General features: G+C 70.9%; 102 protein-coding genes, 1 tRNA gene and 20 pseudogenes (1 of these 123 running past the window's edge). 76 read left to right on the top strand and 47 right to left on the bottom strand.

Translation table 11 applies throughout. From position 1 onward, the window contains the following. Window positions 1-17 precede the first annotated feature (17 nt). The 6 genes from rplI (at window position 18) to H3H54_RS18470 (ending at window position 3,446) form a co-directional block, all read left to right on the top strand. A complete protein-coding gene (gene rplI / locus H3H54_RS18495) occupies window positions 18-488 on the top strand; it encodes a 50S ribosomal protein L9 (protein WP_262425009.1) in 471 nt (156 codons plus the stop codon). A 75-nt stretch (window positions 489-563) separates the two neighbouring features. Beyond that, a complete protein-coding gene (locus H3H54_RS18490; RefSeq protein WP_262425008.1) occupies window positions 564-845 on the top strand; it encodes a hypothetical protein in 282 nt (93 codons plus the stop codon). Window positions 846-893: 48 nt separating this feature from the next. After that, window positions 894-1,754, top strand: a complete 861-nt coding sequence (locus H3H54_RS18485; RefSeq protein ID WP_262425007.1) for an amino acid permease — start codon at window positions 894-896, stop codon at window positions 1,752-1,754. Next, window positions 1,697-2,332: an amino acid permease gene (locus tag H3H54_RS18480; protein WP_262425006.1), complete on the top strand. Its 636-nt coding sequence runs from the start codon at window positions 1,697-1,699 to the stop codon at window positions 2,330-2,332. The genes H3H54_RS18485 and H3H54_RS18480 overlap by 58 nt, the downstream gene beginning before the upstream one ends. Window positions 2,333-2,461: 129 nt before the next feature. Continuing rightward, window positions 2,462-2,546: transfer RNA gene (locus H3H54_RS18475), tRNA-Leu, on the top strand. A gap of 78 nt (window positions 2,547-2,624) precedes the next feature. Further along, window positions 2,625-3,446 (top strand): alpha/beta hydrolase, encoded by an 822-nt coding sequence (locus H3H54_RS18470; protein ID WP_262425005.1) that lies wholly within the window; start codon window positions 2,625-2,627, stop codon window positions 3,444-3,446. A gap of 18 nt (window positions 3,447-3,464) precedes the next feature. Here the strand turns inward: H3H54_RS18470 and H3H54_RS18465 are convergent, their stop codons facing one another. Then, window positions 3,465-4,013, bottom strand: a complete 549-nt coding sequence (locus H3H54_RS18465) for an NYN domain-containing protein (RefSeq protein ID WP_262425004.1) — start codon at window positions 4,011-4,013, stop codon at window positions 3,465-3,467. 473 nt (window positions 4,014-4,486) lie between these two features. On the opposite strand from H3H54_RS18465, the gene H3H54_RS18460 reads away from it, so the two are divergent. Beyond that, on the top strand, window positions 4,487-6,109 hold the full coding sequence (locus H3H54_RS18460; RefSeq protein WP_262425003.1) for an HNH endonuclease signature motif containing protein: 1,623 nt from the start codon (window positions 4,487-4,489) through the stop codon (window positions 6,107-6,109). 72 nt (window positions 6,110-6,181) lie between these two features. Here the strand turns inward: H3H54_RS18460 and fdhA are convergent. The 7 genes and pseudogenes from fdhA to H3H54_RS18425 all read right to left on the bottom strand — a co-directional run bounded on the left by fdhA (window position 6,182) and on the right by H3H54_RS18425 (window position 10,707). Then, window positions 6,182-7,407: pseudogene (fdhA, locus tag H3H54_RS18455) on the bottom strand (formaldehyde dehydrogenase, glutathione-independent). Between the two features lie 168 nt (window positions 7,408-7,575). Continuing rightward, window positions 7,576-7,800 carry a DUF2249 domain-containing protein gene (locus H3H54_RS18450; protein ID WP_262425002.1) on the bottom strand — a complete coding sequence of 75 codons (225 nt, stop codon included), beginning with the start codon at window positions 7,798-7,800 and terminating at the stop codon, window positions 7,576-7,578. Window positions 7,801-7,944: 144 nt separating this feature from the next. Further along, on the bottom strand, window positions 7,945-8,142 hold the full coding sequence (locus H3H54_RS18445; protein ID WP_262425001.1) for a Gfo/Idh/MocA family oxidoreductase: 198 nt from the start codon (window positions 8,140-8,142) through the stop codon (window positions 7,945-7,947). Next, on the bottom strand, window positions 8,139-8,654 hold the full coding sequence (locus H3H54_RS18440) for a Gfo/Idh/MocA family protein (protein WP_262425000.1): 516 nt from the start codon (window positions 8,652-8,654) through the stop codon (window positions 8,139-8,141). The genes H3H54_RS18445 and H3H54_RS18440 overlap by 4 nt, the downstream gene beginning before the upstream one ends. After that, the gene (locus tag H3H54_RS18435; RefSeq protein WP_262424999.1) at window positions 8,603-9,004 is read right to left on the bottom strand and encodes a Gfo/Idh/MocA family protein; all 402 of its coding nucleotides are present in this window, start codon (window positions 9,002-9,004) and stop codon (window positions 8,603-8,605) included. The genes H3H54_RS18440 and H3H54_RS18435 overlap by 52 nt, the downstream gene beginning before the upstream one ends. A 30-nt stretch (window positions 9,005-9,034) precedes the next feature. Next, window positions 9,035-9,916 (bottom strand): sugar phosphate isomerase/epimerase, encoded by an 882-nt coding sequence (locus H3H54_RS18430; RefSeq protein ID WP_262424998.1) that lies wholly within the window; start codon window positions 9,914-9,916, stop codon window positions 9,035-9,037. 47 nt (window positions 9,917-9,963) lie between these two features. After that, window positions 9,964-10,707, bottom strand: a complete 744-nt coding sequence (locus tag H3H54_RS18425; protein ID WP_262424997.1) for an ROK family protein — start codon at window positions 10,705-10,707, stop codon at window positions 9,964-9,966. 502 nt (window positions 10,708-11,209) lie between these two features. Here H3H54_RS18425 and H3H54_RS18420 point away from each other — a divergent pair. Beyond that, window positions 11,210-12,640, top strand: a complete 1,431-nt coding sequence (locus H3H54_RS18420) for a YdiU family protein (protein WP_262424996.1) — start codon at window positions 11,210-11,212, stop codon at window positions 12,638-12,640. 385 nt (window positions 12,641-13,025) lie between these two features. Here H3H54_RS18420 and H3H54_RS18415 read toward each other — a convergent pair whose 3' ends face one another. Further along, window positions 13,026-13,778, bottom strand: a complete 753-nt coding sequence (locus H3H54_RS18415) for a hypothetical protein (RefSeq protein WP_262424995.1) — start codon at window positions 13,776-13,778, stop codon at window positions 13,026-13,028. A 185-nt stretch (window positions 13,779-13,963) separates the two neighbouring features. Between H3H54_RS18415 and H3H54_RS18410 the strand changes: the two genes are divergently transcribed. The 4 genes from H3H54_RS18410 (at window position 13,964) to H3H54_RS18395 (ending at window position 15,791) form a co-directional block, all read left to right on the top strand. Beyond that, window positions 13,964-14,341, top strand: coding sequence for a hypothetical protein (locus H3H54_RS18410; protein WP_262424994.1), 378 nt, complete (start codon window positions 13,964-13,966; stop codon window positions 14,339-14,341). Window positions 14,342-14,399: 58 nt separating this feature from the next. Next, a complete protein-coding gene (locus H3H54_RS18405) occupies window positions 14,400-14,705 on the top strand; it encodes a hypothetical protein (protein WP_262424993.1) in 306 nt (101 codons plus the stop codon). A gap of 452 nt (window positions 14,706-15,157) precedes the next feature. Then, a complete protein-coding gene (locus tag H3H54_RS19315) occupies window positions 15,158-15,505 on the top strand; it encodes a DJ-1/PfpI family protein (protein ID WP_316249087.1) in 348 nt (115 codons plus the stop codon). A gap of 22 nt (window positions 15,506-15,527) precedes the next feature. Further along, window positions 15,528-15,791 carry a hypothetical protein gene (locus H3H54_RS18395; RefSeq protein WP_262424992.1) on the top strand — a complete coding sequence of 88 codons (264 nt, stop codon included), beginning with the start codon at window positions 15,528-15,530 and terminating at the stop codon, window positions 15,789-15,791. A gap of 3 nt (window positions 15,792-15,794) precedes the next feature. Here the strand turns inward: H3H54_RS18395 and H3H54_RS19850 are convergent. From H3H54_RS19850 to H3H54_RS18375, 3 genes and pseudogenes are all read right to left on the bottom strand, one after another. Continuing rightward, window positions 15,795-16,885: pseudogene (locus tag H3H54_RS19850) on the bottom strand (DUF4091 domain-containing protein). A 611-nt stretch (window positions 16,886-17,496) separates the two neighbouring features. Next, a complete protein-coding gene (locus H3H54_RS18380; protein WP_262424989.1) occupies window positions 17,497-17,715 on the bottom strand; it encodes a helix-turn-helix transcriptional regulator in 219 nt (72 codons plus the stop codon). Then, the gene (locus H3H54_RS18375; RefSeq protein WP_262424988.1) at window positions 17,715-18,194 is read right to left on the bottom strand and encodes a DUF2975 domain-containing protein; all 480 of its coding nucleotides are present in this window, start codon (window positions 18,192-18,194) and stop codon (window positions 17,715-17,717) included. Before H3H54_RS18375 ends, H3H54_RS18380 begins: the two co-directional genes overlap by 1 nt. A gap of 298 nt (window positions 18,195-18,492) precedes the next feature. Here H3H54_RS18375 and H3H54_RS18370 point away from each other — a divergent pair, with 298 nt between their 5' ends. The 11 genes and pseudogenes from H3H54_RS18370 to ppsA all read left to right on the top strand — a co-directional run bounded on the left by H3H54_RS18370 (window position 18,493) and on the right by ppsA (window position 28,476). After that, window positions 18,493-19,152 carry an alpha/beta hydrolase gene (locus H3H54_RS18370; protein WP_262424987.1) on the top strand — a complete coding sequence of 220 codons (660 nt, stop codon included), beginning with the start codon at window positions 18,493-18,495 and terminating at the stop codon, window positions 19,150-19,152. 182 nt (window positions 19,153-19,334) lie between these two features. Further along, window positions 19,335-20,707: pseudogene (locus tag H3H54_RS18365) on the top strand (hemolysin family protein). After that, window positions 20,704-21,744 carry a hemolysin family protein gene (locus H3H54_RS18360; protein WP_262424986.1) on the top strand — a complete coding sequence of 347 codons (1,041 nt, stop codon included), beginning with the start codon at window positions 20,704-20,706 and terminating at the stop codon, window positions 21,742-21,744. Before H3H54_RS18365 ends, H3H54_RS18360 begins: the two are co-directional and overlap by 4 nt. Window positions 21,745-21,748: 4 nt before the next feature. Further along, window positions 21,749-22,009 (top strand): methyltransferase domain-containing protein, encoded by a 261-nt coding sequence (locus H3H54_RS19310; RefSeq protein ID WP_316249086.1) that lies wholly within the window; start codon window positions 21,749-21,751, stop codon window positions 22,007-22,009. Between the two features lie 5 nt (window positions 22,010-22,014). Next, complete coding sequence (locus H3H54_RS19305) at window positions 22,015-22,365, top strand: hypothetical protein (RefSeq protein ID WP_316249085.1); 351 nt, start codon at window positions 22,015-22,017, stop codon at window positions 22,363-22,365. Between the two features lie 89 nt (window positions 22,366-22,454). Next, entirely contained in the window at window positions 22,455-23,669 is a 1,215-nt protein-coding gene (locus H3H54_RS18350) for an MFS transporter (protein WP_262424985.1), read from the top strand. 25 nt (window positions 23,670-23,694) lie between these two features. Then, window positions 23,695-24,450, top strand: coding sequence for a hypothetical protein (locus tag H3H54_RS18345; RefSeq protein WP_262424984.1), 756 nt, complete (start codon window positions 23,695-23,697; stop codon window positions 24,448-24,450). A gap of 8 nt (window positions 24,451-24,458) precedes the next feature. Then, a complete protein-coding gene (locus H3H54_RS18340; RefSeq protein ID WP_262424983.1) occupies window positions 24,459-24,752 on the top strand; it encodes a hypothetical protein in 294 nt (97 codons plus the stop codon). Continuing rightward, window positions 24,734-25,033, top strand: coding sequence for a hypothetical protein (locus tag H3H54_RS18335; protein WP_262424982.1), 300 nt, complete (start codon window positions 24,734-24,736; stop codon window positions 25,031-25,033). The genes H3H54_RS18340 and H3H54_RS18335 overlap by 19 nt, the downstream gene beginning before the upstream one ends. Window positions 25,034-25,217: 184 nt before the next feature. Next, a complete protein-coding gene (locus H3H54_RS18330) occupies window positions 25,218-26,075 on the top strand; it encodes a pyruvate, water dikinase regulatory protein (protein WP_262424981.1) in 858 nt (285 codons plus the stop codon). Between the two features lie 26 nt (window positions 26,076-26,101). Further along, window positions 26,102-28,476, top strand: a pseudogene (ppsA, locus tag H3H54_RS18325) (phosphoenolpyruvate synthase). 955 nt (window positions 28,477-29,431) lie between these two features. Here the strand turns inward: ppsA and H3H54_RS18320 are convergent. Then, window positions 29,432-29,647: a cation transporting ATPase C-terminal domain-containing protein gene (locus H3H54_RS18320; protein ID WP_262426536.1), complete on the bottom strand. Its 216-nt coding sequence runs from the start codon at window positions 29,645-29,647 to the stop codon at window positions 29,432-29,434. Window positions 29,648-29,883: 236 nt separating this feature from the next. On the opposite strand from H3H54_RS18320, the pseudogene H3H54_RS18315 reads away from it, so the two are divergent. From H3H54_RS18315 to H3H54_RS18305, 3 genes and pseudogenes are all read left to right on the top strand, one after another. Next, a pseudogene (locus tag H3H54_RS18315) lies at window positions 29,884-31,171 on the top strand (IS256 family transposase). A 120-nt stretch (window positions 31,172-31,291) separates the two neighbouring features. Next, window positions 31,292-31,591 (top strand): annotated as a pseudogene (locus H3H54_RS18310) (HIT family protein); the annotation flags it as partial. Window positions 31,592-32,159: 568 nt separating this feature from the next. After that, window positions 32,160-33,635 (top strand): alpha-amylase family protein, encoded by a 1,476-nt coding sequence (locus tag H3H54_RS18305; protein ID WP_262424980.1) that lies wholly within the window; start codon window positions 32,160-32,162, stop codon window positions 33,633-33,635. 86 nt (window positions 33,636-33,721) lie between these two features. Here H3H54_RS18305 and H3H54_RS18300 read toward each other — a convergent pair whose 3' ends face one another. The 3 genes and pseudogenes from H3H54_RS18300 to larC form a co-directional block, all read right to left on the bottom strand. After that, window positions 33,722-33,979, bottom strand: coding sequence for a hypothetical protein (locus H3H54_RS18300; RefSeq protein ID WP_316249084.1), 258 nt, complete (start codon window positions 33,977-33,979; stop codon window positions 33,722-33,724). A 43-nt stretch (window positions 33,980-34,022) separates the two neighbouring features. Beyond that, a complete protein-coding gene (locus H3H54_RS18295; protein ID WP_262424979.1) occupies window positions 34,023-34,892 on the bottom strand; it encodes a LarC family nickel insertion protein in 870 nt (289 codons plus the stop codon). A gap of 97 nt (window positions 34,893-34,989) precedes the next feature. Beyond that, a pseudogene (gene larC, locus H3H54_RS18290) lies at window positions 34,990-35,331 on the bottom strand (nickel insertion protein); the annotation flags it as partial. 467 nt (window positions 35,332-35,798) lie between these two features. Here larC and pabB point away from each other — a divergent pair. The 6 genes from pabB (at window position 35,799) to H3H54_RS18260 (ending at window position 40,733) form a co-directional block, all read left to right on the top strand. Further along, entirely contained in the window at window positions 35,799-37,247 is a 1,449-nt protein-coding gene (gene pabB, locus H3H54_RS18285; RefSeq protein WP_262426535.1) for an aminodeoxychorismate synthase component I, read from the top strand. Window positions 37,248-37,297: 50 nt separating this feature from the next. Beyond that, window positions 37,298-37,618: a hypothetical protein gene (locus H3H54_RS18280; RefSeq protein ID WP_262424978.1), complete on the top strand. Its 321-nt coding sequence runs from the start codon at window positions 37,298-37,300 to the stop codon at window positions 37,616-37,618. Beyond that, window positions 37,582-38,070, top strand: a complete 489-nt coding sequence (locus tag H3H54_RS18275; RefSeq protein ID WP_262424977.1) for a hypothetical protein — start codon at window positions 37,582-37,584, stop codon at window positions 38,068-38,070. Before H3H54_RS18280 ends, H3H54_RS18275 begins: the two co-directional genes overlap by 37 nt. 184 nt (window positions 38,071-38,254) lie before the next feature. After that, the gene (locus H3H54_RS18270) at window positions 38,255-38,764 is read left to right on the top strand and encodes a hypothetical protein (RefSeq protein ID WP_262424976.1); all 510 of its coding nucleotides are present in this window, start codon (window positions 38,255-38,257) and stop codon (window positions 38,762-38,764) included. Further along, window positions 38,683-39,879 carry a hypothetical protein gene (locus H3H54_RS18265; RefSeq protein WP_262424975.1) on the top strand — a complete coding sequence of 399 codons (1,197 nt, stop codon included), beginning with the start codon at window positions 38,683-38,685 and terminating at the stop codon, window positions 39,877-39,879. Before H3H54_RS18270 ends, H3H54_RS18265 begins: the two co-directional genes overlap by 82 nt. A gap of 29 nt (window positions 39,880-39,908) precedes the next feature. Next, the gene (locus H3H54_RS18260; protein WP_262424974.1) at window positions 39,909-40,733 is read left to right on the top strand and encodes a sugar phosphate isomerase/epimerase; all 825 of its coding nucleotides are present in this window, start codon (window positions 39,909-39,911) and stop codon (window positions 40,731-40,733) included. Between the two features lie 17 nt (window positions 40,734-40,750). On the opposite strand, the gene H3H54_RS18255 is transcribed toward H3H54_RS18260, so the two are convergent. Further along, the gene (locus H3H54_RS18255; protein WP_262424973.1) at window positions 40,751-41,413 is read right to left on the bottom strand and encodes a carbonic anhydrase; all 663 of its coding nucleotides are present in this window, start codon (window positions 41,411-41,413) and stop codon (window positions 40,751-40,753) included. A gap of 70 nt (window positions 41,414-41,483) precedes the next feature. Then, window positions 41,484-41,909, bottom strand: coding sequence for a VOC family protein (locus H3H54_RS18250; RefSeq protein ID WP_087486122.1), 426 nt, complete (start codon window positions 41,907-41,909; stop codon window positions 41,484-41,486). 217 nt (window positions 41,910-42,126) lie between these two features. Here H3H54_RS18250 and H3H54_RS18245 point away from each other — a divergent pair, with 217 nt between their 5' ends. Further along, window positions 42,127-44,199 (top strand): heavy metal translocating P-type ATPase, encoded by a 2,073-nt coding sequence (locus H3H54_RS18245; protein ID WP_262424972.1) that lies wholly within the window; start codon window positions 42,127-42,129, stop codon window positions 44,197-44,199. A 70-nt stretch (window positions 44,200-44,269) separates the two neighbouring features. On the opposite strand, the gene H3H54_RS18240 is transcribed toward H3H54_RS18245, so the two are convergent. The 3 genes and pseudogenes from H3H54_RS18240 to H3H54_RS18225 all read right to left on the bottom strand — a co-directional run. After that, window positions 44,270-44,650 carry a CueP family metal-binding protein gene (locus tag H3H54_RS18240; RefSeq protein WP_395963084.1) on the bottom strand — a complete coding sequence of 127 codons (381 nt, stop codon included), beginning with the start codon at window positions 44,648-44,650 and terminating at the stop codon, window positions 44,270-44,272. A gap of 307 nt (window positions 44,651-44,957) precedes the next feature. Continuing rightward, window positions 44,958-46,342 (bottom strand): annotated as a pseudogene (locus tag H3H54_RS19845) (amino acid permease). Between the two features lie 470 nt (window positions 46,343-46,812). Further along, window positions 46,813-48,218, bottom strand: a pseudogene (locus tag H3H54_RS18225) (rhodanese-like domain-containing protein); the annotation flags it as partial. Between the two features lie 147 nt (window positions 48,219-48,365). On the opposite strand from H3H54_RS18225, the gene H3H54_RS18220 reads away from it, so the two are divergent. The 16 genes and pseudogenes from H3H54_RS18220 to H3H54_RS18145 all read left to right on the top strand — a co-directional run bounded on the left by H3H54_RS18220 (window position 48,366) and on the right by H3H54_RS18145 (window position 60,463). Next, the gene (locus tag H3H54_RS18220; protein ID WP_262424969.1) at window positions 48,366-48,623 is read left to right on the top strand and encodes a metal-sensitive transcriptional regulator; all 258 of its coding nucleotides are present in this window, start codon (window positions 48,366-48,368) and stop codon (window positions 48,621-48,623) included. A 188-nt stretch (window positions 48,624-48,811) separates the two neighbouring features. Continuing rightward, on the top strand, window positions 48,812-49,156 hold the full coding sequence (locus H3H54_RS18215) for a TraR/DksA family transcriptional regulator (RefSeq protein ID WP_262424968.1): 345 nt from the start codon (window positions 48,812-48,814) through the stop codon (window positions 49,154-49,156). 88 nt (window positions 49,157-49,244) lie between these two features. Continuing rightward, a complete protein-coding gene (locus H3H54_RS18210; protein ID WP_262424967.1) occupies window positions 49,245-50,600 on the top strand; it encodes a lactate racemase domain-containing protein in 1,356 nt (451 codons plus the stop codon). 99 nt (window positions 50,601-50,699) lie between these two features. Next, a complete protein-coding gene (locus H3H54_RS18205) occupies window positions 50,700-51,185 on the top strand; it encodes an asparagine synthase-related protein (protein ID WP_262424966.1) in 486 nt (161 codons plus the stop codon). A gap of 175 nt (window positions 51,186-51,360) precedes the next feature. Beyond that, window positions 51,361-51,555: a hypothetical protein gene (locus H3H54_RS18200; protein WP_262424965.1), complete on the top strand. Its 195-nt coding sequence runs from the start codon at window positions 51,361-51,363 to the stop codon at window positions 51,553-51,555. Further along, entirely contained in the window at window positions 51,548-52,258 is a 711-nt protein-coding gene (gene larB, locus H3H54_RS18195; RefSeq protein WP_262424964.1) for a nickel pincer cofactor biosynthesis protein LarB, read from the top strand. The genes H3H54_RS18200 and larB overlap by 8 nt, the downstream gene beginning before the upstream one ends. Before the next feature lie 127 nt (window positions 52,259-52,385). Further along, window positions 52,386-52,973, top strand: coding sequence for a TetR/AcrR family transcriptional regulator (locus H3H54_RS18190; protein ID WP_262424963.1), 588 nt, complete (start codon window positions 52,386-52,388; stop codon window positions 52,971-52,973). Beyond that, on the top strand, window positions 52,970-53,317 hold the full coding sequence (locus H3H54_RS18185) for a multidrug efflux SMR transporter (RefSeq protein WP_262424962.1): 348 nt from the start codon (window positions 52,970-52,972) through the stop codon (window positions 53,315-53,317). The genes H3H54_RS18190 and H3H54_RS18185 overlap by 4 nt, the downstream gene beginning before the upstream one ends. Then, on the top strand, window positions 53,314-53,628 hold the full coding sequence (locus tag H3H54_RS18180) for a multidrug efflux SMR transporter (protein WP_262424961.1): 315 nt from the start codon (window positions 53,314-53,316) through the stop codon (window positions 53,626-53,628). The genes H3H54_RS18185 and H3H54_RS18180 overlap by 4 nt, the downstream gene beginning before the upstream one ends. Window positions 53,629-53,687: 59 nt before the next feature. Beyond that, window positions 53,688-54,455, top strand: a complete 768-nt coding sequence (locus H3H54_RS18175) for a thioredoxin domain-containing protein (protein ID WP_262424960.1) — start codon at window positions 53,688-53,690, stop codon at window positions 54,453-54,455. A gap of 1 nt (window position 54,456) precedes the next feature. Further along, window positions 54,457-54,897 (top strand): annotated as a pseudogene (locus tag H3H54_RS18170) (cytochrome c biogenesis CcdA family protein); the annotation flags it as partial. 136 nt (window positions 54,898-55,033) lie between these two features. Then, entirely contained in the window at window positions 55,034-55,315 is a 282-nt protein-coding gene (locus H3H54_RS18165) for a hypothetical protein (RefSeq protein ID WP_262426553.1), read from the top strand. 565 nt (window positions 55,316-55,880) lie between these two features. Next, entirely contained in the window at window positions 55,881-56,504 is a 624-nt protein-coding gene (locus tag H3H54_RS18160) for a hypothetical protein (RefSeq protein ID WP_262426552.1), read from the top strand. Window positions 56,505-56,696: 192 nt separating this feature from the next. Further along, a complete protein-coding gene (locus H3H54_RS18155; RefSeq protein ID WP_262424959.1) occupies window positions 56,697-57,686 on the top strand; it encodes a LacI family DNA-binding transcriptional regulator in 990 nt (329 codons plus the stop codon). 67 nt (window positions 57,687-57,753) lie between these two features. Next, window positions 57,754-59,192 (top strand): annotated as a pseudogene (gene uxaC, locus H3H54_RS18150) (glucuronate isomerase). Next, window positions 59,192-60,463 (top strand): mannitol dehydrogenase family protein, encoded by a 1,272-nt coding sequence (locus tag H3H54_RS18145; RefSeq protein ID WP_262424958.1) that lies wholly within the window; start codon window positions 59,192-59,194, stop codon window positions 60,461-60,463. The pseudogene uxaC and the gene H3H54_RS18145 overlap by 1 nt, the downstream one beginning before the upstream one ends. Before the next feature lie 42 nt (window positions 60,464-60,505). Here H3H54_RS18145 and H3H54_RS18140 read toward each other — a convergent pair whose 3' ends face one another. The 4 genes and pseudogenes from H3H54_RS18140 to H3H54_RS18125 form a co-directional block, all read right to left on the bottom strand. After that, on the bottom strand, window positions 60,506-61,261 hold the full coding sequence (locus H3H54_RS18140) for an FGGY-family carbohydrate kinase (protein WP_262424957.1): 756 nt from the start codon (window positions 61,259-61,261) through the stop codon (window positions 60,506-60,508). Then, window positions 61,246-61,995: an FGGY family carbohydrate kinase gene (locus H3H54_RS18135; protein ID WP_262424956.1), complete on the bottom strand. Its 750-nt coding sequence runs from the start codon at window positions 61,993-61,995 to the stop codon at window positions 61,246-61,248. The genes H3H54_RS18140 and H3H54_RS18135 overlap by 16 nt, the downstream gene beginning before the upstream one ends. Before the next feature lie 219 nt (window positions 61,996-62,214). After that, a pseudogene (locus H3H54_RS18130) lies at window positions 62,215-63,449 on the bottom strand (Dyp-type peroxidase). Then, the gene (locus H3H54_RS18125) at window positions 63,446-64,099 is read right to left on the bottom strand and encodes a copper chaperone PCu(A)C (RefSeq protein WP_262424955.1); all 654 of its coding nucleotides are present in this window, start codon (window positions 64,097-64,099) and stop codon (window positions 63,446-63,448) included. The pseudogene H3H54_RS18130 and the gene H3H54_RS18125 overlap by 4 nt, the downstream one beginning before the upstream one ends. A gap of 365 nt (window positions 64,100-64,464) precedes the next feature. Between H3H54_RS18125 and H3H54_RS18120 the strand changes: the two genes are divergently transcribed. Beyond that, the gene (locus tag H3H54_RS18120; protein WP_262424954.1) at window positions 64,465-64,881 is read left to right on the top strand and encodes a hypothetical protein; all 417 of its coding nucleotides are present in this window, start codon (window positions 64,465-64,467) and stop codon (window positions 64,879-64,881) included. An 83-nt stretch (window positions 64,882-64,964) separates the two neighbouring features. On the opposite strand, the gene H3H54_RS18115 is transcribed toward H3H54_RS18120, so the two are convergent. From H3H54_RS18115 to H3H54_RS18085, 7 genes and pseudogenes are all read right to left on the bottom strand, one after another. Further along, the gene (locus H3H54_RS18115; protein WP_262424953.1) at window positions 64,965-65,924 is read right to left on the bottom strand and encodes a universal stress protein; all 960 of its coding nucleotides are present in this window, start codon (window positions 65,922-65,924) and stop codon (window positions 64,965-64,967) included. 123 nt (window positions 65,925-66,047) lie between these two features. Further along, the gene (locus H3H54_RS18110) at window positions 66,048-68,294 is read right to left on the bottom strand and encodes a S41 family peptidase (protein ID WP_262424952.1); all 2,247 of its coding nucleotides are present in this window, start codon (window positions 68,292-68,294) and stop codon (window positions 66,048-66,050) included. Further along, entirely contained in the window at window positions 68,282-68,647 is a 366-nt protein-coding gene (locus H3H54_RS18105) for a hypothetical protein (RefSeq protein WP_262424951.1), read from the bottom strand. Before H3H54_RS18105 ends, H3H54_RS18110 begins: the two co-directional genes overlap by 13 nt. Window positions 68,648-69,356: 709 nt before the next feature. Beyond that, window positions 69,357-69,581: a hypothetical protein gene (locus H3H54_RS18100; RefSeq protein WP_262424950.1), complete on the bottom strand. Its 225-nt coding sequence runs from the start codon at window positions 69,579-69,581 to the stop codon at window positions 69,357-69,359. Window positions 69,582-69,640: 59 nt separating this feature from the next. Further along, on the bottom strand, window positions 69,641-71,059 hold the full coding sequence (locus tag H3H54_RS18095; RefSeq protein WP_262424949.1) for a hypothetical protein: 1,419 nt from the start codon (window positions 71,057-71,059) through the stop codon (window positions 69,641-69,643). A 560-nt stretch (window positions 71,060-71,619) separates the two neighbouring features. Beyond that, window positions 71,620-72,639 (bottom strand): exodeoxyribonuclease III, encoded by a 1,020-nt coding sequence (locus H3H54_RS18090; protein ID WP_262424948.1) that lies wholly within the window; start codon window positions 72,637-72,639, stop codon window positions 71,620-71,622. A 20-nt stretch (window positions 72,640-72,659) separates the two neighbouring features. Beyond that, window positions 72,660-73,731: pseudogene (locus H3H54_RS18085) on the bottom strand (LLM class flavin-dependent oxidoreductase). A 244-nt stretch (window positions 73,732-73,975) separates the two neighbouring features. Here H3H54_RS18085 and H3H54_RS19840 point away from each other — a divergent pair. Next, a pseudogene (locus H3H54_RS19840) lies at window positions 73,976-75,780 on the top strand (BCCT family transporter). A 253-nt stretch (window positions 75,781-76,033) separates the two neighbouring features. Here the strand turns inward: H3H54_RS19840 and H3H54_RS18070 are convergent. The 4 genes from H3H54_RS18070 to H3H54_RS18055 all read right to left on the bottom strand — a co-directional run bounded on the left by H3H54_RS18070 (window position 76,034) and on the right by H3H54_RS18055 (window position 78,856). Continuing rightward, a complete protein-coding gene (locus H3H54_RS18070; RefSeq protein WP_262424945.1) occupies window positions 76,034-76,510 on the bottom strand; it encodes an endonuclease domain-containing protein in 477 nt (158 codons plus the stop codon). Between the two features lie 689 nt (window positions 76,511-77,199). After that, complete coding sequence (locus H3H54_RS18065; RefSeq protein ID WP_262424944.1) at window positions 77,200-77,721, bottom strand: ferritin; 522 nt, start codon at window positions 77,719-77,721, stop codon at window positions 77,200-77,202. Between the two features lie 131 nt (window positions 77,722-77,852). Then, the gene (locus H3H54_RS18060; protein ID WP_395963810.1) at window positions 77,853-78,233 is read right to left on the bottom strand and encodes a substrate-binding domain-containing protein; all 381 of its coding nucleotides are present in this window, start codon (window positions 78,231-78,233) and stop codon (window positions 77,853-77,855) included. After that, the gene (locus H3H54_RS18055) at window positions 78,137-78,856 is read right to left on the bottom strand and encodes a LacI family DNA-binding transcriptional regulator (RefSeq protein WP_395963073.1); all 720 of its coding nucleotides are present in this window, start codon (window positions 78,854-78,856) and stop codon (window positions 78,137-78,139) included. The genes H3H54_RS18060 and H3H54_RS18055 overlap by 97 nt, the downstream gene beginning before the upstream one ends. Window positions 78,857-79,498: 642 nt before the next feature. On the opposite strand from H3H54_RS18055, the gene H3H54_RS18050 reads away from it, so the two are divergent. From H3H54_RS18050 to H3H54_RS17995, 12 genes and pseudogenes are all read left to right on the top strand, one after another. Beyond that, window positions 79,499-80,374, top strand: a complete 876-nt coding sequence (locus H3H54_RS18050; protein ID WP_262424943.1) for a carbohydrate ABC transporter permease — start codon at window positions 79,499-79,501, stop codon at window positions 80,372-80,374. Continuing rightward, window positions 80,371-81,276, top strand: a complete 906-nt coding sequence (locus tag H3H54_RS18045) for a carbohydrate ABC transporter permease (protein WP_262424942.1) — start codon at window positions 80,371-80,373, stop codon at window positions 81,274-81,276. Before H3H54_RS18050 ends, H3H54_RS18045 begins: the two co-directional genes overlap by 4 nt. Before the next feature lie 90 nt (window positions 81,277-81,366). Further along, entirely contained in the window at window positions 81,367-82,764 is a 1,398-nt protein-coding gene (locus tag H3H54_RS18040; protein ID WP_262424941.1) for an ABC transporter substrate-binding protein, read from the top strand. Window positions 82,765-82,887: 123 nt separating this feature from the next. Then, entirely contained in the window at window positions 82,888-83,523 is a 636-nt protein-coding gene (locus H3H54_RS18035; protein WP_262424940.1) for a glycerophosphodiester phosphodiesterase, read from the top strand. Then, a complete protein-coding gene (locus H3H54_RS18030) occupies window positions 83,460-83,645 on the top strand; it encodes a hypothetical protein (protein ID WP_262424939.1) in 186 nt (61 codons plus the stop codon). The genes H3H54_RS18035 and H3H54_RS18030 overlap by 64 nt, the downstream gene beginning before the upstream one ends. An 85-nt stretch (window positions 83,646-83,730) precedes the next feature. Continuing rightward, window positions 83,731-84,483 carry a glycerophosphodiester phosphodiesterase family protein gene (locus H3H54_RS18025; RefSeq protein ID WP_262426532.1) on the top strand — a complete coding sequence of 251 codons (753 nt, stop codon included), beginning with the start codon at window positions 83,731-83,733 and terminating at the stop codon, window positions 84,481-84,483. A 192-nt stretch (window positions 84,484-84,675) separates the two neighbouring features. Continuing rightward, window positions 84,676-84,996 carry a glycerophosphodiester phosphodiesterase family protein gene (locus tag H3H54_RS18020; protein ID WP_262424938.1) on the top strand — a complete coding sequence of 107 codons (321 nt, stop codon included), beginning with the start codon at window positions 84,676-84,678 and terminating at the stop codon, window positions 84,994-84,996. Further along, entirely contained in the window at window positions 84,993-85,415 is a 423-nt protein-coding gene (locus tag H3H54_RS18015; RefSeq protein ID WP_262424937.1) for a glycerophosphodiester phosphodiesterase, read from the top strand. The genes H3H54_RS18020 and H3H54_RS18015 overlap by 4 nt, the downstream gene beginning before the upstream one ends. Before the next feature lie 79 nt (window positions 85,416-85,494). Then, window positions 85,495-85,905, top strand: coding sequence for a hypothetical protein (locus tag H3H54_RS18010; RefSeq protein WP_262424936.1), 411 nt, complete (start codon window positions 85,495-85,497; stop codon window positions 85,903-85,905). A gap of 11 nt (window positions 85,906-85,916) precedes the next feature. Continuing rightward, a complete protein-coding gene (locus tag H3H54_RS18005) occupies window positions 85,917-86,120 on the top strand; it encodes a helix-turn-helix transcriptional regulator (protein WP_262426531.1) in 204 nt (67 codons plus the stop codon). A gap of 308 nt (window positions 86,121-86,428) precedes the next feature. Continuing rightward, window positions 86,429-87,771 (top strand): annotated as a pseudogene (gdhA, locus tag H3H54_RS18000) (NADP-specific glutamate dehydrogenase). A 493-nt stretch (window positions 87,772-88,264) separates the two neighbouring features. Then, the gene (locus H3H54_RS17995) at window positions 88,265-89,629 is read left to right on the top strand and encodes a hypothetical protein (RefSeq protein WP_262424935.1); all 1,365 of its coding nucleotides are present in this window, start codon (window positions 88,265-88,267) and stop codon (window positions 89,627-89,629) included. Window positions 89,630-89,637: 8 nt separating this feature from the next. Here the strand turns inward: H3H54_RS17995 and H3H54_RS17990 are convergent, their stop codons facing one another. From H3H54_RS17990 to H3H54_RS17980, 3 genes are all read right to left on the bottom strand, one after another. Continuing rightward, window positions 89,638-90,426: a fructosamine kinase family protein gene (locus tag H3H54_RS17990; RefSeq protein ID WP_262424934.1), complete on the bottom strand. Its 789-nt coding sequence runs from the start codon at window positions 90,424-90,426 to the stop codon at window positions 89,638-89,640. A gap of 93 nt (window positions 90,427-90,519) precedes the next feature. After that, window positions 90,520-91,116: a phosphotransferase family protein gene (locus H3H54_RS17985; RefSeq protein WP_262424933.1), complete on the bottom strand. Its 597-nt coding sequence runs from the start codon at window positions 91,114-91,116 to the stop codon at window positions 90,520-90,522. Between the two features lie 16 nt (window positions 91,117-91,132). Continuing rightward, window positions 91,133-91,666 (bottom strand): hypothetical protein, encoded by a 534-nt coding sequence (locus tag H3H54_RS17980; RefSeq protein ID WP_262424932.1) that lies wholly within the window; start codon window positions 91,664-91,666, stop codon window positions 91,133-91,135. Window positions 91,667-91,791: 125 nt separating this feature from the next. Between H3H54_RS17980 and H3H54_RS17975 the strand changes: the two genes are divergently transcribed. Together H3H54_RS17975 and H3H54_RS17970 are read left to right on the top strand one after the other, a co-directional pair. Beyond that, a complete protein-coding gene (locus H3H54_RS17975) occupies window positions 91,792-92,445 on the top strand; it encodes a sulfite exporter TauE/SafE family protein (RefSeq protein ID WP_262424931.1) in 654 nt (217 codons plus the stop codon). Then, window positions 92,361-92,714, top strand: coding sequence for a TSUP family transporter (locus H3H54_RS17970; protein ID WP_262424930.1), 354 nt, complete (start codon window positions 92,361-92,363; stop codon window positions 92,712-92,714). Before H3H54_RS17975 ends, H3H54_RS17970 begins: the two co-directional genes overlap by 85 nt. A 151-nt stretch (window positions 92,715-92,865) precedes the next feature. Here H3H54_RS17970 and hutG read toward each other — a convergent pair. Next, window positions 92,866-93,914 (bottom strand): annotated as a pseudogene (hutG, locus tag H3H54_RS17965) (formimidoylglutamase). Between the two features lie 25 nt (window positions 93,915-93,939). Here hutG and H3H54_RS19300 point away from each other — a divergent pair. From H3H54_RS19300 to H3H54_RS17940, 6 genes and pseudogenes are all read left to right on the top strand, one after another. Further along, window positions 93,940-94,062: pseudogene (locus H3H54_RS19300) on the top strand (IclR family transcriptional regulator); the annotation flags it as partial. Window positions 94,063-94,511: 449 nt separating this feature from the next. Beyond that, on the top strand, window positions 94,512-94,751 hold the full coding sequence (locus H3H54_RS19295; protein WP_316249242.1) for an IclR family transcriptional regulator C-terminal domain-containing protein: 240 nt from the start codon (window positions 94,512-94,514) through the stop codon (window positions 94,749-94,751). A gap of 171 nt (window positions 94,752-94,922) precedes the next feature. Further along, window positions 94,923-96,604, top strand: a pseudogene (gene hutU, locus H3H54_RS17955) (urocanate hydratase). Between the two features lie 15 nt (window positions 96,605-96,619). Continuing rightward, window positions 96,620-97,882: an imidazolonepropionase gene (locus H3H54_RS17950; RefSeq protein WP_262424929.1), complete on the top strand. Its 1,263-nt coding sequence runs from the start codon at window positions 96,620-96,622 to the stop codon at window positions 97,880-97,882. Window positions 97,883-97,923: 41 nt separating this feature from the next. Next, window positions 97,924-98,172 (top strand): hypothetical protein, encoded by a 249-nt coding sequence (locus tag H3H54_RS17945; RefSeq protein ID WP_262424928.1) that lies wholly within the window; start codon window positions 97,924-97,926, stop codon window positions 98,170-98,172. Continuing rightward, on the top strand, window positions 98,153-98,335 hold the full coding sequence (locus tag H3H54_RS17940; protein WP_262424927.1) for a hypothetical protein: 183 nt from the start codon (window positions 98,153-98,155) through the stop codon (window positions 98,333-98,335). Before H3H54_RS17945 ends, H3H54_RS17940 begins: the two co-directional genes overlap by 20 nt. A gap of 6 nt (window positions 98,336-98,341) precedes the next feature. Here the strand turns inward: H3H54_RS17940 and H3H54_RS17935 are convergent, their stop codons facing one another. From H3H54_RS17935 to H3H54_RS17920, 4 genes and pseudogenes are all read right to left on the bottom strand, one after another. After that, the gene (locus H3H54_RS17935; protein ID WP_262424926.1) at window positions 98,342-99,121 is read right to left on the bottom strand and encodes an SDR family oxidoreductase; all 780 of its coding nucleotides are present in this window, start codon (window positions 99,119-99,121) and stop codon (window positions 98,342-98,344) included. A 60-nt stretch (window positions 99,122-99,181) separates the two neighbouring features. Beyond that, the gene (locus H3H54_RS17930) at window positions 99,182-99,730 is read right to left on the bottom strand and encodes a DUF488 family protein (protein WP_262424925.1); all 549 of its coding nucleotides are present in this window, start codon (window positions 99,728-99,730) and stop codon (window positions 99,182-99,184) included. A gap of 431 nt (window positions 99,731-100,161) precedes the next feature. Beyond that, window positions 100,162-100,763, bottom strand: a pseudogene (locus tag H3H54_RS17925) (cadmium resistance transporter). Beyond that, window positions 100,760-101,119, bottom strand: a complete 360-nt coding sequence (locus tag H3H54_RS17920) for a helix-turn-helix transcriptional regulator (RefSeq protein WP_006590980.1) — start codon at window positions 101,117-101,119, stop codon at window positions 100,760-100,762. Before H3H54_RS17920 ends, H3H54_RS17925 begins: the two are co-directional and overlap by 4 nt. A gap of 192 nt (window positions 101,120-101,311) precedes the next feature. Here H3H54_RS17920 and H3H54_RS17915 point away from each other — a divergent pair, with 192 nt between their 5' ends. Then, complete coding sequence (locus H3H54_RS17915; protein ID WP_262424924.1) at window positions 101,312-102,001, top strand: DUF2804 family protein; 690 nt, start codon at window positions 101,312-101,314, stop codon at window positions 101,999-102,001. Between the two features lie 6 nt (window positions 102,002-102,007). Here H3H54_RS17915 and H3H54_RS19290 read toward each other — a convergent pair whose 3' ends face one another. The 3 genes and pseudogenes from H3H54_RS19290 to H3H54_RS17905 all read right to left on the bottom strand — a co-directional run bounded on the left by H3H54_RS19290 (window position 102,008) and on the right by H3H54_RS17905 (window position 104,073). Further along, complete coding sequence (locus tag H3H54_RS19290) at window positions 102,008-102,178, bottom strand: hypothetical protein (RefSeq protein ID WP_316249083.1); 171 nt, start codon at window positions 102,176-102,178, stop codon at window positions 102,008-102,010. A gap of 14 nt (window positions 102,179-102,192) precedes the next feature. Continuing rightward, window positions 102,193-102,480, bottom strand: coding sequence for a hypothetical protein (locus H3H54_RS19285; RefSeq protein WP_316249082.1), 288 nt, complete (start codon window positions 102,478-102,480; stop codon window positions 102,193-102,195). Between the two features lie 88 nt (window positions 102,481-102,568). Next, window positions 102,569-104,073, bottom strand: a pseudogene (locus tag H3H54_RS17905) (purine-cytosine permease family protein). 190 nt (window positions 104,074-104,263) lie between these two features. Here H3H54_RS17905 and H3H54_RS17900 point away from each other — a divergent pair. The 4 genes from H3H54_RS17900 to H3H54_RS17885 all read left to right on the top strand — a co-directional run. Next, a complete protein-coding gene (locus H3H54_RS17900; RefSeq protein ID WP_262424923.1) occupies window positions 104,264-105,379 on the top strand; it encodes an FUSC family protein in 1,116 nt (371 codons plus the stop codon). 98 nt (window positions 105,380-105,477) lie between these two features. Then, window positions 105,478-105,912 carry a PH domain-containing protein gene (locus H3H54_RS17895; protein WP_262424922.1) on the top strand — a complete coding sequence of 145 codons (435 nt, stop codon included), beginning with the start codon at window positions 105,478-105,480 and terminating at the stop codon, window positions 105,910-105,912. A 141-nt stretch (window positions 105,913-106,053) separates the two neighbouring features. Beyond that, entirely contained in the window at window positions 106,054-106,575 is a 522-nt protein-coding gene (locus tag H3H54_RS17890) for a PH domain-containing protein (RefSeq protein WP_262424921.1), read from the top strand. 129 nt (window positions 106,576-106,704) lie between these two features. Further along, window positions 106,705-106,792: the start of a methyltransferase domain-containing protein gene (locus tag H3H54_RS17885; RefSeq protein WP_262424920.1), read on the top strand. It continues 740 nt past the right edge of the window; 88 of the gene's 828 nt are visible here — the first part of the coding sequence; the start codon lies at window positions 106,705-106,707; its stop codon lies off the right edge, out of view.

The following is a 106,792-nucleotide window of genomic DNA, read 5'->3' as shown; positions in this document are numbered from 1 at the left end:
GCTAGGAAGGGAATCACATGACCACCAAGCTCATCCTCACCAACGAGGTCACGGGCCTCGGCGCCGCCGGAGACGTCGTTGACGTCAAGGACGGCTACGCCCGTAACTTCCTCATGCCCCGCGGTCTCGCGACCCCGTGGACCAAGGGCGGTCAGCGTCAGCTCGACCAGATCCGTGCGGCCCGCGGCAAGCGCGCGATCGCCAACATCGAGGACGCGAAGTCGCTCAAGGCCTCGCTCGAATCGAAGCCCGTCGTCATCTCCGAGCGCGCCGGCCAGAACGGCCGTCTCTTCGGTGCGGTCTCCTCCAAGGAGGTCGCCGAGGGCGTCAAGGCGATCTTCGACAAGGACATCGACCGTCGCACCGTCGAGTTCGTGTCCCCGATCCGCTCGCTCGGCGAGCACAAGGCGACCGTCCGTCTGCACGAGGACATCTTCGCGAACCTGCTCGTTCAGGTCATCGCCGCGAAGGGCCCCGCGAAGGTCTGATCTCCTCCGCGCGAGTCCTCGAAGCGCCCCGCACCGGTTCCGGTGCGGGGTGCTTCTGCGACTAGAGTCGTCCCCATGTTCGGGAAGAGCCAGCTCAGAAACCAGATCGCCACCCTCGAGAGCAGAAATCGTGCGCTCGAGGGGCTCGTCCAGGAGCTCGCGCGCCGTGCCGGTATCGATGCTGCAGAACTGCGCCGCCTCCGCGACGAGGCGCTCCCGCAGATCCCCGAGCAGTGCCGTCGCCTGATCGCCGAGGACAAGGTCATCGAAGCCATCAAGGCCTACCGCGAACACACCGGCGCGGGCCTGGTCGAGGCGAAGAACGCGATCGACGAATACCGCGCCGCCCACGGCTGAGCCGCGGGCATGCGCCCCGGAACGTCTGAGCCTCGTATCCTCGTCCGGGTGAACACCCCCGCTCCTTCCTCCTCGACCCTGCCCGGCGGCAACCACGGCCTGGCCCGCTCCCTCGGTCACGGCCAGATGGCGATGATCGCCATGGGCTCCGCGCTGGGCACCGGCCTCTTCCTCGGCTCCGGTGAAGCGATCGGCATCGCCGGCCCCGCCGTGATCGTCTCCTTCGCGATCGGCTCCCTGATCGCCGCCACGATCGCGTTGGCGATGGGAGAGATGGCCTCCCGCCACCCCGTCCGCGGCGGCTTCGGCACCCTCGCCGCCCGCTATCTCTCCCCGTTCTGGGGATATCTCTCGCGGTGGCTGTACTGGATCGTCACCGTCTGCGTGACCGGGGCGGAGCTCGTGGCCTGCGCGGCCTACCTCACCTACTGGGTGCCCGCCATCCCGGTGTGGGCCGGGACCCTGCTGTTCGCCGCCGTGATCATCGCGATCAACCTCGCCAGCGTCGGCTCCTTCGGCATCGTCGAGTTCTTCCTGTCCTCGATCAAGGTGATCGCCGTCTTCGTCTTCATTCTCGTCGGAGCGGTGCTGGTGATCTTCGGACTGCCCGACGCCCCCGCGCCCGGTCTCTCGCTGCTCACGTCCGACGGGGGCTTTGCCCCGATGGGCTGGGCACCGGTGTGGATCGCGCTGTCGGTGGTGATGTTCTCCTTCGGCGGCATCGAGCTGCTGTCGATCACGGCCGCCGAGGCCAAGGACCCCGCCCGCTCGATCCGGACCGCTGCGCGCACCCGTCGTCGCGCGCCTGTCCCTTCTTCTATGTCTTCTGCATCGGCATCGTGGTGTGCCTGGTGCCGTGGCGCACTGCCGCTGGCACCGGCGGAGACGTCGCCACCTCGCCGTTCGTGATGGTCTTCGACCAGCTCGGCATCCCCGGCGCCGCCCACATCACCAACGTCCTGGTGCTCGTCGCGGCGCTTTCGGCCGCCAACGCCAACCTCTACGCCGGCAGCCGGATGATCCACTCCCTCGCGGCCGACGGCCTCGCGCCCCGCTTCGCCGCCCTCACCACCGCTCGGAAGGTGCCCGTGGTCGGCATCGCGCTGAGCTCGCTGGGCCTGCTCGGTGCCGCGCTGCTCGATTTCAGCGGCGTGGGCGGGGTCTTCGGTTACATGATGAGCCTGGTCGTCTTCTCGGTGATCCTCGTGTGGGCGCTCATCCTGTGCACCTTCATCGTCTACCGCCGTCAGCGCGTCAGCGGCGCCACCTTCCGCATGCCCGGCGGTATCGGCAGCGCAGTGATCGGCCTGGTGGGGCTGGGAGCCGTGTTCGCGACGATCGCGGTGCGACCGAGCATGCAGGTCGCGGCGATGGTGGGCGTGCCGGCTGTACTCGTTGCCACGGTCCTCTACTTCCTCGTCGCGCGCCGCCGGATCAACCCGGCGGACATCGAGGAGGCCTTCGCGGAAGCGGAATCGATGCGCTGATCCGCCGTCGCCGAACTGCTCAACGTGTCCTTCGTTACTGTGCGGGGCGTCGGCTTGGGCTGAAGGTTCTGCGGGGGTAACCTTATGGAACCTTCGGCCTTGGTGACTGGATTCCCGGTGCCGAAGATATGCGCGAGTGGCGGAATTGGTAGACGCGCACGGTTCAGGTCCGTGTGCTCGTGAGAGCGTGGGGGTTCAAGTCCCCCTCGCGCACCGCAGGGATAGCCCCGGTTCACCCAGGTGAACCGGGGTTTTTCATGTCCAGGGCCGCCATGCCGGGCATGATGGCTCCATGAGCAACGACGCCTCTACGGACTTCACCCTCACCGGCCATGCCGGCGCCCTCGTGGGCCGCTCCTGGCCGCTTCAACGCCCGCGCTGGGTCGCAGTGATCGCGCACGGCTACGGGGAGCACACGGGCCGCTATGACTGGGTCGCCGCGCGCCTGAACGGCGCCGATGCCGCGGTCTACGCCGCCGACCACGTGGGACACGGGCGCAGCGACGGCCAGCGCGTGCTCATCAGCGACTACGAGCACGTCGTCGAGGATCTCCACCTGGTGGTCCAGCACGCCGCCGCGGAGCATCCCGGGCTGCCGATCGTGCTGATCGGCCACTCCATGGGCGGCCTCATCGCCGCTCGCTACAGCCAGCTCCACGCCGAGGCGCTGGCCGCCACCGTTCTCTCCGGTCCCGTGCTCGGCTCCTGGGCCACCGTGGACCAGCTGCTCGCCCTCGAGGAGATCCCCTCGACCCCGATCGACCCCGGAACCCTCTCCCGTGATCCGGCGGTGGGCACCGCCTATGCCGAGGATCCGCTGGTCTGGCACGGGGACTTCCTGCGTCCCACCCTGGAGGGCATGCAGGAGGCGATGCGCACCATCACCGGGGCCGGCAGCGTCGGCGAGCATCCGCTGCTGTACCTGCACGGCGAGGACGACCGCCTCGTCCCGCTCCCGGCCAGCTGGGAGGGCCTGCTCGAGCTGCGCGGCCCGCGCACCTTCACCAAGACGTATCCCGGCGCCCAGCACGAGATCTTCAACGAGACCGATCGCGACGAGGTGCTCGCGGATGTGATCGGCTTCGTGGAGGGCGTGCTGAGCGTGCGGGGGTGATAGCGCCCCGGACGCGGCTCAGATGAACTCGAACGGATCGAACTCGTCGATGTCGATGATCCGCACGCGCGGCAGACGGCTCGTGAACGCGTGGACGTCGTACTCGAGATCATGGAACTCGATCCCGGGGATGTCCTGCAGATCCGCGGCCATGAACTCGCGGAAGCCGACGAGCGCGGTGCGGCGACCGGCCGTCGCGGCCAGATCCTCCATCTGGGGGACGAAGTCCTTGTCGTGGCTGACGAGCATGACGTCGGCCTCGCGGGACTGCAGCGCCTCGGCGGTGCGCTGGATCGCGATGTCCACGACCTTGCCCTCGCCGCGCAGCGGGACGGCCTTGTAGCCCATCGCGATGAGCGCCTGCACGAAGCCGGAGGGGAGGCTGTCCTCGACGGCGAGGAAGAACAAGCCCTTCACCGGCTGGCGCCACGCCGACTCCGCGTGGTGGAGGAGCTTGTTCCATCGAGGGCGCTCGTCGGGCTGGGGGCGTCGGCCGAGGACCGAGACTCCGAGCGTGGCGTCGATGTTCTCGCCGTCCACCAGGAGGTACGTGGTGCGTTCCGTCATGGGTCGACCTTACGCGCTCGTGGAGGACGCTGAGTCCTCTGCGGCGTCATCCTCCCTGCCGTCCGCACGTGTGATGGTTCTGCTGTTCGAAATCAATGTTTCTGTATATGTCGCGGGCGAGGGCCGTTCCGCATTCTTGTTCGTATGAATGCGCGGATGCCCCGTATTGCGTGTGAGGGAACCTTTTGCAGAGAGCCGATGGTTATTGGACGGTACGGGCTCAGTCGGGGGCGGTGGCCCGGACGGAATGTTCGTGGCGGGGAGGGTGGTGCAGGTGGGGGGCGATGGCCCGGGACCGTTCCTCCACACCGACGGGTTATCCACAGAACGTTTCCTCCACACCGGCGACTTATCCACAGATTCATCCCCATTTCACCCCGCCCCTTCAGTAAATGACTTGTCTCGAATAGTCTCGAGGAATCTCGCGGGCAGTGGTTCGTGGCAGATTCGACGACGTGTGAGGGGTGGGTTCGGTGGGTGAGTTCGATGAGCGCGAGCATGACGAGCTGGCTGCTCACGGAGCGCCGACTCCTGCGCAGGCCTTGCCGGAGTGGTCGGTGCGGGCGCGTCGGGAGTTGGATGAGGACTGTCTCCTCGAGGAGGTTGAGCCGGGCAGTCTCGAGGCTGGGCGGGTGCTCGGGCTGCATCGCACGATGCGTACCCGCGCGAGCCTCCACGCCCACCACCTGCGTCAGCTGGCGACCTTCTTCCGTGAGGATCCTGAGGTGCGGGGCGTGCTGGATGACTCGGAAGTGACGGCCCTGAAGGTCGCGGCCGGTCTGCGCTGCAGCTACATGCGCTCCTGGGCGAAAGTCCGTGATGCGCATGCCGCTGTTGAGTGGATGCCGCTGACGTTCACGTATCTCCGTCGCGGGGATCTGCCGGAGGAGTGGCACCACTACCTGGTCCGGCATGTCCGTCGTCTCACCGAGCACCAGGCCCGCGAGGTCGACGCCCATATGGCGGGGGTGGAGCTGCCGTCGGTCTCGCAGGACACCTTCGAGAAACACGTGCGCCTCGCGGTGAAGCTCGCGACCGCCGGCTCCCTGCCCACCCCGCCCTCACGCTCGCGCGATGTCGAGATCGTGGACGTCGATACCGAGACGGGGACCGCATCGCTGCTGGTGACAGGTCCGATCCCGGAGATCCAAGCCCTCGCCCACCGGCTCGATGTCGCGTCCCGCACGGTCCAGAAAGCTCAGCGGACCGCGCTGGAGGCCGGTGCTGAGGGCCCGCTCCCCTTCGACATCGACCGCGATCTACCAGAGCGCGGCAAGGCCCTGTCGTTGCGGACGCTGCGTTATGCGATTCTGACTCACTCGATCATGGATATCGACCCGGTCGAAGAGACCGCGAAGCCGTACAAGATCCTCGTCACCGTACCCGCGACGACGCTGCTGGGCCTTGACGATGCCCCGGCAATGCTCGATGGGATGACCCCGGTCCCTGCGGAGCTGGCTCGCGAGCTCGCGGCGGGCGAGGGCACCTGGCAGAGGATCCTGACCGACCCGATGACCGGTGCGCATCTCCCCGTCAGCGCCACCACCTATCAGCCCACGTCGCAGATGCGGCTCCAGCTGCGGCTGCGTCATCCGGTCTGCGCGGTGCCCGGCTGTACCCGGTCCACGGCCATGGCGGCGGAGGATGACCACATCATCGAGTACGACCACGACCACCCCGGCCGCGGTGGGCAGACCAGCCTGTGGAACCTCCACCGCCTGTGCTGGCAGCACCACCAGATGAAGACAGCCGGCCTGATCGACCCCGAACGCGACCCCCACGACGACCCCGAGACGGGTGATGGCACCACCACTGCCGGGCCTCTGGAGACGACCTGGATGATCGATCGGGAGATCCGCGCACGCGCCCGAGAGAACACCGACCTGCTCACCCCGCACACCGTCAAGGTGATGGAACGCGCCTGGCGCGCACACCAGCACGCCCACGACGAAGCAACGAGACTCCACGCAGAGAACAAGGCCCGCCCTCGACAGGAACGGGCCGCGGAGCAACGCGCCGCCGCTCTCGCCGCTCACCGCGGGCGCCGGATCATCCCACCCGGCCCCACCGCCGATGCGACCACGCCGCCCTTCTGACCGGCGCGCGACCCTTCCTTCTGACCGGAGCGGCACCCGCTCGTGCGCAGGCGGTGGGGTGACGGATCATCCTCAGACCGGCTGCACCTTCCCGGTCATGCCATGCGGATCGATGACGTACTTCGTCGCCGCACCGGAATCGAACTTCTGATAGCCGGCCGGGGCATCATCCAGGGAGATCGCCACGGCATTCACCGCGTCCGCGATCTGCACCTTGTCGTGCAGGATCGCCTGCATCAGCTGCCGGTGATACTTCATCACCGGGCACTGGCCCGTGGTGAAGGACAGCGCCTTCGCCCAACCCAGGCCGAGCCGCAACGAGAGCGAGCCCTCCTGCGAGGCCTCGTCCACGCCGCCCGGGTCGCCGGTGACGTACAGGCCCGGGATGCCCAGCGCACCGCCCGCGCGGGTGACGTCCATCAGCGTGTTCAGCACCGTCGCCGGCGCCTCCTGCGCATCCTTGCCGTGGCCGCGGGCCTCGAAGCCCACCGCATCCACGCCGGCGTCGACCTCCTCACGGCCCAGGATCCGTGCGATGCCCTCGCGCGCGTCCTCCTTGGACACGTCGATCGTCTCGCAGCCGAACTTCGCCGCATTGGCCAGCCGTTCCTCGTTCATGTCCGCCATGATCACCACGGAGGCGCCCAGCAGCTGGGCACCCACGGCCGCGGCCGTGCCCACCGGGCCCGCGCCCGCGATGTACACCGAGGAGCCCGGTCCGACCCCTGCGGAGACGGCCCCGTGGAAGCCGGTGGGAAAGATGTCCGAGAGCATCGTCAGGTCCAGGATCTTCTCCATTGCCTGGTCCTTGTCCGGGAACTTCAACAGATTCCAGTCCGCGTAGGGCACCAGCACGTACTCGGCCTGGCCACCCACCCAGCCGCCCATGTCCACGTAGCCGTAGGCGCTGCCCGGGCGATCCGGGTTCACGTTCAGGCAGATCTCGGTGCGGCGGTTCTTGCACATCTCGCAGCGTCCGCAGGAGATGTTGAAGGGCACCGAGACCAGGTCGCCCTTCTTGATGAACTCGACGCCTGGCCCGGTGTCGATCACCTCGCCGGTGATCTCGTGCCCGAGCACCAGGTCCACCGGAGCGGTGGTGCGACCGCGGACCATGTGCTGGTCGGAGCCGCAGATGTTCGTGGTCACGACCTTGAGGATCGCCGCGTGGGGGAGCTGGCGGCCCACGTTGTCGGGGTTCACCCCGGGCCGTCCTTCAGCTCATAGGTCGGATAGTCGATGTCGATGACCTCGACCTTGCCGGTTCCCTTGTAAGCGATCGCGCGATTGCTGGACATCGATGAGCCTCCTTGCTCCGGGCGACCCGCGATGCACCGCGCATCCGTCGTCGAGCCGCACCAGCCCAATCCTGTGTGTGCTGGGTCACGAAGTCAACCATCCGCCCAGGCCTCACATGGACGTCAGGTAAGCCCCGCGCGCCGTGCTGACCTGCTCGAACCAGCGCGTCAGGCACTCTTCGTCAGACGCAGCACCCACTCCTCCGGGCCGCTCACGAGGTACTTCACATCGATGTCACCGTCGTAGCGTTCCTCGGCCTGAGCGAGCAGCGGCTTCGGATCATGCGGGGCCACGAGATCCATCGCGAAGCCCGGACGGATCGCATCCAACGCACCGAACACCGCGGCATGGCGGATCGCGTGCGGGATCGCACTGGCGTTCAGCCGAGGCACCTCCGCCTCGTGATCGCTGCAGGTGCACTGATGGCCATCCGAGGAGGGCTGGCCCGGGAAGGGAAGGTTCTGTGTCATCGACCCATCACACCCCAGGCCGCGCCGCCTTGGCCAGGACCAAGGCCCCGCGCCGCTGCTTACTCCTCAGACCAGCGAGATCTCCCGGCCGGCCGCTGCCGATTCGTAGATCGCCTCGAGGATCCGCACGATCTCGACCCCATGCCACGCCGGGGCGACAGACTCGGCCCGACCCAGCGACGCATCCACGAAGTTCTGGATCTCGTTGGCGAAGCCCGTGCCGAACTCGAAGGTGCGCGAGCCGATCTGCGGCTCGATGTTCACCACCGAATCGTGCATCTCGGTGGCGATGTGGAGCGCGGGCTCGAGCACCGCACCCCCTTCTCGCCGTACACCGATACGTCGATCGAGTCCTTCGTGGCGTGCAGCGAGTACGAGCAGTCCAGCAGCAGCGACGCGCCGTTCTCGAAGCGGATCACGGCGTTCGCGAGGTCCTCGACCGTGTTGAGCGCCGGGTCGTAGTCCGCGGCCTTGTAGCGCGGCATCGTGGTGATGTTCCCGCGGCTGCCGAGCTTGTCGTAGGTGTTGCCGCTGACAGAGACCACCTTCGGGCTGCCCATCAGGTACCAGCACAGGTCCAGCACATGGATGCCGATGTCCAGCAGCGGCCCGCCGCCGGAGATCTCCTTGTTCGCGAACCAACCGCCGGGGTTGCCCGCCCGGCGCATGCAGCTGGCCTTGGCGTAGTAGATCTCGCCCAGCTCATCCGCGTCGATGAACGACTTCAGCACCTGGCAGTTCGGGGAATGGCGGCGCACGAAGCCGACCTGCACCACCGGTCGCTCGCCTCGACGATCCGCTGGATCTCCTCCGCCTCTTCGAGCGTGCGCGCGATCGGCTTCTCCACCAGCACGTGCTTGCCCGCCTGGACTGCGGCGATCGCCCAGGAGGCGTGGGAGTTGTTCCAGGTGCAGATGGAAACGCCGTCGATCTCGGCGTCCGCGAGCAGCTCGTGCGGATCCGCGTAGGCGCGCTTCGCTCCGAACTGATCGGCCACCGACTGCGCCCGCTCGAGGTTCATGTCGGCGACCGCGATCAGCTCGACGTCGGGGTTCTTCGAATAGGCGGTGAGATGGGACTGGGCGATGCTTCCGGCGCCGATGACGCCGACTCGGAACTTCGTCATGGGGTTCTCTTTCACGTCGTGGGGGAGGGGTCAGGCGAACAGGCTCTTGGCGTAGGCGATGCCGCGCTCGCATCCGAGCAGGCAGTCCTCCCAGCCCTCGAACTCGATCGCCGCGTAGCCGGTGAAGTCGGATTCAGTGATCGCGCGGGCGACAGCGCGCAGGTCGATGTCGCCGTTGCCCACCACGGCGCCGCGCAGGTGCTTCCCGCCGCGGCTGCGGAACCAGCCCGCGCCCGGCGCTGCGTCGGCCGGTCGGATGTAGAAGTCCTTGAAGTGCACGACCATCGCGTACGGCAGGTTCTGGGCGACGGACACCTCGGCAGCCTCGTCCACGCACACGAAGTTGCCCACGTCGAGGGTGGTGAGGAAGTTCGGCTCGTCGACGGCGTGGATGATCCGGCGCACGCGCTCGGCGGACTGCACGAAGAAGCCGTGGTTCTCGAGGCTGGTGGTGATGCCCTTGGTCGCGGCGTACTGCGCGATCTCCTTGCTCGCGGCGACGATCGAGGGCAGGACCTGCTCGAACAGCGGAGTGTCGTCCCCCTCGTGGCCTCTGTGCGGCACCACGTCGTGGCGCATCCGGGTGATCCCGAGCCGCTCGGCGAGGTCGACGTACTTCTTCACCCGCTCGATCTGCTTCGGGTCCCCGTCGGAGAGATCCGCGCCGATGGCGAGGTTGGTGAGCGGCACTCCGGCGGCCTCCGCGGCGGTACGGATCTGGTCGACGTAGGCGGGGTCGGAGGCGATGTTCGGGATCGGGGAGTCGGCGTCGTCGCCGAGGACGGCGAGCTCGAGATGCTCCCCCTCGCTCGCGGCGATCCATTCGATGACCTGGGGCAGCGTCATCTCTCCGGTGGAGAGCTTGGAATGGAAGCTGTAGGAGCTGAAGCCGAAGGTGATGTCGGCGGTCATGGCGGTCCTTCGCGATCGGAGGTGCGGACTGGGCGGGGGTGAAGTCGTCACGTCTGGGTGGTCGGAAGGTGGTCCCAGGGGGCGGGGACCTCGGGGACCCCGAAGAGCTGCACGGATCCGTGCGCGAAGGCGAGGCCGAGCGCGCCGACCAGCACGCCGTCGGTGGTCAGGCGTGCGCCGACCACTTCCGGGGCGTGCCCCGTCATGAGCAGACCGCCGAGCGCCCGACGCAGCGGATCCAGGAGCGTGGCCCCGGCCCGGGAGAGGCCGCCGCCGACCACGACACGCTCGGGGTCGAGCGTGAGCAGCACGGTGGCCAGGCGCGGCGCGATCTGGGCGCAGAAATCTGCGATCTCGCGCTGGGCGTCGGCGTCACCGTGCGCGGCGCGCTCCAGCAGCGGTTTCGCCTCGTCCCCGGTGGACCACGTCAGGCGGCCGCGCCTCGAGCTCTCCGTCCAGCGCATCCCGCGCTGGCTGCCGAGCTCGCCGGCCAGGCGGTGGGCACCCTGCAGGATCTTCCCGTCGAGGATCGCCGCGACGGAGATCCGGTTGCCGAGCTGCACGAACAGCATGCTCTCCGCTTCGCCCCCGAGGTGGTGCTCCGCGAGCGCGGCGAGCTTGATGTCGTTCTCCACGACCACCGGGCAGCCCAGGCGCTGCGAGAGCTCTCCGGCGAGGTCGACGTCGATGAGCTCGGGAACCGCCAGGCTCTGTGCGATACGGCCGTCGGGCCCGAGGATGCCGGGAGCGGCGATGCCGAGGGCGCCCGGGGTGGTCCCGGCCTCCCGCACCGCCCGCTCGAGCGCGTCGAGCGGATCGGAGCCCGTGAGGGGGTGGAGGCCTGGGCGACGAGTCGGCCGGAGGCGTCGGTGACCAGGCATCGCACGGAACGGGCCCCGATATCCAGTGCCGCGACGGTCGAGACCTCGGGGTCGAAGACGAAGCGGCGAGCGGGTCGGCCGGCGGCTCCGGAGATCGCGGTCGGGGCGGGCACGACGGCACCGGCGCCGCCGAGGTCGTGCAGCACGGCGTCGACGGTCGGACGCGACAGCCCGGTCGCGGCAGCGAGCTCGCCGACGGTGAGCGCGGAGCCCGCCCCCGCAGCACCAGGAGGCAGTCGCGAGCATTGGCCTGGCGCACCGCAGATGCTGTGGTCATCAGTCCGCCTCGTGCTCGCCGTCATCGACCCGGGACGATTTGGTAACCGGGTTGCACAATGTGCATCGCCAGTGTGGCGGCTCAAGGGCGGGGGCGTCAACCGTGGGGACCCGAGCGCAGTGGGAGGATCGGAGGATGCAGACGCCATTGGAGCACACCTACGCCGCTGCCGTCCCCGAGCTGTCCGTGCCCTGGCCGGCCGAGAAGCCTCCCCGGCCCGAGATCGTCTGGCTGAACGAGGAGCTCGCCCGCGAGCTCGGGTACGACCCCCAGCAGCTGCGCAGCGAGGACGGCATCGCGCTGCTGACTGGACAGATCGATGGCACCGTCGCGCAGGCCTATGCAGGCCACCAGTTCGGCACCCCGAACCCGCAGCTAGGGGACGGCCGCGCCGTGCTGCTGGGCGAACGCGTGGACCCCGCAGGGCGCCGCCACGACCTGCACCTCAAAGGCGCCGGCCGCACACCCTTCGCCCGCGGCGGGGACGGGAAGGCACCGCTGGGGCCGATGCTCCGCGAGGCCGTCATCGGCGAATGGCTCCATGCCCTCGGCGTGCCCACCACCCGCGCCCTGGCCGTGGTCTCCACCGGAGAGCAGATCGCCCCGCGCCAGGGCGTCACCCCCGAACCCGGAGCGCTGCTGCTGCGAGTCGCGGCGAGCCATCTGCGGGTGGGGACCTTTGAGCACGCCGCCTGGCACCTGGATCCCGAGGTGCGCGAGCGGCTCGTGGAGTACACGCTCACGCGGCACCACCCTTCCGCCGACGGGCCGCTGGCCCTGCTCGACGCGGTGACGGGTGCGCAGGCGGAGCTCGTCGCGCAGTGGATGCTGGCCGGGTTCGTCCACGGCGTGATGAACACCGACAACATGGCGCTCTCCGGCGAGGGCATCGACTACGGGCCCTGCGCCGTGCTGGACGAGCACCGCCGCGGCGCGGTGTTCAGCTCGATCGACCGCGGGGGCCGCTACGCCTACGGCAACCAGCCCGGCATCGCCCTGTGGAACCTCTCCCGCTTCGCGGAGACGCTCGTCGAGCTGATCGATCCGGGCCAGCCCAACTCTGCCGTCGACGCGGCGACCGAGGTGCTCGAAGGTTTCGAAGCCCGCTACCTCGAGGCGCACGCACGCGGCCTCGCGCGGAAGCTGGGCATCCCATCCGCCAGCAGCGAGGAGGTCCGGGGGCTCGGCGATGATCTGTTCGTTCTGCTCGAGCAGCAGACGGTGGACCACACGATGTTCTTCCGGGCGCTCGCCGAAGGGGGAGCGGAAGGCCTGTTCAACGAATCCGACCCGTATCGGGCGTGGGTGAGCCGCCTCGAGCCGCTGCGCGGAGGGGACGGGCAGGCAGATGACGCTGCAGCTGCCATGCTGAACGCGAATCCGATCTACATCCCCCGCAATGTGCACCTCGACGCCGCCCTGCGCGCCGCTCACCTGGGCGATCTCGAACCGGTGAGGGTGCTGCTCGACGCTGTGAGCGACCCCTTCACCCGGCGCACCGGCCTCGAGCACCTCGAGGGGCCCGGGAACGGCGGGGAGCACTTCCTGACTTTCTGCGGCACCTGAGCTGCGGCACAGTCGCCACCCCGCCTCGCTGCCCGACCCCCGCCCCCGCTCTGCCCTCGCATGGGTAGTCCTCCCCATTCCTTTCCCGGCTCTCCCCAGCAAGAATCAGGCAAATCATCGAGTTGCCATGCCACGGGGGTGCCATGTTCTGGGGTGCTGACACCACACAGCTGACCGCGTTCGGAAGCGACGCCAGTGGCCGCGCGAGCGCCCTCGAAGGGCGCTGCGGCACCCTGGGGGCGCTCATCGGCAGCGTGACCTGGGCGGGGCAGGACGCTGACGAATTCCGCGCCCGCTGGGAGCAGACGTCCCGGATGATGCTCACGGTCAGCGAAGAGCTCGGCCGGCGATCCGAGCAGGCCCGCCAGCATGCTGAAGAGCAGGATCAGGCGAGTACGCCAGGTGGCGGAGAGGGTGCTGGCGAGGACGGCGCGGGTGATGGCAGGGCCCCCGTTCCGCGCCCCGCGGAGGATGCGGAACCCCGGTCGAGCACCACGATGACATCCCCGAAGTACTCAGCGACGAGGAGTACCAGGAACTCGCAGACCTGCTCGCCGAGGCGAACGGAAACGGCAACTGGTGGGAGGTCTGGCGGAACGACGGCGACGCCGCTGCCGATCTCGCGGAGAAGCTGCAGGGGCTCTCCCCGGCGCAGCTCGATGATTTCCTGAACCGCAGCTCGACCGAAGACCTCACCGGCTTCGCCGATGCGCTGCGTCAGGATGGCCGCGACGGCGGATGGTTCTCCTCCGGGGACGACTGGAACTACATCGAGACCTGGTCCGATCTGCTGAGGAGCGCGGACCCTGCATTGCGGGACAAGATTCACGGGGCCTTCCCTGAATCGCAGCCCGATACGACGACGTACAAGGATGACGAGGAGCGTGGTCGTGTCGTCAATGGCTCTTTCGAGTACGCGACCCCTGGGGACGCTGAGCTCTTCACGGATGCGGAGGTCCAGCAGCGGATCCTCGATCAGTATCGCCAGAACCGCACCGACAACCCGGGCGCCGACGAGACCGGGTACGAGCCGTGGATGGACGTGAACCAGCAGGGCTACGGCGACTGCTGGATGCTCGCGAATCTCACCGCCGTCGTGTACGACGATCCCTCGTGGCCGCAGGAGCATGTGGTCCACAACGGTGATGGCACGGTGACCGTGACGCTGTACGACGCGGATGGCAATCCGCGGGACATCACGGTCACCGATGATCTGCCGGCTCGGGGAATGGCGGCTATCAGGGTGCCTATGGCGGGCCTGATGGTGCCGGCTTCGGAGACGGTGACGCCTCTGCGCTGTGGCCTGCCTATGTCGAGAAGGCCATGGCCGCGTCGTTCCAGGATGACTCCAGCTATGATCCCGGTCAGTACGAGGTGATCGTCGGCGGGTCGGAAGAGGCGGCTCCGTACTTCCAGCCCGGCGGAGCTGCGGAGTCCGTGGAGCTCCCCGACATCGGGTCGCGATTCGACAGCAGCGGTGACCCGGTAGTGGTCTCCACACCGAGCTCGGACGACTCTTCGGAGGCGGCCAAGTCGGATCCGAACTACGTCTCCAGCCACCAGTACGTCCTCACCGACTCCTACACCGTCGACGGCCAGACATACTATGAATTCCATAACCCGCACGGCATGGGTGCGACACCGCTGGTCCTCACGCCGGACGAGTTCGATGACTATTTCCGGGCTGCGCGCACCTATTGATCTCGCGGCGCCCCGCCTCCCTCCGAGGGATGGAGCCAAGGACACAGGCAGGAGCGTCATGCGACGTAGAGACCTCACCGCTGCTCTGCTGGTGCTGACGCTGGGAGCCTGCGCCGGCCGAGATGAGCGGCCCGAAACCGATCCCATCCCCGAGGAGACCGACGTGCCCTGTCCCGACACCTATGACCACGAGCTGATCGAGGACTCGATCGGGCCGACGCCCGAGCTGCCGCAGACCGCGACCGGCGCCGCGATCGAACTGCGCATCAACGTCCTGGACCGCGCCGCGGAACCCCGGTTGTCAATCTCTCCTGGCAGACGGTCCCTGCCAGCGACCTGCCCGGCAGTGACCGGACGTTCATGAAGCAGCAGGTCGGGGATGTGATCGACATCGATGGAGTGAAGCTCGAGATCACCGGGATCTGCGCAGGCCGGGTCACTTTCGACCGCTCCGCCTGAGCGTTCGATCGGTCGGGACCGCGCCGGGCCACGGTGTTACGGTCGAACGACAGGCGAGCGAGGCACTGCGAGGCAGTTCGAGACAGCACAGACATCGTTGCCTCCGCGGGTCCGCTGCTCGCCGTCGACCGCACGACGGAAGGAGAAGTACCATGACGAACGCTCTCGAGAACCGGAAGATCCTCCTGCTCACGACCAACTTCGGCACGGAGACGGATGAGATCCAGCGCCCCCTGAAGGAACTGCGTGAGGCTGGCGCGACTGTCACCGTCGCAGCACCTGAGGCGGGCACCGTGCAGACCATGGCGCTCGACAAGGAGTTCGACGCGGAGGTCCCTGTCGACGTCACCCGATTCCGTGAAGGCTGCGGACTTCGACGCGCTGGTGCTGCCCGGCGGCACCCTCAACGCCGACGCTCTGCGCGCCGACGAGACCGCGCAGTTCCTGGCCCGCTCCTTCGCGGCCGACGGCAAGCCCATCGCCGCGATCTGCCACGCACCGTGGCTGCTGGTCGAGACCGGCCTGGCCGACGGTCGCGAGCTCACCTCGGTCCCCACCATCCGCACCGACCTCACCAACGCAGGCGGACTATGGGCCGACGAGGAGGTGGTGGTCGACGACTCCGGCGGCTTCCGCCTCATCACCTCGCGCAGCCCCGATGACCTCGACGCCTTCAACGCGGCGATCATCAACGCCCTCAGCTGACCGGAATCGAGGAGGAACAGCCATGACCCAGCCGCAGAATCCCGCAGAAGATCCCGAGCTCGATGGGCTCGCAGTCGAGGAGGAGCGCGAAGAGGTGAGCATCGATGACGCCCTCGAAACCGATCGGGTCGTCGCCGAGGGGCCCGATTCCCGCAACGCCGACGGCTACGGCTTCGACTCGGACCGCGACCGCGGTGGTGACGAGTCCACCGCAGCTGAGCAGGGCAACCGCGACGAGGACCGCATGGAGGCCGAGACCGCCGAGCAGGAGCTTCCCGAGGTCTGAGGGTCAGCCGGCCAGGGCGGCGAGGATCCTCTCGTCGACCCGGTGCCGGGCCCCCAGGTGCTCGCCCACGTCGTAGGAGAACGACGAGTAGGTCAAGGTGCCGCCCTCGTCGATCAGGGCCGTCGCGCTCGGGCGATCGGTGAGTTCCGCGAGCCAGGTCAGCGCCCGATGATCGGCCATGGCCTGCGCGAAGACGCGGTGGCGCAGCGAGAGCCAGGGTGTGCCGTCGGGCCCGGGGTAGACGGCGAAGGCGTCCCCGCCGAAGAAGGCCCCGCCCGCGCAGGTTTCCTCGAAGGGGTCGATCGGCCGCAGCGAGAACTGCGACCACCAGAAGTTGTATCCCCAGTGCAGGAAGCCGGGGGCGTCATGCGTGAACAGCTGCCGACCCAGCACTCGATTGCGCACCGAGGGCAGGGCGATGAAGCGGTTCGAGACGTCCCGTGTCTGGCCGACGCAGTAGTACACCCACGGCCGCCTGCCCGCCTCGAGGAAGGGGCCGACGTGATCGGTCGCGACGATCGGGGTGTCCACCACGCCCTGTTCGGCGAACTCGAGCGAGCTCATCGCATCGACCACCTGGGCACCGTCGAGCAGATCTTCGACCTGCGCCTTCGCCGCCCGGTACTGCTCGAGATGGTTCTCGTGCGGCTCATCGGAGATGTGCCACAGCACCTGCCCGTCCCAGTGTTCTGCGAGGTGGGCGCGCAGGGCCGGGATCAGCGTCTCCAGCAGTCGGCGGTAGGCGGGGAGGTCGCTGCGACGTGCCAGCCGAAGCGGTGCTCGAGGCCGGCGGCGGTCTCCACCTGGATCGCGGGCGTGTGTTCGGCGCCCCACTGGGTGAACAGGTGCGCGATCTCGATGCCGGTGAAGTCCAGATCGCGGCAGATCCCCAGCCAGCGGTCCAGCTGAGAGAAGTCGAGCGTGTACTGCCCCGCCTCCTCGCGGATCCCGATCAGCTGCACGAATGGGCGGGTGTGGCCCTCGGCGGTGTCGAGCGGCGGGGTCCAGGTGGGGGTGAGCACCGAGTTCACGTCCATCGCCCGCGCGGAGGCGAGGAAGGACTCGATCAGCTCCCAGTGCCGCTGTGAGAACACCTCGACGTCGTAGTAGGTGGAGAGGCTGTCGGCGTGGAACCAGTGGGTGTTGGTGATGCTCAGCGGTGGCAGGTGGTGGGGGTGGATGCGCAGCTGGGCGGCGTGCTGGGCGAGCTGTCGCCCGTCCTCGTCGCTCACGATGATCGTCAGCGTGTGGTCGCCCGCATCGGTTTCCGACTCGCCGGTCACGTCGATCCACACCGCCTCCCAGAGGCCGGGTGCGAGGTGTAGAGAGGCGTCGTCGAGCGGCTCGAGCAGGTCGGGGTATTCACCGGGCTCGGTGACCAGGTAGTGCTCGTCGGCGTTCTCGGGAGCGGGGGAGGAGACGGGGACGCGGCGCACGGCGTGAACCCGGGCGCGGCCTGCGAGGGCGCCGCCGAGGCGGATCTGGATCTCGCCGGGGTCGTCCCCTTCGTCGAGGCGGAGCGCGATCTGCAGGGACAGCACCTCCCCGAGGAATCCGGAGGCATGGGCGCCGCCGATCAGCTCAGCCGGGCGCGGCGCGGAGTCGCCGAACACCTTCTCCAGGGAATCGGTCAGGACGGACTGCACGGGTACTCCTCATCGAGCGCGGGGTGGCGGACCGCCCACCATCCTGGCACGTCGGCCCCTCATCCGTCCTCCGCATCGGGCACCCATTCCAGCAGGTCGCCCGGCTGGCACTCGAGCACCTCGCACATCGCCTCGAGGGTGCTGAAGCGCACCGCCTTGGCGCGCCCGTTCTTCAGCACCGCGACGTTGGCCGGGGAGATCCCCACGCGCTCCGCGAACTCGCCCACCGAGAGCTTCCGCCGGGCCAGCTCGACATCGATCCGCACGATGATCGGCATCAGATCACCGCCTCCATCTCCTGGCGCAGCACCGTGGCCTGCACCAGCAGGGAGCGCATCACTCCCATCAGCAGGCCCATGCCGACGCCGGTGATCGCGCCCAGCAGCAGCATCAGCGTCCAGGCAGCCGGACCGCCGACGGTGAAGGACTGGTAGATGAGCGTGGCCAGGCAGACCCCGCTCGCGGCGAGGAACGCCGCGATGATGCCGTCCACCCAGCGCAGCGAGGAGCGGGAGAACACCTCGCCGCGGCGGGTGACGCCGAGCAGGCGCAGCGTGCACACGATCGCGACCTCGACGCAGAGCAGCCCCGCGACCGCGAGGCCCAGGATCGGCCAGCGCATGTGAGCCTCGGCGGGCAGCTCGGCGGCGAACATCCCGGAGAGCCAGGGCAGCACGGCGAGCTGCAGGACGGCAGTGACCAGCAGGGTCAGAACCAGCAGGATGCGGAGGACGTCGACGGTGAGGCGAGAGAACATGCATCGATTTTCAGCATGGACCTATCGATTGTCAATAGGGGTGGGCGGCGTCGTTTATTCCGTTGCCCTCCGCCCGGGCCCGTCCTACGGTGGTGGGACACAGGGAAGGAGGTGATCCGAGAGTTGAATTCTTATCGGACATGTGAGGTGGCTCGCCGCTGAGGCGTCCCCCGGACTCCGCAGCGAATACCACCGAGCTGCCCGGACCCGCAGGTGGTCGGACATCGTCCTCCCGACCAGCGCAGATGCGCAGCCTGCGGGTCCGCCCCTGCCCGGGGGCACGCACTACCCTCGAGGCATGACGCACCCCTCCCAGTACGGACCGGTCGAGCTGATCTCCGCGAGCATCGACGACGATGCCGTGGTGTGGGCGGATCCGCCCACGGCCGACACCCCGATCGTGATCCTGCTGCACGGCCTGGGCAGTCACGAGGACGATCTCGCCGGGCTCGTCCCTTTCCTGCCCTCCGCCTTCACCTACGCCTCCCTGCGCGGCATCTACCGCTACGTGCAGGGCTACGCCTGGTTCGAGATGCCCGTGGACCCGGCAGATCCCGCGTCCGTTGAGGCCTCCGCTGCGGCGATCGAGCACTGGATCGCCGCGCAGAGCGCGCCCGTCGTCGGCGCGATCGGCTTCTCCCAGGGCGGCCTGCTCGCCCTCCAGCTGCTGCGCCGCGACGCACGCGCCCTGGACTTCGTCGTGAATCTCTCCGGCCGTCCGTTCCCCGCGCCGATGCCGGGCGACGTCGCACTGGCCGAGGTGTGCCCGCCCGCGCTGTGGGGACACGGCGGCCTGGATCCGCTGTTCGACGGGGAGGCCGAAGGGCAGGTGCGCGGATTCATGAGCGCCCACACCCGTCTCGAGGAGGAGCGGCGGCCGCAGCTCGGCCACGCCGTGGACGAGGTCGAGCTGCGGGCGATCGCGGCGTTCCTGCAGCGACGGGCCGACGAGGTCTGAGGGGTGCTGCACACCGTCTCCCGCACCCAGGGAACGGGTTGTACCATTTCGTCATCGCCGTCCGAGAGTCGGAGCGGCGCATGAGGAGCACCAGGAGATCATGAGCGCCGCCAGCGACGCCCCCAGTGACAGTCCCGGGCCTTCGGGCCTGCGCATAGATACTTCACTCGGGGGATCCGTCCATGGACCTGATCGGTCCCCTTGTCTCTTTGGCGGTCGGCCTCGTGCTCGTCGCCGCCTGCGGCGGGTTCGTCGCCGCAGAGTTCGCTCTGATCACCGCCAACCGCAATGAGGTGGAGGCGGCCGCCGCCTCCGGCGACAAGCGAGCGGTCGGTGTCCTGCGGGGCATGAAGACCCTCTCCACGCAGCTCTCCGGAGCGCAGCTGGGGATCACGGTCACCAACCTCGGCATCGGCTTCCTCGCCGAACCCGCGATCGCCGCCCTCATCGGCCCGCTCCTGGTGGACATGGGCCTGGGAACGGTCGCCGCCCGTTCCGTCTCGGTGGTCATCGCCCTGGTGCTCGCCACCGGTGTCACCATGATCTTCGGCGAGCTGGTGCCCAAGAACCTCGCGATCGCGGAGCCGCTGCGCACCGCCCGCTACGTCGTCGGCTTCCAGCGGCTGTTCACCACGGTCCTCGGCCTCCCGATCCGCCTGTTCAACGGCAACGCCAACGCCGTGGTGCGCGCGCTCGGTGTCGAACCGCAGGAGGAGCTCAGCTCCGCCCGCAGCGCCGATGAGCTGTCCGTGCTGGTCAAGCGCTCCGCGGATGAGGGTGCGCTCGCCGAGGAGACCGCATCGCTGGTCCAGCGCACCCTCGCCTTCGGCGACCGTCGCGCTCACGACGCGATGGTGCCGCGCGGCCGGATGGACTCCCTCGAGGTGGACCAGTCCGTGGCCGACCTGCTCGAGCTGGCCCGCGTGACCGGCCATTCGCGCTTCCCGGTGCTGGACGACGAGAACGAGATCGTCGGCGTCGCACACATCCGTCACGGCCTGGCCGTCCCCTTCGAGGAGCGTCCCACCATCCGTGTGGACGCCGTGATGGGCAGTGCGACGTTCGTGCCGGACACGGTGCCGCTGGATGATCTGATGGACACCCTGCGAGGAGGCGGCCTGCAGATGGCCGTGGTGGTCGACGAGTTCGGCGACCACGCCGGGCTGATCACCCTCGAGGACCTGGTGGAGGAGATCGTCGGCGAGGTGCGCGACGAGCACGACGAGGAGATGGATGACACCCCGAGGCCGACGGCTCCTGGGACCTCGACGCACGGATGCGGCCCGACGAGGCCAGCGAGCGCCTCGGCGTCACTGTGCCCGAGCACGAGGACTACGACACCCTCGGCGGGCTGATCACGATGGAGCTGGGCAGGCTCGCGGAGGTCGGGGATGAAGTCCTCGTGGACACCGACCCCGCCCCCGGCGAGAACCCCGCACGCCTGCGGATCGAGGTCACCGAGGTGGACGGCATGCGCATCGAGACCGTGCACGTGAAGGTCGAGCCCGCCGCCGCGGACGACTCCGAGGACGAAGAGAGCGAGGAGCACCGATGAGCACCGCGACCGGACTCACCCTGACCCTGGTCCTGCTGATCCTCAACGCCTTCTTCGTAGGCGCGGAGTTCGCACTGATCTCCGCGCGCCGGTCGATCATCGAGCCCAAGGCCCTCGAGGGGAAGTGGGCCGCGAAGGTCACCATCTCCGCGATGGAGCAGGTCTCGCTGATGATGGCCGGCGCGCAGATGGGCATCACCGTGTGCTCGCTCGCGCTCGGCGCGATCAGCGAGCCCGCGATCGCGCATCTGCTCGCGGTGCCCTTCGAGGCGATCGGAGTGCCGGCCGCGCTCGTGCACCCGATCTCCTTCGTGATCGCCCTGGCTCTGGTCACCTACCTCCACGTCGTCTTCGGCGAGATGGTGCCCAAGAACATCGCCCTGGCCGGACCGGAGCGGATGGCACTGGTGCTGGCACCGATGCTGATGGGCGTGGTCACCCTGATCAAGCCCGTGCTGTGGCTGCTGAACTCCTGCGGCAACCTCGTGCTGCGCATGATGGGCGTGACCCCGAAGGCCGAGGTGACCAGCGCCTTCACCCGCAACGAGGTGGCGGCGATGGTCAGCGAGTCCCGCGAGGGCGGACTGCTCGAGGACAACGACGAGGCGCTCCTGCTGGGCGCGCTGCGCTTCGAGGCCCGCAGCGTCGCCAACCTGGTGATCCCGCTGGAGCAGGTCGCCTCCCTCCCCGAGGGGGTCACTGCCGCCCAGGCCGAGGCCGCCGCCGTCGAGGGGTTCTCCCGGTTCCCGGTGAAGGCGGCCGATAGCACGCTCACCGGCTACGTCCACATCAAGGACCTGCTGGACTCGGTGCAGGAGAAGCGCGAGCACCCGATCCCCGCCGAGCGCATCCGCGCCCTTCCCGTGATCAGGGCCGATGAGCCGCTGCGCCAGGCGCTCACCGTCATGCAGGACTCGGGCGCCCACCTGGGTGCGGCGACCGACGAGGGCGGTGTCGTGATCGGAATCGTCACCCTCGAGGACATGCTCGAGGAGCTCGTGGGCCAGATCCGGGACGACTCCCGCATCGCCGCGTGATCCGATGACGAGCATCCCCGGCCCCCAGGAGAACCTCTGGACCGCCGCCGTGCGGCAGCACCCCGACCATGCGCAGGGGTATGCCGAGCGGTGGCGCCGGATCGAGGCATCCGGCAAGGACATCCACGGCGAGGCCCGGCTGATCGACGCCATGGCCCCGCGACGCGCCCGGATCCTCGACGCCGGCTGCGGCACCGGGAGGCTCGGCGGGCATCTCGCCCGCGCCGGCCACCGGGTGGTGGGCGTGGACCTCGACCCCAGCTGATCGAGGTGGCCCGCGACGACCATCCCCAGGCGCACTGGGAGGTCGGGAACCTCGCCACCCTCGACCTGCGCGAGAGCGATGGTGCGCGGCGGCTGTTCGACCTCCAGCTGTGCGCCGGCAACGTGCTCACCTTCCTCGCGGGAGATGAGCGCAGGCCCGCCCTGGCCCGTCTCGCCGAACACCTCGCGCCCGAAGGCCGGCTGGTCGTCGGCTTCGGACTCGATCGCGGGTACGAGATCGCCCATTTCGAGGCCGACGCCGCCGCGGGCGGTCTGGCGCTGCAGCAGCGCTTCTCCAGCTGGGAGCTGCACCCTGCGGGAAGCGACTTCCTGGTGGGGATCCTGACCCGCGTCTGAGGCCGGGGTGATCGAGCCGCTCTCCCGTACGATGGCTGCTGCGCAGATCGTCCGTCGCGCTCATCCCCCTTTTTTGTCGAGGAGCCTATGTGCCGATCTCGCTGCGCCGCCGCCGGTGGGCGCTCTACGCGCTTTTCCTGCTGCCCGGCCTGAGCATGTCCGCCTGGGTCACCCGCACCCCCGCCGTGCGCGACCTGCTGGACGCCTCGACCGCCCAGATGGGCCTGGTCCTGTTCGGGCTCTCCGTCGGCTCGATGGCCGGGATCCTCTCCTCCGGTCCGCTGGTGATGCGGCTGGGGACCCGTCCGGTGGTCGCCGCAGGCTCGACGCTGATCGTGGTGGCGATGCCCGTCATCGCCGTCGGCGCGGCAAGCGGCATGCCGCTGGCGACCGCCTTCGGCCTGGCCCTGTTCGGGGCTGGGATGGGAGGCGGCGAGGTCGCCATGAACGTCGAGGGAGCCGACGTCGAGAGGCTCGGCGGGCGCCCCTTCCTGCCCGCGCTCCACGGCTGCTTCAGCCTCGGCACCGTGATCGGGGCGAGCCTGGGCATCCTCGCCAATGCGGTGCAGTTCTCGGTGGTCGCGCACCTGGTGCTGATCGCCGTGGCGGGTGCGGGGCTCCTGCTGTGGGCGCTGCGCGCGATCCCCTCCGGCGTCGGCCTGTTCACCGCGGCCGAGCGCGCCGAGCAGGCCGCGACTCCGCGCCCCGCGCTGTGGAAGGACACCCGCCTGGTGCTCATCGGCGGGATCGTGCTCGCGATGGCGCTCGCCGAGGGCACCGCCAACGACTGGCTGCCGCTGATCATGGTCGACGGGCACGGCTTCGGCGCGACCATGGGCTCGACCGTCTTCGCGCTCTTCGCCGCCTCCATGACGATCGGCCGCTTCTGCGGCGGACCGATCGTGGCCCGGGTGGGACGCGCCCGGGTGCTCATGGTCAGCGCCCTGTTCGCCGCGGTGGGTCTGGCGCTGATCTCCTTCGTGGACAGCCAGCCGGTCGCCGTCGCCGCCGTGGTGCTGTGGGGCCTCGGCGCCTCGCTCGGCTTCCCGCTCGCGCTCTCGGCCGCCGGGGACTCCGGCCCGAACCCCGCTGCCCGCGTCGCCCTGGCCTCGACCATCGGCTACCTCGCCTTCCTGGTGGGCCCGCCCACTCTCGGGCTGCTCGGGGAGCAGGTGGGGCTGCGCGCCGCCCTGGTGGTGCCGCTCGCCGTGGTGCTGATGGGCGTGGCTCTCGCTCCCGCGGCCGCACAGCGCGACGACGAGCAGCTCACCCCGTACGAGCCGGTCACCGACGACGCGCGGTGAGGGCATGAGCGTGCAGGATGGGCCCATGAGCCCTGTCGCCGACTCCCGCTGGCGCGTGCTCCCGCTCGGCAGAGCGGCCACTCTGCGCCGAGCTGCCGGCGAGGGGCTGCTGTTCGCGCTCGTCGGCCTGGCCGGGCTCTTCGTGGCCGCCGTGCTCAGCGCGGTGATCATCGGGGAGGTGTTCCCCGAGACCGCAGTGGAGACCACCATCGACCTGGTCGTCCGCGCCTCCCTCGTCGGCATTCTGGTGCTCGGGGCGCTCGGCCTGCTCGTGCTCGGGCTGCTCGACTCCCTCCATGGGCCGCTGTGCGCCCGTGCGCTGGCGGCGGCGCGTCTCCGCGGCACCCCTGCGACGTCCGTGCCGATCCCGACTCAATGGAAGGCGGCGCAGGAGAACAGCGCAGGGAGATACAAGCGCATCGCCATCATGCTGCTCGCGATCCTCGGGATCAGCTACCTGATCCTCGTCGCCTCCATGCTCGGGTCGGGGCTCGACGCCGTGGACCTGGGGATCCTCGTCGGAGGAGGGCTGCTGCTGGCACTGATCTGGGCGGGGATCCCCCTGACGGGGAAGATGCTCCCCGGTGGCAGGCGCGACTCTCGGAGCAGCTTCCCGAGCACTGGACCCAGGCGCATCGGATCGTCGCCGCTGGGCGCGAGCTCACCGAAGAGGACATCGCCGCCGCGCGCGCCGCTGCAGAGGAGCCCTGGTCCGACCCCGGCCACGGGGTGCGGACCCTCAGCGGTGCTCTGGCAGCGATCATCGCAATCGCCTCCATGACATGCGTGATGCTCTTCGAGTTCGTGCTGGTCATCGCCTACCCGAAGACCACCCGCCTCGGGAACAGGCAGCTGGGAGACCGGAGGGACCTCGCACCCGAGACCGAGCACCTGGTGGATCTGCTGACGATGGCGAGCGGGGTCGTGGCCGTCGTCGGCGCCCTCGCCGTCGCCGGCGCGGTGGTCTGCACGACCATCCTCCGACGGCTGGAGCATCGCACGCTGCGCCGCGCGCTCGCGGAGCCCGACGCCATGCCGCCGCCCCACCCCTGCTCCGCCGCGCGATGGCACCCACCTCGCTGATGATCCTGAAGGTGCTCTTCGCATTCTGCGGGGCCGGCGCCGCGCTCGGCATCGCCCTCTGGTTCGTCGATGCCGTGGCCGATCATCCTGACTGGGACCACTACGCCGGGGCCGGGCCGGAGCTGCGGGCGGCCGGTGAGCTCGGGCCCTGGATCGTGCTGGGGACGCTCATCGTGATGCTGCTGGGGATCCTGGTCTCGAGTGCGCTCGACGCCCGGGATCAGGTTCTGCGGGACGAGCTGGTCCAGCGCTGGCCGGTGCGGCCGCGGAACGAGGTCTGAGATGCGCGCCCTGCGCGTTCCTGCGTGAATGGATCCGCACCTCGCTGGTCTCGCGCATCCCGGGGTGACCCGTGCCACCTTCGCGCGGGGATCCTCCTCCCTCCCGACGTCCCGGTTACGGTGAGCCCAGCACATCGACGTGTCCCCGGTGCACCGCCACCGGGCCCGGAGCAAGGGGCACCCAATGAACGCTGATCTTCCGATCCCGCCGCCGCGGCAGCCAGCCGCTGTCCCCGTCTTCTTCATCTCCGACTCCACCGGCATCAGCGCCGAGACCATGGGCAATGCACTCCTGCTGCAGTTCCCCTCGGTCCCCTTCGAACGCCGCCTGATCCCCTTCGTGCGCACCGTCGAGGAGGCCCGCGAGGTGCGCGCCGACCTCGATGCCGCGATGGACGGCGAGGTCGCACCGCTGGTCTTCCTCACCGTGGTCGACGAGGCGGTGCGAGAGGAGCTGCGCGCCACGAAGGCACCGGTCATCGACTTCGTCACCAGCCATCTCACCCAGCTCGAGCAGCGGCTAGGCGTCTCCGGCGACCACGCGCCCGCACGCCTGCACGGCGTCGGCGACTCCCGCCGCTACAACCGGCGCATGCAGGCCGTGGAGTTCGCGATCGAGCACGACGACGGCCAGTCGGTGCGCGCGATCGAGAAGGCGGACATCGTGCTGATCGCACCCTCCCGCTGCGGGAAGACCCCCACCAGCATGTACCTCGCGCTGATGCACGGGATCTTCGTGGCGAACTATCCGCTGGTGGACGAGGAGCTCGCCGGGGAGGTGCTGCCGCAGTCGATCGCCGCGGTCGCCGATCGCTGCTTCGGGCTGCTCATCTCGCCGCAGCGGCTCACCGCCGTGCGCAGCGAGCGCCTGCCGGACTCCCGCTACGCCTCCCTCGAACAGACCCGCTGGGAGCTGTCACGGGCCCGCCGCGTCTACGACGTGCACGGGATTCCGTTCGTCGACTCCTCGAGCAAGTCCGTCGAGGAGATGTCCACCCTGATCCTCCAATCGCTCGCCCGCCGCGGGACCACCACCCGCTGAGCACCCCACCCCCGAAGGAGCACGCAATGACGCAGAGCATCCGCTGGTTCTCCGAACTCGGCATGGCCGATCTCGACCAGGTCGGAGGCAAGAACGCCTCCCTCGGCGAGATGGTCTCGCACCTGACCCGCCTCGGCGTGCAGGTACCGGACGGCTTCGCCACCACCTCCGAGGTGTATCGCGAGTTTCTCGGCGCCACCGGCCTCGCCGAGCGGATCGATCAGCGGCTGACCGCGCTGGACACCGACGACACGATCGCGCTCGCCGAAGCGGGCAGGGAGATCCGGGAGCTGGTGATCGCCCAGCCGTTCCCCCGCAGCTCGAGAGCGACATCCGGGTCGCCTACGAGCAGCTCGCCGCCGGCAGCGGCGCCGAGGCCTCCTTCGCGGTGCGCTCCTCGGCGACCGCGGAGGACCTGCCCGACGCCTCCTTCGCCGGGCAGCAGGAGACCTTCCTGAACGTGCGCGGCATCGACGACGTGCTGCTCGCGATCCGGGAGGTGTTCGCCTCCCTGTACAACGACCGCGCGATCGCCTACCGCGTCCACCACGACTTCGAGCACGCCGAGGTGGCGCTCTCCGCCGGGGTGCAGAAGATGGTCCGCTCCGATCTGGGATCCAGCGGCGTCATGTTCACCGTCGACACCGAATCCGGCTTCGACCAGGCCGTGTTCATCACCTCCGCCTACGGGCTGGGGGAGGGCGTGGTGCAGGGCGCAGTCAACCCGGACGAGTTCTACGTGTACAAGCCCGGGCTGCGCGAGGACCGCCCCGCGATCCTCAAGCGCCAGGTCGGGGAGAAGGCCACGAAGATGGTCTACACCGAGGACACCACGGTGGGCCGCACCACCCGGTTCATCGACGTCGCACCCGCCGACCGCACCCGCCTGTCACTGACCGACCAGCAGGTCACAGACCTCGCCCGCCAGGCGCTCCTGATCGAGGAGCACTACGGGCGCCCGATGGACATCGAGTGGGGCCTCGACGGGATCGACGGGAGCCTGTACATCCTCCAGGCCCGGCCCGAGACCGTGCAGTCCCGCGCCGGGAACACCGTCGAGAAGCACCTCCTGACCTCGCGCGGGCCCGTCCGCGTCGAGGGCCGGGCGATCGGCGCGAAGATCGGTGCGGGCCCGGTGCGGGTGCTCACGGAGGTCGACCGCATGCACGAGTTCGTGCCCGGCGAGGTCCTGGTGGCCGATATGACCGACCCCGACTGGGAACCGATCATGAAGCGTGCGAGCGCGATCGTGACCAACCGCGGCGGCCGCACCTGCCATGCCGCGATCATCGCCCGCGAGCTCGGGATCCCCGCGGTGGTGGGCACCGGCACGGCCACCGAGGAGCTCCGCGATGGGGACGAGGTCACCGTCTCCGCCGCCGAGGGCGACACCGGCTACGTCTACGAGGGCCTGCTGGACTTCACCGTCTCCTCCTCCGAGGTCGACGCAATGCCGCCGCTGCCCACGAAGATCATGATGAACGTGGGAAACCCCGAGCAGGCCTTCGGCTTCTCACGCCTGCCCCACGCCGGCGTGGGCCTGGCCCGCCTGGAGTTCATCATCAACCGCCAGGTCGGCATCCACCCCCGCGCGCTGCTCGAGCTGGACCGCCTCGAGACCGACGAGCCGGAGATCGCCGCGCAGGTGCGGGAGAAGATCGCCGCCTACGACTCCCCGCGCGACTACTTCATCCAGCGTGTCGCCGAAGGGGTCGCCACCATCGCTGCGGCCTTCGCTCCGGAGCCTGTGATCGTGCGGATGAGCGACTTCAAGTCCAACGAGTACGCGAACCTGCTGGCAGGAACGTTGTTCGAGCCCGACGAGGAGAACCCGATGATCGGGTACCGCGGCGCGAGCCGCTACCTCTCGGAGGACTTCGCGGACTGCTTCGCGCTGGAGTGCGAAGCGCTGCGCTTCGTGCGCGAGGACATGGGCCTGGACAACGTGAAGCTCATGATCCCCTTCGTGCGCACCCCCGCCGAGGGCAAAGGCGTGATCGACCTGCTGGCCGCCCACGGGCTGGTGCGCGGGGAGAAGGGGCTGGAGGTGATCATGATGTGCGAGATCCCCTCCAACGCCGCGACGCCGGAGCTGTTCCTCGAGCACTTCGACGGCTTCTCGATCGGCTCGAACGACATGACCCAGCTGACCTTGGGCCTGGATCGCGACTCGGCCCTGGTCGCGGGTGCCTTCGACGAGCGGGACCCGGCGGTGAAGTTCATGCTCTCCCGGGCCATCGAGGCCTGCCGCGACGCAGGCAAGTACGTGGGGATCTGCGGGCAGGGCCCCTCCGACCACCCGGATCTCGCCGAATGGCTGCTGGACCAGGGCATCGCCTCGATGTCGCTGAACCCGGACACCGTCGTGGACACCTGGCTGCGGCTGGCGAAGCAGGGCTGATCGACGTGCTGGCGAGGGACGAGCCGGCAGGAGAGCAGCGAGTCGGGCAGGGCTGCTCGGGGGCCGCGCCGAGCGCCGTCAGGCGCGGTCCTCGTCCTCCATCACCGGCATCTCCCCGGTGCGGGTGGCGTGGCTGCCGCCGCTGGGCTGGGAGGTGACGGTGGTGAGTGAGCACGAAGGCGCAGTCCTCGAGCGCCTCGACCGCGTGGCGGAAGTGGGTGAGGGCCTCGAAGTCCCCGGCGCGCAGCTCCGCCTCCTCCTGCCCGGTCACGCGCAGGCTGCCGCGCACCACCTGGATCGAGGCGGCGGGCGGGGAGTTGTGCTCGGGCAGGCGCTCACCGCGGCGGAGGGCGATGACGCTCTGGCGCAGCGGGCCGTCGTGGACCAGGAGCTCCGCGTGGCGCCCGTTCTCGGCGGCGCGGGCCTGGTTCATGGCCTGGGTGATCGCATCGGGCAGGGCAGGCATGGGGTCCTCCTTCTCGGGGCGGCGTGGATCCCTTCCCAGTATCGGTCAGGCGCTGCTGCGGCGCTGGCGAATCCGCGAAGGACGGGGAGGCCGCCCTTCACCGGCCGTGCGCTCGACATCGTGCTCGCGACGGAGGCGTCTCCCGGCCCGAGCCATGCCTGGTCGGCGATTCACACCCTGCCGGGTGCCGAGCGTTCGAGGGTCTGTCCCCGTAGGGTGAGGAGCAGCGTCACGACGGCACCGATCCCGATCAGCATCGGTCAGGCCGCACCCGCCGTCAATAGTGCGCTGAATGTGGTGAGGGGCAGTATGAGAAGGAGAAGTGCGGCAACGGCCGAAGCGATAGCGGTCACTGCGGCGGTCCTGCGCTCGGGCCCTCATGCGGATCAGACCGATGCCGGCCGGAGAAGCTGTGCGGTGTTACCTTCGGCTCGCCTCCCTCGACGAGAAGATCGGCAACTCACAGGGGTCATGCCGCTCCCAGGACGCTCAAGGCAGCCGTAGCGCGCGCGCCATCGCCTTCGCGGCTTCAGCGAGGACGAACACGCCGACCGCGAACACGAGTACCAATCCCCATTCGACCGCCCCTATCGGAGTGGAGTCGAACAGCGAATTCATGAACGGAGCGAAGACGAAGACGATCTGCAGAACCACGAGCGCAGCCGCCGCCCCGTTACCTTCTTTGTAGCCCCGGTTCCACGGGATCGGGGTGGCTGGCCTGTCGGGCCCGGCATGACTCTTGCCCCCAGTCGTTGATGATCCGGGGGTGTTGTCACCGGGCCTCGATAGGCGTCAGAGGATCGCTGATAGGGACCAGACCAAGTTGAGTCCCCGATAGTGGTGTAGCGCGGTGGCCGCCGTGATCGTCTCGGACGTGGGCGCGGCCACCGTGTGATCCTTCGAGTCAACCTTCCACAGAATCCTCGAACGGAGTCATCACGATGACCGCACCTCACATTGTCGACCCTTCCGGCCTGCTCGGTGAAGCCCTGGCCGAGGCGTCACCGGATCTGATGCGCAGCCTGCTGCAGGACGTGATCAACGCCCTGCTCTCCGCGGACGCGGACGCTGTTGCCGGCGCGGAGTACGGGCGGCCCAGCGCTGGTCGTTCTGCGCAGCGCAACGGCTACCGCCATCGCGACCTCGACACACGGGTCGGCACGATCGACGTCGCGGTCCCCAAGCTCCGCACGGGCACCTACTTTCCCGAGTGGCTGCTCGAGCGGCGCAAACGCGCCGAATCCGCGCTGATCACGGTCGTCGCGGACTGCTACCTCGCCGGTGTCTCCACCCGCCGCATGGCTCCCCGGATGCACGCTTCGCGCACATCGCATCCGGGGCCCCAGCTCGTCAAGACCCTGGGCATCAACTCGCTCTCGAAGTCGCAGGTCAGCAGGATGGCGGAGTCGTTGGACGAGCACGTCGAGCAGTTCCGCCACCGCCCCCTGGACGAGGCCGGGCCCTTCACATTCGTCTCGGCCGACGCGCTGACGATGAAGGTCCGTGAGGGTGGGCGCGTGATCAATGCCGTCGTCCTGCTGGCGACCGGCGTGAACGGCGACGGGCACCGCGAAGTGCTCGGCATGCGGGTTGCGACCAGCGAGACGGGAGCTGCGTGGAACGGCTTCTTCGCCGACCTCGTCGCCCGCGGCCTCGCCGGGGTCCGCCTGGTCACCAGCGACGCCCATGCCGGGCTGGTCGAAGCGATCGCCGCGCATCTTCCCGGGGCGGCCTGGCAGCGGTGCCGCACCCACTACGCCGCGAACCTCATGGCCGTAACGCCCAAGAGCATGTGGCCGGCCGTCAAAGCGATGCTGCACAGCGTCTATGACCAGCCCGACGCCGCAGCGGTCAACGCCCAGTTCGAGCGGCTGCTGGACTACGTCAGCGAGAAGCTCCCGGCCGTGGCCGAGCACCTCGACGCCGCTCGAGCGGACCTCCTCGCGTTCACCGCGTTCCCCAGGACGTGTGGATCCAGATCTGGTCGAACAATCCCACCGAGCGACTGAACAAAGAGATCCGCCGCCGCACCGACTCCGTGGGCATCTTCCCCACCCGCGATGCGATCGTCCGACTCGTCGGCGCGGTCCTGGCCGAACAGACCGACGAATGGGCCGAAGGACGACGCTATCTCGGACTCGACGTCCTCGCCCGCTGCCGCCTCAACCTCGTCCCCGACACCAACACCGAGGAGGTCACCACAAGCTCCTGCCCGCACTGACAGCCTGACCCCCAAACGAAGGATCGCTACACCACTTCCCGGGACTTGACCAACCGGGGCTACAAAGAAGGTAACGGGGAGGGCGCTGTCGAACCGGAGAAGCGGAGAGCTTACTCTCCCCGGCGCACACGCTCGCGGTGCCGAATGAGCACGCCGTCAGCATCCACGATGCCTCCGCCGAGGCTCTGCAGGCAGTGTTGCTGCTCGCCCAGGAGGCCGCTCGGGCCACGGAGACGTCTCTCGGTGCGCGGGGCGTGAACGCCCTCAACGCCAGTGGTCCCGGCTCGGATCAGTCCGCGCCGCACCTCCACCTGCACGTCATCCCGCGATGGCAGGGCGACGGCCTCGACACGTGGCCCTCGACGGTGTCGAACCGGCAGATCGACGACGACTGGTTCGACGAGGCCCGGGCGTGTCTGGTGCCGTGACCGCAGGAACGCGCATCGTGCCGGGGCACGGCCGATCCGCCCTCGGCGGTTCCACCACGAGGATCGGCGCTCGTCGCCGGCGGCTCACTCCACGCGGTTCCTCGCTGCGCCTCGAGCAGCGCTTCAGCGCCTGGGACCTGCGACCGGCCGACGACGGCTTCCTGTTGGGGATCCTCGCCATGACAGCTCCGCCGCGACGAGGGCTGGCGAGGAGCGGAGCCGCAACGCCTGAGGGCCTGTGGGGATCTCTCAAAATGTGGGTGAAGTCTGTCCAAAATCGGGGTCATATCGGTGGTGGAGGGTGCCGATCCATGAGTGAGCGGGTGAGCCCGCGAAAATGTGGCGACGGCGCAGCGCTAGGGCGCCTCGTCGAGTCCGGGATGTCCGATGAGTGCGCTCTCACGTCGGGGGTGCTCCGTGATGCACGTCTCGACTTCCCGCGAGCCGGTGGCTACGATCGTCGGCCGAGACTGCAAGGAATGTGCAAGGACTTGCAGTCCTCCTCGGGCCCCCGGGCCCCGAGGAGAGCCCGGGAATCCGGGCTCGCAGTGACGAACAGGAGTACGAGATGCTGCATACGACGACGACAGCCCGCTCACCGAGGAGCATGATGCGCCGCACGGCCGCCGCGCTCGGCGCGACGATCATGCTCGCGGCATGCGCATGGAGCGACGCCGGCCTCCCGGCGAGTGCCGACGAGACGACGGAAGACGCTCGCGACAGCGATGTAATCCTCAACATGTTCCAGTGGTCCTGGACCTCGGTCGCCGAGGAGTGCGGCAGCACCATCGGCCCCGCAGGGTTCGGCTACGTGCAGGTTTCCCCGCCGCAGGAGACGATCCAGGGCACGGAGTGGTGGACCTCTTATCAGCCTGTCAGCTACCAGATCGAAGGGAAGATGGGAACCCGCGAAGAGTTCGCGGAGATGGTCCAGAAGTGCGATGAGGCGGGGGTCGGTGTCATCGCGGATGCCGTCATCAACCACACCACCGGCGCCGACACGGGCGCCGGCACCGGCACCGCAGGATCCTCCTACGCCCTGGACGACTTCCCGGGCATCTACGGACCTGAGCACTTCAACGACTGCCGCGAGGACATCTCCGACTACACCGACCGCGACAACGTGCAGAACTGCCGTCTCTCCTCGCTGCAAGACCTTGCAACGGGATCGGAGGAGGTCCAGGACACACTGGCCGCCTACATGAACGATCTCCTCGACATGGGGGTCGAGGGCTTCCGCATCGACGCCGCGAAGCACATGCCGGCTGAGGACCTCGCCGCCATCAAGTCGAAGCTCTCCGACCCGGACGTGTACTGGGTGCAGGAGGTCATCGGCGCCGCCGGTGAGCCGATCGAGCCCTCGGAGTACACCGGCACCGGAGACGTCCACGAGTTCGACTACGGTCGGCAGCTGAAGTCCGCCTTCGGCGGATCGATCGCCGGGCTGGACTCGATCGCCGAGGGCAAGCTCGATTCCGAGGATGCCGGCGTGTTCGTCGACAACCACGACACCGAGCGCAACGGCGAGACGCTGAACTACAAGGACGGCGACACCTACACCCTGGCCAATGACTTCATGCTGGCCTACGACTACGGCCGCCCCAGTGTCTACACGGGCTACACCTTCGAGGACTTCGACGCGGGCGCCCCTGGGTCCACCGCCACCGAGGTGGGGGATGCCTCCTGCGGCGCCGAGGAGTGGACCTGCACGCAGCGGCTGCCGGAGATCCAGGGCATGGTCGCCTTCCACAACGCAGTCGCGGGTACCGAGGTCACCGACTGGTGGGACGACGGCGACAACAACATCGCCTTCGGGCGCGGGGAGAAGGGCTTCGCCGCGCTGAACAACACCGAGGGCGAGGTGACGAACACCTACCGCAGCTCGTTGCCGGCCGGCACCTACTGCAACATGGCCGCCGGAACCGATTGCACCGAGACGGTGACCGTTGCCGAGGACGGCTCGTTCGAGGCGGTCGTACCCGCGAAGGGCGCGGTCGCGATCGACGTCGAGCACATGGCGGGTCCCGCGACAGCGGCGCGGTGATGCATCGGCCGCGTCACGGAGGCTCGTCCCGTGACGCGGCGACGCGTCCGCGCACTGAAAGGACGCGCAGGAATTTGCGGGAGTGCTCAGTGGTCGGTGCGGCCGCCGCCGGAGCCCTGATCCATCTCCGCATACTCCGAGGCCTGCTCCTCGGCGCTGAGCACGAGCATCTCTCCGGTGGAGGTGGCGTGGCTGCCGGTGTCCTGCTGCCAGGTGACCGTGGTGGGCAGGAAGACGGTGTCCTCCAGCGCCTCGACCGCATGGCGGGAGTGGGTGAGCGCCTCAGGCGCGCCGGCCTGGAGCACCACCGGATCCTGCCCCGTGACCCGCAGGCTCCCGCGCATCACCTGGACCGATGCGGCGGGCGGGGAATTGTGCTCCGGCAGCTCAGCTGCCCGCGAGCCCTGCGGCGGCCTCCCGGGCGAGGTCGAGCATCGTCCGCTCGCTGATGCGGAGGGCCCGCGCCGCAGCGGCGACGTCGCGGAACTCGGGCTCGCGGCGCACCACGGCGCCGTCCTGATCGCGGGCGATCTTCACGGCGATGCGATGACCGCGCACCTCGACCTCGGTGAACTCGCGGGTGCGGATGACCCGCTCGACGCGGTGCCTCCGCACGCCGAGGGTGCCGGTGCGGTCCATGAGCAGGGTCGCCGCCGCGTCCTCCGACCCCTCCCGGACCAGGGCGTGGACCGTGACGGCGGGGCGGCCGTGCTTCATCGAGATCGGCACGAGCCAGGCGTCCAGAGCCCCGGTCTCCAGCAGCTCCTCGATGACGCGCGGCCACAGCCGCGGATCGAGATCGTCGACGTTCGCCTCGAGCTGGAGGGCGGCGGTGGGGGTCGCGTGCGCGTCCGCGGGCAGATCGTTCCCCTGCGCACGGCCGACGAGGACCCGCACCACGTTCGGGCGGCCCGGGGTGTCCTTGGTGCCGGCGCCGACGCCGAGCGCCTCGGTGACCAGCATCGGCTGCGGCCCCGCGGTCGCGGCGAGACCGCGCAACAGGGCCACGCCGGTAGGGGGTCGCGAGCTCGCCGATGCCGGGGGCGACCCCGGCCGGGACTCGCCTGCCGCCGTGCTCGTGGGGGCCGCCCTGGGCGTGGGCGGGGAGGTGGTCGTGGGAGTGGCTGTGCCCCTCCCCGTGGCCGTGACTGTGGCCGTGGCCGCGGGCGGGGAGCAGCTCGCCGGCGACCGTCGGCCAGCCGAGCGCGAGGCGCGCCACCGCGGGCACGGGAACGGGGATGTCGCCGTGCGCGGCACGGATCCGGCCCGAGCCCACGGCGAGCACGCTGCCGGTGGCCTCGGTGATGCCCAGCTGGCGCCAGGCCTCGCAGGCGCCGATCACATCGGCCAGGGAGTCCAGCGCGCCCACCTCGTGGAAGTGCACCTCGTCGGCCGGGACCCCGTGGGTCGCGCCCTCCGCCTCGGCGAGACGACCGAACACCCCCAGCGCCAGGTCGAGCGTGCGGGCGGGGACGTCCTCGCGGCCGCGGGCCTGCTCGAGCATCTCGCGGATCGAGGCCCAGGTGCGGTGGGGCGGATCCTCGACCAGCACCTCCACCTCGACCTTCACCGCCCGCTGCCCGCCGCGGTCCACCCACGAGCGCACGAAGCGCACCGAGTCCGGGATCAGCGCATCCAGCACCCGCTGCACCGCGGAGAGATCGGCGCCCGCATCGATGAGGGCGGCCAGCAGCATGTCACCGGCGATCCCGGCGGTCGCGTCGATGTAGGCCGGACGGGACGAGGGATGCGAGGCGGAGTCCATGTCCCTGATGCTAGACCGCGCGGCCGATCAGGCATGATGCCTCTCATGACCACCCCGCCCCTCGCGCGCTTCGATGACGTCCCGGCGGGGCGCAGCCTCCAGTTCGACCGGGCCCACCGGGTGATCACCGCCGAGCGGCCCGAGCAGGTGCGGGCAGCGCTCGCCGAGGTCGAGGAGGCCGTCGTGGGCGGTGCCTGGGCGTTCGGGATGATCGCCTACGAGGCCGCCGCCGGGCTCGACCCCGACGCCCGAGTGCACGAGCCGCAGGAGGGCCTGCCGCTGGTGTGGTTCGGGATCGCTGACGCCCCCGCGCAGCTGCCTCTCCCGCTGACCCCGGGGAGGGGTTCACGCTCGGGGACTGGGTGCCGGACTGGTCCGCGGCGGAGCATGCGCACAGGATGGAGGCGGTGCGGGAGGCGATCGCGCGAGGAGACACCTATCAGGCGAACCTCACCACCCGCCTGCGCACCCGCTTCCAGGGCGATGCCTTCGGGCTCTACGGCGCGCTCGCCCACCGTCAGCGCGGCGCGCACCACGCGTACCTCGATCTGGGCCGGCACACCGTGCTCAGCGCGAGCCCCGAAACGTTCCTCACCTGGGAGGACGGTCTGCTGCGCACTGCGCCGATGAAGGGGACCATCGCCCGCGGGCATGACGCCGCGCAGGATCGCGCCGCGCGGGAGGCGCTGCTGGGCAGCGAGAAGGACCGCGCCGAGAACGTGATGATCGTGGACCTGCTGCGCAACGACCTCGCCCGCGTGTGTGAGGCGGGCAGCGTGCAGGTCACCGAGCTGCTCGCCGCCGAGGAGTACCCCACCGTGTGGCAGCTGACCTCCCGGATCCAGGGCCGCGCGCGCGGCGGGACGGGGCTCGTCGACGTGCTCGAGGCGCTGTTCCCCTGCGGCTCGATCACCGGCGCCCCGAAGCTGTCCACCATGGCGCTGCTCGCCGAGCTCGAGGACTCCCCGCGCGGCGCCTATTGCGGGGCGATCGGGTATCTCGCGCCCGGCAAGGCGCCGCGGGCGCGCTTCAACGTCGCGATCCGCACCGTGGTGCTCGATCAGGCCGACGGCTACGCGGTCTACGGCACCGGCGGCGGGATCACCTGGGCGTCGGAGGCGTCGGCCGAGTACGAGGAGCTGCTGGTCAAAGCGGCGGTGCTGCCGACGGGGCCGCAGGAGCCCTTCGCGCTGCTGGAGACCTTCGCCGTCGAGGGCGGGCAGGCGCGGCACCTTCAGCGGCACCTGGAGCGGATGCTCGGCTCGGCCGCGGCGCTGGGGATCCCCGTCGGCCGGGAGGAGGTCGAGGCGGCGGCGAGAGAGGCGGTGCCGGCCGTGGGGGCGGAGCCTGTGCTGATGCGGCTCGCGCTGCGAGCGGACGGGTCGCTCGAGACCTCGTCGCGGCCGCTCGTCGCGTCATCAGAGCCGGTGCGGCTCGCCCTCGACACCGTGCGCACCGCCTTCCCCGCCGGGCTCAGCCGGCACAAGACCAGCGTGCGCGGGCACTTCACCGCCGCGCGGGAGCGCCACCCGGGCGCGGAGGACGTCGTGCTGCTGGGCGAGCACGGCCGCGCCGTCGAGACCACCATCGCGACCCTCGCCGCCCGGATCGACGGCACCTGGTGCACCCCGCCCCAGCATGACGGGTGCCTGGACGGCGTGGGCCGCCGCCTCGCGCTCGAGGCCGGGCAGCTGGTGGAGCGCGAGCTGACTGTCCCCATGCTGCGTGAGGCCGAGCAGCTCGCGGTGCTCAGCTCCCGCCCGCGGATGGCGCCCGGCGGTGCTCGCCGCACCCTGATGGGGAGAACTCCCCATTCCTCCCTCCCCGCCCCCGGCATACGCTCCTGACCAGGGCGCATCGCGGCGCCTTCAGCCGCACATCCACGGAGGGGCCGAGCATGACAGCCGACGACACGACCGCCGAGCAGAGACCACGGATCACCTCCCTCCCGGGCGACTCCCGCCTGGTGCGGATCTCCGAGGCGTCCTGGCACTGGGTGCGCGCCCTCGCCCGGGACGAGCAGCCCGAGGCCGAGCTCACCGAGGAGCAGATCGTCGAGCTCGAGCTGGTGGGGCTCCTCGTGGACGCCCCCGGCACCGAGGACGGCCTGGTCATCGACCGCCACTGGCTGCAGCTGCTGCACACCGCGCTGCGCTCCCCGTCAGCATCGAGCTGGTGTGCGTGGACGGCGACCGCGCCTGGACCACCCGCCTGCTGATCGCCGGCCGCGTCGTCGCCCTGATCGACCAGATGCACGAGGTCACCGCCGACGCCGAGACCATGCGCCTGGGACGCCGCGCCGACGCAGTGCTGCTGGGACTGTCCACGATCGAGCACCTCAGCGCCGTCTTCGAGAAGGTGCTGCCGCAGCGCCCCGCCTTCACCGACTCCGATCTCGCGCCTGCCCCGGAGCAGCTGCCCGACGCGCCCGCGCTCGCCGAGGTGCAGATGCTCGTGACCGCCGCCCCCACCCCGGAGGAGACCGTGGTCAGCGGCGGCTCCTGGTACGCCTTCGGCGAGCAGGGCGAGCAGCTCGCCGTGCTGGTGCCCGGTGAGGACGGCGCCGAGGCCCGCGCCCTCGAGCCCGGCTCCCTCACCTCCGCGATGCGCGCCAAGGTCATCGCCGCGATCAACCACGTCACCGCCGTCACCACGGGAAGGGCCGCCTGATGTTCCAGGGCATGGACACCGACCAGGTGCTCAGCGAGTCCGAGGCGCTAGAGCGGGCCGCGCAGCGACTCGAGGGCGTGATGGACGGGCTGCACTCGAGCGTGAGCGGCGTCGAATGGATCGGCCCGGACGCCGACGCCTTCCGTGAGCAGTGGGGCGCCGTGCGCCGCCAGGGGAGGGGGTCGTGGTCCCGGGCCTGGGCGAGCGCTCCCGTGAGCTGCAGCGGCACGCCGAGGAGCAGGAGCAGGCCTCCTCCGTCGAGGACGAGGGCTGGTTCGGCCAGGCCATGGACTGGCTGAGCGAGACCGGCGGGGGCATCGTCGACGGGATCCGCGGCGGCGTCGACTGGCTCGGGGACCGCTTCTCCGACGGCATGGACTGGCTGGGGGACCGGATCCAGGACGGCCGGGACTTCCTCGGCACCGCGATCGATGCGATCCGCGATCTCGAGTGGCCGCGCGTGACCGAGCTTCTGGTGGGCGGGCTGACCGGCCTGGTCCGCGGCACCGGGGACGTGATCGAGCTGCTCACCGGCCACGACCTGAGATGGGCCGACGACGGCACCGGCTACGCCGATGCGCCCCGGCCGTCACCCCCGAGCAATCCGGCCTGGTGGCGCCAAGCGACCTCGCGCAGATCATCGCCAACACCAACCAGACCTACGGCGACAAGCAGACCGGCGAGGTCTCGATGAGCGTGGTCGGCAACCCGCCCACCGGCGTGATCGTGAACATCCCGGGCACCGAGCTGTGGGGCCCCGGTGCCGGGGACAACCCGATGGACCTCACCGGCAACGCCCTGCAGGCCGGCCCGAACGGCTGGTCCGCCGGCTCCGAGGCCACGGCCGACGCGATCGCGCAGCTCTATGCGGACCACGGCATCCCGCCCGGCACCCCGCTGATGCTCAACGGTCACTCCCAGGGCGGCATGATCGCCGCGAGCCTCGCCGCGAACCCGGAGTTCGCCGCGCAGTACAACCTCACCAACGTGATGACCTACGGCTCCCCGGTGGACAACTACGCCGTGCCCAGCTCCGTGAACCAGCTGAACCTCCAGCACGGCGCGGACGTGGTGCCGAAGATCGACCTGGGCGGCGCCGCCCCTCGGGCCGGGCGGCGGCGGGCCCGAGCACGCCACCACCATCACCCTCGACAGCCCCGGCGCGCACCCCTTCGACGTCGGCACCAACCACAGCGGCGCGGAGTACCAGGAGTCGGTCGCCGCCCAGCTGCAGGACCCGGCCTCGCCGCTGTACGCGTACTCCCAGGACCCGAGCCTGCAGCCCTTCCTGGAGGGCGATCCGGACAGCGTCCAGCACTACATCTCGGGCGTGCACCGCGACCACGAGTGACCCCGGTGCGACACAATGGCCCGATGACAGGCAGGGACATCGGCCGCAGAGGAGCGCTCGTGGGGATCATCGCCAGCCTGCTCGCCGCCTGCGGCGTGGGCGGGCGCAGCGACGTGGACGCTGTCCAGGACGCGCTGCGCGCCGCGGTCCAGGAGCTCCCCGAGCACCTCGACGGAGCGGTCCAGTTCCAGGACAGCTCCACCGCCGGCACCACCCTCAGCGGGGTGCTGGTGCTCGCGGGCGAGGAGCGCGAGCAGATCGAGCAGTCGCTGCTGACGGTGCTCGAGACCGTGACCCGCACCTACCTCGCACAGGCCGACGTGCGCACCGCCTATGTGCGCCTCGAGGCCCACCCCGACGGTGACCGCAGCACCCGCGTGACCACCGCCGACGTGGTCCCCCCGGCCTCCGGCGCGAACCCCACCACCGACGACCTGGCGACACATTTCAGCCTCTGAGCTGCGAGGTCGCCGACGGCAGGAGAGCCATGACCCCCTCGCTCGATCCCACCAAGGCCGTCCACACCTGGTCCCTGTTCCGCACCATGGGCCGCTACGTCGCGCCCGGCTCCGCGCCGTCGGGCGGCCTCACCGAGAACCCCGCCGAGGACGGTCTGGACCTGCTCGAGCTGCCCGCGCAGCTCGCCGCCCACGGCTTCACCAGCGCCCAGCTGTGCCACTTCTACCTCCCGCGCACCGACTCCGCCTACCTCGCCGAGCTGCAGGATGCCTTCGCCAGCGCGCAGGTGGATCTCGAGTGCTTCCTCGTCGACGACGGGGACGTGACCCACCCCGAGCACGGCGCGCAGCAGCAGCGCTGGCTGTCCGGATGGCTCGAGATCGCCGAGCAGCTCGGCGCGCGCCGGGCCCGCGTGCCCGCCGGTGATCAGCCGCCGACGCCCGAGACCCTCGCCCTCAGCGCGCAGCGCCTGCGCGCCCTGGCCGCGGACCACACCGACCTCCGGGTGCTCACCGAGAACTGGAAGGCGCTGCTCGTGGGCGCCGAGACCACCCGCGCGCTGCTCGAGCGCCTCGAGGGGGAGGTGGGGCTGCTGATCGACACCGGCAACTGGGACGGGCCGGACAAGTACGCGCAGATCGCCGCGGTCGCGGGCGGCGCCGAATGCTCACAGGTCAAGGTGCGCGAATCCTCGCCCGGCGTGCTCGATGCGGAGGACATCTCCCGCAGCCTCGCCGCGCTCGCGCAGGCCGGGTACAGCGGCCGGCTCTCCCTGGTCTACGCCGGCAGCGACGACGACGAGTGGGGCCGGCTCGAGGAGCTGCACGGCATCGTGCGCACCGCCCTCGGCTGACTCCACCCGGCGCGCGGTCAGGCCGCGATCTCGACCTTGCCCACCCAGGAGATCGGGGAGACCCGGCCCTCCTCGAGCTGGTACTGGCAGCCCACGATCGCGAGATCGCCCGCGGCGACCGCGTCGGAGATGACCTTCGACTGCCGCATGAGCGCGTTGATGGTCTCGTCGAGGTGGCGGCGCCCCACCGCGTCCACATCGATCAGGGACGGGTCCACGTAGGGGCTGACCTGCTGGGAGGCGAACCACTCCTGCTGGACGGAGGGCTGGATCGCCTCGAGCTCCTTGCGGATCGCGGGGGTCACCTCGGAGGGGGAGGCGGTGGTCTGATCGATCGCCGCTTTGACCGCTCCGCACGAGCCGTGCGCGAGCACCACGATCACGGCGACGCCGAGCTCGGCGACGGCGAACTCCATCGTCGCGGTGGTGTTGTCGTTCGCGATCTGGCCGATGTTGCGCACCACGAACAGGTCACCCAGGCCGCAGTCGAAGAGGATCTCCGCTGCCACGCGCGAGTCCGAGCAGCCCAGGAACGCCGCGTTCGGGGCCTGGCTGCCGCGCAGCTCGCTGCGGCGGGCCGCGTTCTGCTGGGGGTGTCGCAGCTCCCCGGCCATGAACCGTTCGTTGCCCCGGACGAGGGCATCCCAGGCCTGCTGGACGGTCACGCGGGGAGAGGTCATGGTGAAGATTCCTTAGCAAGAGACGTCGGGGCCGCCGTGCTGTGGCCCCGAGGCAGGATACTCCTGCCTCTCACGCCGTCTCGGGGGACGAGATGTTCACCTGCCACACGATCCCGAAGCGATCGGTGAACGAGCCGTAGATGTCGCCCCACATCTGCTTCTCGAGCGGCATCGTGATGCTGCCGCCCTCGGAGAGCTTCTCGAAGGCGCCGCGCAGGAAGGTCTCGTCATCGCCCATCAGCGAGAGCGTGACGTTGGTGCCCTGGGAGTAGGCGGCCATGCCCTCGATGACGTCGGAGACGTAGAGCTTGATCAGATCGGAGACCTCGAGGGAGCCGTGCATGATCAGATCCGAGGCGGGATGTCCCTCGGGGACGGCCTGGAACTCGCCGAAGGTCGAGAACTGCGGCATCGCCCCGAGGCAGCGGCCGTAGAACTCGAACGCCTCACGGGCGTTGCCGTCGAAGTTGAGATAGGGGTGGAGTCCTGCGGGCATGGCGTCCTCCTCGACGTCGGCGCCGGCGGTGTGCCGTGCGCTCAGGGCCGAGAGTAGACCCGGGGTCCGACGGGGGAAGAGATCGGCGGGGCTCGCGCTCCGCCGATCAGGTCCGCGGTGCCCGTGCCGGTGCCGTGATGGTGCGTGTCATACCAGTCTGGCGGAATACCCCCATGGGGTATACGGTGGAGGGAGTCGTCCGAGAGGAGAGACGTCGATGCACCACGACTCCGACACCCCTGCGCACGAGGGTCACGGCGGGCACGAGGGTCACGGCGGGCACGAGGGTCACGCCGGCCACGGTGACCACGTCGCGCAGTTCCGTTCGCTGTTCTGGATCATGCTCGTGCTGGCCATCCCGGTGGTCGCCGCGAGCGCCATGGTCGCGGAGCTGCTCGGCTACCGCCTGCCCGAGACCGGCTGGCTCCCCTGGGTGTCCCCGCTGCTGGGCACCGTCATGTACCTATGGGGAGGCAGGCCCTTCCTCGCCGGCGCCGTCTCGGAGATCCGCTCCCGTGCGCCGGGGATGATGCTGCTGATCGGCCTCGCGATCACCGTCGCATTCCTCGCCTCCTGGGGAGCCACCCTGGGCCTGCTGGATCCGCAGCTGGACTTCTGGTGGGAGCTCGCGCTGCTGATCGTGATCATGCTGCTTGGCCACTGGATCGAGATGCGCTCCCTCGCACAGACCAGCTCGGCCCTGGACTCGCTCGCCGCCCTGCTGCCCGATGAGGCGGAGAAGGTCGAGGGCGGCTCCACGGTGACCGTCTCCCCGTCGGACCTCGTCACGGGCGATGTGGTGCTGGTGCGCCCCGGCGCCTCGGTCCCGGCCGACGGGAAGATCCTCGACGGCGCCGCCGCGATGGACGAGTCGATGATCACCGGAGAGTCCACCACCGTGCGCCGCGAGATCGGCGACCAGGTGGTCGCCGGAACCGTCGCCACCGACTCGGGCCTGCGCCTGGAGATCACAGCGACCGGAGAGGACACCGCGCTCGCCGGGATCCGCCGCCTCGTCTCCGAGGCGCAGGGCTCCTCCTCCCGCGCCCAGCGCCTCGCGGACACCGCCGCCGGATGGCTGTTCTGGTTCGCGCTCGGCGCCGCCCTCCTCACCGCCGTCGTCTGGCTGCTCGTGGGCAGCCCCGACCAGGCCGTGATCCGTGTGATCACCGTGCTGGTCATCGCCTGCCCCCACGCTCTCGGTCTCGCCATCCCGCTGGTGGTCTCGATCGCCACCGAGCGCGCCGCTCGCGGTGGGGTGCTGGTCACCGACCGGCTGGCGCTCGAGCAGATGCGCACCGTGGAGGCCGTCCTGTTCGACAAGACCGGCACGCTCACCAGGGGCGAGCCTGCGGTGACCGGAATCGAGACCGTCGGCCCACGCACCGAGGACGAGGTGCTCGCCCTCGCGGCCAGCGCCGAGGCGCCGAGCGAGCACCCGCTGGCACGGGCGATCGTGCGGGCTGCGGAGGAGCGGGAGCTGGCCCATCGTGCAGGGGACGATTTCAGCTCCTCGCCCGCAGTGGGGGTGCGCGCGAGCGTGGACGGAACCGTCGTGGAGGTGGGCGGCCCGTACCTGCTCACCCAGCACGAGATGGACCCGCTCCCGGCCACGGAAGCCTGGAGCGAGCAGGGTGCGACCGTGCTCCACGTCCTCGCAGGCGGTGAGCTGATCGGGGCGCTGCGCGTGGTCGACGAGATCCGGCCCGAGTCCCGGGACGCGGTCGAGGCCCTGCACGCCCAGGGCATGGAGGTCGTGATGATCACCGGAGACGCCCGACCGGTGGCCGAGACGGTCGCCGCCGAGCTCGGCATCGACCGGGTCTTCGCCGGGGTGCGTCCCGAGGACAAGGCCTCGAAGGTCGCCCAGCTGCAGGAGGAGGGGAAGCGGGTCGCGATGGTCGGCGACGGAGTCAACGACGCGCCGGCGCTCGCGCGGGCCGACGTCGGCCTCGCGATCGGCGCCGGCACCGACGTCGCGATCGGCTCCGCCGGGGTGGTGCTCGCCTCCTCCGACCCGCGCTCCGTCCTCTCCGTGCTCGAGCTCTCCCGCGCCGCCTACCGGAAGATGCGCCAGAACCTCTGGTGGGCCGCCGGGTACAACCTGCTCGCGGTGCCGCTCGCCGCCGGGGTGCTCGCTCCGATCGGGTTCGTCATGCCGATGAGCGTGGGCGCGGTGCTGATGTCGCTGTCCACGATCGTGGTGGCCCTCAATGCGCAGCTGCTGCGGCGGCTCGACCTGCGGCCGGAGGCGAGCGCCGAGCGGCTGCGGGGTGCGGCGAAGCGGTGAGGGGTGCCGGCGCCGTCGGTCTGCGCGAGATCGATCGGCGCGCCCGGTCGGACGGGGCCGTTCCTGGCGCTCAGTCGGTCAGCTGCATCGTGGTGAGGCAGGTGGGGGAGTCCGCGGTGGTGGCCACCGGCGTCGAGGCGCTCGCGCCGTCCTGGGTGAGGGTCAGTGCGAGTTCCTGGTCGCGAGGCAGCCACAGGCCGAGGAAGCCGTTGGGAGCGGTGGTGCGCATCTCGTCCACCAGCACCGTTCCGTCGGCCGCCACGACGCGGACTTCGAGCTCCTGCTCCTGAAGCTCGCCCACGCAGGTGGTGAGGCTGTGGTGGAAGCAGTCGTGGGTGGTGCCGACGAACGGCGCGATCGACACGTAGAAATCCTCGTCACTCAGTGAGAGCGAGGTCTGTCGTCCGCTGGCATCGCTGAGGTCCAGCCGGTCCGGAAGCACCGCGGCCATCAGGTCCGTGGGGCGGTCTGCGAGCGGCAGGGCCTCCAGCTCCTCGATGAGTGTGCGGGCGTCTCGGTCCTCGAGGCCGTGGGCGGTGAGCAGGTCCTCCCCGGGCTGCTCGGGCGTGGAATCCGTGCTGCAGCCGGCGACCGCCAGCGAGGTCAGGGCGAGGCCTACGAGCAGGCGTCGCCGGGGAGGGCGGGAGCGGGGCGCACGGGTACTCCTCAGGGCGCGATGACGGGACGGGAAGACCCTATCTTCGCCCGGTCTCGCGTGCGCGGGGCCTTCGTCCTGTGGACGAGGACGAGCTCTCCGGTCACGAACGGCGCGCGGCAGGCCCGTGCACGAGAACGAGGTACAGCAACGACATCAGGCCGAGGAAGCCCCCGCCCACCAGCAGGGCCGTGTGGTACTCCGGTTGCCAGATCATGATCGCGAAGGTGAACAGGATGAATGCGATCGCGAACAGCTGACCGTAGGGCCAGAAGGGGACCGGGAACTGCAGTGCGTCCCGCTCCTGCCGGCTCATCCCGCGGCGGGAGGAGACCTGGGCCAGCAGGATCATCAGCCACACGAAGATCGTCGCGAAGGTCGCCAGCGAGGCGACGATCGTGAACACCTCGTCGGGCAGCAGCGCGTTCAGCGCCACGCCCACCACCAGCACCGCGAGCATCGCCAGCGTGGTGAGCACCGGGACGCCCTTCACGGTGCGGGACAGCGCTGCGGGGGCCAGGCGCTGCCGGGCCATGCCCGCGACGACGCGGCCCGCGCCGAAGAGGTCGGCGTTGATGGCGGAGAGCGCCGCGGTGATCACCACGATGTTCAGCAGCGCCGCCGCCCAGTTCACGCCGAGGGTGTCGAAGATCTGCACGAACGGGGACTGCTCACCGGTGATCAGCCGCCACGGGGTGATCAGCAGGATCACGCCGATCGCGAGCACGTAGAACAGCAGGATCCGCACCGGGACCGTGTTCACCGCCTTGGGGATCGCGGTGCCGGGATCCTCCGCCTCGGTGCCGGCCACGCCGATGATCTCGGTGCCGCCGAAGGCGAACAGCACCAGGATGAACGCGCTGATCATCCCGCCCGGGCCGTGCGGGAAGAAGCCTCCGTCGGCCGTGAGGTTCGCGAGCGGCCCCCGCCGCTCTGCGCGCCCAGCCCGAGCACCAGGATCGCCGCGCCGCCGGCGATCATCGCGACCACCGCGGCGACCTTCACGATCGTGAACACGAACTCGAGCTCCCCGAACCAGCGCACGCTCGCGAGGTTCGCCGCGCCCACGATCAGCAGCGTCACCGCCACCCACACCCACTGCGCCGTGTCCGGGAACCAGAAGCGCATATAGATCGCGATCGCGGTGAGATCGGCCAGGCACACGATCAGCATCTCGAAGGCGAACATCCAACCGGTGATGTACCCGGCCCAGGGGCCCAGGAAGAGGCGCGTGTACTCGGCGAAGGAGCCGGAGATCGGCAGCCGCACCGCCATCTCGCCGAGCGCGCGCAGCATGAAGTACACGACCGCGCCGCCCAGCAGATACACCAGCAGCACGGACGGCCCTGCCGCCTGGATCGCGCCCGCCGAGCCGTAGAACAGACCGGTGCCGATCGCGGAGCCCAGCGCGATGAAGTGGATGTGCCGCGCCTTCAGACCGGGACGGCGCGGGGCGGTCGCGGGGGCGGGCTGGGTGGTCAAGCTCATCGTGAGGAGGCTCCGGGGATCGCGAGAAGGCACCTCTTGTGCCTCCGACACGGTACGTCCGTGGGGGCCGGATCGGGACGTGCGTTCGACCACTCCCACCTCTCGTCCAGGCTGGCACGCCCGGCGCACCGCGAGCGGCTCATGGACCGCGTCGGCCTCGACGTGCTCGGTGCGGTGCTCGATCATCTCGGGCGGGGAGCCGAGCCGCTGCAGGCCGCGGGCGATCTTGCGGGAGTGGGCGGCCCCCAGCCGGACATCCGGTGCCGCTCAGCGACCGAACAGGCGCGAGAGGAAGCCCGTGACGGGAGCCTTCTCGTGGCCCTCGCAGCGCTCCGTCGGCGCGACGTCGCTAATGACCGAGTCGACGTGCTGGCCACAGCCGGCCCAGGTGGTCTTGCCGCACGTCCTGCAGGTGACTGCTCGGCACATGGTGGTGTCCTCTCGGGGGTGTCAGGGGTGGTGGCGGACTGGTTCTCGGCGGCCCAGCGGGCCCAGCCGGCGTAGCTGCCCTCGACCTCGACCACATCGTGGCCGGCGCGGCGCAGCGCCGAGACGGCCACGGAGTTGCGCAGCCCGGACTGGCAGAAGGTGACCAGGCGCCCCGCCTCGGGGAGGGGAGCTGGTCGCGGTGGAAGAGCACCTTGCCGGCCGAGAGCTGCTCGGCGCCCGGGATCGTGCCGGCGGAGTGCTCGCTGCGATTGCGCACATCCAGCAGCAGGGCCGTGCCCTCCTCGCCGCGCAGCGCCTCGATCTCCGCAGGGGAGACCACCTGCGGCACGGCGCTGGGCAGGCCCGCGAGCGTGTCGATCCGGCCGGTCAGGGAGTCCACGCCCACGCGCACGAAGTGGTCGGCGTACTCGCGCGCCAGCTCGGCGCTGTCGGCCAGGACCACCAGCTCGGCGTCGTCGGACTCCGGATCGAAGGCCCAGCCGATGTGGGTCGCGGCCTTCCCGAGCGAGGGGATGCTCAGCGCGCCCGGCACGGTCCCGGCATGCACCTCGGCCACGGGGCGGGTGTCCACCAGGGCGAGGGAGCCGTCCTCGAGGCCGCGCGTCAGCTCCTCGGCGCTCACCTCGCGCGGCGCGGTGCGCTCGCCGAGCAGGGCGGGACCGAGGGTGTTCTGGCGCTTCATGCGGGCGAAGTAGGCGTGGGCGTCGGGCTGGCCGTCGAGCAGCTCGTCGAGGAATCCCTGCTCGTCGTCGGCGGCGAGATAGGGAGCCCACCAGGCGAAGCGGCGCTCGTAGCCCACGGTGGTCGAGGGCAGGGCGCCCAGCGCCTTGCCGCAGGCGGAGCCTGCGCCGTGGCCGGGGAAGACCTGCACGTGGTCCGGCACGGTGAGGAAGGCGTTCTTCAGTGAGGCGAACAGCTGCTTGGCCCCGGCGAAGCGGGTGTCCTCCATGCCCACGGCCTCGTCCAGCAGGTCCGGGCGGCCCAGATCGCCCGAGAACACGAAGTCGCCGGTGAGGTAGTAACCCGGCTCATCGGTGACCGCACCGTCGGTGACCAGGTAGGAGAGGTGCTCAGGCGTGTGGCCCGGGGTGTGGCGGGCGGTGATCGTGACGTTGCCGAGGGCGATGGTGTCCCCGTCGAGCAGGCGCTCGGCCTCGAAGCCGTACTGCCACTCCTCGCCGCCCTCGCCCGAGACGTAGGCGGTGGCGCCGGTGGCGGCGGCGAGCTCCCGGGTGCCGGAGAGGAAGTCCGCGTGGATATGGGTCTCGGTGACGGCCGTGATGCGCATGCCGTGGTGGGCGGCGAGGTCCAGGTACACCTGGATGTCGCGGCGCGGATCCACCACCAGCGCCTCCCCGCGGGCCTGACAGCCGATGAGGTAGCTGGCCTGCGCCAGATCCTCGTCATAGATGCGTTCGAGAAGCATGGTTTCTCCTGAGCTGGTGCGGCCTCGGTGGCGGGTCCGAGTCGATCCTCTCCCCGGGGCATGACTGTGCCATATACCCGAGGGGGTATGCAACATGCCCTAGGGGGTATATCGTCGGCCTCATCCCGTCCGCCCCAGGAGGATCCGATGGAACTGAACCCCGAGGACATGACCCCCGTCATCCACCGCCTCAAGCGCGCCCAGGGGCAGCTCGCCGCCGTCACTCGCATGCTCGAGGAGGGACGGGACTGCAAGGACGTGGTCACCCAGCTCTCCGCCGTCTCCAAGGCCGTGGATCGCGCCGGGTTCGCCATCATCGCCAGCGGCATGGAGCAGTGCCTGACCTCGCCGAACGGCGACCTGGACCGCAAGAAGCTCGAGAAGCTGTTCCTCAGCCTCGCCTGAGTGTCCGACTCCGTTCGCGGCCGACGCCGCCGCCGGGGCGAGCTCCGCCCGGGACCCCTCGCAGTCCGACGCCATCGCCGCCGCGGTCGCCCGGTTCAGGGACCGTCGGTGACCAGCGCCTCGTCGGTGACGCGCACGAGAACAGGCCCCGGCGCACATCCGGCGGCGGCCGGGTGCACGATGGGGCCATGAACGTTCCCCGAGACCGCGCTGAGCAGCTCGCCGCCAGGCGGCGCGAGGTGCTCGCCCAGCTGCGCGAGGTCGAGCAGGAGCTCGCCGCGCTGCGCCGCACCCGCGAGGGTGTGGCAGATGACGACGAGCACGACCCCGACGGGGTGCCGCTCTCCGCGCAGTGGTCGCGCCTCGAAGGTCTGCGCCTGGCCCGCAGCGAGGCGCTCACCGGGATCGATGAGGCGGCGCAGCGTCTCGCCGAGGGCACCGACGGGCGCTGCGAGAGCTGCGGCGGCCCGATCGCCCCGGCCCGGCTCGCCGCCCGGCCCGAGGCGACCACCTGCATCGACTGCGCGCGCTGAGGCGGGGGCTGCCGGCTCGCGCCCCGCCGCGATGGCAACAGCCGGGCCGTCCTTGTCGGTCCCAGGTCAGACGGCGCATAGTGGAGCGATGAGCCAGACATCGCAGCAGAGTTCGGGTCCGACGATCGCGCCGATCCCCGAGGGCCTGGCCGAACGCGCCGCGCTCCTGGGCGGCCCCGAGGGCATGCTCACCGATGAGCAGATCCGCGGCTTCGTCGCCGAGAACCTCGCCGCCACCGACTACGACGGCAAGTCCGTGTGCCTGATCATCCCCGACGGCACCCGCTCCGTCCCCCTGCCCAAGGTGCTGCCCGCGATCCACGACGCGCTCGCTGGTCGCGCCTCCTCTGTCACCGTGCTGATCGCGCTGGGCACCCACGCCGCGATGAGCGAGGAGGCGATCGACACGCTGCTCGGCGCCACCGAGCGTGGCGCGAAGGCCACCTACCCCGAGTGGACCGTCCTCAACCACGCCTGGGACGACCCCACCCAGATCGCGGATCTCGGGGAGATCCCCGCCGAGCGGATCGGCGAGCTCACCGGGGGCCTCCTCACTGACATCCCTATGCGCGTGAAGATCAACAAGCTCGTCGCCGAGGCCGACGTGAACCTCATCGTCGGCCCGGTGTTCCCGCACGAAGTCGTCGGCTTCTCCGGCGGCAACAAGTACTTCTTCCCCGGCTGCTCGGTGCATGACGTCATCGACATCTCCCACTGGGTGGGTGCACTGATCACCGCCAGCCGCATCATCGGCACCCTCGGCATCACCCCGGTGCGCCAGCTGATCGACGCTGCCAGCGAGCTCATCGACGCCGCCAAGTTCGCGTTCACCATGGATGTCCTCTCGGGCGGCCAGGAGCTCAACGCGATCGCGTTCGGCGACCCGCAGGCAGCCTGGGCCGCGATGGCGAAGATCTCCGCACAGACCCACATCACCTACGTGGACAAGCCCTACAAGCGGATCGTCGCGCTGGTGCCGGAGATGTACGACGACATGTGGACCGGGGCGAAGGGCTTCTACAAGTCCGAGCCCGTCTGCGCCGACGGGGGTGACGTGATCATCTACGCCCCGCACATCACCGAGGTCGCCGCGATGCACCCCGGCATCCGCGAGATCGGCTATCACAACATCGAGTACTTCACGAAGCAGTGGGACCGGTTCAAGGACCACCCCTGGGGCGAGCTCGCCCACTCCACCCACGTCACGGGGCTCGGCACCTACGACCCCGAGACGGGGGAGGAGAAGCAGCGGGTGAACCGCTACTTCGCCACGTCGATCTCGAAGGAGGAGTGCGAGGTCTACAACGTCCTCCATATGGATCCCGCCTCCCTCGACATCGAGGCGCTGCGCAACGACCCCGACACCCTGGTGATCGATCATGCCGGTGAGGTGCTGTTCCGCCTCGCCTCCGAGCGTGACGGCGCGACGGAGCAGAGCGCGTGACCAGCACGTCCCAGCGTCCGGTCCCGCTCACCCTCGGCCAGGCCCCGTCGGCCCGCCTCCCTGTTCTCGCCGGGCCATCCCGGCTTTGAGGTCACCGCGATGACCCCGGAGCGCCTGGGCGGGGAGGCGCTCGAGATCGCCGACGCCGTCTCCGCCGAGTTCGCGGGCGTGGGGCGCCTGGGCGTCGCCTACTCCGGCGGCGTCGACTCGGCGACCCTGCTCGCCCTCGCCGTGCGCGCGCTCGGCGCGCAGAGCGTCGTCGCCCTGCTGGGCGTCTCCCCATCCCTCGCCCGCCGCGAGCGGCGCCTGGCCCACCAGGTCGCCGAGGTGATCGGGGCCCCGGTGGTCGAGGTGTTCACCCATGAGGGCGAGAACCCCGAGTACCAGAAGAACGACGGCTCCCGATGCTTCCATTGCAAGGACGAGCTGTTCACCCGCATCGGTGACGACGTGGTCGGCGCCCAGAGACTGGACGCCGTCGCCTACGGAGAGAACGCCGACGACGCCACCCGGCACGACCGTCCCGGCGCCGGCGCCGCGAAGCGCCACCGCGCGTGCTGCGCCCGATGTCCGCCGTCGGCATGACGAAGTCCCAGGTGCGCGAGGTCGCGCGCCAGCTCTCGCTCCCGGTCGCGGACAAGCCCGCCGCCCCCTGCCTCGCCTCGCGCGTCCCCTTCGGCGAGCCCGTCACCCCCTGAAGCTCCGCCAGATCGACGACCTCGAGGATGCCGTCTACGAGCAGGGCTTCAGCGACTGTCGGGTGCGCCACCACGGGGCCGTCGGCCGCATCGAGCTGCCCACCGAGGAGCTCGCGCGCGCCATGGAGCCGGAGATCCGGGCGGCGCTCGTCGCCGCCGGCAAGGAGACCGGCTTCGCGCACGTCACGATCGACCTCGACGGCATCCGCTCCGGCCTGTTCTCGCTCCAGATCCTCGGCCAGGGCGACCGTGGCTGAAGGACCGGCGGACGGGAAGATCGACGGATTCCTCGATCTCGACCTGGATCGCGCCCTGCGCCGCGGGGCGCCCGAGGCGGTGCTGTGCGACGCCAAGAGCGTCGAGCAGGTCGCCGCGATCGCCGCGGAGTACGCCCGCCTGGAGGCCGAGGGGCATGAAGGGCTCGGCCCGGTGCTCTTCACCCGCGCTGACGCCGACCGCGCCGAGGCGGTGCTCGCGGCGCTGCCGGGTGCGTTCCATGACGCAGGCGCGCGGCTGCTCGCCTGGCCCGCCGCGCCGCCGGAGCCGACCGGCGGACTGGTCATCGTGGCCTCCGCCGGCACCAGCGACCTGCCCGTGGCCCGTGAGGCCGAGCTCACCGCCCGCTACCTCGGCCGCCCCACCCGGCTGATCGCCGACATCGGTATCGCGGGCCTGCACCGCCTGCAGTCCCGCCTGCCCGAGCTGCGGGAGGCCGCCTGCGTGGTGGTCGCCGCCGGCATGGACGGGGCGCTGCCCACCGTGGTCGCCGGGCAGATCAGCGCCCCCGTGGTCGCCCTGCCCACCTCCGTCGGCTACGGCGTCGCCAGCGGAGGCGTCACCGCAGCGCTCACCATGCTCTCGGCCTGCGCGCCCGGCATCGGCGTGGTCAACATCGACAACGGCTACGGCGCCGGGCACCTCGCCGCCCAGATCGCCCGCTGGGCGCCGACGCGCGGATAGGCGTCGGTACGGAGGGTCTCAGTGCCAGCCTGCGAGCTCTGCGGATTCACGGAACGCTCGACCGGACAGTTACTTCACCAGTCGGTTGGTAAAGTATCTTGGTCGACGTCGTGAGAAGGAGGGACCCTTGGCATCCGACACGCAGCACGCCCCTGCACGCCCTGCGCACCGCCCCTCGGCCCGCGAGGCGATGCTCGACGCCGCCGAAGCGCACCTCGGCGCCGGCGGCACTCTGACCCTGGACTCCGCCGCCCGCGCCGCAGAGGTCAGCAAGCCCGGCCTGATGTACCACTTCGCCACCAAGGAGCAGCTGCTCACCGCGGTCCTGGACCGCATCACCGCCCGCTACGAGCAGGGAATGGCGCAGGCCATGACCGCCACCGCCGATGCCGTGTTCGCCGATGCCACCGCCACCCAGCGGTTCCTGGCCTACTTCGACTGGGCCGGCCAGGCGCTGCTCACTCCCGCTGACCTGGTGATCTTCGCGGACCCGAAGCTGCGCGTCGCGCTCACCGAGCGCTGGCAGGAGCAGGTCGATCGCTGGCTCCACGTTCCCGCGGGAACCACTGCGGACCGCCGCCGACGGCTGCTCGCCGTGCGCCTGATGGCCGACGGGCTCTGGTTCGACCGTGCCAGCGGCCTGCTCGTGACCTCCGCCGCGGAAGCTGTGACCCTCCGCGGCCTGGCCGCAGAGCTGCTGGACGGTGCGGCATGAGCCCCTGGCTGCTGCTCTTCGGCGCGATCCTCACCGAGGTCGTCGCCACCCTCTCCCTGCGCGGCGCCCTCGACCACCCCGCCCTCTACGCCGTGGTCGTGATCGGGTACGCCGCCTCCTTCGGGCTGCTCGCGCTGGTGCTCCGTCGCGGGATGGCGCTCGGCGTGGCGTACGGGATCTGGTCCGCCTGCGGCGTGGTGCTCACCGCGATCCTCTCCGCGCTGCTGTTCGGGGAGGCATTCACGGTGCTGAAGGCCAGCGGCATCGTGATGATCGCCGCGGGCGTGGCGCTCGTGGAACTGGGCGCCCAGCGGGCTCGGCGTGCTGGTGAGGCCGCCGCATGAGCTGGCTGCTGCTGTGCGGAGCGGTGGTCTCCGAGGTCGCCTCCACCCTCTCCCTGCGGGTCGCCGCAGGGGGACGGCGGGCCTGGTACGTCCCGGTGATCATCGGCTACGTCATCGCCTTCGCGCTGCTCTCCGGCGCGCTGCAGACCGGGATGCCGCTCGGCGTGGCCTACGGGGTGTGGGCCGCCGCCGGGATCGTCCTGACCGCCCTGCTCTCCCGCGTGCTCTTCCAGGAGGCGCTGACCCCGCTGATGCTCGCCGGGATGGGGATGATCGCGGCCGGCGTGCTGCTCGTCGAACTCGGCAGCTGAGAGCCGACGCCGTACGGATCTGGCACAGTGACCTGCAGAACCGGAGGAGTGGGGGCGAGATGACCGCAGCGCAGTCACCCGAGCCGGGTGCGAGGCAGCAGCTGCCTGCGCGGCGACGTTTCCTGGTCCCGGCCGCGATCCTCGCCGTGACGGCACTGCTCATCGGCGCCGTCCTGTGGACCCGGCCCGGGGAGGAGCAGAGCGGGGGAATGCCCGCCGAGTCCATCGCCCAGGAGCAGGCCCTGCCGCACCCCTCCGAGGTGGCGCTGCCCGATCTCAGCAACGCAGAGACCCGCGACGCCGCGGACCCGCTGGCCGAAGGGCCGGTCGACGCGCCCGTGGCGATGGTCGTCTTCACCGACTACCAGTGCCCCTACTGCGCCCGCTGGACACACGAGACCCTTCCGGAGCTGCGCGAGTACGTCGACCGCGGCGAGCTGCGGATCGAATGGCGGGACGTGAACGTCTACGGCGAAGACTCGGTGCGCGCCGCCCGCGCCTCCCTCGCCGCCGCCATGCAGGGCCGGCACAGCGACTACCAGCAGGCCCTGTTCGAGGACGGCGAGATCCGCTCCACCGCCCAGCTCGACGAGCAGGCCCTGATCGATCTCGCGGAGGAGCTGGGCCTGGACATCGGGCAGTTCACCGAGGACCTCCGCTCCGAGGAGGTCGCGCGCACCATCGCGGACCACGCCGCGCAGGGCGTCGAGCTCGGCGCCGTCACCACCCCCTCGTTCGTCATCGGCGGGGCGCCCAGCGTCGGCGCCCAGCCCACCGCGCACTTCGTGGCGCAGATCGACGAGGCCCTCGAGAAGGCGGGCCCCTGACATGGAGATCTCCGTCCTCGCGGCGTTCCTCGGCGGCGCCCTCGCCCTGCTCAGCCCCTGCGGGGCGCTGCTGCTTCCCGGCTACTTCGCCTCCTCCGTCACCACCCGGGCTGGGCTGCTGCTCCACGGCGCGGTGTTCTACCTGGGCCTCGTGCTGACCCTCGTCCCGCTCGGCGTCGGCGCGGGCATGGTGGGGACCCTGTTCGTCACCCACCGCGGCGCGCTGATCATCGTGACCTCGCTGCTGCTGATCGTGCTCGGCGTGCTGCACGGCCTCGGCGTCGGTCTCGACCTGGGACGGTTCCTGCCCGGGATCGGCCGTGCCCAGCAGGCCTCCGCCCGGGGCAGCGGACTGCCGCGCACCCTGCTGCTCGGTGCCGTCGGCGGCGTCGCAGGATTCTGCGCCGGCCCGATCCTCGGCGCGGTGCTCAGCCTCGCCGTCGGGCAGGGGAGCGTGGCGGCCGCCGCGGTGCTGCTGGCCGTCTACGGCGCCGGCATGGGTCGCGCCCCTGCTGGGACTCGCCGCCCTCTGGCACCGCCTCGGCCCCCGCTCCCGGGCCCTGCTGCGAGGCCGCGAGGTGACCGTGCTGGGCCGGCGCCTGCACACCACCACCCTGCTCACCGGGGCGCTGATCATCGCCGTCGGGATCCTCTTCTGGGCCACCAACGGCCTGGTCACCATGCCCTCCCTGGTGCCCACCGGCGTGCTCGCCCGCTGGCAGGAGAACCTCACCGTGCTCAGCGACACCGGGCTCCAGATCGCGATCATCGCCGGGCTCGGCGCGCTCGCCCTGGCCCTGTGGTGGTGGGCGGACCGCCGCCGCACCGCGAACAGCACGGCCCAGGGAGGGAGGAGATGATGAGGCGCCGCACCCTGCTGCTCGCCCTCCCGGCCGGCGCCCTCGCGGCCTGCGAGGCGGACACCCCTGCGGCGACCGAGACCCCTCGCCCGGCCCCCGAGATCGACATCGACCCGGCACCGACCGTGCTCGGGGAGCGTGCCGAGCTCGTCGATCCCACCGCCCTGCGGCTCACCCTCGAGATGACCGTGATGCTCGTGGTCAACCCCGGCTGGAACACCGCACCCCAGGAACTGGACGGGATCTTCCTCGGACTCGACGACAGCGGCGACCGCCTGCGCTTCACCGCCCTCGACCAGGACGGCACCGCCCTGTGGGCCGCGCAGCGTCCCCACGGTCACGCCGCCTTCGCCCTCTCCCGCACGGCCGGCGGGCGCGGCGTCGCCGTCCTCACCGACCGCGCGTCGGGCGAGGAGGAGGGGCTGACCGCGACCGGGTATGACCTGCGCACCGCCGAGGTCCTGTGGGGACCAGCCGCGGTGCCCGGCCCGTTCCGCACGCCTGGGCTGGGGGTCGCCGCCGAGGAGCAGGGCCCGCGCGTCGCCCTGTCCGCCGAGACGGGGAGGTGCTGCTGCGAGAGGAGGAGCTCGAGGGCGGGCGGCTCGTGGCCGAGCACCTCGGCACCGTGCTCCACACCGAGGGTGAGGAGCTCGTCGCCCGTCACGGGACGGCACTCGCCGAGCTCTGGCGCACGCCCCTGCCGGACGGCCTGGATCCGTCGGCCACCCAGATCCTCGGCCGGATCGACACCACCACTGACCTCGCCGTGCTCGGCGGTGGCGACGGGCCCGGGATCCTGCTGGACCTCGCCGACGGCAGAGTCGTCGCCGAGGGTGCCCGGGCCGCCGCCCACGACCACGGGCTGGACGTCACCGTGGTCGCCGACGGCGCCACCGTGCGCGGCCTCGACCAGGACGGCGAGGAGCGATGGCGGCACCGGGACCCCGAGCAGCTGGTGTTCCTCACCGCCGGGGAGCGGCTCGCCTACGCCCAGCGCCCCGAGGAGGGCACCCTGGTGGTGCTCGACACCTCCCAGGGACTGCTGGTCAACCCCTTCGACGCCGACCTCACCGGGCCGCTGGCCGTGCCCGAGCTGTTCTCCGCCGACGCGGCCACCTCCGTCTACGTCGAGACGACGCGATACCTGGTGACCACCACCCTCGACGAGGCCTACGGCCTGCGCGACTGAGGCTGGCCCGTACGGGCGTCGTCCCACGTCGCAGGAGGGTTGCCGCTGGTTGCCCGCCGCCGGGGTAGGATCGGCCGGCAGACAACAGGCGCGGGTGCCCCGACCGGAGCACGGCCGGGAGCGGCATGCGCCCTCCCAGACAGGCAGCGCCGAGCAGGCGAGGACGGAGCCGGCCAGGTGGCGGAAAAGCGCGTGACCATCTACGACGTCGCCAAGACCGCGGGCGTGGCGCCCTCCACCGTCTCCCGCGCCTTCTCCCGCCCCGGCCGGGTCAGCGCCGCCACCCACGCCACCGTGATGGCCGCCGCCAAGGAGCTCGGCTACCGCACCTCCGCGCCCGCCGCCCAGGAGCGCGGCCAGCGCCATCACCGCCTGGGCATCGAAGTCCCCGACCTCACCAATCCCTACTTCGCCGAGCTCGTCTCCGGCATGCAGGAAGCCGCCCACGAGCAGGAGTTCCTGCTCCTCCTGCTCGACACGGTCGAGGACGAGGTCCGCGAGCGCACCAGCCTCGAGAGCGCCGTCAACGTGGTCGACGGCATCGTGCTCGCCGGCACCCGCCTCTCCGACGCCACCCTCAACCACCTCACCAAGCGCATCCCGGTGGTGGTCCTGAACCGTCGCGTGGCCGGCCTCGACTCCGTCACCCCCGACTACGAGCACGGGATGGGGCAGGCCATGGCGCACCTCGCGGAGAACGGGAGCCGCACCGTCACCTACGTCGCCGGGCCCGTGAACTCCTGGTCCGACGGGGAGCGCTGGCGCGCCGCCCGTGTCTCCGCCCGCCAGCACGGCCTGCAGGTGCAGCGCCACGGCCCCTTCGCCCCCACCACCGCCGGCGGCGAACAGGCCTTCGAGGAGCTCCGCGACTCCCTGCCCCATGCCGTGATCTGCTACAACGACCTGGTCGCCTTCGGCTTCCTGATCTCCGCGCTGCGCGCCGGAGTGCGGGTGCCGGGGCAGCTGTCGGTGATGGGCCACGACGACATCCAGCTCTCCCGGCTGGTGGGCGGCGGGGTCACCACCGTCGTCAGCCCCAAGCGCGCCCAGGGCCGCGCCGCCGTCGAGCGCCTCGTGCGCCGCATCGAGAACCCCTCCGCGCACCGCACCCCGGTCGAGGGGTCCCTGCCTGTGCGCCTGGTCCCGCGAGGCACCACCGGGCCCCGCGAACCGGGGGCCTGAGCCCCGCGGAGTCGGCAACCGGTGACAACCCTCCGCGCTCCGGGCCTGCCCTTGCGAGGATGGCGGCATGAGCAACGACGCCTTCGTGCCGCACCCTGACAGACTCTTCCCCGCCGACCCCGCCGTCCGCGAGATCGCCCGCGGGCTCTACGAGCTCGAGAAGGACCAGCCGATCGTCTCGCCCCACGGGCACGTCGACCCCGGCTGCTCCTCGACAACGAGCCGTGGCGCGACCCCACCGCGCTGTTCATCACCCCTGACCACTACGTCAACCGCCTGATGCACGCCCGCGGCGTGGACCTCGCGGATCTCGGCGTGGGCCAGGGCCCGCTGGACGAGGCCGCCTCCCGCAAGGCCTGGCACCTGCTGGCCGAGCACTGGCACGCCTACGCCGGCACCCCCTCGCGCTACTGGATCGAGCACGTCTTCCACGAGGTCTTCGGCCTCGAGACGGTGCTGAACCCGCGCACCGCCGACGCGATGTACGACGAGATCGCCGAGAAGCTCACCCGCCCAGAGTTCCGCCCCCGCGCCCTGTTCGAGCAGTTCAAGATCACGGTTCTGGCGACCACCGACGACCCCGTCGACGACCTCGCCCCGCACGCCGCGCTCGCCGCGGACGAGACCTTCACCGGCCGGGTCATCCCCACCTTCCGCCCGGACAAGTACCTCGAGGCCGGCCGCCCCGACTTCCCCGCGCTCGCCGACGCCCTCGGCGAAGCTGCTGGTGTCGACGTCAGCACCTACGACGGCTACCACGAGGCGATGCGCACCCGCCGCCTCTACTTCCGCGACCACGGCGCCGTCTCCACCGACCACGCCCACATCGACCCGGGCACCGCCCGCCTGAGCGATGAGGACGCCCGCCGCCTCTACACCGCCGCGCGCGCCGGTGGCATCGGCGCCGACGACGCCGTGGCCCTGCGCCGCCACATGCTGGGCGACCAGGCACGCCTGGCCGCCGAGGACGGTCTGGTCATGACCATCCACCCGGCCGTGCTGCGCAACCACAGCGATGAGATGTTCGAGAAGTTCGGCGCGGACGTCGGCTTCGACATCCCCGTGGCCGTGGACTATGTCCACCACATCCGCCCGATGCTCAACGACGTGGGCCACCACCCGAACTTCCGCACCGTGCTGTTCACCATCGACGAGACGGTGCTCTCCCGCGAGATCGCGCCGCTGGCCGGCGTGTACCCCTCCGTCTTCGCCGGTGCGCCGTGGTGGTTCATCGACTCGCCCGACGCGATCCTCCGCTACCGCCGCGCCGTCTCCGAGACCCTCGGCTACACGCGCACCAGCGGCTTCATCGACGACACCCGCGCCTTCTGCTCGATCCCGGCCCGGCACGACATGTCCCGCCGCCTGGATGCGACCCACCTCGCAGGCCTGGTCGCCGAGCACCGGATCCGACTCGAGGACGCCCAGGAGCTCGTGACCACCCTGCCCGATCAGCAGCCGCGCGAGGTCTTCTTCCGCCTCGGCGCTGCAGGAGAGAAGAACTGATGAGCAACCCCAGCCCCTCGGACGTGGGCCGTCTGGTCCACCTCGGCATCGGCAATTTCGCCCGCTCCCACACCCTGCACGCCACCGATGTGGCCGGCGGCTGGTCCGTGGTGGCCTTCACCGGCCGCTCGGCCACGATGGCTGATGCGCTCAACGCTCAGGGCGGCAGGTACGGCCTGATCGTGCGCGGCCCGGAGCAGGACGAGGTCAGCATCGTCGACGTCATCGACGAGGTGTTCCCCGCCTCCGACGTCGACGCCCTGGTGCGCCTGCTCGCCGACCCCTTCACCGCGGTGGTCACCTTGACCATCACCGAGAAGGGCTACGCGGCCGGCAGCGACCCCGCCACCTCCGCCCCTGCCCGTATTGCGCTCGGCCTGAAGGCCCGCCGCGAAGCCGGGGTCACCGAGCCGATCGCCCTGGTCTCCTGCGACAACCTCACCGGCAACGGCGAGGTGCTGGGCCAGGCCGTTCTCGCCGAGCTCGACGAGGAGACCCGGGCCTGGTTCCCGGACCACGTCGACGTCATCTCCTCCATGGTCGACCGGATCACCCCGTCCGCTGACGACAACGCCTCCGAGACCGTGCGCGCCCAGACCGGCCTCGCCGACAGCGTCCCGGTGGTCACCGAGCCCTTCACCGAATGGGTCATCGAGGACCGCTTCCGCGGCCGTCGCCCCGAGTGGGAGAAGGCCGGCGTGCAGTTCACCGACGACATCGAGGTGCACGAGCTGCGCAAGCTGCGCCTGCTCAACGGTGCCCACACCCTGATGGCCTACGCCGGCCAGGTCGCCGGCGTCGAGCGCGTGGACGAGGCGATCGCCCACCGCGAGGTGCGGGCGCTGGTCGAGCAGCTGTGGGCCGAGGCCCGCTCGACGCTGCCGCTTCCCGCGCACGAGCTCGACGCCTACACCTCTGCCCTCGAGGAGCGGTTCCGCAACCCGCGCCTCGCGGACAACCTGATCCGCATCGCCGCCGACGGCTCCGTGAAGCTGCCCGTGCGCGCCCTGCCCGTGATCGCCGAGCGCGGCGGACCGGACCAGGCGCCCGGCGAGGTCGCGGCCGTCGCCGCCTGGACCGCCTGGGTCACCGACCGCGTGCGCGCAGGCGCCGAGGTGCAGGACCCGAAGTCCGAGGCCATCGCGGCCGCCGCCTCGCACGAGGACACCACCGAGCGCGTGAGCTCCCTGCTCGCCCTGCTCGGCGTCCCCGCCATCGATCCTCTCGTGGACGCGGTCATCGCCGAGGAGCAGCGCCTCCCGCGCCCCTGAGCCTTTGAGCCCTCTGAGCCCCGAGTGGGGCCGGGGCCTGCTTCAGGCCAGGTCGGCGAGCTTCTCGAAGCGCTCGAGGCGTTCGCGGTAGTAGTCCTGGTGCGCGAGGACGGGCTCCACGCGGTTCAGCACCGGCACCTCGGCGACGGGCATGCCGGGCGCGGCCTGCTCGAGCGCCATCACGGCGGCGCCGCGCATGGTCGAGCGGGAGACGGCCACATGGTCGATCGGCATCGCCAGGGCGTCGGAGAGCAGGTGCAGCCAGCCGGGGATCGCCCCGGTCATGCCGCCGGAGAGCACGATCCGCTCGGGCTCGCCGCCGGCCTCGCGCATCTGGTCGGCGATGCGCAGGAACGACAGGGCCACGCCCTCCATTGCCCCGAGCAGCATGTCCTTCCAGGTGGTGGATGCGCCGACGTTCGCGAACATCGCCCGGGAGCTGCCGCGCCACTTGGTGCCGCGCTCCCCGGAGAAGAACGGGATCACCAGCGGCGTGCCCTCGGAGGGCGGGCCGGAGAACAGGGTCGCGGTGTCGGTGGCGTCGATGTCGAAGGGCATCGCCAGCTCGTTGCGGCACCAGTCAAGCACGCGGCCGCAGTCGCTCATCGCGGAGCCGACCAGGGTGCGCTGCTGGTCCACGCGGTAGGCCCACAGTCCGCTGGGCAGGGTGGGGATCGAGGTGTCGAGCAGCTGGCGGATCGCGCCGGAGGTGGCGGTCGAGATGCCCCAGGTGCCCGCGCCGAGTGCGCCGATGCCGAGGTTCGCGGCCAGGCCGTCTCCGATCACCGGCAGCCACACGGCGCCCCGCAGCTGCGGGAACTCGGCGGCCAGGGGGTGCCCTCCACCGGGATCGCGTCGGAGGGGTCGAGCGCCGTGCCCATCATCGCCGGGTCCACGCCGACGGCCTCGAGCAGCTCGGGCACGTACTGGCCGGTGCGGCGGTCGATCATGCCGGACCATGCGGCCGAGGCGGTGCCGAGCGCCGCGGTGCCCAGCAGCTTGAGCGCCGTGTACTCGCCGAGCGCCATGAAGCGGGCGGTGCGGGCGAAGACCTCCGGCTGCTCCTCGCGCAGCCAGGCCAGGCGGGGCGCGGTGTACGAGGAGTGCAGGCGCGCACCGGTGCGCTCGTGCAGCGAGTCCACGTCCAGGGAGCCGGCGAGGCGATCGACCTGGGCGTGGCAGCGGGTGTCAGCGTAGGTGATGCAGGGGGTCAGGGCGTTGCCGGCCGCGTCGACCGCAACGAGCGTCGAGGCGAAGGTGTCGAAGCCGATCGCATGCACCTCGCCGGGCAGCGGGGACCCGGTGAGGACCGCGGCGAGGGAGGCGCGGATCTCCTCGACGATCTGATCGGCATCGATGGTGCTGGTGCCGTCGTCATCGACCGTGAAGGCGTGCGTCTCCTTGTGGTGGAGCGTGCCGACCTCACGGCCGGAGACGTCGTAGACCGCGGCACGGGTGCCGCCGGAACCGATGTCGATGCCGACGACGAGCGGTCCCTGGGCGTCTTCGGCCGGGATGTTGAAGCGGGGCATGCAGATCTCCTGCGCTCGTCGGGGCGACCTGGATCCCCCTCGGGTGCCGAGGAGGGTCTGCAGGCTGTCCGGTCAGCATACGAGGAGGGCTCCGGCCCTCGCTGTGTTCGCCACGGGTTGCCATGACCGTGCCAGGTGGGCGCCGCCCTGCCGGCGAAGAGGCCGATCCTGTGCAGGGCGGCGCCCGAGCCCTTGGGCACCCTCATGCGGGCGCCGGGGTCACTCCAGCACGGACTGCCCGATGTACTCACCTTCGGCGCAGCCCGGCGGGATCGCGAACACGGCCGAGCCGATCGGGGTGGTCCACTGGTTCAGCAGATCCAGCGCATCCAGCCTCCACTGGATCGGGAGGAACTGCCCGGTCAGATCGGCCTGGAAGGAGACGAAGACCTGACCCGCCTCCGAGATCTCCCCGAGCCGGGCGACGGCGCTTCGTCGTAGTTGAACGGGCGGCGGAAGATCTCCTGGTGCTCCCCGTCATCGATCCCGTTCGCGCGCCGCATGTGCGAGAACTCCCCGATCACGGGGAAACCGTGCGCGGAGACCTGCTCGAAGTCGGCGTTCGAGAACTCGTCGCCACCGCTGAGCGGGGCGCCGGTGTCCAGCCGGGTGCCGGTGGACTGCTCCCGTGCCGCACGGTCCGCCTTGTCCCAGCCGTCCAGATCCATCCGGATCCGACGGAGCACCATCGAGGTGCCGCCCGCGAACGGCCCCTCGTCGATCCAGACCACGCGCGAGAAATGCTCGCTGCCGAGCTGGGCGTTCGCACTGCCGTCGAGCTGACCGAACAGGTTGCGCATCGTCGTGCCCGGGGCCTGCGTACCGGGGAGCGGCGGAAACCGGGCTGCACCCAGCGCACCCGGGTGAACACCCGGGCGTCCTTGAGCAGCATCCGCGCGGCATGGGAGACCGTCAGCGGATCCTCGGCGGCGACCTGCAGCACCAGATCACCCCGGTGTACCGGTCCTCGAGCTGGTCGATCTCGAAGGCCGGCAGCGGGGCCAGCCAGTCCGGGGCGGGGCGCTCGGCCCGCGACATCAGCCCGGGGCCGAAGCCGACGGTGACGGTCAGCGCGGCGGGCTCGGACGCCATCTCCGGTTCCGTGTCCGCGAGTGCCGGCTCGCCCTGGGTGAGGCGGGCGGCGTCGTCGGTGAGCAGGCGCAGCATGCGCAGCACCCCTCGCGATCCACCTCCTCGCGCAGGTCCAGGCCGAGGAACGTCGCCGCTGCCGGAGCGGGGGTCTCGATCCCCGCCTGGTGCGGGCCGTGGAAGGGGATGGTCGCAGCGCCGTGCAGGGCGGGCTCAGCGGCCGGCGGTTCCGTCGCTGGGTCCCGGAGGGCGCGGTCCAGGCCGACGGAGGCGGCGCCGACGCCGAGCGCGCCCACGCCGAGCGCCCCGGTGCGCAGCAGGTGCCGCCGGCCGAGACGGTCGTGGGCGGGAGTCCGCGCGGTCACTCGTCACCCCCGTGGCCGTCATGGTCGTGCTCGTCGTGGTCGTGGTCGTGGTCGTGGTCGTGCGCGCCGCCGCCGTCGGACGCTCCGGAGCCCGTGGATCCCTCGGGCTCGTAGTGCTCCTGGGCGCCGGCGAAGTCCTTGACGGTGGCGGTGAACGGGTGCTCGGCGCCGTCCTCGAACTGCAGTGTCAGCTCGACCTCGTCGCCGGGCAGCAGCGGGGCGGTGAGGTCCATGAGCATGATGTGGTGGCCGCCCGGCTCGAGGACGAGCTCGCCGCCGGCGGGCAGCTCGAAACCGCCCTCCTTCTCCGTCATGCTCATCCCGCCCGAGCCGTCGGAGGTGGTCTCGTGCAGCTCGACCGCGGAACTCGCCGGAGTCGAGACCCCGGTGAGCACCAGATCTCGCTCCGTGTCGTTGCGGAGCACGCCGAAGGAGGAGGTCATGCCCTCCTCGGCGGCCTTCACCCAGGGGTCGGTGAGAGTCAGCCCGCCGCCTGCCCCGTCCTCGGGGGCGGGCTCGGTGGTCTCAGCGTCGCCGCTGGCGCCGGTGCAAGCCGCCAGGGGCAGCAGGAGGGCGACGGCGAGGGTCGCGCGCCGCGTGATGCGGCTAATCGGTGCGGGGACGGTGGGCAGGGGGATGCTGCGGGACATGGTGGGTCCTTTCGGGAGCGCTCCACGGGGCTGACGGCGCGCGGCGCGTCAGCGAGGAGCAGCAGGGGAGCGCCGTGCGGCGGCACCGCACGGCGTGATCGACCGAAGGGGCGGCCTGAGCGGGCACGGGAGTGCGACCGTCGGGGTTGACGGCTCTCAGGCGGCCAGGACCAGGGGAGGGCCTCTGCGCAGCTGGGGCGTGAGCACCGCGCACTGGACATGGTGCAGGTGGGCGACCTCGGGCACCGGAGGCGCCGGCGCGGAGGGGACGAGCGGCGGGAGCGTGACAGAGCGCGGCGGCCGGGACAGCACCCGCAGGACCGCGCCGACGAGACCGGCGCAGCGCAGCAGGAACGACTCCCCTGGTGCAGCAGCACGGTGGTGACGAGCGCCGCCACGAGGTGCCCCAGCAGCATGTGCAGGTCGGAGTGGCTGTGCAGGGCGTGCCCGGCGGCCTCCGCCCCGTGCGCGCCCCCGTGGGCGGTGTGCGCGGAGTGCTCGGCGAGAGGGCCAGCCGGGGCATGGACGTGGCCGAGGTGGGATCCGGGCGGATCGACCATCTGCAGCGATGGGTCGCCCGGGGTGCCGGCCGTGAACAGGCCGTGGAACAGGGCCTGGCTGGAGAGCACCGCCATCCCCATCCGCAGCAGCGAGAAGCGGGTGCCGGCCAGGACCGTGCAGACGGTGACGGCGAGCCACCAGGGAAGCGCCACCCCGAGCCACGTCGGCATCGCAGCGCCCGCCACCAGGTGCCCTCCGAGGGCGACCGCCGTGGCCAGTGACGCGGCCATGCCCCCGCGCAGCAGGCGCAGGGGTGAGCGGGCCGGTGTCATGCCGCTATTGTGTCGCTTTTCCGCGCGTGGGGTCACTGCGTGTCGGGCACCACCATCACCGGTCCCTCGGCGCGCTGCAGCACAGCCCGGGACACCGAACCGAGCAGGGTCGAGGCCAGGCGGCTGCGGCCACGGGTGCCGAGCACGGTCAGCTGCGCGTCAGCGGTGCGCCGGAGCAGCGGGGTCACCGGATCGGCCAGCAGAACCTCGGAGGTGACGGTCAGCCCCGGATGCTCGGCGCGCAGCGAGTCGGCGGTGGCCTCGAGCTCTTTCGCGAGCTCTGCGCGGTGCTTGTCGAGGATGTCGGGATCGGGCAGCCAGGCCATGTAGGCGGCGCCCCACGCATCGGGTTGCGGCATCACGGCCAGCAGATGCAGCGGCGCGCTGCGGTTCAGTGCCGCCTCCGCCGCGTGCCGCACCGCGGCCTCGCTGGGCTTGTAGAGGTCCACCCCCACCACGACGGGGGCGTCGTCCGGGACCGGGGCGAAGCGCTCGGGGCCCTCGCCGGTGCCGATCACGTACTGCTGCGGGACCACCACGGTGGGGCAGTGGGCGTGGGCGGGCAGCGCGGAGGAGACCGAGCCGAGCATGCGGCCCAGGAACCCGCCCCGGCCACGGGCGCCGACCACGGCGAGCTGCGCCTGCGCGGAGAGCTTCACCAGCACTCCGGCGGCGTCACCGTGCTCAGTGCGCAGATCGACCTCGCCCGGATAGCCGCGCAGGTGCTCGCGCGCCTGCTCGAGCAGCTCCTGGGCAGCGGCCAGCCGGGCCACCTCCGCGGGCACGCTGGGGATCAGCGCCGCATCGGCGTACGCCATCGTCGGCACCGTGTAGGCGGTGACCACGGTCAAGGGCGCGTCGAGGCGCTGCGCGGCGCGTGCCGCGTAATGGAGAGCCAGGACGGAGTGATCGGAATCGTCGAAGCCTACGAGGACCCCGAGGGTTCGGGCATCGGGGAGCGGGGACTGAGAGGTGAAGCCGTCGTCGTGCATTTCGACCTCCTGCACCGGGGGCTTCAGCGACCGACGACGGCGCCCCGTGATCGAGTCCGCCGCCGGTGCCCCCAGGATAGTCGGGCAGGTGGCGGCGGACCCGGACGGAGGTCCCGGAGCGGCTCAGCCGTCCCGGCGGCCGAAGCGCGGCGCCGGCATCGGCGGTGCGACCGCCGCAGGCTTCTGCGACAGCAGCGCGAGCGCCTCGGTGATGCCGCGCTCGAGCTGCGGGTCCTGCCCGCCCTCCCAGGCGTTCGGCGGCAGCGGCACCTCGATATCCGGCTCCACGCCATAGTTCTCGATCGCCCACTCCTCGCCCTCGAACCAGCTGGCGTACTTCGGCTGCGTCACCCCGGTGCCGTCGACCAGGTCGTAGCGGCCGTCGATGCCGATCACGCCGCCCCAGGTGCGGGTGCCGATGATCGGCCCGACCTCCAGTGCGCGGGAGACGGCGTTGACGATGTCGCCGTCGGAGCCGGCCTCCTGGTTCGTCACCAGCACCACCGCGCCGCGCGGGGCGAAGGACGGGTAGGTGCCGGGCCGCTCGTGGCGCGGGAAGTCCCAGGACAGCACCCGCCGCGCGATCCGGTCGGTGACCAGCTGCGAGGTGTGCCCGCCGCTGTTGTATCGCACATCCACCACCAGGCCCTCCTTGGTGGTGGCCTCGCGCAGGTCGCGGTGCATCTGCGCCCAGCCGGAGGACACCATGTCGGGGATGTGCAGGTACCCCAGCCGCCCGTCCGAGAGCTCCGCGACCAGCTCGCGACGCGAGGCGACCCAGGCCTGGTAGCGCAGGGCGGAGTCGTCGGCCAGCGGGGTCACCGCGACCCGGTGCTCGGCGCCGTCGCGCAGCAGCACCAGCTCGGTCGGCTTGCCCGCCGCGCCGATCAGCGCGGCCTCCACGCCCTCCGAGCCCACGGCCCGGCCGTCCACGCGGAGCACCGCATCGCCCACCTCAGCGCCCACGCCAGGGGCGAGCAGCGGCGAGCGGGCGTCGGGATCGGAGGAGTCGCCGGGCAGGATGCGGGTGATCACCCAGCGAGCGTCCTGCTGGGCGAAGTCCGCGCCGAGGTAGGCGGGGAGCATCGGCGGATCGGCCTGGTAGACCTTGCCCTGCACGTAGGCGTGCGAGGTTCCGAGCTCGCCCTGGACCTCCCACATCATGTCCTGGAAGTCGTCGTCGGTGACCAGGCGCTCGATGACCGGGTCGTACCAGGAGGTCATCGCGTGCCAGTTCATGCCGTCCATGTCCGCGCGCCAGTACTGCTGCGCCATGATCCGGTAGTTGTCCCAGAGCATGCCGCGCCGCTCCTTGACCGGGTCGACGTTCAGTCGCATCCGGGAGGTGTCGATGACGATCCGGGCCGGATCCTCGTCCTCGACCTTGCGGGCGGCGGGGACCTGCACCCACTGTTCGCCCTGCCGGATCACGAGCGTCTCGCCGTCACCGGAGGCGGCGAGGTCGGTGACGCCCTCGGCGAGCACGGTGAGCTTGCGCTCGGCGAGGCCCCAGTGCTCGAGCGTCGGTGTCGGTGCGTCGCCCTCGACCCCGGCGCGGGCGCTGCCCAGCGCCCCCTGCTGCGGGTGGCGGAGCCAGACGAAACCGCCGGTCACCGCAGTGAGGTGCGAGTAGTAGCCCGAGGTGACGGGGAAGGGCACCAGTCGTGACTCCACGGACTCGAGATCGAGGCGGGTGGCCGGCGGGCGGGTCGCATCGTCGGCGCCGGCCGCGCTGTGCGAGGTGGCGGGCTGTGCGGCCGCCGCCTGCGCAGAGACCGCCTGCGCGGCCGACGGGCCGGTCGCAGAGGCGGCCTCGGTGCTCTTCGCCCCCTTGCCGTCGGTGCCGCCCTTGGCATCCTTGTCCTCCTCGGTCGGGCCCCAGCCGTCGGGGTGCGGGCCGAAGGGGTCCGGCGTGGTGCGCTCGAGCGGCAGCAGGAACGGCCGCTCGGCGTTGACGAAGCCGAGGTCGAACACCATGTCGTCGTAGACGGTCTCGAAGGTGCGCAGGCTCAGCAGCGCCAGATGCCTCCCGTCGGCGCTGAAGGCGGGCTCGGAGTCCTGGTACTTGCCCGAGGTCAGCGCGCGGCCCGTCGGCTCCTGATCGTCGGTGTCGGAGACCATCAGGCGGCTGAGCTGCCAGGAGTTCGGCTCCGCCCACACCAGCCAGCGGCCGTCGGGCGACCAGGCGAGATGCCGCACCTCGCCGCCGCTCGAGCGGCCCACCTCGCGCACGTGGTCGAGCTGGGGAGCGGGGATCGCGTGCTCGGCGTCCTGCTCCCAGGCGGTGGCGGCCGCGGCGGCGTCCGTGCGCAGGGCGGAGGCGGAGGTCTTCGCGGGATCCTCGAGACCGCGCAGGGTCACCAGGCGCACCACGTTGTCGTGGGTGCTGATCGCGATCTTGGAGCCGTCGGGGAGGGGATCGCGTGGAGGATCCGCCCCACGGCGCCGACGTCCAGGCGGATCTCCTCGCCGCCGCCGTCGAGGCGGGCCAGGGCCAGCACATCGGAGCCGACGCCGCCGTCCTCACGGTCGCGCAGCGCCTCGGCGTCGGAGACGAACAGGGCGAAGGGCGTGCGGCCCAGCGGGCGCACCTCCCGCAGGCGCAGCCCGCACGCTCCGGCGAGCAGCCGTGAGGGGCCGCCGCGGTGGGTGAGGGCGTGCGCGCTGCCGCGCCATTCGACCACGCTCGCACGGGCGTCGTGGAGCGGGCGCACGGCCAGCACGTTCTCGTTCTCCGAGACGGGCGCGGCAGTCGCGAAGCGCCGACGCCGGAGGCCAGGATCTCGACCTCCCGCGGCTCCGCATCCAGCGAGTCCATCGCGAACAGGCGCCCGCGGGAGCTGAACACGATGGTGGTGCCGTCGGACGCGGGCTCGCGCAGGTAGCCCTGCTCGGAGGTGAAGGAGGTGTGCGAGCGCAGGTCGGAGCCGTCCATGGCGACGGACCAGAGGTTCGCGGAGGCACGATCGGTGAGGGCGGCGCCCGGGCCGGGAGTGTCCGAGGCGAACAGCAGACGATCCCCGTACCAGGCGATCCGCAGCTTGGAGGCGAGCACCTCGTCCAGCAGCGGCTCCCAAGAGCGGCCCGAGTGCGTCTGCGCCGGCGCGTCCAGCGGAACGTCCTCGCGGGAGAGCCACAGCTTGACCGCCGTGCCGCCCTGATAGTGCTTCCAGCCCGCCTGGTCGCGGCGCCACGGGGTGGAGACCACGGTGGTTCCCGAGGGGTGGATCGCGACCTCGCCGCTGCGGCCGAGCGGCAGCAGCTCGATCGTCCCGTCGAGATCGATCGCCCACAGCTGCGCATCGCGCGCGATGGGGGCGCCGTAACTGGTCGTGGCGACGACCCGACCGTCGGGCAGCCAGCCGGCCACCTTCGTGGAGGGCCGACCCCACGCGGTGAGCCGGCGCGGGGCGGCGTCGCCCTCGGCGCTGATCACCCACACCTCCGGGCCGCCGGAGGTGCGTGAGGTGTAGGCGATGTGCGCGCCGTCGGGCGAGAAGCGCGGATAGCCGACGGGGCGCCCTCGTCGGTCAGGCGCCAAGCGCGGCCCCCGGCCAGCGGGGCGAGCCACACGTCGTTCGCGGCGGTGAAGGTGAGCAGGTCCCCACGGACATCGGGGTGGCGGAGGTACGCGGCATGGGCGGGCGTCATCGACATGGCCCCAACCCTATGCCGCAGGGCCGACGCCGCATATTGCTTTGCGGGCCGCAGAGCGGTCAGCCGAGCGCCGTGGCGACGACCTCGTCCGCACGGTGGAGGGAAACCGCCAGATCGGCGCGCGTGACACCCTCCTCGCCGGACCAGGCGGCCGCGGAGAGGGAGGCGGGAGCCATCCCGGATGCCTCGAGCCAGGCGACGTCCGCGAGCGCGGAGCCCTGGCCGTCGGCCTGCGGCAGCGAGGCCTCGGCCGAGGCGTCCCAGGTGACGCCCATGCCGGCCAGCGCGGGGCGCAGCAGCGCGGTGAGCATCGCCGCCGCGCAGTCCCGGGTGGCGGGCTCATCCGGATGCACCCGCAGCTCCGCATCGCCCCATACCGCGCCGCGGCCGTGCAGCCACAGCATCGCCGTGACCCGGGCGGCGTCCTCGCCCAGGTCCGTGAACGGCACCGGGGCGGAGCCGAGGTCCACGGCGGGGGCCCCGGCCATGCGGTGCAGCGCGAGCGCCACGTCGCCGCGGTTCACCGCGTCCTGTGGGGAGTAGTCGGTCGCGGTGAGGGCCGGCTGCACGCCGGTCTCGTCCGCCCAGCGGATCGCCTCGGCGGCGGGGTCGTCGGCGGCGACGTCCGCGAACGGTCCGGCGGAGCCGTCCCCGGCGGGCGCGACACCTGGGGAGGAGGCGGCCGACGGGGCCGCGGCGCCGTCCTCGCGCAGCAGGGCGCCGACGCTCACGGCGCTGCCGACGGCCGCCGCGGCGCCGACCAGCAGCACGGCACGACGGCCGGTGCGACCGCTGCGGAGCGGGGCAGGCGCCGTCAGGGCGGTCAGCTGCGGCGCCGCCTCCTCACGGGAGGGCGCGGCGGGCGTCTCGACCGCAGGCGGAGCAGGGGTGGGGGCGCCGGGACGGCCGGTGCGGAGGTGCGGTGCGGCGGGTCGTCTCACAGCCACCTCAGCTCCCGCATCCGACGGACGATCGCCCATCCCACCGCCAGGTTTCCCCAGCCGTTGAGATGGATGTCGTCCGGTGCGCGCAGGCCGGCCGGCACGATCCGCTGCTCGAGCGCACTGTGCGTGGTGGCCTGCTCTCGGCAGGCGCAGCGGCGCGAGGGGCGGGCAGCTGAGCCCCTGTGCCGAGGTGAGCAGGCTCCCCAGATCCAGGAAATGGTCTCCGTAGCGGTGCTGCTGCTCCGCGTTGACGGCGGCCACCGCCTCCGCGGTCGCCGAGCCGACCGGGTCATGCGGGGTGGGCCACTGGCCGAGGACCAGCGTGTCCTGCGCAGGATCCGCGGTGGCATCCCACATGCGCTGGGTGTCCTCGAGCACGCCAGCTACGTCGAGGATGTTGTTCTTGCCCATCCACAGCACCTGTCGCGAGCCCTCCGCGACGGCGGCGAGCGACGAGCGGAAGAGACCGTCCGTGAGCGGATGGTCGGGATCGTCGGGGATGAAGACCCAGCTGCCGCCGGTGCCGTCGAGCACCCCGGGCGCCCCGGCGAGGTCCCCGGAATCCGGAGGGTGCCGACGGGGAGAGGCCCGAGTCGAGGTCGACCGCCACCTGGCCGGTCCCCGGCGCGGGGTCGCCGAGGAGGCGCAGCTGCGGGGTGTCCAGGCCGCGCATCAGCAGGGTGTGCTCCGAGCGGGTGGCGCCGACGCCGAAGCCATGGACGATGGCGGGTGCGGCGGCGAGGGCGAGGTGCTCATGGATCCGCACCGCCAGCGGTGTCGCGTCGGCCCCGCCCTCGGAGCTCATCGACGAGGAGCCCCACAGGGTCAGCGGACGGGCATCGTCCTCGGGAGCGAGCAGGCGCCGTGAGGCGGGGGTGCCGGTGGTCCCGGGCGAGGGGGCCGAGGGGAGGGGTGCGGCGGGCGCGGCCGGTGCGACGACGGGCTGCGGCGGCGGCATCGGGCTCCTCCGTGAAGCGGTGCTGGGCGAGCGCACCGGTCGGCGCCCCCACGGGGCCCTATTCTACGGGAACCACGGTGGCCTGGCCAGGGGCGGGGCAGTGATCCCCGTCGGTCATCGACCGGTGCAGGGAGGGTCAGCGCAGGTCGTAGTCGACCACGACCGGCGAGTGATCCGAGAGCCGCTCGCCCCGGAACTCCCGATCGACCTCGGCGCGCTGTGCGGCGCGCGCGAGACGGGGCGTGGCGAGGTGGTAGTCGATCCTCCATCCCGCATCCTTCGCGAACGACTGCCCCAGCCATGACCACCACGAGTACGGGCCGTCCTCGTCCGGGTGGAGGGCCCGTACGACGTCGACGAGCGTCCGCGCGGAGAGCTGCCGCCCCAGCCACTCACGCTCCTCGGGCAGGAACCCGTCGTTGCCCTGATTGCGGCGCCAAGCTGCGAGGTCCTGTCTCGTATGGGCGATGTTGAGATCCCCCATCAGCAGGAACTCCCGACCGGCCGCCGCGGCGGCGCGACGCGTCCGGGTGAGGTAGCGGGAGAAAGCCGCCATGAACCGCATCTTCCGGGCGTAGCGGGCGCCGCCATCGGGGGCCTCCCGCATCCGCTCCGGCCGCTGCAGGTGGGCGGGCAGCCCGCCCTTGGGCAGGTAGAGGCAGGCGATGGTCAGCGGTGCATCCGCCAGGTCGACCTCGAGGTAGCGGCCTTCGGCGGTGAAGGGGCCGAGGCCGCGAGCGAGAGGCACGTGATCGGGCGCCGGGACGAGGGTGAGGGCAGGAGGCAGGTCCGAGGGGTTGGTCTCCGCGGGCCGCCGGTGAGGTGAGCCGGCGATATCGCCTCCTCGGGTCACCAGCGGCCCATCGGCGACAGCGCCGTCCTGCGTCGGCCCGCCCACCAGAGCGGTGCCGCTCCAGGTGCGCACCGCGGCCGGTGCCTGCCGAGTCAGCACCGCGACGCCGTTGCGGCCGGGCAGGGTGCCGGTGTCCAGGGCGACGTGGTACTCGCCGAAGGCGCCTGCGGGCAGCTTGTCGGCCTGTGCCCGGACCTCCTGGAGCGCGACCACATCGCAGCCGCGCGTCTCCAGCCAGTCGCCGAATCCCCGCCGCTGCGTGGCACGGATCCCGTTGATGTTGGCGGACGCGATGCGGAGCATCCCTCGAGGGTACGTGCCGGTCAGAGAGGGTGGACCGGGTCGCCCTGCACAGGCCCTTCGGTGTTCGGTGCCCAGCCCAGGGCGGGCGCGACATGCGTCGCGAAGCTCTCGAGGATGTGGAGGTTCAGGTCCACGCCGGCCTGCGAGGGGATCGTGAGCATGAGGGTGTCGGCGGCCTGGACGGCGGCGTCGGCCTGCAGCTGCTCGATGAGCTGATCCGGTTCCCCGGTGTAGGTGCGGCCGAAGGTCGAGCGGTGCCCGTCGATGATGCCGACCTGGTCGGCGCTCTCCCCGGGGCGGGCCCCGAACAGCATGCGGTCCTGCTCGGTGACGATCGGGAACACGCTGCGGGAGACGGAGACGCGTGGGGCGTGCGTGTGCCCGGCCTCGCGGAAGGCGGCGCGGTAGCGCTCGATCTGCTCGGCCTGGAGGTCGCCGAAGGAGGCCCCCGTCGCCTCGGTGAGCAGGGTCGAGCTCATCAGGTTCAGCCCCTGTCGGCCCGTCTGCTCAGCGGTCTCGCGGGAGCCCGCTCCCCACCAGATCCGTCGGATCAGCTCGGGGAGTGGGGCTCGATCCGCAGATCGGAGCCCGGCGCGGCAGGGGACATGTAGGGCTTCTCCGCGGCTCGAGCCATCGGCTCGCCCTGGATGGCCTGGAGGAAGACGTCGAACTTCTCGCGGGCGATGTCCGCCCCGCGCGGGTCGGCCGAACCGGTGTAGCCGAAGGCCTCCCAGCCGCGCTCCGCGGGCTCGGGGCTGCCGCGGGAGACGCCGAGCGCCACCCGGCCGTCGGCGATGAGATCGAGCGCCGCGGCCTCCTCCGCGAAGTACAGGGGTTCTCGTAGCGCATGTCGATCACTCCGGTGCCCACCTCGATGCGCTGCGTGCGTGCGGCGACGGCGGACAGCAGCGGCATCGGGGAGGCGGACTGCTGGGCGAAGTGGTGGACGCGGAAGTACGCACCGTTCACGCCCAGCTCGTCGGCGCCGACGGAGATGTCGATCGCGTCGTGGAGCATCTGCCGGGCGCTGAGGCCGCCCTCGGCAGGGCTGCCGCCGTAGTGACCGAAGCTGAGGAATCCGAAGGCTCGCATGGGGACGACCCTACGCTCTAGTTGAAGCTTCCACTAGGGCGTGGGTCATGTTGCTCCCGTCGCGGTCTGCTACCGACGGGGGCCTCGGTCGGGCCAGGACGAGACCTGCGCCCCATCTTCCCGCAGAGGACCCGTCGCAAGACCGTCGGCCCCGTACTGTGGAGCGCTCTGCGACCGGGCCCTCGCCGCCCTCCCGTCGGCTCGCCGACCGTCACAGACCCCTCCTCTTTTGCTGCCTGCCATCATGCTGTCGCAGCTCCCTCACGGAACGGACCGCGCCATGTCGCTGGACACCGCTGCTGACCCTCTCCCTGCCGATACCGGCCACGACCCCGGATCGCGCCGCGCCCGGCGTGAGTCCGACCGCTTCCCGAGCGCCCCTCAACTTTCTGGACGCTCGGCGGGTGGGGTCGTCTGGGTGGCCGTGGCGCTCATCGTCGCCCTGCTCGTCGCGGCAGGCTTCTGGCCGGCGCAGATGAGCTCCGCCGCCGCTACGGCGATGCGCTGGGTGACCACCAACGGCGGCTGGTCCCTGCTGCTGATCCCGCTGTGCCTGATCGGACTGCTGCTCGTGCTGGCCTGCACCCGTTTCGGCGACATCCGCCTCGGCCCGGACGACTCACGACCGGAGTACCCCACCTACGCCTGGATCGCGATGCTGCTGGGTGCGGTGATGGGCATCGGGATGATCACCTACGGGGTCGCCGAACCGGTGTCCCATCTGGTCACTCCGCCGCACGGCCTTGCCGAGCCCGGCAGTCCGGAAGCGGTGGTCGATGCCCTGCGCTTCACGTTCCTGGACTGGGGGCTGCATGCCTGGGCCGTGTTCGCCACCTTCGGCCTCGCGATCGGCTACTCCACACACCGCCTCGGGAACAAGGGCCTGGTCTCGCCGATCCTGCGCCCGCTGATCGGTCGTCACGCCGACGGGCTGGTGGGAAGGTCATCGACGTGCTCGTCATCCTGTCCACGCTGTTCGGCACCACGACCTCGCTGGGGCTGGGTGCCGCCCAGATCAGCCAGGGGATGAGCCGGATCACCGGCATCGACCTCACCACCACCAGCGTGCAGCTCCTCATCATCGCGCTGGTCACCCTTCTGTTCACCGCCTCGGCGATGAGCGGCATCGGGCGAGGCATCCGCTACCTCAGCCAGACCACGATGGTGGTCGCCACAGCCCTGCTGCTGTTCGTGCTGGCCACCGGCCCCACCAGCTGGCTGATCAACCTCTTCCTCCGCTCGCTCGGCGGGTACGCCGGCGGATTCCTCGAGATCAGCCTCCTGCTGCCCACGGACGGCGCGGACGTGGAGTGGATGCAGGGATGGACCTACTTCATGATGGCGTGGTGGATCTCCTGGGGCGCCTTCGTGGGCATCTTCCTCGCCCGCATCTCCCGCGGCCGCACCATCCGGCAGTTCGTACTGGTCGTGCTCGGTGTGCCGAGCCTGATCTTCTCCGCCTGGTTCACCGTCTTCGGCGGCTCGGCGATGTTCATGGACCTCGAGCGCGACGCCGGGATCGGTGACGCCGCCACCGAGAACGTCAACACCGCCTTCTTCGGCCTGCTGGATCAGCTGCCGCTGAGCGCACTCACCTCGGTGGTCGCCGTGATCCTGGTGATCATGTACTTCGTGACCAGCGCGGATTCGAACACCTACGTGCTCGCCGTGATCTCCTCCGACGGACGCATGAACCCCAGCCGCCCGCTGCTGGGCATGTGGGGCCTGCTCACCGGCGCGACCGCCGCCGTGCTGCTCTACGCGGGTGGCCTGGAGGCGCTGCAGACCGCTGTCATGCTCTCGGCGGCCCCGTTCATCTTCGTCATCCTCGCGCTGGCGATCTCGCTGGTGATGATGCTGCGCCGCGATCCGCTGATCCAGGAAAGAGCGACTGCGCGCCATCCGGCCACCACGGCGGATGAGGCCAGCGCGGCTCGGGGATGCCGCTGCCGCTGCGGCCACCGGCGAGGATGCCACGGGCGAGGACGCCTCCGACGAGGGGGCTGCTGTTTCCTCTGCTCCCCCGGCCAAGTAGGGGGATTCGCATAGCGCACATCGATCACGCCGGACCCTACGCCCGGCTCACCTGGTGTCGCTGACCAGCAGATGGAGCTGAGGGGACAGTGCCCTGCACGATGCAGAGCACCGTCCCCTCAGCTCCATTCGTTGGCCGGGCCAGAACTGCGCCCGAGGTGGTTGGGCCAATCCGAGGTGATCAGGCCAAAGGGGCGCTTGCGGTGATGGCGTGGACACCCCCGTTCGGGCCAGAGCCTCAGCTTCTGACCGGCCCGCAGGCGGGTGCTCATGCGGGGCGGCGCAGGGGCGATCCGGGTACAACCACGGACCGCAGCGACCTCGGGGCTCGATGCTCGTCTGCGCGGATCATATCCAGCAGGGTCTGGCTGGTCTGATCCCAGGTCACCATGATCTGGGGATAGGAAAGCCGGAGGACGGCATAGCCCAGGTGCGCCGCCTCGAGATCGCGTGCGCGGTCCGTATTCACCTGCTCAGGGGAGCTGTGCCAGAGCACGCTGTCACACTCGATGATCAGCCTCTCGCCGGCGAGCAGATCGACACGGCCTATGCCTGGGATCTCGACCTGCGTTCGAACCCGCACTCCTCGCTTGCGGAGATACCTGGTCACCTTGGTCTCTGTTCCCGACTGCGCATCGTGACGCAACGGCAGGATCCCGTCGCGGCGGCGAGCGGACAGGGCAGACATCGCGTCGACGACGTCGGCGTCCGAGAGCAGGCCCTCGTGGAGACCGGACTCGAGCACGATCGCGGCGCCGTCGTCATCGAGACAGTGCAGTGCATGTTCAACGGCGATCGGGAGCGGGAGCACGGGATGCGGGTCGGGCCAGTTCCTCAGCGGAGGATCGTGGAGGACGACCTCGGGTAGTCCGAGCGTGTCACCGCTCCGGCGACCGCCGCGCAGCCGTGCTTCGTGCCTGGACGATGTGGGTGGCACCCAGAACCCGTAGAGCTTCAGCGCGTTGATGCACGTGACCCTGTGGTTCCGCCGGAGAGCTTGGGTGATGTGCGGTGGGGTCAGAGGCGAGCCATACAGGCCGGGCGCCAGCCGAAACATTCGGCCCTCCTGCAGCAGGGCATCGATCTGCCGCCGCGTGTATCCCGCGCTCTCGAGCTCATGGCGCGTTCTGACGTGGACTTCCGGTGGGCGGCTGGAAACGAGCATGCGCTCACCGTGATGGCAGCGCTCCTCCAGGGACAGGGGCCGCCGGTAAATGTGGATCCGGGGGCGCTGGGGAGGAAAGGCTGTGGCTGGGCCGGGGCTGCGCTGGGTAGAGCAGCCGGGGCAGCCGGGGCATGTCCACGAAATGGAGCTGAGGGAACGCTGCCTTGCACTATGCAGGTCGCCGTCCCCTCAGCTCCATTCGGTGGCCGGGAATCAGGCTGAGGGCAGGCCGATGGCCAGGAGGCTGCCCGAGGGTAGGGGGCCTGGGCTCAGCCCTCGTCGGCCTCGGTGGTCTCGGCGGGGCGCCGGCCGAGCTCGGCGTCCAGGCGCAGCAGGCCGGAGCCGTCCCCACCGATCAGCTTCACGCGGCCGATGATCTCGGAGACGGTGGCCTCCTCCTCGATCTGCTCGTCCACGAACCAGTTCAGCAGCGGGCGTGCATCGTAGTCGCCCTCCTTGTCGGCGCTGCGGTACAGCTCGCGGATCGACTCGGAGACCTTCTCCTCGTGGGCGAGCGCCGCCTCGAAGATCTCCAGCACCGAGAGGCCGGGGGCCACGCCGGGCTCGGCGATCGCGCCGATGGTGGCGTGGTTGCCGCGGTCCGAGAGGTGCTGGATGAACTTGTTGGCGTGCACGATCTCCTCATCGGCCTGGCGCCGCAGCCAGGCGGCGATGCCGGGGAGGTCCTGCTCGTCCGCCTCGATGGCGAGCTGCCGGTACGTGATCGACGCGGCGAACTCGAGGGTGATCTGGTCCTGGAACTTCTTCTCTAGGTCATTGCTCATCTTCATGGTGATGACCGTAGTCCTCCGCAGCGCCCTTGTCACGCATGGAAAGGCTGTCCTGACCTGCATCAATGGGGTTCGGACAGGCTAACCTGACCGCCGCTGACCCAGGGTCGGTCCCAGCGTCCGCCCGGGCGTCAGGTGCCCGGCGACGACTGTGTGCCGCACCGCGGTCGCCGCGGGGGCGGTGGCCCCTCGGCGTCGTCCTGGGCCGCCACCAGCAGCTCCTCCATGCGGGCGACGGCGGCCTGGGCCACCTCGGCGACCGGGAGCCGGAGCGTCGCGAGCCCGAGCAGATCGAGCCCGTCGCTCAGCCCGTCGAAGCCGACGGTGCTGACATCCTCGGGGATCCGCACGCCGCGCGCGGCGGCGGCGCGCAGCAGGTCCAGGGCGACGTAGTCCACCGGGCAGACGATGCAGCTCAGATCCTGCTCCCGGGCTGCGTCGAGGCGCGCGTCACGCCCAGCTCGACCGGCAGCAGATCCACGGGGACCGTGGCGATCCCCAGCTCCTTGCAGCGCTCGACGAGGCTGCGCATCCGCAGGTCGAACACTCGGGAGTACAGGAGCGGCGCGGTGAGCACCGCGATCCGGTGATGCCCCTTGGCGGCGATCGCCTCGGCCATCAGGCGCCCGTGGGCGTGCTCGTCGTAGCTCACGGAGTCGATCTGCGGGTGCTCGTTGGGGCGGCCGACGATCATCATCGGCGTCGCGGTGACGGTCTCGACGAGATCCTCCGCAGCGGTCACCCCGGTGCCCACGAACACGCCAGCGACGCGCTGACCGATCAGCCTGTTCAACCCCTCGACCTCGGCGGTCCCGTAGTCGTGGCGGAAGGCCGTCACCGAGATCAGGGTGCGCCCTGCGGCTTCGACCGCGCGGTTCATCTCGGCGTGGAGGTGGCCGTAGGCGGGATTGGTGGCATCGCGCACGAGCAGCCCCAGCTGGCGGCCCTGCCGCATCGCGAGACCGCTGGCGACGAGGTTGTGCACGTAGCCCAGGCGCTTCGCGGCCTCATGGATCTTGATCATGGCATCCGGGGAGACGCGCTCGCCGCCGTTCTGGAACACTCGCGAGACCGTGGAGCGGGAGACACCGGCGGCACGCGCGACATCCTCCATCGTCGGTGGTCGGGCCATCATGCGTGCCTCCTCGCGGGTCGCCGCTGTCCACTCGGGCAGGGCGGGTGCCGTCTCGGCCGTGCGGGTGGTGCGTCGGCGCAGGATAGCCCAGCGGGTGACGTCCGCCAGGGCCGGCGGGTGGCCGTCAGGTGAAGTCCGAGTTCGCGGACGGACGACCAGAACCGGCCGCCGAGGAACATCTGTGGACGCCGGGATGAACATTCGATGGACCGCCTCCGCGATCCGACGTCCAGGGGCCATGGGCGGCCCTCGAGTCGCAGCGTGGGAGCGCTCCCACCAGCGGTGACAGGCGTGGTTCACGCCTGGTTCACCTGCACGTATGCCTCTTTGGCGGGCGCCTCTCGATCTCTCTACGGTGTGGATGTCGACGAGGCCGGATGGCAGTCAGCCGGCCAGCGCCGGGCCAGCCCCGCCGGCCACAGGCCCCACCACCGACACCCTCTCGATGGCTTCCCAGCCACCGCCCGACCAGGATTCCGGGAGTGCTCCCATGTCGATCACAGTCCGCAGCCCGCGCACGGACCCCGCCGTCCCGTCGGGGCCAGCGCAGGCCGAGGCACCCACCAGCCCGCCCGCGCCCCCGCCCCCGGCACGAAGGGCCGCAGCGAGGAGCGTCGGCGCTCTCCGCAGCGCCGCCGCCGAGTGCGCCGCGACGCCCTCCTCTTCGGCGCCCTCATCGCACCGAACCTCATCGCGATCATCGTCTTCTCGTACTACCCCGCGCTGTACAACATCGGGCTCAGCTTCTTCGAGTGGGACTTCGTCGCGCCGAGCCCCGAGTGGGTGGGCCTGGAGAACTACACCGACCTGTTCACGGATGCGAGCTTCGGCCAGGTCCTGATGAACACGCTGATCTTCACGGGCGTGAGCGTCATCGGCTCACTCGTGCTGGGCCTGCTGCTGGGAAGCCTGCTGGCCACCAAGGTCCCGTTCACCGGCTTCGCGCAGACCATGGCCTTCGCCCCGCACATGCTCCCCGGCGCGGCCGTAGGCATCTTGTGGCTGTTCATGTTCGACCCGAACTACGGACTCTCCCGCTGGGCATTCTCCCTGTTCGGTGCGGATTCCCCCGCCTGGACCACCACTTCGGACTGGTCGCTGTGGTCGATCACCATCGCGTACACCTGGCAGCGCCTCGGCTTCGTCACCGTCATCTGCTACACCGCGATCCTCGACCTGCCGAAGGACCTCTACGAGGCGGCGGCCCTCGACGGCGCCCACGGCCGGAAGCTGTTCCGCCACCTGACGCTGCCGCTGCTGAGCCCGATCATCTTCTTCCTCTCGATCACCGGCATCATCATCTCCGCCGCCCAGGCCTTCGACATCATCTCGATCATGACCAGCGGCGGCCCCGGAACCTCTTCCAGCACCCTGAGCTGGATGGTCTACGAGGAGGCCTTCCAGAAGTTCGACATCGGCACCGCCTCGGCCGCCGCCACAGTGCTGCTGGGCATCCTCCTGATCATCACGTACGTGCAGGTGCGCTACGGCGACAAGAAGGTGAACTACGACTCATGAGCACTCTGACCGTCGACAAGGACGCCCTCGCCGGCGCCGCAGACACTGCGCCCCGGAACAGGGGACGCGACCGCGGCCCCCGCCGCCCGCTGTGGAAGACCGGCCTGCTGATCGCAGGAGTCTTCGCGACCATCGCTGTCTTCTTCGTGCCGCTGTTCTGGCTGTTCTCCTCCGCGATGAAGCCCCACCAGGATATCTACTCCTGGCCGCTGCAGTGGATCCCGCGGGAGTTCACCTTCGAGAACTTCACCGCAGCGTGGAACAGCGCCCCGTTCGACCGCTTCTTCCTCAACTCCATCATCACCACCGGGGTGGGGACGGCTCTCGAGATCTCTCTCGCGATCCTGTGCGCCTACGCCTTCGTGTTCGTCGACTTCAAGTTCAAGAAGATCGCGTTCGTGCTGATCATCGGCTCGCTGATGCTGCCGGGCCACGTCACCCTGATCGTCAACTACATCACCGTGGCGAACCTGGGCTGGCTGAACACCTACGCCGGCCTGATCCTGCCCGGCATCGCCAGCGCCTTCGCGATGTTCCTGCTGTTCCAGTACATGCGCACCATCGACAAGGACATCCTGCAGGCCGCGGAGATCGACGGTGCGGGCCACATCCGCCGGATGCTCACCATCGTGGTGCCGCTGTCCAATCCGATGATCCTCACCGCCACGCTGATCGTGATGGTCGGCAAGTGGAACGAGTACGTGTGGCCGCTGATCGTCACCTCCACCGCGGACATGCGCACCCTGCCCATCGGCCTGCTCTTCCTGCGCAGCCAGGAGGGCTACAGCAACTGGGGCGTGATCATGGCCGGCGCCGTGTTCGTCTCCCTGCCGATGCTGATCCTGTTCTTCCTCGCCCAGAAGCGCATCATCGGCGGCCTCGCCGCCGGCGCCATGAAGTGAGGCTGCGGCCCCGCGCCGCGCACCTGATCCACCCCACCCCCCATGACCCTCCGTCCTGCCCGGACGGGCCCTTCGCAAGGAGCGACCTCGATGAACCGCACTGCCTCCCCCTTCTCCCGTCGTCGACTGCTGGCCGCCATGGGCCTCGGCGCCAGCGCCGCCGGACTCGCCGCCTGTGGTGCTCCCGCCGGTGGCGACGACAGCGCCGAGGGCAGCGTCCGCGACGGCTTCAGCCAGGCGGACCTCACCGTCCCCTCCGAGTACGAGGGCCGCACCCCGATCCTGTTCTGGGCGCCCTTCACCGGCACCAACTACGAGGTCCTCTCGAAGCTGTTCGCGGACTTCAACGAGTCGCAGGACGAGATCGTCGCGATCGCCGAGTCCGTCGGCGGCGGGTACGCCGACCTCAACCAGAAGTTCACCGCCTCCCTCCAGGCCCGCACCGTCCCGGACATCGTCTGCTTCCCCGAGATGCAGTGGCTGCAGTTCCACCAGTCCGGCGCGCTCGCCCCGCTGGACGACTACTTCGATGACGAGTGGAACCTCGACGTCTACCTCGAGAACTACGTCGCCGAGGGCAAGGCCGGAGGCCAGACCTTCACCGTCCCCTTCGCCCGCTCGACCCCGCTCTTCTACTACAACAAGACCCGCTACATCGAGGCCGGTCTGCCCGAGGAGGGTCCCGAGACCTGGGAGGACCTCGCGCTGTTCGCTCCCGAGCTCGCGAAGATCGATGTCGACGGCCGCCCGCTGTCCGCGATCGCCTTCAGCGCCGACGCCTGGCACGGCCAGGCCGACATCTGGGGCTTCGGCGGGGCGAACGCGACCGACGACTTCCAGGTCACCATCAGCGACGACAAGGGCGTGGAGTGGCTGGAGTGGATGCGCAAGTTCATCCACGACGACGGCTACGGCTACCTCGCCAAGGATTCGGGCACCGACTTCGCCTCGGGCCTCGCCGCCGGCTGGCGCGGCTCGACCGCGGGCCTGACCGGCCAGACCGAGGCCACCGAGGGGCTCTTCGAGATCGGCACCGCCTACATGCTGTCCAAGGAGGGCGAGCAGAAGCAGGTCCCCACCGGCGGCTCCGGGCTGCACATCGTGCGCAGCGACTCGCAGGACCGCCAGGATGCCTGCGCCGAGCTGTTCCGCTTCCTCGCTCAGCCGGAGAAGGCCGCGGAATGGCATGTCGGCACCGGCTACGTCCCGATCGTCAAGGGCTCCGAGGAGACCCAGGTGGTGAAGGATCAGGTCGCCGCCAACCCCAACTACGGTGTTGCCCTGAGGCAGCTGGAGAACGCCCGCACCGCGGACTACACCAACTGGGACCAGGGTTCGGTCACCGAGATCGGCGCCGCGATGGGCCAGGTCTTCGGGGACAACGCCGACCCGGCACCGGTCCTGGAGGCCCTCGCCGCCGAGCTCCAGGAGACGCTCGACGACAATCGCGAGAACTATGAGGCCGTGCAGTTCGAGGGCTGGAACTGACCGTCTCTGCTCTGACCGCATGACTCGCGGCCCCGGGTGCACGTCGCCCGGGGCCGCGACCCCCGGCCCCCACGGGCCACGGAATGACCAGGGCCGTGAGCCCGTACCGAGGAGAACCAGACCATGACCACGCAGCAGCCCGAGATCGTCGGGCACCGCGGCGCCGCCGCGGTGGAGCCCGAGAACACGATCCTGTCCTTCCGGCGCGGTGTCGCCGAGGGCTCCCAGTGGCTCGAGTGCGATGTGCACCTGAGCGCCGACGGCAGGGACGTGATCATCCACGACGCGACCCTGGACCGCACCGCGCAGGAGGACTCCCCGCTGCGCACCGGGGCCGTCGCCGACCTCACCCGAGCTCAGCTCGACCGGGTGCTGGTGGGCAAGGGCGAGCACATCCCGACCCTCTCCCAGGTGCTCGACGCGGCCGTCCGCGAGGACGGCACCCGGGTGCCGCTGCTGGTGGAGATCAAGGCCCCCGCCGCCGTCGATCTGGTGATCGAGATCCTGCAGGAGCACTTCGACGAGGCCGCCTGGCAGGATCCCGCAGGTGCGCCGGCGTGCATGCTCTCCTTCCATGAAGAGCCGCTGCGCCGCACCGCGGAGCTGGCCCCGCAGATCCCGCTGATGCGCACCACCACCGCCACCTCCCCGAGTGGTGGGAGTCCTGCCGTGAGCTGCAGGTCGCTCATGTGGGCGTGCGGATCGCCGATGCCCGCCAGGGCGACGTCGAGCGGGCCGCCGAGCTCGGTGCGACGCTGAACCTGTGGACCGCCCGCGCCGATGAGGAGCTCGAACGTGCCCTGGAGCTGGGCTGCGACACGATCACCGTCGATGATCCGGCGTGGGCCTTCGCCCTGATGGCGCAGCGCATCGCCGTCTGATCCACCACGGTCCGGGGGCACCCCGGACCGGACCGGGCCTAGCCTCCCGCCGTCCGCTCGTCCCGAGGAGCTCTTCGTGCCTGTCATGCCCCTGATCGTCGGCCACCGTGGCGCCGCTGACCTCGCGCCCGAGAACACCTTGAAGGCGTTCCGGCGCGGGCTCGCCGAGGGGGCTGACATGCTCGAGTGCGATGTGCACCTCAGCGCTGACGGGAAGGACGTGATCATCCATGACGCGACCCTGGACCGCACCGCGCAGGCGGACTCGCCGCTGCGCACCGGCGTCGTCGCCGAGCTGACCCGCGCTCAGCTCGATCAGGTGCTCGTGGGCGAGGGTGAGCACATCCCGACCCTCGCCGAGGTGCTCGACCTCGCCTCCTCGCTCCCGCACGACCCCTCCCGCCACGCCCCCGTGCTGGTGGAGATCAAAGCGGTCGAGGCCGCCACCCTCGTCGCCCGGATCCTCCGGGAACGCTACGACGACTCGGTCATGAACGGATTCGATGCCCCGGCGCGCGTCATCTCCTTCCGGATCGAGGCGCTGCGCACCGTGCATCGCCTGGCACCTGCCGTGCCCCTGGGCCTCCTCTGCCGCGAGCTGACCGAGCAGGCTCTGGCCGACGCCGTCGAGGTCGAGGCGGCGACCCTCGCCGTCCGTGCCTCGCATCTGCGGGAGGGCGATCTGGAACGCATCCGCGAGGCGGAGATCATTCCGTCGGTCTGGGCTCTGCGCGAGGAGGAGCACATCCGGCTCGCCGCAGACCTGCAGGTGCCGTGGCTAGGAGCCGATCATCCCGCCCGCACACGGCGCGTCGTCGAGGACCAGCTGGGCCTCTGACCGTGCGCATGGGGCACACGGGTGGTGCCCACCCCTGCAGACGGGCACTGCCCCGTGTCGGAGCACAGAGAGCCGGTGCGGCGCAGGTCATCCTTGAGGCTCAGGGGTGCCCCCGGCTCCCAGCCCGATCGTCGTGGCAGCGCCCGCACCTCTGAACCTTCCATGTCCCGCCGCCTCATCTTCAGGAGAGTCATGACCTCGCAGTCCGTCCCGCCCCTGCCGCAGCGCCCCGCGATCGTCGGCCACCGTGGCGCGTCCGCCCACGCGCCCGAGAACACGCTGCTCGCCTTCCGGCGTGCGATCGAGGACGGCGCGCAGCTGCTTGAGTGCGATGTGCACCTCAGCGCCGACGGGCAGGTGGTGGTGATGCACGACGAGACCATCGACCGCACCGCCGCGGCGGACTCCCCGCTGCGCACCGGAGCGATCGGGGAGCTCACCCGCGCCGAGCTGGACACGGTGCTGCTGGAAGAGGGGAGCGGGTGCCCTCGCTCACCCAGCTGCTGGAGATGACCACTGTGCCCGTGTTCATCGAGGTCAAGGTCGCCGACGCCGGGAAGGCCGTCGCGGCGCTGCTGCGCGAGCTGCCCGCCGGCTCGCCGGCTGCCGCATCGACCGTCATCTCCTTCCACGCCGATGCACTCGCCGAGATCCGACGCACGACCGACGCGGCCGTCTCCTACCTGGTCGGCCAGGTCGACGAGCAGGCGATCACCGCTGCGCAGGAGCTCGGTGCGGCGGGGATCGGGCCATCGATCGCCGGGCTGAGCCTGCGCGCGGCTGAGGCCGTGCACGAGGCGGGGCTCGCGGTGAACCCCTGGACGGTCAACACCACCGCGCGGCTCGACGTCGCCCTCGCCTGCGGGTCGGACACGATCACCACCGACGACCCCGCCTGGCTGCAGCGCGAGCTCGACGTGCGCCTGGGGTGAGTCCGACGCGTCAAGGTCCTTTGACATTTTTTGTCAAGGCTCCTTGACTTTGGTGTCAAGCGACCCTTACGTTTGGGTCATGACGGAAACTCCCCGCATCTCACCCAGCACCTCTCCCCGCACTCGCGCGAACCGCATCTTCTTCCTCCGCTTCGGCCTCGGCATGGCCCTCTATCTCGCCGCCCTCTCCCTCGCCTACGTCGCCGAGGGGTCCGGCTTCCCCGCCTGGATCCCCGCGCTCCTGGTGGTGCCCGCCGTGCTGCTCGTGGCCTGGGCGAACATCGACATGTATCGCAGCGGTGACGAGTTCGAGCGCCGCAAGATCGCCGAGGCGATCCTGATCGCGTTCGTCATCTCCACCTCGCTGATCCTCGCCGTCGGCGTCCTGCAGTTCTATCTCTTGCCGGCAGTGAACTGGATCTTCGCCTTCGCGATCCTGATGGGCTCCTGGCTCCTGGGCACCCTCGTCTCCGCCGTCCGTCACCGCTGAAAGGGGCGATGATGCGCAACGACCTCAAGGCCCGCCGCGCCGAGCGCCGCTGGTCGCAGGCGGAGCTCGGCACGGCTCTCGGCGTCTCCCGCCAGACGGTGGTCGCCATCGAGAACGACAAGTACGACCCCTCCCTCCCGCTGGCCTTCAAGATCGCCGCACTCTTCGAGTGCCCGATCGAGGAGATCTTCGAGCCGGAGGCGGAGGAGGGCTGATGCTGGCGGGCCGGCACCGATCGCGGTGCCGGCCCGCCGCTGTCTGCCCATTCGGCGGAGTGAATGGCTCTGATGCGCGGGCACGGAGCGGAGTGGGCGGGACTCTTCACAGCGGGCGTGTGACCTGCGCGACAGCAAAGCCCCGGCTCTGTGTTGTGTGTATGACTCCGACAGGCGCATGCATGTTCACTCACCGAACACCCCGTTCCCTGTTGGAGGGTGGGCGCGTACTCTGGGCCGCGCCGTGACCTCCGCTCCCGCGGAGACCCCGTGAAACGGGGACCCCCGGGCCCCCTGAAAGGACCGCGATGCTCGACTCGACGCTCCAGGCGACCTATGACCAGGTTCTCCACCGCAACCCTGGAGAGCCCGAGTTCCACCAGGCAGTCCGGGAGGTGTTCGAGTCGCTCGAGGTCGTTCAGTCCCGTCATCCCAAGTACCAGGATCACGGCATCCTGATGCGCCTGTGCGAGCCGGAGCGGCAGATCATCTTCCGCGTCCCGTGGGTTGATGACCAGGGCGTCGTGCAGGTCAACCGCGGCTTCCGCGTCGAGTACAACTCTGCGCTCGGGCCCTACAAGGGCGGACTGCGCTTCCATCCCTCGGTGAACCTCGGCATCGTGAAGTTCCTCGGCTTCGAGCAGATCTTCAAGAACTCCCTGACGGGCCTGCCCATCGGCGGCGGCAAGGGCGGCGCTGACTTCAACCCGCACGGCCGCAGCGATGGCGAGGTCATGCGCTTCTGCCAGTCCTTCATGACCGAGCTGCACCGCCACATGGGCGAGTACACCGACGTCCCTGCCGGTGACATCGGCGTGGGCCCGCGTGAGATCGGTTACCTCTTCGGTCAGTACAAGCGCCTCACCAACCGCTACGAGGCCGGCGTGCTCACCGGCAAGGGCCTGGACTGGGGCGGTTCCCTCGTGCGCAAGGAGGCCACCGGCTACGGCGCGGCCATCTTCGCCGACGAGATGCTCAAGGCGGGCGGCTCCTCGTTCGAGGGTCGCCGTGTCGCGATCTCCGGCTCCGGCAACGTCGCCCTCTACGCGATCGAGAAGTCCAAGCAGCTGGGCGGCATCCCCGTCACCGCTTCTGACTCCTCCGGCTACGTGGTCGACGAGAACGGCATCGACCTCGAGCTCCTCCAGCAGATCAAGGAGGTCGAGCGCGGCCGCATCAACGAGTACGTGGAGCGCCGCGGCAACGGCGCCCGCTTCGTCGAGAACGGCAGCGTCTGGGATGTCCCGGTGGACATCGCCCTGCCCGGCGCCACCCAGAACGAGCTCGACGTGGGCGATGCCCGCACCCTGGTGAAGAACGGCGTCCTCGCCGTCTCCGAGGGCGCCAACATGCCCTGCACCCCGAGGCCGTCGCGGTGTTCCGCGAGGCCGGTGTGCGCTACGCGCCCGGCAAGGCGGCGAACGCAGGTGGCGTCGCCACCTCCGCGCTGGAGATGCAGCAGAACGCGAGCCGTGACGCCTGGAGCTTCGAGCACACCGAGGAGCGCCTCACCCAGATCATGAAGGGCATCCACGCCACCTGCCTGGAGACCGCCGAGGAGTTCGGCCGGCCGGGCGACTACGCCCTGGGCGCCAATGTCGCCGGCTTCCGCAAGGTCGCCGACGCGATGATCGCCTTCGGCGTGATCTGAGAGCCGCCCCTCCGCGAGCGCTCAACGCCGCTGTCCGCACCCCTCGGGGAGCGGGCGGCGGCGTTCTTTGTGCGGCAGGTGATGTCGCGGGGAGATCGCCTGCGCCAACGGCCTGATGCGCGGCGCAAAGTGCATGTCGTGTGCGGGCTGCTGGTGAGGTCAGCTGGCGATATTGCCAGCTGACCTCACCGGCGGCCCGGCGCGGACACCGGCGACCGCCGCCCCCCCCCACCACCACCGTCGTGGCCGCTGCCGCTGCCGCTGCCGCTGCCGCTGCCGCTGCCGCTGCCGCCGTCGCCGTCGCCGCCACCGCCACCGCCGTGGCCGCTGCCTCGGCTGCCGTCTCGGCCGTCACGGAGCCGCGTCGCGCACGGTCGTCGCATGGCCGCGGGCGAGAGCCTTCGCAGATGTGACGCAGCGCACGCACGCCTAAATGGGAAAGGTTCTCATCTGCTGATAGTTTCCTGGCATGCACTTGATGAGAACAGTTTTCATGAAGCGGCGCACGGCCGCTCTTCTCGGCCTCGGCGCCCTTACCCTCGCCGCATGCGGCACCGGCACCGGCGCGTCCGACGCTGGCGGCACGGGCACAGACAGCGCGGACGCCCCGGCCTCGGACCGCACCGAGGTCGGCGCTCTCTCCCCGCGGATCGTGCTCGCCCACGAGGGCGGAGTCACCACGCTCGACTCGACCGACGGCGCCACCCTCGGCACTGCTGAGCTGGAGGGCTACCTCCGCCTGAACCCCGCCGGCGACGGCCGCCACGTCGCGGTCAGCGCTTCCGACGCGATCACCATGTACGACACCGGCCTGCTCGCCCAGGGCCACGGCGACCACTTCCACTACTACGTCCAGGCCCCCGCCCTCACCGACCTCTCCATCGCGGCCCCGCACCCCGGGCACGTGGTCCCGCACGGCGACCGCACCGCCCTGTTCGCCGACGGCACTGGCGCGATCACGCTCATCGACCCCGCAGCACTGGGCGAGGGCGAGCTCGACATCCTCGAAGAGACCGCGACCGACGCCCCGCACCACGGCGTCGCCGTGCCTCTGTCCGATGGTGGCCTGCTGACCACTCAGGGCACCGAGGACTCCCGCAGCACCGTCCAGGTGCTCGACGCCGACGGCAACGTCACGGCGCAGACCGACGACTGCCCCAGCGTGCACGGCGAGGCCGCCGCCCAGCCCACCGACTCCGGAGACGTGATCAGCCTCGGCTGCGAGAACGGCTCGGTGATCTACCGCGACGGCGAGTTCCACAAGGTAGAGATCGACGGCGACTACCAGCGCTCCGGCAACCAGAAGGGCCACGAGGACTCCCCGATCGTGCTCGCGGACCACAAGGTCGAGGCGGATCCCGAGGGCGGCATCGAACGCCCGACGCAGATCGCCCTGATCGACACCCGCGACGCCTCGATGCAGACCGTCGACCTCGGCTCCGAGTACTGGTTCCGCTCCCTGGATCGTGGCCCGGACGGTGAGGCGCTCGTCCTCACCGCCGACGGGGAGCTGAACATCCTCGACCCCGAGACCGGCGAGATGCTCCACGAGGTCCCGGTGGTCGGGGAATGGTCCGAGCCCGAGCAGTGGCAGGAGGCCGGCCCGATGATGGCCGTCGCCGACGGCACCGCCTTCGTCGTCGATCCCGAAGCGCAGAAGCTGGTGATGGTCGACGTCGCGAGCGGCGAGATCTACCGCGAGCTCGACCTGCCGGTCGTCCCGCACGAGATCCAGGTGACCACAGGCACCGCCTCGGGCGAGTACGAGATCGCTCCGGGCGCGGGCGGAGACGACTCAGACGACTCAGACGGCGAGGACCACAAGGACCACGAGGACCACGAGGACCACGATCACTGAGCCGGGGCTCAGAAGCCCAGCTGCTCCGCCCGGGCGATGATCGCCTCAGCGCTGGCGACGGACTGGTCCACATACGCCTCGCCGAACAGCTTCACGTGCGCCAGCAGGCCGAAGAACAGGTGGGCGGGAAGGTCCTGCTGCCAGTCGCCCGGCAGCGGATGCTCAGCCTCGTACCCCTCGAAGATCTCCTCGAGGTGCGGCGCCCCGAACAGGGACAGCATCGCGAGGTCCTCGAGCCGGTGACCACCGTGGGCGGCGGGATCGATCAGGGTCGCGCCGTCCGCGGTCCACATCAGGTTGCCCGACCACAGGTCGCCGTGCACGCGGGAGGGCGTCTCGGTGCCTTGGCCGCTGATGCCGTCGAAGGCGCCGTCGGCGATCACGTCGATCGCCTCGTCGACCGTGTCATGGCCCTCGGCGCCGAGCACGCGGGTCACCGAATCGGCCAGCGGGCGCAGCCGGTCCTCTGCCCAGTAGTCGACGAACTCCGCCCTCGGAGCGGGCTCGACGGGGAAGGGGCTCTCGAGCGGCCCGAAGAAGGCGGGGTCAGCAGGGGCCCAGCCGAAGTCGGGCGCGCCGGCGTCGTGCAGCCGGGCCAGGCCCCGGCCCAGCTCGCGAGCGGCCTCCGCCGTCGGCGGGACGGACTCCAGCCGCGTCAGTCGCAGCGAGTCCTTCTCCTCCTCGATCACCGCGACCACAGGCACCGCCTGCGGCTCGGCGAGCCAGCGCAGCCCGGCGGCCTCGGCCGCGGCATAGCCTTTGGGGGAGCTCTCGGCACTCTTCACGAAGTCATTCATGGGCCCACCGTACGCAGAGCACCCACCGCGGGCGCCACCCCCGGTGGTGCGAGGCACGACGGGTGGCCGTCCGGAGCCCGCTGGGGAGACGGCTCAGTCGTCGACGCCGAGCTCCTCGGCGAGGGTGCCCCGCAGCATCGGCAGCACCCGCCGGTGGGACGCCCGGGTGGAGGCGCGGGATGCGACGTGCACCAGCATCGCGCTGCGCTCGTACGCGGTCCAGGCCCGCATCCGGTGCCGCAGGGAGGCCACATCGGAGGCTGAATCGGGCACGTCGCCGTGCTCGCCGCGCGCCCGCACGTAGGCCCGCACGAACTCGTCCACCTGCTCCTCGGTCAGCGGCACGTACCAGGGCCCGCCGTGCACGGCGCCGCCGAGGTTCGCCAGGTCTCGGGCGGGATCATCGCCCTGCGCCCACTCGAAGTCGATGTACTGCACCCGCGGAGCGCCGGTGACCTCATCGGAGCCGTCCCACAGGATGTTCGTCGAGCACAGATCGCCATGGGCCAGCACGAAGCCGCCCAGCTGCGCGATCTCCGCATCGGCGGCGGCGACCACTCCGCGCGCAGCTTCGAGCAGCGGTGCGAGGCCGTGCTCCGCGATCACGGAGCCGTGCGCCTGGCTCCAGGATTCGATCTCCTCGTCGACCTCGGGCAGCAGGTGCTGCGGGCCGGGGCCACTGCCGCCCACGGGTCGGTGCCGAGGCTCACCGGGCCCCGGCCCGGGGCGGGAACGGTGTGGAGCCGCGCAAGATGCTCGGCATGGGACCGCAGGTGCGCCCCCGTCCACGCCTCGGGGAGGCGGCTGTGCCGGGCATCTCGGAGGTCACCACGTACGGATGGCCGAGCGGGCTGGTCGCGGCATCGTCATGGACGGCGATCGGCTCCGGCCCGACGTCCGCAGGGATCAAGGTGAGCGCCGCGATCTCATGGGCCAGATCCTGATGCAGCTCCGCCGGGGTGACATGAGGGATCCGCACGATCACCGAGGCGTTCTCCTGCGGGATGACCCGCCAGGCGGCGAAGCGCTCGCCGACGCCTGCGAGCGTGACCCGGGCCCGGCCCGACAGCGAAGCCGGCAGCACCGACTTGTGCATCCCCGGCAGCCGGACCGGGGAGGCGTCCTCCCGCAGCGGGAGCATCAAGGTGCCCTCGCTCCAGGTCTGCGCCAGCAGCTCGCCCATCGCGGCAGAGGCGGGATCCAGCAGTGCTGAGGGCTGATCGGCCTGGTGGGGCACCATCGTGGCTCCTGTCCGTGGATCCCTCGATACTACCGAGGGTGGGCGCGGATACCATGGCTCGGCATCCCCGGATCTCGCGGTCACGGGCTGCGCGCCCGCCGTCTTCCTCTGCTAGGACCCCGCCCATGGAACTCGCCCTGCTCGCCATCGTCGTGGGCATCGGCGTGGGGGTCGTGGTCGGCGCGCTCGGTGCAGGAGGCGGGATCCTCGCGGTGCCGGTCCTGGTGTTCCTGCTGGGGATGCCCCCGCACGCCGCGGCCGCATCGAGCCTGATCATCGTGCTGATCACTGCGCTGTTCAGCCTTCCGCACCACATCCGCCACGGGAACGTGGAGTGGAAGAACGGGCTGGTGTTCGCAGGCGTCTCGGTGGTGGGCGCGGTGGCCGGCTCCCGCCTGTCCGCCCTGGTCGAGGAGCAGCTGCTGCTCACCCTGTTCGGGGTGATGCTGGTGGGCGTCGCTGCCGCGATGCTGCGCCGTGCGCTGCGCACCCGCCGTACCGAGCTCGCCGAAGCCGCCGCCCACGGCTCGCAGGCGGAGCGCGACGCGGAGGAGCCGGTCGCGGTGCACGATGACCCGGTGCTGGACCAGCCCGGGCCCGACACGATCGAGACCGCCGACGGGATCCATCACCATCACGGCGAGCCCGAGCTGCCGCTGACGCCCGCCGCACCCCCGTCCCCCGGGTGCCGTTGGTGGTCGCGGCCGCGACCCTCACCGGCTTCCTCACCGGCTTCTTCGGTGTGGGCGGCGGCTTCATCGTGGTGCCGATGCTGGTGATCGCCCTGGGCCTCGCGATGCGCCACGCCTCCGGCACGAGCCTGCTGGTGATGGTGATCGCGACGCTCACCAGCCTGCTCGCCCGCCTCGGCACCGACGTGCAGATCGACTGGACGGTCACGCTGATCTTCGCGGCAGGCTCCGCGGCGGGCGGCCTCCTCGGCGGTCCGCTGTCCACGAAGGCCCGCCCCTCCACGCTGACCCTGCTGTTCTCGGGGCTGCTCGGGGGAGTGGCCGCGGTGACCCTCGCCCAGACGCTGCTGCTCTGAGAGCAGCAGGGGAGGCTGCCCCTTCGAGCAGCGGACCCGCCAGTCCTGTTCGCCGGCCGGGCCTGCTGCACTCGGCGCCGAGCCCGAGGCCGGAGGCTGCCGTCACCGGGAGGCCGATGGTGAGGGAAGCTGGCGATATAGCCAGCTCTCGTCACCAGCGGCCCTTCCATGCACGTCGGTCTTGCACGTCGATCCGGTCATGCACGTCAATCCCGGCGACAGCGCGCACAGCGTCGTCGATCAGCCGAGCGGCGGCGCGGGCGGTGCGTCCGTCGATGTCCAGGGACGGGTTCAGCTCCACCACATCCAGCAGGGCGAGCTTCCCGCTGCCGGCCGCAGCCTGCACCGCGGCGGCGATCAGCGGCAGCGGCACCCCGTAGGCGGCCGGTGCCGAGACCCCCGGCGCGGTCGCCGCGGGCAGCACGTCCAGATCGATGGTCAGGTAGAGGACATCCAGGCCGGCCGTGAACTCCTCGACGAAGCGACGGATGCCCCCGGCCCCCGTATCGAGGCACTCCTGATCGGTCCACCAGCGCACCCCGAGCTCGTGGGCCGTCGCGAACAGCGCCCCGGTGTTCGAGGGCTCGGCGATCCCGAGCGCCGCATAGCGCAGCTCGCGACCGGCCGCCCGCTCGGCGTCCGCCATCTGCGCGAACGGGGTCCCGGAGGTGGGCCGTGGCTCGCTGCGCAGATCGAAGTGGGCATCGAGGTTCAGCACACCCCAGCGCTGCCCTGACCCCGGCCCGAGACCCGAGCCGATCAGCCCGCCGTACGAGGACCAGGCCGTCTCATGCCCGCCCCCGAGCACCACGGTGAGGCGCGAGCCGGGTCTGTCCACTGCGCGCCTGGTCAGTGCGGCCGCAGCAGCCTGGCCTGCCTCGAGATCCTCACCGACCGTCTCTGCATCGCCGAGATCGTGCAGCTCCACCTCGCCGCGGGCGAGCGGCCCCCGTGCAGGGCCAGCGGGGCGAGCGCCCGGCGCAGCGCGGCGGGGCCGTCGGCCGCACCGATCCGGCCGCGATTGCGGCGCACCCCCTCGTCGGAGCAGAAGCCGAGCAGCGCGACATGGGGCTCCGCCGGATCCGCGTCCTCCCCGCGCACCAGCTGATGCCAGCGGGCGTGCTCGGGGCCGTCCCCGTCGTGCCGACCGGTCCAGACCGGGGCCGGGCCGGTCGCCTCCGCAGCGGGCGTGTTCGTCATCCGGGCTCCTCACCTCGTCGTGCGGATGGCATCCTTGCCCATCATGGCACCCCCGAAAGTCCCGGCGGCCGATGCGACGCTGCGTCTGCTGACCTTCCTCGCCTCGCGCCGCGCACCTGTCCCCGCGGCGCGGATCGCCGAGCAGCTGGGCCTGCCCCGCTCACGCACCTACGACCTGCTCGCGACCCTCGTCGAGCACGGCTACGTGATGCATCTGGGTCAGGAGCGGCTGTATGGGCTGGGCCCTGCCTCCCATGAGCTCTCCGGCGCGTACCTGCGCCAGGAGCCGCTGGCACGGATCGGCCGACGGGTGATCGAGGCGATGGTCGACGAGGTCGGCGAATCCGGGCACCTCGCGGTGCTGCACGGCCGGGACGCGCTGTACATCGTCGAAGAGCGCGCCCGGAACCGCCCCAGCCTGGTCACCGATGTCGGGGTGCGGCTGTCCGCGCACCTCACCGCGAGCGGCCGCGCGATCCTCGCCGAGCTTCCCCGCGCCCAGCTGCGCGCCCTGTTCGGCACCCGCGAGGACTTCACCTCCCGCACCGCGGTGACCGGCCCGGAGAGCCCCGGGACCTGCGCGAGCTGCTCACCAGGGTGCGGGCCGACGGGATCGCCCACGAGAGCGGAGAGGTCACCGAGGAGCTGGCCTCGGTCGCAGCGGTCGTGCACGACCACGCCGGCTGGCCCGCCGCCTCGGTCGCGATCACCTTCGAGGAGGCGCGGACGTCCGAGGCCGACCGTGAGCGCTGCGCGAGCGCCGTGCGCACCGCCGCCGAGGAGATCACCCGCCGCCTGGGAGGGCGCCGCCCCACGGATCCGGCAACCACCAGGTAGCGGATCGGGCACGACGAGCACCGATCCGCGCGAAAACCTGCTCAATCCGGTGCTCAGTCCGGTATGCCGGACACAAGCGTCGGCCGCACCCTTCACCCGCCCCGTCGGCGGTGGTGTCCTGGATCGAACCACCCCAGGCACCACGAGCAGTCCCCGACCCAGGAGCCGATGATGACCCTCCCCGGAGCCCGCCCCGTCCGCGCCGCCCGCGGCACCACCCTCAGCGCGAAGTCCTGGCAGACCGAAGCCCCGCTGCGGATGCTCATGAACAACCTCGACCCCGAGGTCGCCGAACGCCCCGACGACCTCGTCGTCTACGGCGGCACCGGCCGCGCCGCCCGCTCCTGGGAGGCCTTCGACGCGATCGTCGAGACCCTGAGGGACCTCGAGGAGGACGAGACCCTCCTGGTCCAGTCCGGCAAGCCCGTCGGCGTGCTGCGCACGAACGAGTGGGCGCCCCGCGTGCTGCTCGCGAACTCCAACCTCGTGGGCGACTGGGCGACCTGGCCCGAGTTCCGCAAGCTCGAGGCCGAGGGTCTGATGATGTACGGCCAGATGACCGCCGGGTCCTGGATCTACATCGCCACCCAGGGCATCCTCCAGGGCACCTTTGAGACCTTCGCCGCCATCGCGCAGAAGCGCTTCGGCGGCACCCTCGCCGGCACCATCACCCTCACCGGCGGCTGCGGCGGCATGGGCGGCGCCCAGCCGCTGGCCGTGACGCTGAACGGCGGGGTGTGCCTGATCGTTGACGTGGACCGCACCCGCCTCGAGCGCCGGGTCGCCAAGCGCTACTGCCACGAGATCGCCGACGACCTCGACGACGCGATCGTCCGCGCGGGCGCCGCCAAGGCCGAGAAGAAGGGCCTCTCGATCGGCATCGTCGGCAACGCGGCGGAGGTGTTCCCCGCGCTGCTCGAGCGTCATCGGGCCGGTGACCTGCAGATCGACGTGGTCACCGATCAGACCTCCGCCCACGACCCGCTGAGCTACCTCCCTACCGAGATCCCCGTCGAGGAGTGGCACCGGGAAGCGGAGGCCGACGAGGAGGGCTTCACCAAGAAGGCTCGCGAGTCGATGGCCCGCCAGGTGCGCGCCATGGTCGAGTTCCAGGACGCCGGCGCCGAGGTGTTCGACTACGGCAACTCGATCCGCGACGAGGCCCGCCACGCCGGTTACGACCGCGCCTTCGAGTTCCCCGGCTTCGTGCCCGCCTACATCCGGCCCCTGTTCTGCGAGGGCCTGGGACCCTTCCGCTGGGTCGCGCTCTCGGGCGACCCCGAGGACATCAAGGTCACCGACGCGGCGCTCAAGGAGCTCTTCCCCGACGACGAGCACCTGCACCGCTGGCTCGACGCGGCGGAGGAGTTCGTCGAGTTCGAGGGCCTGCCCGCCCGCATCTGCTGGCTCGGCTACGGAGAGCGGCACCGGGCCGGCATGCTCTTCAACGACCTCGTGCGCGACGGGAAGGTCAAGGCCCCGATCGTGATCGGCCGCGACCACCTCGACTCCGGCTCCGTCGCCTCCCCTACCGCGAGACCGAGTCCATGCTCGATGGCTCCGACGCGATCGCCGACTGGCCCCTGCTGAACGCCCTGACCGCCGCGTCCTCGGGCGCGACCTGGGTGTCGATCCACCACGGCGGCGGCGTGGGCATCGGTCGCTCGATCCACGCCGGCCAGGTGGGCGTCGCCGACGGCACCCCGCTCGCCCGCCAGAAGCTCGAGCGCCTGCTGACCAACGACCCCGCGATGGGCGTCATCCGCCACGTCGACGCCGGCTACTCCCGCGCCGACGAGGTCGCCCACGAACGCGGCGTCCGGGTGCCGATGACGCCTGTGCGCCGGGACTGACCCGAGGAGCCCACCATGACCAGCACCCTGCTGACCGGCATCTCCGAGCTGTGGACCCTGGATCCCGCCCTCGATGACCCCGCCCGCCCGGGCGGCGTCGCCGAGGAGCAGGTGCTGCGCGATGCGGCCCTGGTGATCGAGGACGGCACGATCGCCTGGACCGGCCCCACCGCACAGGCCCCGTCGGCCGATCATGCCGAGGACCTCGGCGGTCGCGCCGTGCTGCCCGGCTGGGTGGACTCCCACTCCCACCTGGTCTTCGACGGGGACCGGGCCGCGGAGTTCGAGGCCCGCATGGCGGGCCGCGCCTACCAGGCCGGCGGCATCGGCGTGACCACCGAGGCCACCCGCGCCGCTTCCCCGCAGCGCCTGACCGCGCTGGTGCGCGCCCGGATCGCCGAGGCGGTCGCGGGAGGCACCACCACGCTCGAGACCAAGACCGGCTACGGCCTCACCGTCGAGCACGAGCTCGAGGCCGCGCGCCTGGTCTCCGCGCTGGTCGCGGCCGGTGAGCTCGACGAGGGCACCTTCCTCGGCGCGCACCTGGTGCCGGGCGAGTTCGCCGGCCGCGCCGAGGAGTACGTCGACCTGGTCACCGGCGAGATGCTCGCCGCCGTCGCCCCGCACGTGCGCTGGATCGACGTGTTCTGCGAGGAGGGCGCCTTCGACCCCGCCCAGTCCGAGCGGGTGCTGCGCGCCGGTGCGGCGGCGGGCCTGGGCCTGCGCGTGCACGGCAACCAGCTGGGCCGCTCGGGAGGCGTGGAGCTGGCCGCGACACTGGGCGCCGCGAGCGTGGACCACCTCAACCACCTCTCGTCGGCCGATCTCGAGGCCCTCGCGGCGACCGCCTCCCGGCCCACCGCCGCCGGGGACGGCCCGGGCAGGCTCGCGGTCGATCAGGGGCCGACGGTCGCGACCGTGCTGCCCGCCTGCGATCTCTCCACCCGCGCCCCGCTCGCCCCCGCCCGGGACCTGCTCGACGCCGGCGCGCAGATCGCGATCGGCTCCAACTGCAACCCCGGCACCAGCTACACCAGCGCCATGAGCTTCTGCGTCGCGACCGCCGTGCTGCAGATGCATCTGTCCCTGGACGAGGCGCTCCGCGCCGCCACCCGCGGCGGGGCCCTCGCCCTGCGGCGCAGCGACGTCGGCCACCTCGCCGTCGGCGCCCGCGCCGACCTGCACGTGCTCGATGCCCCCGCGGCGATCCACCTCGCCTACCGCCCCGGCATGCCGCTCACCCACCGGGTGGTGCGTGCCGGGATCCCGCAGTCCTGACCCCCACCTGAGGAGGCCGTCGACGATGACGACCGCAGCTCATGGAGGCCCCGGCCCCGACCGTCCCCGACGCGGCGCCGACCGCCTCCCGGATCATGCTCTTCTCGGCGCTGGTGCCCTCGGTCCTCGCCACCTCCATCCCGGTCAGCGTGGGGCGCGTGGCCATGCTGTGGTTCGAGCGGGTGGTGCTCACGATCCTGATCACCGCACCGCTCGCGCACCTGCTGCTGCAGGGCGGCGTAGCCTCGAAGCACGCGCCGGGAGGAGCTGATGATGGATGCACAGGATGACCAGGACCCGTTGGATCTCTCTGCCGGGGACGCGGCCTGCTGGAGCGGGTTGCTCTGCCCCGAGTGCGGCGCGGTCCCCGAGGGTGACAGGGCGAGGGACCCGTCGGCGCCCTGCTGGCGCTGCGGGACCGTGCCGGCCGAGCACCGCGCCGAGGGGTCCTGAGGCCCCTCAGAGCGCCGGGGTCGCGAAACCGCCGTTGGAGAGCAGCAGCTGGCCGCGGATCCACGCGCCCTGCTCCGAGAGCAGGAACCGCACGAGATCCGCGACGGTGCCGGTCCCGCCGATCTCCCCGCCCGGGGTCTGCGCCGCACAGGCGCTGTGGGTCGCCTCGTCCATCCAGCCGGTGTCGATCGGCCCGGGGTTGATCACGTTGGTGCGGATCCCGCGCTCCGCGAGCTCATGGGTGCCGGCCAGCACCAGGCGGTCCAGCGCTCCCTTGGTCGCCCCGTAGGGGAGGTTGTGCACGGTGTGGTCGCTGGTCAGCGCGATCATCGCCCCGCCAGGGGTGTCGGCGCCCGGGGCCACCTGCTCGGCGAAGGCCTTCAGCAGCAGCCAGGTGGCGCGCACGTTCACCGCGTAGTGCCGATCGAAGCTCTCCACCGTGGTGTCCAGGATCGAGGAGTCGACCGACTCGCAGTGGCAGGTCACGAGCGCGCCGAGCGTCCCGAGCGCCTCGCGCGCGGCATCGACCACGGCGGCGGGGGCGGCGGGGTCCTCGAGGTCGCCGGGGACCAGCACGACGCGCCGTCCCTGCCCGCGCAGCTCCTCGGCGAGCAGCTCGACGTCGGCCGGCTCCCCGAGCACCCGCTGGTCATAGGGCGCGTGATAGTTCAGGGCCAGGTCGAAACCGTCGGCGGCGAGACCTCGGGCGATCGCGGCGCCGATGCCACGGCGGCGGCCCACCCCGGTCAGCAGGGCGGTGCGGGGGAGCGGGGAGGGGGAGTGCATGGGGCCGACGGTAGATCGCGTGCGGCGCGATCGCCAGCGCTTTTCACGCCGGGCCGTGGCTCAGCCCTCGTCAGGCAGGTCCCAGACCACGTGCCCGTCCTCGCCGAGCCGCGCCCCCTCGCTCGGCGCGTGCGGGGTCTGCTTCCCGGAGTGCATCAGATCGAGCACCTCGCTGCCGTGCTCGAGCAGCATCACATCCGCGATCAGGCGGCGATGGCAGCGCCACCACACCGCCTCCGAGCACATCACCGCGGTGCGGGCGTGAGCGAGGTCGCCGCGCAGCTCCTCGATCCCGGCCCGGAACTCCTCGCTGCGGGTCCAGCCGGCGTAGGCGCGGAACTGCTTCACCCGCCACCAGGTGTCGGGGGAGGCGGCGTCCTCGTCCTTGGTGAGCCGGCGCCGGCCGCCCAGCCGCTCGTCCCAGCGGTAGCCGATGCCAGCCTCGGCGCAGACCTCCTCGACCGCGCCGCGGGCGGCGGCGTCGTTCGTGCGGGAGCCGGGGAAGCGGCGCACGTCCACCAGCTGTTCGATCCCCGCGCCGCGCAGCAGCTGCGCGAGCTCCTCGCGGCTCAGGGTGCCGTGGCCGACGGTCAGCAGTGATGCAGTCATCGATCCAGTATCCCGCCCGCCGGCCGCTCCCGCCCAGGAACTCGCGGTTCTCGGCGCACGGGCCGGCCAAGCTGTCACCGGCCCCCGCTGACCGGGCCGCACCTCGGCACCTGCAGTGCCGCTGATCCGAGGAGAGCGCCACGTGCACTCGGCCTCAGAACCCCGGAGGACCCCCATGCAGCCAGAGCGCGAGATCACCACCCCGACGCCGCTGACCGGCCCTGACGGCGGCCTGAACCCGGCGCCCTCGGTTTCACCCGCACCCAGATGCACGACACCTCTGTGGCTTCGTTCGCTTGGTGGCAGGGTTTTTGCAGCGCTCCGTGGCGGTCTTGTTGCCGCGATCACGCAGGACTGGCTGCAGGTAGGTGTCGCGGTCTGAACCGAGAGGGGTGCGTCCAGTCGGGGCCGTTTGGATCGCTGCCGCTACGTCAGAGTCCGAAGGCTCCACCGCTGACGAGGATCACGATGCCGAGGCCGATGAGAACAATGGGGAAGAGGATGTGCTCCCAGCGTTCGAGCACTTCGGCGATCGGGGGCGGGTGGCGACGAACTTTGCCAGGGCTACCAGGACCGCGACGAGCGCGAGGAAGACGATGCAGTAGGCGACTACTGCGAGAGGTTCCACGCTGAGGAAGACAGGGGTGTAGACGCCGATGTTGTCGCCGCCGTTGGCAAGGGTGACGCCTGCGACTGTCCACACGCCGACCTTCTTGCCGGCAACCTTGGCCTCGTCGTCATCGTCGTCATCGTCTCCGCGCCAGGCCTGCCATGCGGCCCAGAGGCCGAGGCCCAGAGGGATGAGACCGAAGTACGGGATGGCTGCCGAGGGCAGGAATGCTCCGGCGCCGATGGTCACCAGGACCGCGGCACCTAGGATGCCGGCGAATCCGAGGTACTGGCCGACCAGAATGCGGGCGGTAGTGCCGCGCTGGCCTGCCCCTCGCGCGAAGAAGAGGGAGAGCACGATGATGTCGTCGATGTTGGTCGCTGCGAACAGGCCCATCGCCTGCAAGACCGAGGTGAGGATCATGCGCCCTCCCCAGCTGCGTCGCATCCGGGAAGCGAGCAGGCGGGATCGATGCACGGGGCGTCTTCGTCCACTGCCAGGGTGGCATCGACCAGTGCCGTCAGCGCCTGCGCCAGGTGAGAATCGGCGATCTCATATCGTGTCCGACGACCCTCGGGCTCGGAGACGACGATCCCGCAATCGCGCAGGCATGCCAGGTGGTTGGACACGTTCGGGCGTGTCAGGTCCAGATCTCGGGCCAGTTCCGCCGGGTAAGCGGGATGGTCGAGCAGGGTCAAGATGATCCGGGATCGAGTGGGGTCGGCCAGTGCACGACCCAGGCGGTTCATCACGTCGAGACGCGAAGCAATAGTCAGCATGCACTGAACTATACAGCGCGCACTGAACACTCGGTCACAGGCGTCAGCCCAGATCGCATGCCCGTAAGGGGATCCTCCACCGTACGTCGTGCGAGCTTCCTCCTCGACGACTTTTTATGAGGGATCGTCATGTACGCAAGACCCGTACGGTGACATCGGCGGTGAGTGGAGGGCAACTGCAACTCTGGGGACATGCATGTCGGCTACGCGCGCGTCTCGACTCTCGAGCAAGACCTCTCCGCCCAACGGGAAGCACTCGAGCGCCTCGGAGTCGAGAACAAGAACATCTACTCCGACCACGGCCTGACCGGAACGACCCGCGCCCGGCCCGGGCTGCGCGAAGCGCTGGCCGCGACCCAGGACGGCGACACCCTGGTGGTGACCAAGCTCGACCGGCTGGCCCGCTCGCTCCCGGACGCGAGGGACATCGCGGACGAGCTCACCATCAAGGGAGTGGCGCTCAGTCTCGGAGGCAGCGTCTACGACCCTAACTGTCACCTAAACGTGCGGCAGTCCCTTCACAACACCTCCGGGATCGGTGCACGCCAGGGAGGCCGTCGGCGTTGGGGCCGCAACAAGCGCTGGGAGTACTGGAACGTCATCACCCAGCGGCACATCCTCGCGGTGACTGTCTCCCACGTCGACTACATCGCGCTGCACTCGGTGTGGCTGCTGGACCGGGAGAGCGGAGAGGTGCTCCAGAAGCTGGCCATCGTCCCGTTCGGGATCGGTGCGAGCCTGCCCGGCTCCCTCGGGTCCGGGAACGCCTCCGGCCGTGCCCCCGGGCTCCAGCTGCAGATCGAGAAGCTCGGAGACCAGGGTGAGCGGGTCAGCGTCGACGGCATCGAGGGCTTCGCCGAGGACGTCCTGAACCGCTGGTGAGCCGCCTCATCCCTCGCCGAGGACCTCGGCGGTGCTGCGCAGGTCCACCTGCGGCGGGAACAGGCTCATGGTGTGCAGCGCCGGTGGCCCGTTCTCCGCGGCCGAGTGGGCGACCGCGTCGGTGACCACGGTCAGGCGCACCCCGGCATCAGCCGCGGGCAGCACCGTCGAGATCACGCAGCAGTCCGTGGTCACCCCGTGACCAGCAGATGCGTGCGCGGGTTCTGCTCCCAGCCCACCCGCTCGGCTAGCTGCGGCCCCCACTTCCCGAACGTCGGCTCATCGATCGTCGGATGGGCGGAGAGCCCCCGCGCGGCGTCGACCAGCTCGTAGCGCGGATCCTCCGGCGGGACGTCCGCGAAGGGCCAGGCACGGTAGTAGTCGCCCCAGGCGGTCGCCCGATCGGCCGTCGGCAGCCAGCGCGTGACCAGCGTGCGCTCGGGGCCCACCGCCTGGGCGAGGCGCGCGATGTTCTCCATCGCGGGCGGGAAGAACGGCGAGCACCACTCGGAGGCGGGATCGGCGAAGATCCGCTGCGGGTCGACGATGAGCAGCCAGGGGCGGGGCTCACGCGTTCTGCTCCTGCGCCCGGATCTTCCCGCGCCGCGCCACGATGGTCACTGCGAAGCCGAGCACCAGCGCGAGCAGCACGCCGATGTTGGAGTACGCCCAGTTGCCGTCCCAGTAGGAGCCGGCCGGGTCCTCCACGAAGGTGCCCATCCCCAGCGGCTCGAGCAGGTAGCCCTGCCAGTTGTTCCAGGGCGCGGCGTCGGCGTCGGAGTTGACCACCAGGCCCCAGCCGAGGACCGAGGCGAGCACCATGGTGATGATCGAGGTCCAGTCGAAGGCGCCGTAGCGGCCGGCGGGATCGAACAGGGCCTTCTCGTCGTAGGCGGCGCGGCGCGAGATCACATCGGCGATGAGGATGCCCGCCCAGGCCGCGATCGGCACGCCGAGGGTGATCAGGAAGCTCTGGAAGGGGCCGATGAAGCTGGTCGCGAAGAACGCCACCCAGATGGTGCCGACGGTGAGGATCAGCCCGTCGATCGCGGCGGCCGCCGGGCGGGGGATGCGGATGCCCAGGCTGATCAGGGTCAGCCCCGAGGAGTAGATGCCCAGCACCGCGCCGGAGACCAGGGTCAGCACCGCCACGATCCAGAACGGGATCAGCGCCCACAGCGGCAGGATCGTCACGAGAGCGCCGATCGGGTCCATCTCGATGGCGCCGGACAGCCCCTCGTCGGACCCGGCCAGCAGCAGACCGAAGATCACCAGCACCACCGGGGCGGCGGCCCCGCCCACGGTGTTCCACAGCACGATCGAGCCGTCGGAGGCGGAGCGCTTCTGGTAGCGCGACCAGTCCGCGGCGATGTTGATCCAGCCCAGGCCGAAACCGGTCATCACCATCACCAGCGCGCCGATCATCGCCTGCGGGGAGCCGTGCGGCATCGAGGCGACGGCCTGCCAGTCGATGTGGGGGATGGTGAGGACCATGAACAGGATCGTCATCGCACCGGTCGCCCAGGTCAGGATCGACTGCATGCGCATGATTGTGTGATAGCCCAGCACGCTCGCGCCGACGATCAGGGCAGCGATGAGGATCGTGGCGATCACGGTGACCGCGGTGCCCGAGGCGATGCCGAGCACGTCGAACACGGTCGCGTGGCGAGCACCGCGGAGATCGCCAACACCGTCTCCCAGCCGATCGATGTCAGCCACGACACCACTCCGGGCACCTTCTGGCCGTGCACTCCGAAGGCGGCGCGCGAGAGCACCATCGTCGGCACGCTGCCGCGCTTGCCGGCGATCGCGACCAGGCCGCACAGCAGGAAGCTGATGACGATGCCGATCACGGCCACGATCGTGGCCTGCAGGAAGCTGATGCCGAACCCGAGCAGGTACGAGCCGTAGCTCATGCCGAACACGGAGACGTTCGCGGCGAACCAGGGCCAGATCAGATCGCGGGGCTTCGCCGTGCGTTCGGACTCGGCGATGATCTCGATGCCGGCGGTCTCGATGACGCCGAGGCCGCCGATCGGGGCGGTGGCGGGGCGGTTCTCGGATGAGGTCATGGCAACTCCGGGGAGGAGAGGGCCTGCGGGGCCCGAATGGTGAGAAGGCATGGACTGGCCCGCAGTCTCCCACGAGTCCATGTCCTTCCGACAGGAAGGGTGCGGCGGCGGGAATAGGATGCGGAGCATCGCCGCCACCACAGCAGGGACGGTCCGCGGCCGGGCCGTGGCGCCGTCCGGAAGGAGTCCCGTGCGCTCAGCACCCGCCAGGATCGGACCCGCGGTCAAGCGCATGGTGAGCCTCGGGCCCAGCCGCGTGGACCACATCCCGGCGTTCCGCATCGCGACGGGCCTGGCGATCCCGATGCTGATCCTGCTCGCGACCGGGCGCGTGGACTGGGCGATGTACGTCGGCTTCGGCGCCTTCACCGGGATCTACTCGAAGTACGAGCCTACGCGCCTGCGTTTCCGCCGCCAGTCTCTCGCGGGCGGGATGCTCACGCTCTGCGTGACCCTCGGGGCGGCGCTCGCCCAGCTCGGCGAGCACCTGGATCCGGCCCTCGAATCGTGGACGGCGCTGCTGGTGGGCGCGGTCATGGCGGGGCTCGCTGCGACGTTCGTGCTCTTCCACGGCCTGAAGCCGGGCGGTGCGATCTTCCCGCTGTTCGCGGTCGCGGCGGTGGGCGCCGCGCCGCCGGCCGCTCCGATCTGGGTCGCCTTCCTGGTCTCCGGTGCCTGCGCGGGGCTGTGCGTGGTGCTGGGGCTGCTCGGCCACTGGGCCGGAGAACGTCATCCGGGTGCCGACGTGAACCCGCCGCGCGAGGGCTGGACCCGCGGTCAGCTGGCCTCCGAGTTCAGCCGCTTCGCGATCGCCGCAGCGATCGCAGGCGTCCTGGGACTCGCCTCGGGCCTGCCGTTCCCGTACTGGGCGCAGATCGCAGCGATCGCGCTGCTCTCCGCCCCGGGCCGCACGCTGCAGATCGAGCGCGGCCTCCACCGCGTGATCGGCACGTCCCTGGGCGTGATCACCACGGCGTTCCTGCTGTCCTTCCCCAGCGAACCCTGGCAGCTGGTGGTGTGGGTGGTCCTGCTGCAGTTCCTCGCCGAGATGTACGTGATGCGCAACTACGCCTTCGCCCTGCTGTTCATCACCCCGCTCGCGCTGCTGATGGTGCAGCTGGCCCACCCCCAACCGGTGGGCCCCACGCTCGAGGCGCGCGTGCTCGAGACCGCGATCGGCGTGGTGGTCGGCATCGTTGTGGTCATCGCGGCGGCGCTGTGGGACCGTGCGGCGCTCGCGCGCAGGCAGGGAAGCCTGGTCCGGGAGTCCGCTGCGGACGGATCCCGTGGGATGCGGTTCCACTAGGCTGACGGAATGGCGAGGAACTGGCGCGACACGATGCGGGAGGCCTCCCGGGCGCAGCGGGAGCTCGCGCAGGAGCCCGGGGAGACGTCGAGCAGGCGATGCAGCACAAGTTCGCCCTCGCCGGCGGGAGCGTCGCCGCGCAGACCTATCGTGAGGCGATGGCGCGCAACGCGGGCATCGGCGGAGGGCTCCACGACCTCGATCTGCCCGAGCGACTCCTCGCCCCCGAGGAGAGGGTCTACGAGGTCGCCGTCGGTGCGCTCTCCTCGGACACGTTCCCGCTGCTGATCGTCACGGACCGCCGGGTGCTGGTCACCAAGGATCTCCCATGGCGGCGCTGGAAGATCCTCCGTGAGGCCCCGGCGGCCGACGTCAGCGGTGCTGAGCTCGAGGAGCGGCTGCTGTCCGGCCGGCTGAGGGTGCACCTGCGCGAGGGGAAGGACATCACGCTCAAGGTGTCCCATCGCGAGCGCTCCGAACAGGTCGCGGCGCTGCTCCGGCACCTGGCCGCCGGCGGCGCTCCGCCGCGCTGATCCCCTCGGTCACGGCCCGGGAGGTTCGCTGTGCGGGGACGATCACGGCGGACCTGGCCCGGATCGTGGGCGCCGAGCAGGTGACCGCGCTCGAGGTGGGGGAGGACTCCGCAGTGACCCGTCGGGCCATAGGCTCGCACCATGGGGAAGAGACTCGATCGGTACCGCGAGGCGGCCGAGCTGCAGACGTCGGTCCGGGAGGCGCACGGTCAGGACGCCGATGCCGTCATGGCCCAGGCGTACGCCGAGAGCGCGAGGGGCGACCGGGCAGAGCGGACGTACCGGGAGGCCATGGCCCGTAACCAGGGGCTGCGCTTCCGCGCCGCGGATGCGAATCTGCCGCAGCGGGTGCTGCATCCGGACGAGATGGTTCACGACGTCGCGGTGGGAGCGCTCCGTTCCGACACCTTCCCGCTGCTGATCGTCACCGACCGCAGGGTCCTGCACGTGATGGACCGATTTCGCGGCTGGACGATCCTCGAGGAGGCTCCCGCGGCGGAGATCATGGGCGCGGCGATCGAGAAGCGGCTGCTGTCCGGGAGGTTCCGGGTGCAGGTGCGCCATGGCAAGGACATCACCATGAAGATCAGCGAGTGGACGCGGACCCAGGAGGTACTCGGCCTGGTCCAGCGCCTGGCCGCCGGCGGCGTCCCACCGCGCTGAGTCCGGTGTGCCCTGCCGCGCGGAGGCTGCCGGTGCCCTGCCGCATGGATCCCGCTGGTCCTGCGCCGCAGAGACCGGTGCGTGGGCGGACGGCGACCGCACAGCCCGATCTCCGTAGGGTCCGGGGGCATGATCGATCGTGCCGCAGGAGCCCCGAATCGCCCTGCCTACACCCACGGCTACGGCGACGCCGTGCTCGACAACCACCGCCACCGCA

It is taken from the genome of Brachybacterium sp. Z12, from assembly GCF_014400405.1.
Classification (GTDB): domain Bacteria; phylum Actinomycetota; class Actinomycetes; order Actinomycetales; family Dermabacteraceae; genus Brachybacterium.
This window is presented reverse-complemented; position numbering and strand designations above follow the sequence as displayed.

Coding starts and splice junctions, on each gene's coding strand:
- rplI (WP_262425009.1), top strand. CDS start 18: ATGACCACCAAGCTCATCCTCACCAACGAGGTCACGGGCCTCGGCGCC.
- H3H54_RS18490 (WP_262425008.1), top strand. CDS start 564: ATGTTCGGGAAGAGCCAGCTCAGAAACCAGATCGCCACCCTCGAGAGC.
- H3H54_RS18470 (WP_262425005.1), top strand. CDS start 2,625: ATGAGCAACGACGCCTCTACGGACTTCACCCTCACCGGCCATGCCGGC.
- H3H54_RS18465 (WP_262425004.1), bottom strand. CDS start 4,013: ATGACGGAACGCACCACGTACCTCCTGGTGGACGGCGAGAACATCGAC.
- H3H54_RS18435 (WP_262424999.1), bottom strand. CDS start 9,004: ATGACGAAGTTCCGAGTCGGCGTCATCGGCGCCGGAAGCATCGCCCAG.
- H3H54_RS18430 (WP_262424998.1), bottom strand. CDS start 9,916: ATGACCGCCGACATCACCTTCGGCTTCAGCTCCTACAGCTTCCATTCC.
- H3H54_RS18420 (WP_262424996.1), top strand. CDS start 11,210: ATGCAGACGCCATTGGAGCACACCTACGCCGCTGCCGTCCCCGAGCTG.
- H3H54_RS18410 (WP_262424994.1), top strand. CDS start 13,964: ATGGCCGCGTCGTTCCAGGATGACTCCAGCTATGATCCCGGTCAGTAC.
- H3H54_RS18405 (WP_262424993.1), top strand. CDS start 14,400: ATGCGACGTAGAGACCTCACCGCTGCTCTGCTGGTGCTGACGCTGGGA.
- H3H54_RS18395 (WP_262424992.1), top strand. CDS start 15,528: ATGACCCAGCCGCAGAATCCCGCAGAAGATCCCGAGCTCGATGGGCTC.
- H3H54_RS18380 (WP_262424989.1), bottom strand. CDS start 17,715: ATGCCGATCATCGTGCGGATCGATGTCGAGCTGGCCCGGCGGAAGCTC.
- H3H54_RS18375 (WP_262424988.1), bottom strand. CDS start 18,194: ATGTTCTCTCGCCTCACCGTCGACGTCCTCCGCATCCTGCTGGTTCTG.
- H3H54_RS18370 (WP_262424987.1), top strand. CDS start 18,493: ATGACGCACCCCTCCCAGTACGGACCGGTCGAGCTGATCTCCGCGAGC.
- H3H54_RS18360 (WP_262424986.1), top strand. CDS start 20,704: ATGAGCACCGCGACCGGACTCACCCTGACCCTGGTCCTGCTGATCCTC.
- H3H54_RS19310 (WP_316249086.1), top strand. CDS start 21,749: ATGACGAGCATCCCCGGCCCCCAGGAGAACCTCTGGACCGCCGCCGTG.
- H3H54_RS18345 (WP_262424984.1), top strand. CDS start 23,695: ATGAGCCCTGTCGCCGACTCCCGCTGGCGCGTGCTCCCGCTCGGCAGA.
- H3H54_RS18340 (WP_262424983.1), top strand. CDS start 24,459: ATGCTCTTCGAGTTCGTGCTGGTCATCGCCTACCCGAAGACCACCCGC.
- H3H54_RS18335 (WP_262424982.1), top strand. CDS start 24,734: ATGGCACCCACCTCGCTGATGATCCTGAAGGTGCTCTTCGCATTCTGC.
- H3H54_RS18330 (WP_262424981.1), top strand. CDS start 25,218: ATGAACGCTGATCTTCCGATCCCGCCGCCGCGGCAGCCAGCCGCTGTC.
- H3H54_RS18305 (WP_262424980.1), top strand. CDS start 32,160: ATGCTGCATACGACGACGACAGCCCGCTCACCGAGGAGCATGATGCGC.
- H3H54_RS18300 (WP_316249084.1), bottom strand. CDS start 33,979: ATGCGCGGGAGCCTGCGGGTCACGGGGCAGGATCCGGTGGTGCTCCAG.
- pabB (WP_262426535.1), top strand. CDS start 35,799: ATGGAGGCGGTGCGGGAGGCGATCGCGCGAGGAGACACCTATCAGGCG.
- H3H54_RS18280 (WP_262424978.1), top strand. CDS start 37,298: ATGACAGCCGACGACACGACCGCCGAGCAGAGACCACGGATCACCTCC.
- H3H54_RS18260 (WP_262424974.1), top strand. CDS start 39,909: ATGACCCCCTCGCTCGATCCCACCAAGGCCGTCCACACCTGGTCCCTG.
- H3H54_RS18255 (WP_262424973.1), bottom strand. CDS start 41,413: ATGACCTCTCCCCGCGTGACCGTCCAGCAGGCCTGGGATGCCCTCGTC.
- H3H54_RS18250 (WP_087486122.1), bottom strand. CDS start 41,909: ATGCCCGCAGGACTCCACCCCTATCTCAACTTCGACGGCAACGCCCGT.
- H3H54_RS18245 (WP_262424972.1), top strand. CDS start 42,127: ATGCACCACGACTCCGACACCCCTGCGCACGAGGGTCACGGCGGGCAC.
- H3H54_RS18240 (WP_395963084.1), bottom strand. CDS start 44,650: ATGGCCGCGGTGCTTCCGGACCGGCTGGACCTCAGCGATGCCAGCGGA.
- H3H54_RS18220 (WP_262424969.1), top strand. CDS start 48,366: ATGGAACTGAACCCCGAGGACATGACCCCCGTCATCCACCGCCTCAAG.
- H3H54_RS18215 (WP_262424968.1), top strand. CDS start 48,812: ATGAACGTTCCCCGAGACCGCGCTGAGCAGCTCGCCGCCAGGCGGCGC.
- H3H54_RS18210 (WP_262424967.1), top strand. CDS start 49,245: ATGAGCCAGACATCGCAGCAGAGTTCGGGTCCGACGATCGCGCCGATC.
- H3H54_RS18205 (WP_262424966.1), top strand. CDS start 50,700: ATGACCCCGGAGCGCCTGGGCGGGGAGGCGCTCGAGATCGCCGACGCC.
- H3H54_RS18185 (WP_262424962.1), top strand. CDS start 52,970: ATGAGCCCCTGGCTGCTGCTCTTCGGCGCGATCCTCACCGAGGTCGTC.
- H3H54_RS18180 (WP_262424961.1), top strand. CDS start 53,314: ATGAGCTGGCTGCTGCTGTGCGGAGCGGTGGTCTCCGAGGTCGCCTCC.
- H3H54_RS18175 (WP_262424960.1), top strand. CDS start 53,688: ATGACCGCAGCGCAGTCACCCGAGCCGGGTGCGAGGCAGCAGCTGCCT.
- H3H54_RS18145 (WP_262424958.1), top strand. CDS start 59,192: ATGAGCAACCCCAGCCCCTCGGACGTGGGCCGTCTGGTCCACCTCGGC.
- H3H54_RS18135 (WP_262424956.1), bottom strand. CDS start 61,995: ATGCCCCGCTTCAACATCCCGGCCGAAGACGCCCAGGGACCGCTCGTC.
- H3H54_RS18125 (WP_262424955.1), bottom strand. CDS start 64,099: ATGTCCCGCAGCATCCCCCTGCCCACCGTCCCCGCACCGATTAGCCGC.
- H3H54_RS18115 (WP_262424953.1), bottom strand. CDS start 65,924: ATGCACGACGACGGCTTCACCTCTCAGTCCCCGCTCCCCGATGCCCGA.
- H3H54_RS18100 (WP_262424950.1), bottom strand. CDS start 69,581: ATGTCGATGACGCCCGCCCATGCCGCGTACCTCCGCCACCCCGATGTC.
- H3H54_RS18090 (WP_262424948.1), bottom strand. CDS start 72,639: ATGCTCCGCATCGCGTCCGCCAACATCAACGGGATCCGTGCCACGCAG.
- H3H54_RS18065 (WP_262424944.1), bottom strand. CDS start 77,721: ATGAAGATGAGCAATGACCTAGAGAAGAAGTTCCAGGACCAGATCACC.
- H3H54_RS18055 (WP_395963073.1), bottom strand. CDS start 78,856: ATGATGGCCCGACCACCGACGATGGAGGATGTCGCGCGTGCCGCCGGT.
- H3H54_RS18045 (WP_262424942.1), top strand. CDS start 80,371: ATGAGCACTCTGACCGTCGACAAGGACGCCCTCGCCGGCGCCGCAGAC.
- H3H54_RS18040 (WP_262424941.1), top strand. CDS start 81,367: ATGAACCGCACTGCCTCCCCCTTCTCCCGTCGTCGACTGCTGGCCGCC.
- H3H54_RS18035 (WP_262424940.1), top strand. CDS start 82,888: ATGACCACGCAGCAGCCCGAGATCGTCGGGCACCGCGGCGCCGCCGCG.
- H3H54_RS18025 (WP_262426532.1), top strand. CDS start 83,731: ATGCCCCTGATCGTCGGCCACCGTGGCGCCGCTGACCTCGCGCCCGAG.
- H3H54_RS18020 (WP_262424938.1), top strand. CDS start 84,676: ATGACCTCGCAGTCCGTCCCGCCCCTGCCGCAGCGCCCCGCGATCGTC.
- H3H54_RS18015 (WP_262424937.1), top strand. CDS start 84,993: ATGACCACTGTGCCCGTGTTCATCGAGGTCAAGGTCGCCGACGCCGGG.
- H3H54_RS18010 (WP_262424936.1), top strand. CDS start 85,495: ATGACGGAAACTCCCCGCATCTCACCCAGCACCTCTCCCCGCACTCGC.
- H3H54_RS18005 (WP_262426531.1), top strand. CDS start 85,917: ATGCGCAACGACCTCAAGGCCCGCCGCGCCGAGCGCCGCTGGTCGCAG.
- H3H54_RS17995 (WP_262424935.1), top strand. CDS start 88,265: ATGAAGCGGCGCACGGCCGCTCTTCTCGGCCTCGGCGCCCTTACCCTC.
- H3H54_RS17990 (WP_262424934.1), bottom strand. CDS start 90,426: ATGAATGACTTCGTGAAGAGTGCCGAGAGCTCCCCCAAAGGCTATGCC.
- H3H54_RS17980 (WP_262424932.1), bottom strand. CDS start 91,666: ATGGTGCCCCACCAGGCCGATCAGCCCTCAGCACTGCTGGATCCCGCC.
- H3H54_RS17975 (WP_262424931.1), top strand. CDS start 91,792: ATGGAACTCGCCCTGCTCGCCATCGTCGTGGGCATCGGCGTGGGGGTC.
- H3H54_RS17950 (WP_262424929.1), top strand. CDS start 96,620: ATGACCAGCACCCTGCTGACCGGCATCTCCGAGCTGTGGACCCTGGAT.
- H3H54_RS17945 (WP_262424928.1), top strand. CDS start 97,924: ATGGAGGCCCCGGCCCCGACCGTCCCCGACGCGGCGCCGACCGCCTCC.
- H3H54_RS17940 (WP_262424927.1), top strand. CDS start 98,153: ATGATGGATGCACAGGATGACCAGGACCCGTTGGATCTCTCTGCCGGG.
- H3H54_RS17935 (WP_262424926.1), bottom strand. CDS start 99,121: ATGCACTCCCCCTCCCCGCTCCCCCGCACCGCCCTGCTGACCGGGGTG.
- H3H54_RS17930 (WP_262424925.1), bottom strand. CDS start 99,730: ATGACTGCATCACTGCTGACCGTCGGCCACGGCACCCTGAGCCGCGAG.
- H3H54_RS17920 (WP_006590980.1), bottom strand. CDS start 101,119: ATGCTGACTATTGCTTCGCGTCTCGACGTGATGAACCGCCTGGGTCGT.
- H3H54_RS17915 (WP_262424924.1), top strand. CDS start 101,312: ATGCATGTCGGCTACGCGCGCGTCTCGACTCTCGAGCAAGACCTCTCC.
- H3H54_RS19285 (WP_316249082.1), bottom strand. CDS start 102,480: ATGGAGAACATCGCGCGCCTCGCCCAGGCGGTGGGCCCCGAGCGCACG.
- H3H54_RS17895 (WP_262424922.1), top strand. CDS start 105,478: ATGCAGCACAAGTTCGCCCTCGCCGGCGGGAGCGTCGCCGCGCAGACC.
- H3H54_RS17890 (WP_262424921.1), top strand. CDS start 106,054: ATGGGGAAGAGACTCGATCGGTACCGCGAGGCGGCCGAGCTGCAGACG.